Source organism: Paraburkholderia bannensis (assembly GCF_014200455.1).
Lineage (GTDB): Bacteria > Pseudomonadota > Gammaproteobacteria > Burkholderiales > Burkholderiaceae > Paraburkholderia > Paraburkholderia bannensis_A.
The window spans coordinates 114,543-229,885 of the sequence record NZ_JACHBW010000007.1 but is presented as its reverse complement, the minus strand read 5'-3'; the positions used below and the strand labels follow the sequence as shown (position 1 = coordinate 229,885).

General features: G+C 64.9%; 93 protein-coding genes and 1 pseudogene (1 of these 94 only partly in view). 43 read left to right on the top strand and 51 right to left on the bottom strand.

Annotated features, from left to right (window positions below; all coding sequences use genetic code 11):
- Positions 1–89 precede the first annotated feature (89 nt).
- The 8 genes from F4827_RS13985 to F4827_RS13950 form a co-directional block, all read right to left on the bottom strand.
- Entirely contained in the window at positions 90–1,037 is a 948-nt protein-coding gene (locus F4827_RS13985; RefSeq protein ID WP_183724535.1) for a glycosyltransferase family 2 protein, read from the bottom strand.
- A gap of 250 nt (positions 1,038–1,287) precedes the next feature.
- Complete coding sequence (locus F4827_RS13980) at positions 1,288–2,598, bottom strand: oligosaccharide flippase family protein (RefSeq protein WP_183724534.1); 1,311 nt, start codon at positions 2,596–2,598, stop codon at positions 1,288–1,290.
- On the bottom strand, positions 2,591–3,985 hold the full coding sequence (locus tag F4827_RS13975) for a hypothetical protein (RefSeq protein ID WP_183724533.1): 1,395 nt from the start codon (positions 3,983–3,985) through the stop codon (positions 2,591–2,593). The genes F4827_RS13980 and F4827_RS13975 overlap by 8 nt, the downstream gene beginning before the upstream one ends.
- 71 nt (positions 3,986–4,056) lie before the next feature.
- Complete coding sequence (locus F4827_RS13970) at positions 4,057–5,274, bottom strand: glycosyltransferase family 4 protein (RefSeq protein ID WP_183724532.1); 1,218 nt, start codon at positions 5,272–5,274, stop codon at positions 4,057–4,059.
- On the bottom strand, positions 5,262–6,359 hold the full coding sequence (locus F4827_RS13965) for a glycosyltransferase family 1 protein (RefSeq protein ID WP_183724531.1): 1,098 nt from the start codon (positions 6,357–6,359) through the stop codon (positions 5,262–5,264). Before F4827_RS13965 ends, F4827_RS13970 begins: the two co-directional genes overlap by 13 nt.
- Before the next feature lie 316 nt (positions 6,360–6,675).
- Positions 6,676–8,916 carry a GNVR domain-containing protein gene (locus F4827_RS13960; protein ID WP_183724530.1) on the bottom strand — a complete coding sequence of 747 codons (2,241 nt, stop codon included), beginning with the start codon at positions 8,914–8,916 and terminating at the stop codon, positions 6,676–6,678.
- Between the two features lie 55 nt (positions 8,917–8,971).
- Entirely contained in the window at positions 8,972–10,084 is a 1,113-nt protein-coding gene (locus F4827_RS13955; RefSeq protein ID WP_260175190.1) for a polysaccharide biosynthesis/export family protein, read from the bottom strand.
- A 261-nt stretch (positions 10,085–10,345) separates the two neighbouring features.
- Positions 10,346–11,446 carry a sugar transferase gene (locus F4827_RS13950; RefSeq protein WP_183724528.1) on the bottom strand — a complete coding sequence of 367 codons (1,101 nt, stop codon included), beginning with the start codon at positions 11,444–11,446 and terminating at the stop codon, positions 10,346–10,348.
- Between the two features lie 782 nt (positions 11,447–12,228).
- On the opposite strand from F4827_RS13950, the gene F4827_RS13945 reads away from it, so the two are divergent.
- The gene (locus tag F4827_RS13945) at positions 12,229–13,434 is read left to right on the top strand and encodes a calcium-binding protein (RefSeq protein ID WP_183724527.1); all 1,206 of its coding nucleotides are present in this window, start codon (positions 12,229–12,231) and stop codon (positions 13,432–13,434) included.
- Positions 13,435–13,455: 21 nt separating this feature from the next.
- On the opposite strand, the gene F4827_RS13940 is transcribed toward F4827_RS13945, so the two are convergent.
- Positions 13,456–14,406 (bottom strand): glycosyltransferase family 2 protein, encoded by a 951-nt coding sequence (locus F4827_RS13940; protein WP_260175208.1) that lies wholly within the window; start codon positions 14,404–14,406, stop codon positions 13,456–13,458.
- A gap of 435 nt (positions 14,407–14,841) precedes the next feature.
- Between F4827_RS13940 and F4827_RS13935 the strand changes: the two genes are divergently transcribed.
- The 3 genes from F4827_RS13935 (at position 14,842) to F4827_RS13925 (ending at position 16,998) form a co-directional block, all read left to right on the top strand.
- Positions 14,842–15,945 (top strand): glycosyltransferase, encoded by a 1,104-nt coding sequence (locus tag F4827_RS13935; protein ID WP_183724525.1) that lies wholly within the window; start codon positions 14,842–14,844, stop codon positions 15,943–15,945.
- 183 nt (positions 15,946–16,128) lie between these two features.
- Positions 16,129–16,263 (top strand): entericidin A/B family lipoprotein, encoded by a 135-nt coding sequence (locus tag F4827_RS13930; protein ID WP_183724611.1) that lies wholly within the window; start codon positions 16,129–16,131, stop codon positions 16,261–16,263.
- Positions 16,264–16,545: 282 nt separating this feature from the next.
- A complete protein-coding gene (locus tag F4827_RS13925) occupies positions 16,546–16,998 on the top strand; it encodes a host attachment protein (protein ID WP_183724524.1) in 453 nt (150 codons plus the stop codon).
- A gap of 22 nt (positions 16,999–17,020) precedes the next feature.
- Here the strand turns inward: F4827_RS13925 and F4827_RS13920 are convergent, their stop codons facing one another.
- From F4827_RS13920 to F4827_RS13910, 3 genes are all read right to left on the bottom strand, one after another.
- Entirely contained in the window at positions 17,021–17,197 is a 177-nt protein-coding gene (locus tag F4827_RS13920) for a DUF1427 family protein (protein ID WP_183724523.1), read from the bottom strand.
- 36 nt (positions 17,198–17,233) lie between these two features.
- On the bottom strand, positions 17,234–18,202 hold the full coding sequence (locus tag F4827_RS13915; protein WP_183724522.1) for a zinc-binding alcohol dehydrogenase family protein: 969 nt from the start codon (positions 18,200–18,202) through the stop codon (positions 17,234–17,236).
- Positions 18,203–18,404: 202 nt separating this feature from the next.
- Positions 18,405–19,310 carry an MBL fold metallo-hydrolase gene (locus F4827_RS13910; protein ID WP_183724521.1) on the bottom strand — a complete coding sequence of 302 codons (906 nt, stop codon included), beginning with the start codon at positions 19,308–19,310 and terminating at the stop codon, positions 18,405–18,407.
- A 127-nt stretch (positions 19,311–19,437) separates the two neighbouring features.
- Here F4827_RS13910 and F4827_RS13905 point away from each other — a divergent pair, with 127 nt between their 5' ends.
- The 3 genes from F4827_RS13905 to F4827_RS13895 all read left to right on the top strand — a co-directional run bounded on the left by F4827_RS13905 (position 19,438) and on the right by F4827_RS13895 (position 22,354).
- Positions 19,438–19,800, top strand: coding sequence for a metalloregulator ArsR/SmtB family transcription factor (locus F4827_RS13905; protein WP_183724520.1), 363 nt, complete (start codon positions 19,438–19,440; stop codon positions 19,798–19,800).
- 69 nt (positions 19,801–19,869) lie between these two features.
- Entirely contained in the window at positions 19,870–21,474 is a 1,605-nt protein-coding gene (locus F4827_RS13900; RefSeq protein ID WP_183724519.1) for a bifunctional protein tyrosine phosphatase family protein/NAD(P)/FAD-dependent oxidoreductase, read from the top strand.
- Positions 21,475–21,505: 31 nt separating this feature from the next.
- The gene (locus F4827_RS13895; RefSeq protein ID WP_183724518.1) at positions 21,506–22,354 is read left to right on the top strand and encodes a sulfite exporter TauE/SafE family protein; all 849 of its coding nucleotides are present in this window, start codon (positions 21,506–21,508) and stop codon (positions 22,352–22,354) included.
- 7 nt (positions 22,355–22,361) lie between these two features.
- Here F4827_RS13895 and F4827_RS13890 read toward each other — a convergent pair whose 3' ends face one another.
- Complete coding sequence (locus F4827_RS13890; protein WP_183724517.1) at positions 22,362–22,742, bottom strand: DUF5594 family protein; 381 nt, start codon at positions 22,740–22,742, stop codon at positions 22,362–22,364.
- A gap of 112 nt (positions 22,743–22,854) precedes the next feature.
- Positions 22,855–23,757 carry an EamA family transporter RarD gene (rarD, locus tag F4827_RS13885; RefSeq protein WP_183724516.1) on the bottom strand — a complete coding sequence of 301 codons (903 nt, stop codon included), beginning with the start codon at positions 23,755–23,757 and terminating at the stop codon, positions 22,855–22,857.
- A 324-nt stretch (positions 23,758–24,081) separates the two neighbouring features.
- On the opposite strand from rarD, the gene F4827_RS13880 reads away from it, so the two are divergent.
- The gene (locus F4827_RS13880; RefSeq protein ID WP_183724515.1) at positions 24,082–24,870 is read left to right on the top strand and encodes a sulfite exporter TauE/SafE family protein; all 789 of its coding nucleotides are present in this window, start codon (positions 24,082–24,084) and stop codon (positions 24,868–24,870) included.
- A 158-nt stretch (positions 24,871–25,028) separates the two neighbouring features.
- Here F4827_RS13880 and F4827_RS13875 read toward each other — a convergent pair whose 3' ends face one another.
- Together F4827_RS13875 and F4827_RS13870 are read right to left on the bottom strand one after the other, a co-directional pair.
- Positions 25,029–25,289: a hypothetical protein gene (locus F4827_RS13875; protein WP_167060773.1), complete on the bottom strand. Its 261-nt coding sequence runs from the start codon at positions 25,287–25,289 to the stop codon at positions 25,029–25,031.
- Between the two features lie 245 nt (positions 25,290–25,534).
- Complete coding sequence (locus F4827_RS13870) at positions 25,535–25,885, bottom strand: BON domain-containing protein (protein ID WP_183724514.1); 351 nt, start codon at positions 25,883–25,885, stop codon at positions 25,535–25,537.
- A 543-nt stretch (positions 25,886–26,428) separates the two neighbouring features.
- Here F4827_RS13870 and F4827_RS13865 point away from each other — a divergent pair.
- From F4827_RS13865 to F4827_RS13855, 3 genes are all read left to right on the top strand, one after another.
- Complete coding sequence (locus F4827_RS13865; protein ID WP_183724513.1) at positions 26,429–27,922, top strand: TAXI family TRAP transporter solute-binding subunit; 1,494 nt, start codon at positions 26,429–26,431, stop codon at positions 27,920–27,922.
- A 100-nt stretch (positions 27,923–28,022) separates the two neighbouring features.
- Positions 28,023–28,676 (top strand): 2-hydroxychromene-2-carboxylate isomerase, encoded by a 654-nt coding sequence (locus F4827_RS13860; protein WP_183724512.1) that lies wholly within the window; start codon positions 28,023–28,025, stop codon positions 28,674–28,676.
- Between the two features lie 167 nt (positions 28,677–28,843).
- On the top strand, positions 28,844–29,836 hold the full coding sequence (locus F4827_RS13855) for a LysR family transcriptional regulator (RefSeq protein ID WP_183724511.1): 993 nt from the start codon (positions 28,844–28,846) through the stop codon (positions 29,834–29,836).
- 62 nt (positions 29,837–29,898) lie between these two features.
- Here F4827_RS13855 and F4827_RS13850 read toward each other — a convergent pair whose 3' ends face one another.
- The 4 genes from F4827_RS13850 to xdhA form a co-directional block, all read right to left on the bottom strand.
- Positions 29,899–30,318 carry a DUF995 domain-containing protein gene (locus F4827_RS13850; protein ID WP_183724510.1) on the bottom strand — a complete coding sequence of 140 codons (420 nt, stop codon included), beginning with the start codon at positions 30,316–30,318 and terminating at the stop codon, positions 29,899–29,901.
- A 165-nt stretch (positions 30,319–30,483) separates the two neighbouring features.
- The gene (gene xdhC / locus F4827_RS13845) at positions 30,484–31,083 is read right to left on the bottom strand and encodes a xanthine dehydrogenase accessory protein XdhC (RefSeq protein ID WP_183724509.1); all 600 of its coding nucleotides are present in this window, start codon (positions 31,081–31,083) and stop codon (positions 30,484–30,486) included.
- Between the two features lie 28 nt (positions 31,084–31,111).
- Entirely contained in the window at positions 31,112–33,466 is a 2,355-nt protein-coding gene (gene xdhB, locus F4827_RS13840; RefSeq protein WP_183724508.1) for a xanthine dehydrogenase molybdopterin binding subunit, read from the bottom strand.
- A gap of 35 nt (positions 33,467–33,501) precedes the next feature.
- Complete coding sequence (gene xdhA, locus F4827_RS13835; RefSeq protein WP_183724507.1) at positions 33,502–35,034, bottom strand: xanthine dehydrogenase small subunit; 1,533 nt, start codon at positions 35,032–35,034, stop codon at positions 33,502–33,504.
- A gap of 560 nt (positions 35,035–35,594) precedes the next feature.
- On the opposite strand from xdhA, the gene F4827_RS13830 reads away from it, so the two are divergent.
- The gene (locus F4827_RS13830; protein ID WP_183724506.1) at positions 35,595–36,821 is read left to right on the top strand and encodes an MFS transporter; all 1,227 of its coding nucleotides are present in this window, start codon (positions 35,595–35,597) and stop codon (positions 36,819–36,821) included.
- An 80-nt stretch (positions 36,822–36,901) separates the two neighbouring features.
- Here the strand turns inward: F4827_RS13830 and F4827_RS13825 are convergent, their stop codons facing one another.
- The 3 genes from F4827_RS13825 to aspT (F4827_RS13815) all read right to left on the bottom strand — a co-directional run bounded on the left by F4827_RS13825 (position 36,902) and on the right by aspT (F4827_RS13815) (position 42,168).
- The gene (locus tag F4827_RS13825; protein WP_183724505.1) at positions 36,902–38,572 is read right to left on the bottom strand and encodes a bifunctional aspartate transaminase/aspartate 4-decarboxylase; all 1,671 of its coding nucleotides are present in this window, start codon (positions 38,570–38,572) and stop codon (positions 36,902–36,904) included.
- A gap of 152 nt (positions 38,573–38,724) precedes the next feature.
- Entirely contained in the window at positions 38,725–40,410 is a 1,686-nt protein-coding gene (gene aspT / locus F4827_RS13820) for an aspartate-alanine antiporter (protein WP_183724504.1), read from the bottom strand.
- Positions 40,411–40,485: 75 nt separating this feature from the next.
- Positions 40,486–42,168, bottom strand: a complete 1,683-nt coding sequence (aspT, locus tag F4827_RS13815) for an aspartate-alanine antiporter (RefSeq protein WP_183724503.1) — start codon at positions 42,166–42,168, stop codon at positions 40,486–40,488.
- Positions 42,169–42,766: 598 nt separating this feature from the next.
- On the opposite strand from aspT (F4827_RS13815), the gene F4827_RS13810 reads away from it, so the two are divergent.
- Positions 42,767–43,735: a LysR family transcriptional regulator gene (locus F4827_RS13810; RefSeq protein WP_183724502.1), complete on the top strand. Its 969-nt coding sequence runs from the start codon at positions 42,767–42,769 to the stop codon at positions 43,733–43,735.
- A 73-nt stretch (positions 43,736–43,808) separates the two neighbouring features.
- Here the strand turns inward: F4827_RS13810 and F4827_RS13805 are convergent, their stop codons facing one another.
- Entirely contained in the window at positions 43,809–44,408 is a 600-nt protein-coding gene (locus F4827_RS13805) for a plasmid fertility inhibition factor family protein (protein WP_260175188.1), read from the bottom strand.
- A gap of 133 nt (positions 44,409–44,541) precedes the next feature.
- On the opposite strand from F4827_RS13805, the gene F4827_RS13800 reads away from it, so the two are divergent.
- Positions 44,542–45,381, top strand: a complete 840-nt coding sequence (locus F4827_RS13800) for a crotonase/enoyl-CoA hydratase family protein (RefSeq protein WP_183724501.1) — start codon at positions 44,542–44,544, stop codon at positions 45,379–45,381.
- A gap of 189 nt (positions 45,382–45,570) precedes the next feature.
- Positions 45,571–47,403, top strand: a complete 1,833-nt coding sequence (locus F4827_RS13795) for a winged helix-turn-helix domain-containing protein (RefSeq protein WP_183724500.1) — start codon at positions 45,571–45,573, stop codon at positions 47,401–47,403.
- Between the two features lie 48 nt (positions 47,404–47,451).
- On the opposite strand, the gene F4827_RS13790 is transcribed toward F4827_RS13795, so the two are convergent.
- Positions 47,452–47,712, bottom strand: a complete 261-nt coding sequence (locus F4827_RS13790; protein WP_260175186.1) for a hypothetical protein — start codon at positions 47,710–47,712, stop codon at positions 47,452–47,454.
- A gap of 344 nt (positions 47,713–48,056) precedes the next feature.
- On the opposite strand from F4827_RS13790, the gene F4827_RS13785 reads away from it, so the two are divergent.
- Together F4827_RS13785 and F4827_RS13780 are read left to right on the top strand one after the other, a co-directional pair.
- A complete protein-coding gene (locus F4827_RS13785) occupies positions 48,057–49,241 on the top strand; it encodes an MFS transporter (RefSeq protein ID WP_183724499.1) in 1,185 nt (394 codons plus the stop codon).
- A gap of 58 nt (positions 49,242–49,299) precedes the next feature.
- Positions 49,300–50,457 carry an MFS transporter gene (locus tag F4827_RS13780; protein WP_183724498.1) on the top strand — a complete coding sequence of 386 codons (1,158 nt, stop codon included), beginning with the start codon at positions 49,300–49,302 and terminating at the stop codon, positions 50,455–50,457.
- A gap of 544 nt (positions 50,458–51,001) precedes the next feature.
- On the opposite strand, the gene fahA is transcribed toward F4827_RS13780, so the two are convergent.
- Both fahA and hmgA read right to left on the bottom strand, forming a co-directional pair.
- A complete protein-coding gene (fahA, locus tag F4827_RS13775) occupies positions 51,002–52,306 on the bottom strand; it encodes a fumarylacetoacetase (RefSeq protein WP_221303678.1) in 1,305 nt (434 codons plus the stop codon).
- On the bottom strand, positions 52,303–53,613 hold the full coding sequence (gene hmgA / locus F4827_RS13770; RefSeq protein WP_260175205.1) for a homogentisate 1,2-dioxygenase: 1,311 nt from the start codon (positions 53,611–53,613) through the stop codon (positions 52,303–52,305). The genes fahA and hmgA overlap by 4 nt, the downstream gene beginning before the upstream one ends.
- Positions 53,614–53,995: 382 nt before the next feature.
- Here hmgA and F4827_RS13765 point away from each other — a divergent pair, with 382 nt between their 5' ends.
- Positions 53,996–54,823: an EAL domain-containing protein gene (locus F4827_RS13765; RefSeq protein WP_183724496.1), complete on the top strand. Its 828-nt coding sequence runs from the start codon at positions 53,996–53,998 to the stop codon at positions 54,821–54,823.
- Positions 54,824–54,894: 71 nt separating this feature from the next.
- Here F4827_RS13765 and murB read toward each other — a convergent pair whose 3' ends face one another.
- A complete protein-coding gene (gene murB / locus F4827_RS13760; RefSeq protein WP_183724495.1) occupies positions 54,895–55,950 on the bottom strand; it encodes a UDP-N-acetylmuramate dehydrogenase in 1,056 nt (351 codons plus the stop codon).
- A gap of 212 nt (positions 55,951–56,162) precedes the next feature.
- Here murB and F4827_RS13755 point away from each other — a divergent pair, with 212 nt between their 5' ends.
- Complete coding sequence (locus F4827_RS13755; RefSeq protein ID WP_183724494.1) at positions 56,163–56,648, top strand: YajQ family cyclic di-GMP-binding protein; 486 nt, start codon at positions 56,163–56,165, stop codon at positions 56,646–56,648.
- Between the two features lie 225 nt (positions 56,649–56,873).
- Here F4827_RS13755 and F4827_RS13750 read toward each other — a convergent pair whose 3' ends face one another.
- The 6 genes from F4827_RS13750 to queG form a co-directional block, all read right to left on the bottom strand.
- Positions 56,874–58,673: a methyl-accepting chemotaxis protein gene (locus F4827_RS13750; RefSeq protein WP_183724493.1), complete on the bottom strand. Its 1,800-nt coding sequence runs from the start codon at positions 58,671–58,673 to the stop codon at positions 56,874–56,876.
- A gap of 353 nt (positions 58,674–59,026) precedes the next feature.
- Complete coding sequence (gene plsY / locus F4827_RS13745; protein ID WP_183724492.1) at positions 59,027–59,650, bottom strand: glycerol-3-phosphate 1-O-acyltransferase PlsY; 624 nt, start codon at positions 59,648–59,650, stop codon at positions 59,027–59,029.
- Between the two features lie 171 nt (positions 59,651–59,821).
- On the bottom strand, positions 59,822–60,313 hold the full coding sequence (gene ybaK / locus F4827_RS13740; RefSeq protein ID WP_183724491.1) for a Cys-tRNA(Pro) deacylase: 492 nt from the start codon (positions 60,311–60,313) through the stop codon (positions 59,822–59,824).
- 26 nt (positions 60,314–60,339) lie between these two features.
- Positions 60,340–61,383, bottom strand: coding sequence for a site-specific tyrosine recombinase XerD (gene xerD, locus F4827_RS13735; protein ID WP_183724490.1), 1,044 nt, complete (start codon positions 61,381–61,383; stop codon positions 60,340–60,342).
- A gap of 46 nt (positions 61,384–61,429) precedes the next feature.
- The gene (locus tag F4827_RS13730; protein WP_311673435.1) at positions 61,430–61,915 is read right to left on the bottom strand and encodes a methylated-DNA--[protein]-cysteine S-methyltransferase; all 486 of its coding nucleotides are present in this window, start codon (positions 61,913–61,915) and stop codon (positions 61,430–61,432) included.
- Positions 61,916–62,069: 154 nt separating this feature from the next.
- Positions 62,070–63,395, bottom strand: a complete 1,326-nt coding sequence (gene queG / locus F4827_RS13725) for a tRNA epoxyqueuosine(34) reductase QueG (protein ID WP_183724489.1) — start codon at positions 63,393–63,395, stop codon at positions 62,070–62,072.
- A 17-nt stretch (positions 63,396–63,412) separates the two neighbouring features.
- Here queG and tsaE point away from each other — a divergent pair, with 17 nt between their 5' ends.
- Together tsaE and F4827_RS13715 are read left to right on the top strand one after the other, a co-directional pair.
- The gene (gene tsaE / locus F4827_RS13720) at positions 63,413–64,033 is read left to right on the top strand and encodes a tRNA (adenosine(37)-N6)-threonylcarbamoyltransferase complex ATPase subunit type 1 TsaE (protein WP_183724488.1); all 621 of its coding nucleotides are present in this window, start codon (positions 63,413–63,415) and stop codon (positions 64,031–64,033) included.
- Positions 64,015–65,559 carry an N-acetylmuramoyl-L-alanine amidase gene (locus F4827_RS13715; RefSeq protein ID WP_183724487.1) on the top strand — a complete coding sequence of 515 codons (1,545 nt, stop codon included), beginning with the start codon at positions 64,015–64,017 and terminating at the stop codon, positions 65,557–65,559. The genes tsaE and F4827_RS13715 overlap by 19 nt, the downstream gene beginning before the upstream one ends.
- Before the next feature lie 86 nt (positions 65,560–65,645).
- Here the strand turns inward: F4827_RS13715 and F4827_RS13710 are convergent, their stop codons facing one another.
- Positions 65,646–66,554: an EamA family transporter gene (locus tag F4827_RS13710; protein ID WP_183724486.1), complete on the bottom strand. Its 909-nt coding sequence runs from the start codon at positions 66,552–66,554 to the stop codon at positions 65,646–65,648.
- Between the two features lie 200 nt (positions 66,555–66,754).
- Between F4827_RS13710 and F4827_RS13705 the strand changes: the two genes are divergently transcribed.
- Positions 66,755–67,639, top strand: coding sequence for a pirin family protein (locus F4827_RS13705; RefSeq protein ID WP_183724485.1), 885 nt, complete (start codon positions 66,755–66,757; stop codon positions 67,637–67,639).
- A 57-nt stretch (positions 67,640–67,696) separates the two neighbouring features.
- Positions 67,697–68,545, top strand: coding sequence for a thioredoxin (gene trxA, locus F4827_RS13700; RefSeq protein ID WP_183724484.1), 849 nt, complete (start codon positions 67,697–67,699; stop codon positions 68,543–68,545).
- An 89-nt stretch (positions 68,546–68,634) separates the two neighbouring features.
- Here trxA and F4827_RS13695 read toward each other — a convergent pair whose 3' ends face one another.
- A complete protein-coding gene (locus F4827_RS13695) occupies positions 68,635–69,531 on the bottom strand; it encodes a ThiF family adenylyltransferase (RefSeq protein ID WP_183724483.1) in 897 nt (298 codons plus the stop codon).
- 199 nt (positions 69,532–69,730) lie between these two features.
- On the opposite strand from F4827_RS13695, the gene pdxH reads away from it, so the two are divergent.
- The 3 genes from pdxH to F4827_RS13680 all read left to right on the top strand — a co-directional run bounded on the left by pdxH (position 69,731) and on the right by F4827_RS13680 (position 73,150).
- Complete coding sequence (gene pdxH, locus F4827_RS13690; protein WP_183724482.1) at positions 69,731–70,372, top strand: pyridoxamine 5'-phosphate oxidase; 642 nt, start codon at positions 69,731–69,733, stop codon at positions 70,370–70,372.
- 207 nt (positions 70,373–70,579) lie between these two features.
- Positions 70,580–71,794 carry a cyclopropane-fatty-acyl-phospholipid synthase family protein gene (locus F4827_RS13685; protein ID WP_183724481.1) on the top strand — a complete coding sequence of 405 codons (1,215 nt, stop codon included), beginning with the start codon at positions 70,580–70,582 and terminating at the stop codon, positions 71,792–71,794.
- A 69-nt stretch (positions 71,795–71,863) separates the two neighbouring features.
- Complete coding sequence (locus F4827_RS13680) at positions 71,864–73,150, top strand: DUF72 domain-containing protein (protein WP_183724480.1); 1,287 nt, start codon at positions 71,864–71,866, stop codon at positions 73,148–73,150.
- Between the two features lie 73 nt (positions 73,151–73,223).
- Here the strand turns inward: F4827_RS13680 and msrA are convergent, their stop codons facing one another.
- On the bottom strand, positions 73,224–73,769 hold the full coding sequence (gene msrA, locus F4827_RS13675; RefSeq protein WP_183724479.1) for a peptide-methionine (S)-S-oxide reductase MsrA: 546 nt from the start codon (positions 73,767–73,769) through the stop codon (positions 73,224–73,226).
- A 183-nt stretch (positions 73,770–73,952) separates the two neighbouring features.
- Here msrA and F4827_RS13670 point away from each other — a divergent pair, with 183 nt between their 5' ends.
- Entirely contained in the window at positions 73,953–74,465 is a 513-nt protein-coding gene (locus tag F4827_RS13670) for a flavin reductase family protein (protein ID WP_183724478.1), read from the top strand.
- 58 nt (positions 74,466–74,523) lie between these two features.
- Here F4827_RS13670 and F4827_RS13665 read toward each other — a convergent pair whose 3' ends face one another.
- Complete coding sequence (locus tag F4827_RS13665) at positions 74,524–75,027, bottom strand: Lrp/AsnC family transcriptional regulator (RefSeq protein WP_103702042.1); 504 nt, start codon at positions 75,025–75,027, stop codon at positions 74,524–74,526.
- Positions 75,028–75,158: 131 nt separating this feature from the next.
- Here F4827_RS13665 and kynB point away from each other — a divergent pair, with 131 nt between their 5' ends.
- The 3 genes from kynB (at position 75,159) to kynA (ending at position 78,120) form a co-directional block, all read left to right on the top strand.
- Positions 75,159–75,791 (top strand): arylformamidase, encoded by a 633-nt coding sequence (kynB, locus tag F4827_RS13660; protein WP_183724477.1) that lies wholly within the window; start codon positions 75,159–75,161, stop codon positions 75,789–75,791.
- 111 nt (positions 75,792–75,902) lie between these two features.
- On the top strand, positions 75,903–77,153 hold the full coding sequence (gene kynU, locus F4827_RS13655) for a kynureninase (RefSeq protein ID WP_183724476.1): 1,251 nt from the start codon (positions 75,903–75,905) through the stop codon (positions 77,151–77,153).
- 10 nt (positions 77,154–77,163) lie between these two features.
- The gene (gene kynA, locus F4827_RS13650; protein ID WP_183724475.1) at positions 77,164–78,120 is read left to right on the top strand and encodes a tryptophan 2,3-dioxygenase; all 957 of its coding nucleotides are present in this window, start codon (positions 77,164–77,166) and stop codon (positions 78,118–78,120) included.
- Positions 78,121–78,206: 86 nt separating this feature from the next.
- Here the strand turns inward: kynA and purM are convergent, their stop codons facing one another.
- Positions 78,207–79,268, bottom strand: coding sequence for a phosphoribosylformylglycinamidine cyclo-ligase (gene purM / locus F4827_RS13645; RefSeq protein WP_183724474.1), 1,062 nt, complete (start codon positions 79,266–79,268; stop codon positions 78,207–78,209).
- A gap of 241 nt (positions 79,269–79,509) precedes the next feature.
- On the opposite strand from purM, the gene F4827_RS13640 reads away from it, so the two are divergent.
- The 7 genes and pseudogenes from F4827_RS13640 to panB all read left to right on the top strand — a co-directional run bounded on the left by F4827_RS13640 (position 79,510) and on the right by panB (position 86,512).
- Positions 79,510–80,589 (top strand): AI-2E family transporter, encoded by a 1,080-nt coding sequence (locus F4827_RS13640; protein WP_183724473.1) that lies wholly within the window; start codon positions 79,510–79,512, stop codon positions 80,587–80,589.
- A 72-nt stretch (positions 80,590–80,661) separates the two neighbouring features.
- Positions 80,662–81,354, top strand: a pseudogene (gene hda / locus F4827_RS13635) (DnaA regulatory inactivator Hda); the annotation flags it as partial.
- 632 nt (positions 81,355–81,986) lie between these two features.
- Entirely contained in the window at positions 81,987–82,673 is a 687-nt protein-coding gene (locus F4827_RS13630) for an HAD family phosphatase (protein ID WP_183724472.1), read from the top strand.
- The gene (gene pcnB, locus F4827_RS13625) at positions 82,670–84,316 is read left to right on the top strand and encodes a polynucleotide adenylyltransferase PcnB (RefSeq protein WP_183724471.1); all 1,647 of its coding nucleotides are present in this window, start codon (positions 82,670–82,672) and stop codon (positions 84,314–84,316) included. Before F4827_RS13630 ends, pcnB begins: the two co-directional genes overlap by 4 nt.
- A 72-nt stretch (positions 84,317–84,388) precedes the next feature.
- Complete coding sequence (folK, locus tag F4827_RS13620; protein ID WP_183724470.1) at positions 84,389–84,946, top strand: 2-amino-4-hydroxy-6-hydroxymethyldihydropteridine diphosphokinase; 558 nt, start codon at positions 84,389–84,391, stop codon at positions 84,944–84,946.
- Complete coding sequence (locus tag F4827_RS13615; protein WP_183724606.1) at positions 84,937–85,623, top strand: deoxynucleoside kinase; 687 nt, start codon at positions 84,937–84,939, stop codon at positions 85,621–85,623. The genes folK and F4827_RS13615 overlap by 10 nt, the downstream gene beginning before the upstream one ends.
- Before the next feature lie 73 nt (positions 85,624–85,696).
- Positions 85,697–86,512, top strand: a complete 816-nt coding sequence (gene panB, locus F4827_RS13610) for a 3-methyl-2-oxobutanoate hydroxymethyltransferase (RefSeq protein ID WP_183724469.1) — start codon at positions 85,697–85,699, stop codon at positions 86,510–86,512.
- Positions 86,513–86,594: 82 nt separating this feature from the next.
- Here the strand turns inward: panB and pabB are convergent, their stop codons facing one another.
- The 7 genes from pabB to hrcA form a co-directional block, all read right to left on the bottom strand.
- Positions 86,595–88,493 carry an aminodeoxychorismate synthase component I gene (pabB, locus tag F4827_RS13605; protein WP_183724468.1) on the bottom strand — a complete coding sequence of 633 codons (1,899 nt, stop codon included), beginning with the start codon at positions 88,491–88,493 and terminating at the stop codon, positions 86,595–86,597.
- A 79-nt stretch (positions 88,494–88,572) separates the two neighbouring features.
- Complete coding sequence (gene dnaJ, locus F4827_RS13600) at positions 88,573–89,706, bottom strand: molecular chaperone DnaJ (RefSeq protein ID WP_183724467.1); 1,134 nt, start codon at positions 89,704–89,706, stop codon at positions 88,573–88,575.
- Between the two features lie 289 nt (positions 89,707–89,995).
- Complete coding sequence (gene dnaK, locus F4827_RS13595) at positions 89,996–91,954, bottom strand: molecular chaperone DnaK (protein WP_183724466.1); 1,959 nt, start codon at positions 91,952–91,954, stop codon at positions 89,996–89,998.
- A 312-nt stretch (positions 91,955–92,266) separates the two neighbouring features.
- On the bottom strand, positions 92,267–92,836 hold the full coding sequence (gene grpE, locus F4827_RS13590) for a nucleotide exchange factor GrpE (RefSeq protein ID WP_183724465.1): 570 nt from the start codon (positions 92,834–92,836) through the stop codon (positions 92,267–92,269).
- Between the two features lie 506 nt (positions 92,837–93,342).
- The gene (locus F4827_RS13585; RefSeq protein ID WP_183724464.1) at positions 93,343–93,750 is read right to left on the bottom strand and encodes an RNA-binding S4 domain-containing protein; all 408 of its coding nucleotides are present in this window, start codon (positions 93,748–93,750) and stop codon (positions 93,343–93,345) included.
- 54 nt (positions 93,751–93,804) lie between these two features.
- Positions 93,805–94,872, bottom strand: a complete 1,068-nt coding sequence (gene hemH / locus F4827_RS13580) for a ferrochelatase (protein WP_183724463.1) — start codon at positions 94,870–94,872, stop codon at positions 93,805–93,807.
- A gap of 171 nt (positions 94,873–95,043) precedes the next feature.
- On the bottom strand, positions 95,044–96,063 hold the full coding sequence (hrcA, locus tag F4827_RS13575; protein ID WP_183724462.1) for a heat-inducible transcriptional repressor HrcA: 1,020 nt from the start codon (positions 96,061–96,063) through the stop codon (positions 95,044–95,046).
- A gap of 201 nt (positions 96,064–96,264) precedes the next feature.
- On the opposite strand from hrcA, the gene F4827_RS13570 reads away from it, so the two are divergent.
- Both F4827_RS13570 and recN read left to right on the top strand, forming a co-directional pair.
- Positions 96,265–97,185, top strand: a complete 921-nt coding sequence (locus tag F4827_RS13570; protein ID WP_183724461.1) for an NAD kinase — start codon at positions 96,265–96,267, stop codon at positions 97,183–97,185.
- Between the two features lie 127 nt (positions 97,186–97,312).
- A complete protein-coding gene (gene recN / locus F4827_RS13565) occupies positions 97,313–98,995 on the top strand; it encodes a DNA repair protein RecN (protein ID WP_183724460.1) in 1,683 nt (560 codons plus the stop codon).
- Positions 98,996–99,083: 88 nt separating this feature from the next.
- Here recN and F4827_RS13560 read toward each other — a convergent pair whose 3' ends face one another.
- From F4827_RS13560 to glnE, 4 genes are all read right to left on the bottom strand, one after another.
- Entirely contained in the window at positions 99,084–100,439 is a 1,356-nt protein-coding gene (locus F4827_RS13560; RefSeq protein ID WP_183724459.1) for a cytochrome c, read from the bottom strand.
- A 10-nt stretch (positions 100,440–100,449) separates the two neighbouring features.
- Positions 100,450–102,225, bottom strand: a complete 1,776-nt coding sequence (locus F4827_RS13555) for a GMC family oxidoreductase (protein ID WP_183724458.1) — start codon at positions 102,223–102,225, stop codon at positions 100,450–100,452.
- Positions 102,226–102,234: 9 nt separating this feature from the next.
- Entirely contained in the window at positions 102,235–102,960 is a 726-nt protein-coding gene (locus F4827_RS13550; RefSeq protein WP_183724457.1) for a gluconate 2-dehydrogenase subunit 3 family protein, read from the bottom strand.
- Positions 102,961–103,293: 333 nt separating this feature from the next.
- On the bottom strand, positions 103,294–106,116 hold the full coding sequence (gene glnE, locus F4827_RS13545) for a bifunctional [glutamate--ammonia ligase]-adenylyl-L-tyrosine phosphorylase/[glutamate--ammonia-ligase] adenylyltransferase (RefSeq protein WP_183724456.1): 2,823 nt from the start codon (positions 106,114–106,116) through the stop codon (positions 103,294–103,296).
- Positions 106,117–106,411: 295 nt separating this feature from the next.
- Between glnE and F4827_RS13540 the strand changes: the two genes are divergently transcribed.
- From F4827_RS13540 to aroG, 4 genes are all read left to right on the top strand, one after another.
- Positions 106,412–110,764 (top strand): YhdP family protein, encoded by a 4,353-nt coding sequence (locus F4827_RS13540; protein ID WP_183724455.1) that lies wholly within the window; start codon positions 106,412–106,414, stop codon positions 110,762–110,764.
- Between the two features lie 130 nt (positions 110,765–110,894).
- Positions 110,895–111,755, top strand: a complete 861-nt coding sequence (locus F4827_RS13535) for a carbon-nitrogen hydrolase family protein (protein WP_183724454.1) — start codon at positions 110,895–110,897, stop codon at positions 111,753–111,755.
- Between the two features lie 152 nt (positions 111,756–111,907).
- Positions 111,908–113,374: a metalloprotease TldD gene (gene tldD, locus F4827_RS13530; RefSeq protein ID WP_183724453.1), complete on the top strand. Its 1,467-nt coding sequence runs from the start codon at positions 111,908–111,910 to the stop codon at positions 113,372–113,374.
- A 444-nt stretch (positions 113,375–113,818) separates the two neighbouring features.
- Positions 113,819–114,892, top strand: coding sequence for a 3-deoxy-7-phosphoheptulonate synthase AroG (aroG, locus tag F4827_RS13525; protein WP_183724452.1), 1,074 nt, complete (start codon positions 113,819–113,821; stop codon positions 114,890–114,892).
- Positions 114,893–114,961: 69 nt separating this feature from the next.
- Here the strand turns inward: aroG and hmpA are convergent, their stop codons facing one another.
- On the bottom strand, positions 114,962–115,343 hold the 3' end of the coding sequence (gene hmpA / locus F4827_RS13520; RefSeq protein WP_183724451.1) for an NO-inducible flavohemoprotein. The gene runs 824 nt beyond the window's last position; the window shows 382 of its 1,206 coding nt (coding positions 825–1,206); its start codon lies off the right edge, out of view — the gene reads right to left on this strand; its stop codon occupies positions 114,962–114,964.

Below are 115,343 nucleotides of genomic sequence, written 5' to 3'. Positions count from 1 at the left end.
GAGATCCCCCTGAATAATTTTTTATGTAAATCATGCAACGCAACGGCAACACAACTCACCACATGGACGGCCCCGGTCGAAGCGGTCCTTCACAACCGCTCAGCCCGTTCGGGCGTGAGCCTTCCACGCAGGCAATCCCAGATGCCAATCACGTTGCCGCTCAGGCGTCCGCGCCGGTCGATCCACGGCTCCGGCGCAAAGCTGCGCAAGACGTTGCTGGCGACATTGCGTGCCACGTGACGGACTGCGTCGCGCCAGGGCATGGTCTTTTTTTGCACCAGATAGAGCGGATTGACGACCTGCGAATAGCCGAGTTTGCGCCCGGACACGCGCCCGCGCTTCACGCCCAGATGCACGCCGAGCGCCGTGTTGATGCGCACGACCTGATCGCCCTGATTCCAGATCTGTCCGCCGAAATCGCGATCCTCCTGCCAGCCGTAGAGCACCAGCCGCTCGTCGAAACGCAGGCCCGCAATGCTGCTGGCGCGAAACGCCATATTGCATCCGTATGGCCCGCCGGTCGGCGCCACGATCAATCTTTGCGGCAGTTCGCCGGCCTGTCCCACCATCGCGCGTGCTTCTTCGTATGAAAAGCCCGGCCCGTTGATGCCGTCGGCGATAACCGTGCCCGTCACGCAGGCGATCGACGGATCGCTATCGAACGCCTTGAGGACTTCGGCAATCCACCTGCTGTGCATGAGGAAATCATCGTCGAGAATAACCACGACATCGAAGTCGACCGGAACGTGGTTCAACGCGTGATTGCGCTGAGCCGAACTGCCGGGACGTCCCTTGATGACAATCAGGCCGCGATGGGTCGCGAGGTCGCCCACATCGTCGTCGCTCACGCAGGAAACGATGATCAGATCCGGTTTGACCGTCTGCATTGCGACGAAGGCGACAACCTGCTTGAGAATCTCCGCGCGACCTCGCGTCGGGAAGATCACGCAGACTTTCGACTTCTTTGCGTGGAAACGCTGCCCTGGCGGCGTGAATGCGCTCTCCACGTCTGCTTGCGAACTGACGCTCGTATCCATCGCTGACCTCTTCGATCACTACACGTTTCCCCGAAGCCGGAAGATCGCACGGGCGCCGGTGCTCGCAACCCGTCCCCGCGGCGAGCGTGCCGCGAGGGGATCCCGCCTGTCTGTTTGACGCGATGGTAGGGGCTCGGCCGCTTTTGCACTGCGGCCTGGCGCACGCATACACACTGCTCGCCCGAACCTGTCACCGCCTCAGCTGCTCGGCGCTTGCGCTCGCCGGCTTCGTTGGACCGGCCAAGCGAAATCAGTACCCGAGCCATCTGCCCAGGCGGCTGAAACGCGTTGGCAACGACGCTTCTTCGTGCAAGCCGAGGACCTCGCGCATGAGCCCCGCCCGCCAGATGCAGAAAGCCAGAATCATCAGCAGCGAGCCCTCGGACAGCAAGCGCGCCAACGCCATACCCGAGGCGCCCCAGTAACTCGCCAGTGGAATCGCCACCGACACGTTGACCAGCGCACCGATCACGCCGCTCCAGGCGAGCAGACGTTCGAGCTTGCGCGGAATCAGGAAATAAATGCCCACGACCCGCGTGCACACACTGACGGGCAGGACAAACACCATGATGTTGAGCACCTGAACCGCCGGACGGAATTCCGGGCCAAGTACCAGCGGAATAAGCCAACCGGAGAACAAGGTCGTGACAATCACGCCCAGCACCGCGCCGCCGAAGAAGACGGCAAATATCCGCCGCGCGATCAGATTGGCCTGAGCAACGTTGCGCGTCACCAGATACATGACCTTCGGCGCAAGGATCTGCGCGGCGGGGGCCATGATGCTCAAACCCGCAGCAATCAGCCGCTCCGAGACGCCGAAGGCGCTCACCTCGGCGGGCGAGGCCAGCAGCGACAGGATGTAAGTGGAAACGGCGAGCAGGAGCACCGCCGTGCTGCTGTAAATGAAGATCACCGACGAGCGCCTGATCAGATTCATCGCCGCGCGCACGGGCGCCATAAACCCTGTGTACTCCTTGCGGACCAGCCAGTATGCGACCAGCGTCTGGATCATGCCGGAGGCAAACGTCAGCGGAAATACGCGGTTGATGTCGGCCGGCTTGTGGATGAAGGCAATCAGCAAAGCGAGCGAAAGCACCAGTCCGAACACTTCGATGGACACACTCGTACGCGCGCGTCCCGTGCTGGTGAAATACCAGCCGATATTGAAAGCGGCCAGGATCCCGCCAGCCACGACAAAGAAGCCTGCGCCGGGAACATTCGCAATCGCTTCCGAGCGGCAAACCGCAATTGCGCCAATCAGCGCGGCGGGAATACAGATCAACAGGCGCGCCGTAAACTGGTCACGAAAGATCTTATCGCGCTCGCCCGGTTGCTCGGTATGAACAATATCGCGCGCTCCAACCGTCGAAAATCCGAAATTCACGAGCAGCCACAGGGAGCTCGACAGCGACATGCCCGCCAGCACCACGCCATAGCCGCTCGCGCCCAGCACTCTTCCGTAGTAAGGAACCAGAACGAGCGGATAGAGATAACGTACCGCGTATGAGAAGTACACCGCCAGCAGTTCGATCTTCGACAACGATGCATGAACCTTATTCATGAGCCCCCCTGACAACCCAAGGCCCGCTCGCGGGTGCACGTCGTGGCGCGCGCGCCGACAATGCACCCGCTGCGGCCGCAAATATATAGAAACATGGACCCAACTCGAACACCCCAGCCGAAGCCGATGCCACAATCAGCGTAGCGACCATCGCGTGACGTGACGCGTAGCTGACTGCGCGCTCCTCCAGCGGATAGTGGCCAGGCACCGGCGAGAATATCGAGCGGGCAAGGAACGTCCCGTAGCACACCACGCCCACCACCCCGAGATTGGCGAGCACCACCACCAGAAAACTGGATGCACGAATGCTGCCCAATCCCACGCCGATTCCGTAGGTATCGAGGAAGTTGGTCACGCCCTGCGCATTCCAGCCCATCCGTTCGACGCCGGACGAACTTCCGGCCTTGTTCATCACCGCTTCGTTGACGAAGTCACTTAGCACGTTGACGACTCGCGGCAGGAAAAGCACCATGTACAGCGCGGCCAGCACGCCTACACACGCTCCAAAAATCCACAGGCGCTGCTTGCGGAGAGCGGCGACACGCGAAATCGCGCCCGGCCGGCTGATCAGCAATACGATCTGATAGACGCCCAGACCGACATAGGCGGTGCCGGAAGTCGACAGCAGCAAGAGCATTCCCGACGCCATCGCGAGCGTGCCGGACACCTTCGCGCGATACCCCACTATCCAGAGATTCAGACAGAAAACAAAGAGTGGCAGCGTAAAAGCGGAAAACGCCGACGTTTCAGGAAACGTGCCGCTGATGCGAACCAACCCGCCCATTTCCTCGCCGGTCAAATCAGCGAACTGCGCTGTCTTGAGGACCGATAGGGCGTCGATACCGGCTGCGTGCGAGACGATATCGATCACGCCGGCACACACGTTGAGCAAGGCGAGCAGGAAGATAGCGTTCGCAAGCGTGCGGTACACGCCGCGAAATCTCAGGAATGCGAACATCGAGCAATACACAACGACATCGCTCACACAGTAGACCGCTTGCGACAGATTGCCGGAAACCGGCCCAAGCGGACGCAGCAGGATTTCCGTGCTGCTGCGATCGACCGGAAACACCAGCGTCGAGCCGCTCAGCAATCGCGGCAATACGATGGCGCCCGCAACACCCCACACGCAGGTGCACAGCAGCCAGAAGCCCGGTTTGTCGAGCGCCAGCGCATCGGCAAGCCCCTTGCCGCCGGCGAGATTGAACGCGCGGATCACGAAGAATGCGAGAAACAGCTGCGCGGGCAAAACGCCGATACTGCCCAGGCCGAGCGCGAGCGTCGCGCCGAACAGCGCGAACACCGCCATCGAATAGATCGCGCAGCGATACGACGCGTAGAGCGCCATCAGTCCGATGGCGATCACGATGAGTCCAGAGATGGTCATGCTTGAACCCCCATTCGTTCACCAGGCAGCGCGCATGAACGTTTTCTTTGTCGTGCCGTAGCAAGCCGGGATCACGCAGAGTGCCAGCGCCGCGCCACAGCCGGCACTTCGGTAAAGCCTTTTTCGGCATCCATCGCCCGCTCCACGACGGCGAGGAATTCATGCTTGAAGCGCTCTTCACTGAAACGCATGGCATTGCGGCGGCATACTTCGGCTTTGAGCGGCGGTTGCCGTTCGAAGCGCTCCACCGCGTCGACGATCGATGCAACGCTCTGCTCGGCGAAGAAAAGCCCGGTGCCGCGTTCGGGATCCGGCGAATCCACCACGATCTCGCGCGAACCGCCACGGCCCAGCGCAATGACCGGCGTGCCGCAAGCCTGCGCCTCGACGACGGAAATGCCAAAGTCCTCTTCCGCTGCGACGACAAATGCGCGCGCTCGCTGCATGTAGTCCACCAGCACGTCATCGGGCTGATAGCCCAGTATGGTCACATTGGGCGTCGCACACGCCTTCACGCGCGCAAAGTCGACCCCATCGCCGATTACCACGAGACGCCGGGAAGGCATCGCGGCAAACGCTTCGACAATCAAAGGGATCCGCTTGTACGGCACCATGCGCGAGGCGATCAGATAGAAGTCCTGGTGCTGCTCGCACAATTCGAAGCGCTCGACGTTGACGGGCGGATAAATCACGGTCGCGTCACTGCCGTAAGCCTTGCGGATGCGTCGCCCGACAAACGCGGAATTGGCCACATACGCATCCACGCCGTGCGCCGTGCGCTGGTCCCAGATGCGCATGTAGTGAAGCAGCGCGCGCGCAATCCAGCTCTTCGCGCCGCGCTGCAATCCGGCTTCGCTCAGATACTGATGCTGTAAGTCCCACGCATAGCGAATCGGCGAATGGACGTAGCTCACATGCACCTGATGCGGTCCCGTCAAAACGCCCTTGGCCACGGCATGGCTAGAAGAGATCACAAGGTCGTAAGACGAGAGATCGAACTGCTCGATCGCCAGCGGCATCAAGGGCAGATAGCTTCGAAACGATTTGCGCGCGCGCGGCAGATGCTGAATGAACGAAGTCGTGGCATGTCTGCCGCCCAGCACACCGCGTTGCGACTCCGGAAAGAAGTCGACGACGCTGTAGAGATCGGCTTGAGGAAAGAGCTGGAGAATCTGCTCCACGACCTTTTCCGAACCCGCATAGGTCACGAGCCACTCGTGCACCAGCGCGACACGGCCGAAGCGCCGTGGATCGTTAGCGAGGTTCGACGCAAGCGTTACATTAGCCACGGCGATATCTCCTCGATCAATTTGACGGCAGTGGCGCGCCAGGTCAACTCTGCCGTGCGCGCTCGGCCGCGCTCGCGCAGACTGGCGCGCAACCCTGCATCGCCCGTAATCCGCTCAAGCAGTCGCGCGAGATCGGCGGGATCGTCAGGCGAGGTGTAGAGCACGGCATCGCCGCAGGCCTCCTGCACGGACGGCAACCGCGAAGCAATCACCGGACAGCCCAGCGCCAGCGCTTCAACCGGCGGCAGCCCATATCCTTCGTAGCGCGACGGATAGACGAAACACGCTGCACGCCGATACAGCGCCGCGAGTTCGCCATCGCTCACATAACCGAGATGCTTCACGAATCCGGGCAACGCATGCTGACCCGTTCCATACACCCGTGCGTCGCCGCCGCCCACCACCACAATGTCGAACTGGGCGTCGCGGATCAGGCGTGCAGCGTTGGCGACGAGCTGAAAATTCTTGTGACGATTGAGGCTGCCGACGGCCAGCACGAAGGGACGTGCGCGCAACGCAATGGTTGCGGGGCTGTCATCGGGTTGCACGCGTAACATGTGCTCGCCGCTCTCCGGCACGACGCCGATCTTGGCCGCCGGGATCCGATACGCGTCGCACAGCTCGCGCCGCGAGAATTCAGACACGGTAATGACGCGCTGGGATACGCGGCCAAGGCTCGGCGCCATCAGCCGGTACCAGGCGACAAAGGAGCGGCTGTAGCTGTCGGGCACGCGCGTCGGCGCGGCGTCGTGCAGCACCGTCACCTGACGGCGGTACAGCAATGGCCCGGAATTGCAGAGGTTGAGCAACAAGCGTCCGTGCGCGGCTCTGGGCAGCGCGATCTGCTCCCAGCGCACGCCGTGGCCTTTGCCGCTCGCGCGCAGCGTGATGTGCCGGAAGGGGTTCGCCATGCCGGCCAGCGCTTCTGGCACGACAATCTCGGCACGCAAACCGGCGCTAAGCGGATCGCCCAGGTCGATCATCTGATCAAGTGCGCGTACGGTCTCGAACGCGAAGCGGTCGACGCCTGTCGCGCGGCGGCCAAGAAAGCGGCCGTTGATCAGCAGGTTGGAAGCGGGTTTCATCGAGTTGGTCCTGGGAGTCGCTCATGACCGGCTTCGTTCGTGTGCGACGGGATCGCAACGCGGGGCGGGTTTCGACGAGCCACACAGTTCAATGCATATGGCTTCGAGTGTGATCGATCTTGAACTGAACGAATGTTCGCCGACGCTCATGCTTTGCGGGTTCGTGCACATTGCACTGTCGAGCAATACGACGAACGGCAACACCTGCCCACGCCACGCAACAGTCCTCTGCCGCGCCTGAAAAAGCACGGCCCGCCGCGGCGAACCGGGCGGGCCATGAGGGATTGCGCAAGCCTCGGGGGACGTGCGCCGAAGCTCAGTTCCCGGCGCCTCGCGCATCCTTGGCGAAGCCGTAGCTCGAATAGCCGTAGGCGGCATACTCGTTGCCGTAGCGGCCCGGACGCGAGGTCATGTCATTGAAGATGACGCCGCGAATCGGCACGCCAACCTGTTCGAAACGTCGCACCGACTCGCGCAGCTCGGCCACGCTCGTCGCACCTTGACGTGCGATCACGAACACCGTCCCCGCCAGTTTGCCGATAATTCCCGCGTCGGCGACCGGCAGCACCGGAGGCGCATCGATCAGCACGATGTCATAGGACGCGTCGGCCCAGTCCACGAAATCCTTGAACGAGCCATCGCGCAGCAATTCGCTGGCATTCGCGACATAGCCGCCCGTCGCGACGAAGTCGACGCCCGGCATGACGTCCCGATGCACCAGTTCCTCAAAGCCGCCCTGCCACTCGACGATATCGGTCACGCCCGGCCTGCTCGGCACCGACATGTGGTGATTCAGCGTGCCTCGGCGCAAGTCGGCATCGACCAGCAGCACGCGCTTTTGCGACGCGCCGAACACGGCCGCAAGATTGATCGACACGAAGGACTTGCCCACCATCGGCGTCGGGCCCGCCAGCAGCACGACACGATTGGCGGCGCTCTGCATCGAATGCTCGAGTGCGCTGCGGAAGCTGCGCAGGCTCTCGACAGCCGGATCGAACATGGCCGTATGAGCCAGCACCGTGTTCGCCCCCTCCTGTCCGTGCGGCAAGCGTCGCGTCATGCCGTACTGGATGCGGCTGCGCGGCACGGCGGCGTACACGGCCAGCCCGGTGCCCGCTTCGATTTCGTCGACCACCGAAACGCCGCGATTCAGCCGTTGACGCATCAGCACGATCGCCGCGCCAACGAAGAGTCCCGTGAACATCGCCGCCATCATGAGCACGGCGCGCTTGGGACGGATCGGGGCTTCGGCCGGCACTGCTTCGTCGATCATGCGCACGTTGGAAATACGGCCAGCCTTGAGCAGACGCAATTGCTCGCGGCTGTTCAGGAGGTTGGTATAGATGTTCGTATCGACCGTCACTTCCCGCTGCAGGCGCACGAGCTGCTGCTCCACAGGCGGCAGCGCACGTGTTTGCCCGACCAGCATTTGCAGCGACTTCGCCGCCTCGGCCAGTTGCCCGTCGACGGCGACGAGCGCCGGATTGTCGTCGGTGAAACGCGCCATCAACTGCGCACGCTGCTGGCGCAGATCGGCGATACGCTGCTGGGCCAGCGCCGAACTCTGCAGAAGCGCCGTCGCTTCGGCGCCCAGGTTCACGGCGCCGTGCGCGGAGCGAAACGCGTTGTACTCGTTCTCGGCTTTTTCGAGCTGCTCCTTGAGCACAGGCAATTGCTTGTCGAGGAAGGCAATCTGCTTTTCGGCTTCTTCCTGGGTGCGCTGGGCGTTCTGCCGGATGTACTCGTTGCCGATCGCATTGAGAATCGTGCTGGTGAGCACCGCATCTTCGCCGTCGAGCTGCACGCCGATGACGTCGGACTCCTTGCCCTTCTCCGAAATCGCCAGCGAGTTTTGCAGCGTCTGGATCGCACTCAGTTCGGACTGCCGCTTGAGATTGAAAACCGTGCCGGGCTGCGCGTCGATGCTCTGCACGACCAGATCGATCGCGCCGCCTACGACCTGCGCATGCAGCCCCCGTCCCACGATCCCTTCGAACTTGAGGCCGCCGTTCTCGATCGTATAGGCGCCGTTACCCACGTAGGTCAGGACAAACGGCCGGTTTTCGAGGCGAGCGGGAACGTCGAATTGCGTCACATCGATCGCTTCGTCACCCCAGGCGTAGCCGCCCCAGCCCGACCAGTTGCCCAGGTTCAGATGCCGGGCGACCCAGCGTCCGACGACCGGAAAATAGCGCGGCGTGACCTGAATGTATAGCTTCGTCGAGTTCACGGCAGACGACACGACCATGCGCGAGCGCAACACTTCCATTTCCGCCGACGCGCCCGTCTTGATCGCGAACTGCGAGGACAGATCGGCCAGCGCGGATTTCGCGGCGTTCGGGCTCTCTTCCACCTGAATGAGCATGTCCGACTCATAAACAGGCGTCGACAGCAGCGCATAGAGGCTGCCCGCGAGTGTGCAGATCACGGTGGCGATCAGGATCGTCTTGCGGCCCGCATACAGCGTGTCGAGCAGATTGCTCATATGTGCGCTGTCGGGCGGGAACGGCATGACCGTCTCGGCAGGTCCTTCCAGCAGGTAGTCGCGCGGCTTCATCTTGTCTTCTCCGTAGCGAACGCGCCGAGGGGCGCGATACGCGTTCATGCGGGCATCAGTAACCCACCGCGCGCGTCGCCGCTGCGGCCTGGGTCGTAGGCAGAATCAGGCTGATGACACGACTCCACTTCACGAGGGAAGACGTATCCACGAACACAACGTCGTTGGGCTTGAGTTCGAACGAGTCGGCCGTGGCCATCGAAGCGGCACTGCTGGCATCGAGATGAAACACGGTCGGCTGGGTCGTATCGCGGCCACGCACGACGTAGACCTGCGATGCGTCGCCCGACGACTGGTTGATGCCGCCCGCGTTGCCAAGGGCCTCATTGAGCGACATGCGCCCGTTGTTGAACGTCACGCCGCCGGGACGTTCGACTTCACCTACCACGAAAACCTTGCTGTCCGTCTGCGCGAAGATGCGCACCAGGTCGCCGTCACCCAGCACGATCCGGTCGGGATTGAAGCCCTTGCGTATCATCGCCGGCATGTCGACATCCACGGTGGTGTCGCCGCGCGTCACGGCAACATGCGAGCGATCGGCATTGCTGGTAAAGCCGCCTGCGCGGTTGATCGCCTCGGGCAAGGTCATCGGCCGGTCATTGAGCACCTGCACGCCGGGCGTCTTGACTTCGCCGTCGAGATAAACGCGCTTGCTGCGGTAGGTCTGGATACGCACCGTGATTTGCGGTTGCCGCACGTACTTCGCGAGCTTCTGCGCGAGAACTTCGCGCACGGTCATTTCCGACAGTCCAGCGACTTTCAGTGGGCCAATGTAGGCGTACTGAATGAACCCGTCCGTATCGACGGTGTAGCCCGGCGCAACCGAACTCGCGCCCGTGGGACCGTCACTACCGCCGGCGCCCGTTGGAAGGTTCAGCTCGGGATGATCCCAGACCACGATGCTCAGAATATCGCCTGGGCCGATTTCATACGGCGTCGCCTTGGCAAAGAGCTTTTGCACGTCCTGTGGAATGCCCTTGGGCCGCGCCGCGGCCTCCTTGTCCACCAGTTCGCGCGTGATTTCCACGAGCTTGCCTGAGGGCGCCCCTGCGAAGCCCTTGGCAACCACGCTGTCCGGCACGGCCGGGGCGCCCTCCGCGGCGTTGGCCGTACTGTTGACCGCGCTCGCACCCGACCCCGCACCGCTCTTTTGCGAGTCGTACGTCATACCTGGCGCCAGCGCGCAACCGCTTAACGCGGCAACGGCGAACCAGGCCGCAACAACGCCTGCGCGCCGCAACGTCCGCCCTACGGCGCCGTCCTTCGCAGGACGCCCGCATGCACCCTCGATCGCATTCATCGTGTTCAGTTCCATCGCAACCCCCAATCACGTTGCTCGCGTTCCAGGTCATGCCTTGTGGCCCGGATACCCGAAATGCCTGGCGAGATTGCCCGCCTTGCTGCTTGCCGCCGTCCTGCTCTGCCTTGCTCAGTACGCGCCTTTACCGCGAATCACCACGAGAACCGTCTTGAAGAGAATTCCGATGTCCTTGCTGAAGGTCCAATTCTCCACATACGAAACATCGAGCGAAACGCGCGTCGCGTAATCGATATCGTTGCGCCCGCTCACCTGCCATAAGCCCGTAATGCCCGGCGTCGCCATCAGATAGAACCTGCTTGCCTCGCCATAGCGCTCCAGTTCCTCGTCGATGATCGGGCGCGGGCCGACAAAACTCATCTCACCGCGCAGCACGTTCCAGATCTGCGGCAATTCGTCGAGGCTCGAGCGCCGCAGGAAGCGGCCGATCGTCGTCACGCGCACATCGTTTTTCAGCTTGAATTCACGCTCCCATTCGGCGCGCGCCAGTGGATCGCGCGCCAGCAAATCCTTGAGCACCTGTTCCGAATTCACCACCATCGAGCGGAACTTGAAACAGCGAAATTTCTTGCCATGACGTCCAACGCGCATGTGCCCGAAAAAGACCGGGCCGCCATCGCGCTTGACCATCACTGCGAGCGCGACAAACAACGGAAGAAACAGGACCAGCGCGGCAACCGCGGCGACGATGTCGAACATGCGCTTGAACATGTGGCCGATAACGGCCGGGCGGACCGCACTGCGCGATTCGACGTCGAACGTCTTACGACGCCACCATGCGTGCGTGAGGCGAAGCACGCTGAATTCAGAGAGGAACAACGTGTGCGACGCCATCAACGAAATGCCGGTGGTGAGCGTCCAGTAGAGGAACCAGGGCAACTGCAACAGGTGATCGCGATGAATGGCATAAAGCAGCACGAGACCGCAAAGCTGCACGGCAAGCCAGGCAAGCGCCGTGCGGCCCGCCACGCTGAATATGGAACGGCTTCCGCGTGAGCCATAGGTTCCGCACGCGGGAAATACCGACAACGCAAGCGCTGCGCAAAACGCCACCAGCGTGGGGTCCGGATGATGCGCCGCGCCGAACAGCGAAAAATTCAGGTTCAGGTGCACGGCGCAAATTGCGCCCAGAACGATCAGCACCACATCGACCGCGCGTTGCGTCAGCGGTGCGCGCGGTGCCTCCTGAAACCCTTGTGTTAGATCTGACATATCCCTGCCCCAAGTGCGTATCGTGTTCGTCAGACGTTTGTGGTCTGGCCAGATCGTTTGTCGCGAGCGGCGTCACGATTCATTGCCTCAAACGGACCACGCGTTCAATCGGGCCTCCCTGATGATCCACGACATCACATTAAGGTGCGAACAATCACGAAACCGTGCGCAATCCCACCAACGGTTTGCATTCGCTTTGCGGACCAGCCGCCGCAACACGAACGAGCCGCGAGGCTCAGCGCCTTCCCGCTCTTCTGTGTGCGCTCGCGCACACAGAACGTGCAACGAGCACGTTGCGAAACCCGCATTTGACAGCGAATTCACGATTGATAAGCAATCCGTATTATCAATAAAGCTTGTTGAGAATCGCACCATCTTCATCACAGACACACGAACCCGAGCGTGAATCCTCTGCGCAATGTCGATCTGTTCGGCTTCGCACAAACTAAACGCCGGGCTTGGGATCACAATGCTTCACGATTGCCGCTCGTGTAGCGGCAGAAACGTCGCAGCCCGCTCGATATTCATTGGCGACTGGCGCAACCGCTGCGAAACAAGCCCGATTCGCCGAGCTGGCAAGCCCAGCAAGCAAGGAACGCGCAATGCATCCCCCGGCCAGCCTTCCCCCCCAGTTCGCCCATCATGTCATCTCGGACGGTACGCGTTGCACCAGGCCGACGAAGCGATTCAGGCGTTCGAGCAGGCGCTGCGCCGAAATCCTCATTGCGGGCTGCCTTGCTTTCGCCTGTATATCGGCCGTTCACGCTCAGGCCGTGCGCGCGATGGCTGTCGACACCTTCATTCAAACGCTCGCCGTCGATACGCACGTCAATTACACCGACGGTGCTTACGCCAATGTGCATAACGTCGCCGACGACATGAACTGGCTTGGAATCCATCATGTCCGCGATTTCACGCCCGTCGCGGCGGTTCCGTTTTCGAGCTACGTCTATCTCGCTCAACGCGGCATCAAGTTCAACTTCCTCACTGGCGCGAATTTCGAGGAGTCGATCGCGAATGCCGTGAAATTGAATACGGCAGTGCCTGGCAGCATTGCGGCAATCGAAGGCTTTAATGAAATCGATAATTTTCCGGTCGCCTATAAAGGCCTCACGGGCGCGGCTGCCGGGCTCGCCGCGCAGCGGGAGCTCTACGCGCGTGTGCGCGCGACGCCTGAACTTGCAGGCGTGCCGGTTTATGACGTGACGGGCTACAACCCGAAGTCGGTCGAGACGCGCACGGACTCCGCCGACTACGCCAACGCACACTTCTATCCGCAGAACGGCGAACAACCCAGCTGGAACGCAAACGGCGACAAGTGGATGGCGGCGGCGCTCTATGTCGGCGAGAAATTCCAGTTGCCGCTCGTCATCACCGAATTCGGCTATTTCTCGATGCCGCAGTCGGGTTGGTACATGCTCGGCGTCGATGAACCGACGCAAGCCAAAGGCATTCTCAACGGCTATCTGGATGCGGCGGCCGCGGGCGTGAAGCGGCTCTACATCTACGAATTGCTCGATCAGAAACCCGATCCGCAAAACAAGAGCGCCGAAATGCACTATGGTCTGTTTCGCAACGACAACAGCCCCAAGCCGGCGGCGCAGGCGATCCGCAATCTCACGACGATGCTGAACGCGAGCGTGCCGCATCGCGCCAGTGCCGCTGCGAGCAATACGCTGACTTACTCGCTGCGGGACATGCCGGTATCAGCGAATAGTCTGCTGCTGCAAAAGAAGGACGGCCGCTTCGTGCTGGCGTTATGGAACGAAACGCTGATCTGGGACCGCGCGACGGGCAAGCCGCTCACCGCCGCCCCCGCGCGCGTCGAGATCGATTTCGGCACGCAGGCGCGTCGCGTCGACATATACGATCCACTCGTCTCGGCGTCTGCGCTGGCGAGCCACCTGGACACGCGGCAACTCGCAGTCGATATCCCCGACCACGTGATACTGCTCGAGATCACACCGGCAGATAAATCGGGCACCTGATGACGGCTGCCAGATCGTTGACTAACGCTTAAGCCAAGCCCGCGCCGCAAAAAACGGCCGATACACCCACGGACAAGCCGCATAGAGAAACATGCGCAACCGGAAACCCAGTTTGACGCCTTGTGTGCCAAACAATAGGCCAAGTTTTGCGCCCAGCCCCTTGCTCGCAAACACATCGCGCGCGTAATGCTCACGCGCGAGCTTGGGCACGAGCAACGCGCGCATTTCCTCGCCCACGCCCGCGATCTGCGCGTCGCGCTGGAACTGTTCCGATTCGGCCAGCCCAAACGCCGTCGTGAGCTTCACGCGCGCGATGTACTGCTCGACGCTGCGATAGCGCTTCTTGCCCGACAAACCGCCGCGCCGGTAGTGCACAAGCGGCTCGCGCAGACTATGCGCGCCACCGGTCATGACCGCGCGAAACGTCATGATCTGGTCTTCGGCCATCGCGCCGGGCAGCATCGGCCCGAAGCGCTCGAACAGGCGCCGCGACCACGCATGCGAAGCGCCCACCACCCACGGACGCTCGCGCGCCCAGTCGGCGAAACTGCGGTACTGGCCGAGATCGGTCGGCGCCATGCGGCCCGCGTCCGGCGAGGCGCTGCCGAGCTCCATCAGATCGGAGGCAATCAGGTCCACGCGCCGATCGAGCGCGTTCCAGCATTCGACGAGGCGTTCGCAGCGTTCGGGCACGGAGATATCGTCGCCCGCCGTCACCACCAGCAGTTCACCGTGGCTCATCGCCGCGAGCTGTGAAAGATGCGCGGTGATGCCGGCGTTGCGTTCGTTGCGGTTGAGAACGAGTCGATGCGGGCCGCGATAGTCGCGGGTGGCGGCTTCGATGGCGGCCCATGTGCCGTCGGGCGAACAATCGTCGGAGATCAGGATTTCGAGCGGCGAATACGTCTGTGCAAGCGCACCCGCGATGGCGTCGCCGATCACGTTCGCCTGGTTGTACGAGATCAGCAACATCGAGACAAGGGGCCGCGCGGCATCGTGCGCGGCCGGCGCTTTGTGCGCGGCCGGCTCAATGCGCGGCTCAATGCGCGGGTCTATGCGCGGGTCTATGCGCACGTCAACGCGCTGACCGGCGTGTTCGTTATCCTGATTCATCGGCTCTGAAATGCGCGCGCCATCAACGCTGCGGCGCATGGAACGTGTAAGTGGGCGTGGGCGCGGCCGCGCGAGCGGTCTCCAGTGACGCGCGCGACGGTGCGGGCGGCCATACTATCATGCGGGCCAGGCGCGTCGAAACCGGGTTCGGGACGCCGGCCTGTCTAAACATTTCCGGCGCGGCGAACGTGTGCGACGGGAAGGACGTCCAGCGCACCTCAAGCCCACCTCAAGCGCGCCCCGCCGCCTTTGTATAATCCCGCATTCCCCTTTTGCGCCCTGCGTTTACCTTTCATGCTTAGTTTCGCACTCGGCTTCATCGTCTCACTGCTGGTCACGCTGCTGATCGTGCGTTATGCGCATCTGCATGAAAGGTTTTCCGTCGATTCGGATCTCGCTGGCGTGCAGAAATTCCACGCACGCCCGGTGCCGCGTATCGGCGGTACCGGCATCCTGGCCGGCCTGATCGTCGCGGCCGCGCAGTTGCATGGCGCGTATCCGGCGGTTTCGGGCGGCATTCTCGGCATCGTTGCGTGCGGGTTGCCCGCGTTTGCGTCGGGTCTCACCGAGGATCTGACCAAGAAAGTCTCGCCGCTCGTGCGCCTGATCTGCACCATGGCCGCCGCCGCGCTCGCGTACTTTCTGCTTGGCATCGCGGTCACGCGCATCAGCGTGCCGCCGCTCGATTTCCTGCTGTCCTACGCGGCGATTTCCTGCGTCATCACAGTGCTCGCGGTCGCCGCGCTCGCCAACGCGATCAATATCATCGACGGCTTCAACGGCCTCGCTTCGATGGTCGCGTTCATGATGTTCGCCTCGCTCGCCTACGTAGCCTTCCAGGTGCACGATCCGGTGGTGCTGTCGGCGTCGTTCATCATGATGGGCGCGGTGCTGGGCTTTTTCATGTGGAATTTCCCGGCAGGCCTGATCTTCCTTGGCGACGGCGGCGCGTACTTCATCGGCTTCATGCTGGCCGAACTGTCGATCCTGCTGGTGATGCGCAATCGCGATGTCTCGGCGTGGTATCCGGTGCTGCTGTTCATGTACCCGATCTTCGAGACCTGTTTTTCGATCTACCGCAAGAAGTTCGTGCGCGGCATGTCGCCCGGCATTCCCGACGGTGTGCATCTGCACATGCTGGTCTACAAGCGGCTGATGCGCTGGGCCGTGGGTGCGCGCACCGCACGCGAGCTCACGCGCCGCAACTCGCTGACTTCGCCGTATCTCTGGCTGCTGTGCCTCGTCGCCGTGATTCCGGCCACGCTGTTCTGGCGCCACACGCTGCATCTGTTCTGCTTCGTGGTGGTGTTCGCGCTGACTTACGTGTGGCTCTACGTGAGCATCGTGCGCTTTCGCTCGCCCAAGTGGCTGGTGGTGCGCAAGCATCGGCGGACCTGAGACCGCATTGGCGCATGTGACCCCGGTTCACACTGACAAGCGCGTACAATCGGTGTCCGATGCCCGGCACTGCGCGCGGTGCCGGGCACGGGGACGCACGTGCGGCTGCGAATGTGCAGCGCCGTGTCGTTTGTTGTGTTCCTTGCTGGGGATTCCATTAAAAGGAGAGCCGACATGAGCCACATGAAGCGTTATCTTGCATTCGCCCTTGCCCTCTTCGCCGTCACGCTCGCCGCGTGCAACACCATTGCCGGCGCTGGCGAAGATATTTCGAAGGGCGGCAACGCCATCACCAATTCGGCAGAGAAGGCAAAGTAAGCACCAGGCTGCTCGCTTCGCCTGACGCCACCAGGGCCGCTCCCGCTCGATTTCCCACCGATGCGCGAGCGGCCCTTCTGCTTTGCCGCCGCTTGCGCCCTCTTTTTAGCCGCTGTGCCGGGAATACGCCTCGCGCATTCAGACGCCGTCATCCCGCGCGAAAGCGCTACCCTTGTTACTCGCGCCGCGCAGCGCGAGTCCACTCATCGCTTCGGCAGCGTGCTTCGTTGCGCTCATCTGGCGTTCGCGACGTTCAGCCGAAGCATTGGCACGGAGGCAAGCATGTCGAAGTCGATCTGGGTCGTTGTCGCCAATCGCGTCACCGCGCGCATTTTCGCCACGGAAAACCCGCTGGGCCCCATCGAGGAAATCGAGACGCTCCTTCATCCGGAAAGCCGCGTGCCTCAGCAGAGCCTCGTGAGCGACCGCTCGGGCCGCACCGAGCGCTCCACGGCGGGCCGCCAGTCCAGCGATCCCGATACCGCCCATCACGAACACGAGTCGACGCTGTTCGCCGCGCAGGTCGCCACCACCCTGGCGAAGGCGCGCAACGATGGCCGCTACGGCACCCTCGTGCTGGCCGCGCCTCCGGCGTTTCTTGGCGCGCTGCGCAAGGCGCTCGACCCGCAGACAAAAAACCTCGTCACGCTGGAACTCGACAAGGATCTCGCGCTGCTCGACGCCCGCACGCTGCGCACGCACTTTCCCGAGCGGCTGGTGCGCGCGCAGACCTGAGGCAGCGCGTCGGAGCGCGACGTCAGCCCGCCAGATGCGTGATGCAGTTGCGCACGAAGCCGATGGCGTGCTCGCCCGCGAGCATGCCCAGCAGGCCGACCAGCGCGATGGTGGGCGGCGCGGGTGATTTGACGTCGAGCACGCTGTAAAGCAGGCCCGCGAGCGTGCCCACGGCGAACGAAACCAGGTAAGCCTTCATGGCGAACTCCCGAGTCGGTGTGAATGCGAGCCGCGCTCAGGCGATGTCGATAACGACGCGTCCGCGCGTGCCTGCCGCCACCGCTGCGTAGGCATCCTGCGCATGTTCGAGCGCGAAGCGTTCGGCCACAACGGGTGGGGCGAACTTGCCCTCGTCAAAGGCATCGGCGAGCGCGCGCATGATCGGCGCGGCTTCGGCCACGCCCAGCTTCGCGCTGTCCGCGCCTAGCAGCTGCGTTTCGTTGTGATAGAAGTCGATCAGGTCGAACTCCACGCGGCGCTTGCCCGTGGCGCTGATCTCCACCACGCGCCCGCGCCGCTTGACGAGCGAGAGCGCCAGTTCGAACGCCACACCGCCCACGGCGTCGTAGACCACGTCCGCGCCGGCGCCGCCGGTGAGTTCGCGCACTTTGGCGGCAGTCCCGGCGTCCATCGGCACGAAGGCGTCGATCAACTTCGCGGCTGGCGATTCCGCATCCGGCGCCTCACGCCCCACGCCGATCACGCGCGCGCCGCGCGCCTTGGCGATCTGCGTAACCGCCCCGCCCACGCCGCCCGACACCCCAATCACGGCGATCGTTTCGCCCGCGCTCAATTGCGCGTAATCGACCGTGCCGAGCCACCCCACCACGAAATTCACGCCAATCGACGCGGCCTGCGCGTGCGAGAGCGCCTTGGGCTTGCGAGCCAGCGCGGCCACCGGAATCTCGATGAATTCGGCGTGGGTGCCGTCGCGCGTGAAGCCAATGTCGCCGCCGGTGCCCCAGACTTCGGCGCCGATCCACTCGTGCGGGCCTGACACCACCACGCCGCTGAAGTCGCGGCCCGGCACGCGCGGCAGAGTCGTGTGATCGAAATGGCCCGAGACGTTCTTGACGTCGCTCGGGTTCACCGAGGCGCTTTTCACCTGCACGAGCGCGTGGCCCGCGGCGGGCGTGGGCGTCGGCAGATCGACGAGTTCGAGGACGTCAGGCTTGCCGAAGGTCTTGAACTGGATGGCTTTCATGATGGGCTCCGTGAGATCGGTTGCGATGTCGGTTCAGTTGTCGCTTGAGTTGTCGGTTGCAATGTCGGTGACGACGTGAAGCCAGTCTAGATTGCCAGGACGCAGTCGAGTGGACAGATGCTTTCGAATTTCGGACAAAGCCAGGTGCAACGAAAACGGCCTGCGCGAAGGCAGGCCGTTTTGGGCAAATCGAAACGCGCGATCAGAGCGCGTCGAGCGGAATCTTCAGGTAGCGCACGCCATTGTCTTCCGGCTCGGGCAGGCGGCCCGCGCGGATATTCACCTGGATCGAGGGCAGGATCAGGTTCGGCATGGCGAGCGTGCGGTCGCGCGCGCGGCGCATCTGCACGAAGGCGTCCTCGCTCACGCTGTCGTTCAGATGGATGTTGCCCTCGCGCTGCGCGCTGACCGTGCTCTGGAAGCTCGGGCCGCGCGATTGCGGCGGATAGTCGTGGCACATGAAAAGCCGCGTTTCGCCGGGCAGATCGAGCAGTTTGCGCACCGAGCGATAGAGCATGTGTGCGTCGCCGCCGGGGAAATCGCAGCGCGCGGAGCCGACATCAGGCATGAACAGCGTGTCGCCCACGAACACCGCATCGCCGATCTGGTAGGCGAGATCCGCGGGCGTATGGCCGGGCACGTGCATCGCGCGCGCCGCGAGCGGGCCGATCTGGAAGGTCTCGCCATCGGTGAAGAGATGGTCGAACTCGCTGCCGTCGCCCGCCAGCGCGCCATCCAGATTGAAGACCTTGCCGAACACGCCCTGCACCGTGCGGATGTGCTCGCCCATCGCGATCGCGCCGCCCAGTTCGCGCTTGAGCAAGGGCGCGGCCGAAAGGTGATCGGCGTGAGCGTGGGTTTCCAGCAGCCATTGCACCGTGAGACCGTATTCGCGCACGAAGGCGATCACGCGCTGCGCCGATTCCGTGGACGTGCGGCCCGACTTCGGGTCGTAGTCCAGCACGGAATCGACGATGGCGCAGGCCGATCCGCGCCCCGAGTGCACCACATAGGTCACGGTGGACGTGACCGGGTCGAAGAACGGCTCGACCCGCGCGGCCGCGGTTTGCGCTGAAGAGGCTGACGCACTGTTGACGTGTTCGGACATCGATGACTCCATACGGCTTATATTCTGTTGAAGCACATATTATGAATCGATATAATGTTTGTCAACAAACTGTCAGCCGCTCCATGATGTCGCACATCGTTTCCCGCCTCGTTTCGGTGACCTGCCCATGAACTCACCTATCACGCCCGACGCACTCGCCGCCCTGCGCGAATCCGCCGAAAAGTGCTGCGCGCTGCTCAAGGCGCTCGCGCACGAAGACCGCCTGCTGCTGCTGTGCCAGCTCACCGAGGGCGAGCGCAATGTCGGCGAGCTCGAAGCGCTCGTCGGCGTGCATCAGCCGAGTCTGTCGCAGCACCTGGGCGTGCTGCGCGAGGAAGGCCTCGTCGAGACGCGTCGCGAAGGCAAGTACATCTACTACCGCCTCGCCAGCACCGAAGTCATCCAGGTGATGCAGACGCTCTCCAGCCTCTACTGCGGCCGCCTCAAGGTGCAGGCGGCCCCGGCAGTGCAGCCGTCGCGCCCTGCGTAAGTGCAAAAAGCCGCAAAAATTCGCACACCACCGCCAGATCATTCAGCCATACCAGGAGTTTTCGAGCCCATGCAAATCGTGCAACACGACGCGCGCTTCGCGAGCGCCGACCAGATCACGCCCGCCGATCTCGCCGCCATCGCGGACGCGGGCTTTCGTTCGATCATCTGCAACCGGCCCGATGGCGAAGGCGGCCCGTCGCAGCCCGCATCGGACGACATTCGCGCCGCCGCGGAGCAACTCGGTCTGACCTTCGCCTATCTGCCCGTCACGCCCGGCAAGATCGGCGCGGACGATGTCGCCCGCTTCGCGCAACGGCTCGCCGATCTGCCCTCGCCCGTGCTCGCCTACTGCCGCACCGGCAACCGTGCGACTAATCTTTGGCAGTTCGCGCAGGCAAGCGCCGTGGCCGCGCCCGTCGCCGCGTCGAGCCCTGGCACGGCCGATGAAGCGCAACCCTGGGACGTCGTGGTGATCGGCGGCGGTCTGGCGGGCATCAGCGTGACGTCGAGCCTGCTGCGCCGCCGGCGCGACCTGCGTATCGCCATCGTCGAACCCAGCGACACCCACGACTACCAGCCCGCCTGGACGCTGGTAGGCGGCGGCGCATTCGACGTCAAGAAGACGCGCCGTCCGATGGCCAGCGTCATGCCGCAAGGCGCGACGTGGATTCGCGCGGACGCCGCGCGCGTCGAGCCCGCGCAGAATCTGGTGCGCCTGACCAACGGCGAAACCGTCGCGTACAAGCAGCTGATCGTCGCGCCGGGTTTGCGGCTCGCGTGGGAACGCATCGCCGGGCTGCAGGAAACGCTGGGCAAGAACGGCGTGACCTCGAACTATCGCTACGACCTCGCGCCCTACACCTGGGAACTGGTGCAGAAGATGCAAAGCGGCACCGCGCTCTTCACGCAACCGGCCATGCCGATCAAATGCGCGGGCGCGCCGCAAAAGGCCATGTACCTGGCCTGCGATCACTGGATGAAGCGCGGCGTGCTGCCCAAGGTGAAGGTGGAATTCGATCTGGCGGGCGCGGTGCTGTTCGGCGTGCCCACTTTCGTGCCGCCGCTCATGGAGTACGTGAAGCGCTATAACGCGCAACTCGAATTCAGCTCGAACCTGGTGGCCATCGACGGCCCGGCGCGCAAGGCCACCTTCGAAGTGAAGGACGCCGACGGCAACGTCACGCGCATCGACAAGCGCTTCGACATGATCCACGTGGTGCCGCCGCAGGTCGCGCCCGACTTCATCCGCGAAAGCGATCTCGCCGATGCGGCGGGCTGGTGTGAAGTCGATCACGCCACGCTGCAGCATCCGCGCTGGCCCAACGTCTTCTCGCTCGGCGACGTGTGCTCCGCGCCCAATGCCAAGACCGGCGCGGCGGCGCGCAAGCAGGCCGTGATCGTCGCGGAAAACCTGCTGGCCGCGCGTGCGCATGTGGAAATGCGTTATCGCTACGACGGCTATGGCTCATGCCCGCTCACGGTCGAAAAGGGCAAGGTGGTGCTGGCCGAATTCGGCTACGGCGGCAAGCTGCTGCCGACCTTCCCGCTCGACCCGACGCGCCCGCGCCGCCTGATGTGGTTCCTCAAGGCGAGCGTGCTGCCGCGCTTCTACTGGAGCGGCATGCTCAAGGGCCGCGAGTGGTTCACGGGCGCAAGCGCCAGCGACGCCTGATGCCGCCGCTCGATCATCGGGAGACCCGCGTATGGATACCGCCCTGCTCGTGAGCGCCGTGCTCGGCTCGGTCGTCGGGCTCATTCTTGCGCTGACGGGCGCGGGCGGCGCGATCGTCGCGGTGCCGCTGCTGGTGTTCGGTCTGGGCCTGAGCGTGGCGCAGGCCGCGCCCATCGGCCTGTTCGCGGTGGCGCTCGCGGCGGGCATCGGCGCGCTGCTGGCGCTGCGCGAGGGCAAGGTGCGCTACAAGGCCGCCGCGCTGATGGCCTCGGCCGGCGCGGTGATCTCGCCCGCCGGGCTGTGGGTTGCGCACCGCGTGCCGGACGCGCCGCTGATGCTGCTGTTCGCGCTGGTGCTCGCCCGCGTGGCGTGGCGCATGTTTCGCCAGCCCGCCGCCGGCACAGCGCACGATCTGCAAGGCGGCGCCGATCCCTGCCCATCCGATCTGCCCTGCCGCCTCAACCTCGAACGCGGCAAGCTCGACTGGACCGCACCCTGCGCGCGGGCGCTCGCGTTGTCCGGGGCGACGGCGGGGTTTCTCTCGGGTTTGCTCGGCGTGGGCGGCGGTTTCGTGATCGTGCCGGCGCTCAAACGCGCCTCGGATATTCCGATGCAGGGCATCGTCGCCACTTCGCTGGCGGTGATCGCGCTCGTATCGGTTTCGGGTGTGGCGGCGGCGGCCGCCAGCGGCCATATGCTCTGGCTCAATGCGCTGCCGTTCGCGGCAGGCGCGCTTGCCGGCATGCTGGTGGGCCGCGGCTTCGCGCGCCATGTGAGCGGCGCGCGGCTGCAGCAGTCGTTTGCGGTCTTCGCGGGGTGCGTGGCCGTGGGCATGGCGGTGAAGGCCGTTCATGCGCTGATGTCCACCGGCGTCGTGTGAGGCTGGCTCAGCCCTCGAAATCCAGCCCGCCGATCAGAATCTCCGGCTCGCCCTGCGTGCGCGTGGCGAAGTCTACCGGACGCGCCGTTTCCCACGACGCCATCTTGCGTATCGTCGCTTCCAGGTAGTGGGCAAAGCGCGCCTCGCCGCCCGGCTCCATGAGGCGCTCGATCTCATCGACGTCCCAGGTCAGCGAGACGTTCAGCGCAAACGCGTACGGGTGCCGCGCCTGCGCGGGCTCGCCGCGCAGGCGCACGCGGGTGGGACGGCCATGTCCTTCGTTAGGCACCACATCGACCTGCACCGTCGGCCCAAAATGCTTCGCGAGCTTTGCCGCGATTCGCGGCGCGAACGCCTCCTCGAAACGGTAAACGGCTTCATTGCTCATGCGCGGGTTGCTCCGTTCCTTATGCTCTGCCGGCCCTGACTGCCTTGACGGGTTAGCGCCACATCGTCGCATAGGCCCGGCGCGTCGGCCAGCCCGCAATGCCTTTGTCGCTTCAGTTGACCATGCGCGCCGTGCGCGCGGCCCGCGCCGCCGCCAGCGTGCCGCGCAGCCCTTCGAGCGAATACAGCGCAAGCGCGACCCAGATCGCGCCATAGCCGATTGCGCTCACCGGTCCAAACGGCTCGCCATAGATCAGCACGCCGGTCAGCAGTTGCAGCGTGGGGGTGACGTACTGGATCAGCCCGAGCATCGATAGCGGAATGCGTCGCGCCGCCGCCGCGAACAGCAGAAGCGGCACGGCGGTGATCGGCCCGGCCGCGGCCAGCAGCAGTTGCACGCCCAGCGACGCATGCCCGAAGTGACTCGCCCCCGCGAGGCCAATGATCGTCAGATAAACGATCGCCACGGGAAACAGCAGCAAGGTTTCGAGCGTCAGCCCTTCGAGCGCGCCCAGCTTCGCGGTCTTGCGCAGCAGCCCATAACCGCCGAACGTGGCCGCCAGCGCGAGGCTGATCCACGGCGGCGTGCCGTTCTGCCAGGTGAGCCAGGCCACGCCCAGCGCCGCGATCGCCACCGCGCACCATTGCAGGGGTCGCAGCCGCTCACGCAGGAACGCGTAGCCGAACACCACGTTGATGAGCGGATTGATGAAGTAGCCGAGACTCGCCTCGACGATATGCCCGGCGTTCACGGCCCAGATATAGATGCCCCAGTTGGCCGATAGCAGCACGGCGCTGGCCGCGAAGCGCGCGAGCAACCGGCGATCGCGCAAGGCGGGGCGCAGCCAGCCCCAGTGATGCCGCACGATCAGCACGCCAAGGATGAACACGAGCGACCACGCCATGCGGTGCGCCAGCATTTCGAGCGCCGGAATCTGATGCAGCGTCTTGAAGTAGATCGGAAAGAGCCCCCACATCACAAAGGCGGACAGGGCGTAGGCGATGCCGGAATTCATAGGTGTTCTAGTTGAATGACGCGCAGATTGAGGCGGACTCGACGCCTGATGCGACGTCGGAATCGGCAGGGGCGAGCGTAAGCGTGCAATCGGCGCGGCATGAAATTTCAGGAAGATTGCATCGATGCCCTGCGCCGCATCGCCGCTTTTGCGACAATAGCGGATTTTCGCCGCCAGACTTTGCCGCTGTCCAGCTTGACGCACCGCCTGATCGCCTCGATACAGGCCCGCGCAGCGACACCGCGTCATCCGCGAGGCATGTAGCTAGACCCGCATTCTTTTCACGCGAGAGGCGCGCACTGCGCGCGTGTCCGCGCCGCCGCGATGTCCCTACCTCATATCGAACCGCTGTATTCGCTGTCCGGCCTCGCGGTCGGGTTCCTGGTCGGCCTGACTGGCGTGGGTGGCGGCTCGCTGATGACGCCGATCCTCATGCTGCTCTTCAACGTCCACCCCGCCACGGCCGTGGGCACCGACCTGCTCTACGCCGCCGCGACCAAATCGGCGGGCACGCTGGTGCACGGGCTCAAGGGTTCGGTGGACTGGCGCGTGACGTTGCGCCTGGCGGCCGGCAGCGTGCCCGCGGCCACGATCACGCTGATCCTGCTGCACCGCTACGGCATGGACACGCCCAAGGCCGGGCATCTGATCCAGGCCGTGCTGGGCGCGGCATTGCTGATCACCGCCATCGCGCTGCTGTTCCGGCCGCAACTGGCGGCCTTCTCGGCGCGCCATCGGCATGGGCCGAGCGAGGCGCGCACGCTGCTTTTCACGATACTGACGGGGGCGATTCTGGGCGCGCTGGTGTCGCTGACCTCGGTGGGCGCGGGCGCGATCGGCGTGACGGTGCTGCTGCTGCTCTATCCGGCGCTGCCGACGGTGCGTATCGTCGGCTCGGATGTGGCCCATGCGGTGCCGCTCACGCTGCTCGCGGGCGCGGGGCACTGGCTGCTGGGCTCGATCGACTGGTCGATGCTGCTGTCGCTGCTGTGCGGATCGCTGCCGGGCATCGTCGTCGGCAGCATGTTGTCTTCGCGCGCGCCTGAAAAACTGCTGCGCATGCTGCTCGCCGCCACGCTTACGCTGGTGGGCGTGCGGCTGGTGCTGGCCTGATGTGATCCGCGCCTGAGCGGGTCGGTTCGCGCTCAGGCGACACCCGCGGGTATTAGCTCAGATATTCCTCAGGCATTCCCCGCCGCCCGCGCGGCCGTTGCGCCGCGCGTCTCTTGCCGTCTTTGCCCGTTATGCCTCCACCCGACCGGTCGCCCGGCTCAGGCGTAAGGCGCGCGGCTGAAAAAACGTCCGTTCAGATCGGTTTCGAACTGGCGCAGCCACTGCCCGCGCGCGTCGATGCGATAGGCCTGCGCCCACGCGCCACGCCGCACGATCAGCAACTCGCCATGCTCGGGATCGTCGGGATCGGCCTCGCCGCTCACGTCGAAGTGGATCGGAGCAAAGCCGTGCCGCGCGCAAGCCAGCTCGAACGCCGCGCGATCGACGAGCGGCAAGTCGGTGTAGGTATGAATAGTCATGACGGTGTCCGGCAAGGTGCCACAAGAGACTCTTGGGGTCTGCATGATTCCAAGGTATACCCCCAAACACGCGAAAGCTGTGTGTCAGTCCACATTTAATCGCGTGCATCCGCCATTCCGCGTGCAGATAGTCCGAAAAAAACGGGCCCCGGCGCTTGCCGGGGCCCATTCATGCGGTGATCCGCGAGTTGAGGCCAGGTTTGAAGCCGGGTTAGAGCCGGCTTCAAACCCGGCTGCGCAACGAATTACTGCTGCTCCACCGTCAGCTTGTTCGAAACCGACTTCACGCCTGCCACGCCTTCTGCGATCTGGCCTGCCTGGTCGATCTGACCCTGCGTCGGGACCGAGCCCGTCAGGCTGACGGCGCCCGCTTTCGAGCGCACGGTGATGTTCGACACGTCGAGGCCCTGTGCCTTCGAAAGCGCCTTGCGCACGCTGTAGCCGAGCTTGCGGTCAACCTTCTTGGCCGACGGGGCCGGAGCCGCCGACATCGTTGCGGCCGCGCCGCTCGCCGAGTTGTCCTGTGCATACACGCTGCATGCGACCGTCACGCAGGCCACAGCGGCCAGAGTCTTCAGAATAGCGACCGATTTCATATTTTCTCCTTGTTACTATCGCGTTGTTGCTTCACACGTTGCTTCGCTCATGGCTCAAACCACGTGGCGAAAATGGACCGCCTCTAGCCGTGGCAGGACAAAGTGTTACGTCCGGCCCGGTCTGACGGCTTCGGTACGACACCCACGGGCAGACACGCACGCGTATGCGCGCGCATACGCGCGTCAAGACACGCGACGCCGCCATGGTCGGGACACGCTGGTGCGAGAGGCAAGGATCCGGCGGGACGAGGCGGCATGACTGCACTGCCTGCGCCGATTGCCATGAAGATGCTGTGGTGCTTCTGGAACGGTAACGGTCGATTCGTTCGACTCTGGTTGCCGCGGCGCGTGAGCACGGCGGCGACCCACAATTTAGCCTGGGCGGGGCGCGAGCGCAAAGGATTTAGCGGCCATGCGCGGCGTGCGCGCCACGCCCGGGCGCCTGGCGCTGCAGCCGCCATTCTCATGTAACATCGGCAGGCAGCGGGCGCACGGCAATCCGCCGCCGCACGACCCGAATCTCCCGAGGCCCACCACTCCCCGATGAAGTCCCCCTCCGGCCGCAAACCTCCCCCGCGTCTCGTCGCGCGCTTCGTGGCGATTTCGTGGCGCGACCTGGCTGTCTCGTTCGGCCCCATCCTGCTGGTGAGCGTGGCGGCCATCTGGCTCGCCGTGCGGCTGATCCAGCCCGCGCCGCCCAGCACGCTGACGATGAGCGCGGGCCCGAAGGGCAGCACGTTCTGGAACGCTGCGCAGAAGTACAAGACGATACTCGCTCGCAACAACATCACGCTCGACGTTGTGGAATCGGAAGGCTCGGCGCAGAATCTCGCGCGCCTGTCCGATCCGGCCGCGCATGTCGATGTGGCGTTCGTGCAGGACGGTCTGGCGAACAAGGTGCCCGAGGGGCTGGTGTCGCTCGGCAGCGTGGCGTATGTGCCGCTCGCGGTGTTCTATCACGGGCCGCCCGTCACGCGCCTGTCGCAGTTCGAGGGCGAGCGCCTCGCCATCGGCGCGGAAGGCAGCGGCACGCGCGAACTCGCGCTCACGCTGCTCAAGGCCAACGGCATCGAGCCGGGCGGCAAGACGCAACTGCTGCCGCTGTCCGGCGACGACGCGGCGCACGCACTGGTGGCGGGCAAGATCGACGTGGCGTTTCTCGCTGGCGATTCCGCGCAGCCGCCGGTCATGGGCCGCCTGATGCGCATGCCGGGCGTGCGCTTTTTCGACTTCGTCCAGGCCGACGCCTACGCACGCCGCTTCCCCTATCTGACCGCGATCACGATCCCGATGGGCGCGTTCGACTTTGGCCGCAACCTGCCCGCCGCGCCGCTGCACTTCATCGCGCCGACGGCCGAACTGGTCGCGCGCGACTCGCTGCATCCGGCGCTCTCCGACCTGCTCGTCGAAGCGGCCAGGGAGGTGCATGGCCGCTCGACGCTGCTGCAGCGCGCGGGCGAATTTCCCGCGCCGCGCGCGCAGGATTTCCCGATCAGCGACGACGCCGCACGCTACTACAAGTCGGGCAAGAGCTTCCTGTACCGCCTGCTGCCGTTCTGGCTCGCGAGTCTTGCCGACCGGCTGCTGGTGGTGCTCGTGCCGATCATCGTGGTGCTGATTCCGGGGCTGCGGCTCGTGCCTGGCCTCTACGCATGGCGGGTAAAATCGCGCATCTACCGCTGGTACGGCTCGCTGATCGCGCTGGAGCGCGCCGCGCAAGCCGACGTTTCACCCTCGGAACGGCGCTCGCTGATGCGTGAGCTCGACAAGATCGAAGAATCGGTCAACGGCATGAAAATGCCGCTCGCCTATGCGGGTCAGTTTTACGTACTGCGCGAACATATCGGTTTTGTGCGTGAGCGGCTGCTGGCGGTGCGCGAGAAGCTCGAAGCGACGCGCGACGAAGTCGATGGGAACGACGTGGCGCGCAGCAATGCCGAGGCCGCAACGCAGGAACCTCAGGAACTTCAAGAACCTCAGGAACCGCAGGCACTGAAGCCGCACACCGGCGCGCCAGATGCGGAAAGTCCCAGGTAAAAAAGCGGCAGGAAAGCAGCACAAAAGCACTGGATACGATCAATACTCGAACGACGGGCCGCCGTTGCGGTCCGCATGAAGCCCATCTCGGAGGAACAGCATGATCCGCGGCATCGACGCCAACCAGCCGGCCTGGTTCTACGACTTCGTGTCGCCGTTCTCGTATCTGCTGCTGGAGCAGTACGACAAGTGGCCGGGCTTCGACTTCGTGCCGACGCCGGTGTTGCTCAGCGACCTCTATCGCCATTGGGGCACGCCGTACGGCGGCGCGATTCCCGCCAAGCGCATCTTCACCTATCGACACGCGCTGTTTCGCGCCGAACAGCTCGGCATTCCGCTGAAGATGCCGCCCGCGCATCCGTTCGACTCGGTCAAGCCGATGCTGCTGGCGATCGCCGCTGGCGGCGAATTCGCGTGCGTGCGCGAGATCTTCCGTTTCATCTGGCGCGAAGGCCGCGACCCGTCGAGCGAGGAAGGTTTCGAGCAGTTGTGCGAGCGCGTGGGCATCGCGCACGGCGAAACGCTGATCGAAGAGGAAGCGGTGCGCGCGCAACTGCGCCGCTACACCAATGACGCGATCGCGATGGGCGTGTTCGGCGTGCCGACCTTCTGGATGAACAAGCAACTGTTCTGGGGCGAAGACGCGCTGCCGATGGTGCTGTACTGTGCACGCTCGCCCAACTGGCTCGACTCGCGCGAGGTCAAGCGCATCAGCACGCTGCCTTCGGGGCTGGCGAGCCCGGAAACGGCCTGAATCTGGGCTGATGCCGGCCATAGGGCGCGCCCTATGGCGGCCGGACGCGCGGCAGCATAAGGTTGTGGCTGAAGCCGTGCGCGCGCGGCACGGCGGCGTCTCCCCACGCGGCCTCCCCAGCTGAACCTCTCGCAGAACTTAACGCTGCCCCCACGCTTTCGCATCACATGGACGACACTGCCCTTTCCCTCGACATCTGGCTCGTGCGCGTGCTGCGTACGCTGCTGGTCGAGCGCAGCGTCACGCAGGCCGCACTGCGGCTGAACCAGACCCAGCCGGCCATCAGCACGGCGCTGCGGCGCCTGCGCGAAATCCTGGGCGACCCTATTCTCGTGCGCGGCAAGGCCGGCATGGTGCCGACCGAATACGGCGAGTCGCTGCTCGCGCACGCGCAGCGCGTGCTGCGCGACGTCGATTTTGTCGCCACGCCGCACGGCGATTTCGACCCGGAGCGCTCGAAGCGCACCTTCCGCGTCGCCGCGCCCGACTACCTCAACGACTTCTTCATGCCGACGCTGATCGCCGGGTTTCGCGAGGCGGCCCCGGCAGCCCGGCTGGAGATCCTGTCGCTGTCGCCCACGCTCGACCACTACGGCGCGCTCGAAGCGGGCGAACTCGACATCGTGATCGGCAACTGGCCCAAGCCCGATGCGCGTTTTGCGCGCAGCGACCTGTTCACGGACCGCATCGTCTGCATGATGCGCGCCGATCATCCGCTCGCGCGTGCGCCGCTCACGCGCGAGGCCTATCTGGCGGCGGGACACCTCGCGCCCACGCCGTACACCGGCGCAAACGCCAGCCCGATCGACATCGGCTTCGCGAAGGCCCGCGCGCATCGGCACATCGTCGCGACGCTGCCCTACTTCGGCCTCGTGCCGCAAGTCTTGCTGCAATCGGATCTGATCTTCACCACCACGCGCCGTTTCGCGACGCACTATGCCGGGTTGCTGCCGATCGCGGTGGCCGAGCCGCCGTTCGCGTTTCCGCGCATCCGCTGCTATCAGATGTGGCATCCGCAACCAGATCGGCCAAGCGATGTCTACTGGCTGCGCGATCTGATCGAAGGCGTGTCGGCTTCGTTGACGGTGCGCGGGGGCAAACGTGCAGGCGGCACGCCGCGGGCAAAGTCTGTTGCGGCTGCGCCGCAGGAAGAAGCCTGAAGGCTTTCAAGCGCCCCGATCATTCGGATTGCAAACCAATCTTCACGTGAGCGCTTTCGCGTTCATTTCGACACTTTCATTTTCCAGTCCGGATGACCGGCGAGCACGAATTCGCCGTCATCGCCCTTGACAACCTGGCTGCACCAGTCGGACACGTTCTTGCGCCATTGAACATGGCTGCAATATTTGCCGTCGTCGGAGATTTTCCAGCTGCCCGTGCCCGGGCTCGAATAGTGTTTCGATGAGGTAAAGCCCGAGGTCCAGACGGCTTCGACGCTGCCGTCGTCCGCGTCTTTCCAGAGCGTCGTCGAGCCATCCGTATAGGTGATCTCGATCTGCGCGCCGGGCATGAGTTGCTGGAGTTCGTCGTGCGTGAGCGGCGTGGCGCCGTCGGCGAAAGCGGGTGAGGACACCGAGAAAAAAGCGGAGAAAAAAGCGAACACCGGAGCGGCGATCGCGTGGCTTGCGAGCAGGACTTTCATATTGGACCTCTTCTAACGTCATGCAGCATGCACAAAACAAATTGGGCGGCCTTGCAAATCGCACGGCCGCCCAATTCATTGAAGCTGTTGCAAGGTCCAAAAGCAAATTGATGCGCTTGCTACATAGGCGCGCGCTTTGTTTGCCAACGCGCGGTTTCGATTCGACTATGTCTGAACGAAAGACTCGCGATGCACGTCGTTCGGCAACATCACGCGCATCTGCATCAACTGCGCGGCCACGGCCACCGCAATCGAAGACGGCGCCTTGTCGACGATCCCCGTCACGCCGATCGGGCAAGTAATCTCGCACATGCGCTCAGCCGCCACGCCCCGCTCGATCAGACGCCGTTCGAACTTCACGCGCTTGGTCTGCGAACCGATCAAGCCGAACCACGCGAAATCGCGCCGCCGCATGATGCACTCCGACAACTCGAAATCGAGCGCGTGGTTATGCGTCATCACGATGAAGTACGCACCGGGCGGCGCCTCGTCGACAATCGCGGCCGGCGTATCGGTGGCTTCGATCTGAACGTTCGCGGGCACTTCGTCCGGGAAGAGTTCGTCGCGCTCATCCACCCATTGCACCACGCAGGGCAGCATGCCCAGCAACGTCACCAGCGCGTGGCCCACGTGCCCCGCGCCGAACAGCACGACGTGCATGGGCCCGTACTGCGGCACCGGCGTGCTGCGTCGGCCGATAACAACGCGGCCCTGGCTGTCGACATTCACACAATGGTTCGGACGACTGGACGGAACACTGCGCATATCAAACTCCTCGTTCGCCTGGGCCGTCTCAAGCGCGCGCCATCGTGCGCACCGCGCGCACGCCCTTGAGGATTTCCTCGGCGGTGGCGGGCGCGTTCATCGGCGGATTGAAGCGGTAGTCGGCCACGCTCGACACGGCGTCGCGGATCGCGAAGAACACCGAGAACGGCAGCAGCAGGGGCGGCTCGCCCACGGCCTTCGAGCGATGGATGCTGTCCTCGGCGTTGCGGTTGTTGAAGAGCTTCACGTTGAATTCGGGCGGCGTGTCGTTCACGGTCGGAATCTTGTAGGTGGACGGCGCGTGCGTCATCAGCGTGCCGTCCTGCTTCCACCAGAGTTCTTCCGTGGTGAGCCAGCCCATGCCCTGAATAAAGCCGCCCTCCACCTGCCCCACGTCGAGCGCCGGGTTCAGCGACGCGCCCACGTCGTGCAGTGCATCGGCGCGCAGCACGCGCATTTCGCCCGTGAGCGTGTCGATCACGACTTCCGAAACGGCTGCGCCATACGAGTAGTAATAGAACGGCCGGCCGCGCAGCGTCGCCTGATCCCAGTAGAGCTTGGGCGTGGCATAGAAGCCGTCCGACCACAGTTGCACGCGCGCGAGATACGCCTTTTGCACCAGCGTGCCGAACGGCACCACTTCGTCGCCGACTATCGCGCAGTCGTTGGCGAAGCGCACGTCCGCCGCATTGACCTTGCCCTTGCCCCAGAGATTGGCCGCAAGCGACGCGAGACGTTCGCGCAACTGGCGCGCGGCGTCCTGTGCGGCCTTGCCGTTCAGATCGCTGCCGGTGGACGCCGCTGTCGCCGAGGTGTTCGCCACCTTGCTGGTATCGGTCGCCGTCACACGCACGCGGCCAAACTCGATACCCAGTTCATGCGCCACCACCTGCGCGACCTTGGTGTTGAGGCCCTGGCCCATCTCCGTGCCGCCGTGGTTCACGAGCACGGAGCCATCGGTATAGATGTGCACCAGCGCGCCGGCCTGGTTGAAGTGCGTGACGTTGAACGCGATGCCGAACTTGCACGGCGTAATCGCGATGCCCTTCTTCAGCACTTCGTTGTTCTGGTTGAATTCGCGGATCGCCGCGCGACGCTGGCGATAGCCACTCGTTTCCACGAGTTCGTCCAGCAGCTCGTGAATCACGTTGTCTTCGATGGTCTGACCGTAGGGCGTTTCGTTGTTCGCGGTCTTGCCGTACAGATTGCGCTTGCGCACGTCGAGCGGGTCGAGGCCGAGCGAGCGCGCCACGTCGTCCATGATGTATTCGATCGCGAACGCGCCTTGCGGGCCGCCGAAGCCGCGGAATGCGGTATTCGACTGCGTATTGGTCTTGCCGCAGAAACCCGAAATCGACACATCGGGCAGCCAGTAGGCGTTGTCGAAGTGGCACACCGCGCGCGTCATCACCGGGCCGGACAGATCCGCCGAGAAGCCGCAGCGCGAGGTCATATCGACGCTCACGCCTTCGATGGTGCCTTGATCGTCGTAGCCCACTTCGTACGTGTAGTGGAAATCGTGGCGCTTGCCCGTGATCATCATGTCGTCGTCGCGGTCCGGGCGCAGCTTCACGGGACACAGCAGCTTCCACGCCGCCAGCGCCGCGCAGCACGCGAAAATGCCCGACTGCGATTCCTTGCCGCCAAAGCCGCCGCCCATGCGGCGGCATTCCACCAGCACGTTGTGCGACGCCACGCCCAGCACATGCGCCACCAGATGCTGCATTTCGCTCGGGTGCTGCGTCGAGCACCAGACGTGCATGCCGTCGTCGTCCTTGGGCACGGCGTAGGCGATCTGTCCTTCCAGATAGAACTGCTCCTGGCCGCCCAGCAGCATCTCGCCTTCATGGCGATGTGCGGCGCGCGCGGCGCGCGTGGACGCTTCGCCGCGTGCGAGCTTCATCGGCGGCAGCACGGATTGATTGGCGGCGCGCGCCTGCTGCGCCGTCAAGATCGGCGGGAGTTCTTCGTACTGCACTTCGGCGCGGCGTGCGGCCTGGCGCGCGATATCGTGCGAGGTCGCCACCACGATGAACATCGGCTGACCGACGAATTGCACGATGCCGTCGGCCAGAACGGGATCGTCATGGATGATCGGGCCGCAGTCGTTGACGCCGGGGATGTCCTCGGCGCTCAGCACGGCGACGACGCCAGGCGTTGCGCGCACCTTGGCGAGGTTCATCGATACGATGCGCGCGTGCGCCTTCTGCGACAGGCCAAGCGCGGCATGCAGCGTGCCCGCGACGGTGGGGATGTCGTCCGTGTAGGTGGCGCGGCCGCTCACGTGCAGATGCGCGGATTCGTGCGGGCGCGAGACGTGCACCTGGGTGAAAGGCTCACGCGCCTTCGCTTCTTCCAGGAACGGTTCGGCTTGCTGGTTCATATTTCGTTCTCCGTATCTTTTCCGTTTGCTGGGGTTTAAGCGGTTTCCGCCGCCACGTTGCGCACATTGATCGCGTGCGGCGCAAGCGGGTTATGCGGACGCGTTTCCAGCCAGAAACGGTAAAGCGTGTTCTTCGCGGCTTCGAGGCGATAGTCGCTGGTCGCTCGCATGTCCGAAAGCGGCGCGTAGTCGTTGCCCATCGCGATCATCGCGGCCTGCGCGGTGGCTTCGTGCCATTGCGCATCGGCCAGCACGGCTTCGGTGTGCGTCGCGCGTTTGGGCGTGGCGGCCATGCCGCCGAACGCGATGCGCGGCTCGCGCACCGTGTCGCCGTCGGCGATAAAGGCGAACGCCGCGCACACGGCGGAAATATCCGAGTCGAAGCGCTTGGACACCTTGTAGGTGCGGAATTGCAGATTCGCGCGCGCGCCGGTGCGCGTCGGCACTTTGAGCGCGAGCACGAATTCATGCTCGGCCATGTCTTTCTTCTGATACGCCAGATAGAGATCTTCGAGCGGCATCTCGCGCTCGACCGCGCCGCCGCGCAGCACCACGCGCGCGCCCAATGCGATCAGGCCCGGCATCGAATCGCCGATCGGCGAGCCGTTGGCCACATTGCCGCCGATGGTGCCCGCGTTGCGGATCGGCAGCGAGGCGAAACGCAGCCACATTTCTTCCAGTTCCGGATAGTGCTTCGCGAGTTCCGCATACGCGCGCTCGACGCTCACGCCCGCGCCGATTTCGATGAACGCGTCGCTCACCCGGATCTCGCGCATCGCCTCGACCTGGCCGACATAGACGATGTCGCCCAGCTCGCGCATCTGCTTGGTGACCCACAGGCCAATATCGGTGCTGCCCGCGAGAATGCGCGTGTTCGGGCGCGCCTGCTTGATGGCGGCGAGCCCCTCCACAGTGCGCGGCGCGTCGTACTGCTGGCCTTTGTGCTCGTAGTGGAAGGTCTCGTTGCGCTCGATCGCGGCGAGCGTTTCGCTCAAGCTCTTCACGTCGACGGGCGCTTTCGGGCCTTCGAGCTTGAACATCTGCTCGGCGGCGTCGAGGATCGGACGATAGCCGGTGCAGCGGCACAGATTGCCGGTGAGCGCGTTGGCGATATCGTCGCGCGAGGGCGTGCTGCAGGCGGCCTTATTCGCGCAACCCTGCTGCCCGGCGTGTTCGTGACCGGTCTTCTCGTAGAGCGCCCACATCGACATCACGAAGCCAGGCGTGCAAAAGCCGCACTGCGAGCCGTGACAATCGACCATCGCCTGCTGCACGGGGTGCAGCGAGCCGTCGGGCTGGCGCAGGTCTTCGACGGTGAAGAGCGCGCGGCCGTCGAGCGTCGGCAGGAACTGGATGCAGGCGTTGACGGCCTTGAAGCTCACGCCGCCTTCGGCATCGCGCTCGCCGACCACGACCGTGCACGCGCCGCAGTCGCCTTCGGCACAGCCCTCCTTGGTGCCGGTGCAGTGCGCGTCTTCGCGCAGATACTGGAGAACGGTGCGGGTCACGCCCGCGTCGCTGACTTCGCGAATCGCGTTGCGGTGATAGAAGCGGATCGGCTCACTCATGATGTCTGTCTCGTCGTGCTTGTGCGTTGCTCTTGCGTACTTTTGCGTGGCGCCCGGAAGAGGATTTGCGGGGGCTGCCGGCGCATGCCACCTATTCTTTCCGTGGACGATTCGAAAACTATCACCGCCAATATTGCGAACCCATAGCAGCAGGTGCATGTGGGATATATCGTCGCGGCGATAAATCGGCGCTTTGTCGTGGTGCGCCGCTTATAGCGGCATGGCCCTTTTGCACCTATTAATCTCAATTTATCGCAAACAAGACAAGAACGAGGCGGTGTTCGTGCACCACAAAGCGGCAATTCGCTTTCCTTTCAGCGTAGTGCAACGCCACCGCGCTTCAATTCCGACGAACCCGCGCCCAACTTCGTCCATTTCCACTCACGCACCTGTCTCGCGGTTGACACGCCGATGGACACGCCAATTACGTGACAGACGTGCGGCCGGCCCTGCAAAAACCGTCGGATACGCCCAACGGATGGCTTCTTCAACGTCCGCATAAGAACCGGTTCCATGGGACAATCACGTCTTTCCCGCCGTTATCCATCCGCGTTTTCCCCATGTCCGCTGATTTGGCGCCCCCGCGCTCCGGGTTGTCGACGACCATGCAGATCATTCCGGTCGTCTTTTTCACCTTCATTTGCTATCTGACGATCGGCATCCCGCTCGCCGTGCTGCCTGGCTACGTGCACAACGACCTCGGTTTCAGCACCGTGGTTGCGGGCGCGGCGATCAGCGTGCAGTACATCGCCACGCTCTGTTCACGTGCGCTCGCTGGACGCTCGGCGGATACGCTCGGGCCGAAGAAGACCGTCAGCATCGGCCTGACGATCTGCGGCGCGAGCGGCGTGATGCTGCTGCTCGCCACGCTCGTCGATCACTGGCCGGGCCTTTCGCTCACGCTGCTGATCGCCAGCCGCCTGCTGCTGGGCTGCGGCGAAAGCCTGTGCGGCACCGGCGCGATCCTCTGGGGCATCGGCCGCGTGGGCACCGCGCACAACGCCAAGGTGATCTCGTGGAACGGCATCGCCACTTACGGCGCGCTTGCGCTGGGCGCGCCGGTGGGCGTGGAAATGGCGCACTACCTCGGTTACTGGATGCTCGGCATTTCGGTGATCGCGCTAGCCGCGCTGGGCTTCTGGCTCGCGCGCCCGATCGCGCCGGTGCCGCTCGTGCATGGCGAGCGCATGTCCTATCGCAGCGTGGTCAAGCGCGTGCTGCCGCACGGCTTGGGCCTCGCGCTCGGCTCGGCGGGCTTTGGCTCGATCGCCACCTTCATCACGCTGTTTTACGCCGCGCGCCATTGGCCCAATGCGGCGTTCTCGCTCACGCTGTTCGGTCTGATGTTCATTGGCGCGCGACTGCTGTTCGCGAACACCATCAAGACGTTCGGCGGCTTCCGGGTGGCGATCGCCTCGTTCTCGTGCGAGTGCGCGGGCCTGCTGCTGCTGTGGCTCTCGCCCACGCCGCACGTTGCGCTGCTGGGCGCGGCACTCACGGGTTTTGGCTTCGCCCTGGTGTTTCCGGCGCTTGGCGTGGAAGCGGTCGGTCTCGTGCCGGCGGCTAGCCGCGGCGCGGCGCTCTCGGCGTATTCGGTGTTCCTCGATCTGTCGCTGGGCATCACCGGCCCGCTCGCGGGCTATGTAGCGAATGTGTTCGGCTACGGCTCGGTGTTCCTGTTCGCGGCCATCGCCGCCGCCGCTGCCGTGGCGCTGTCCGTTTCGCTGCATCGCAAGAGCGTGCGCGAGGCAGCGCTCAAGCAGCCGGTGACATCGCAAGCGCAATAGTTCGCCTACGATCATTCGCAGGCGATAAAAAACCGCACCGGGCAGCGCGCCCGATGCGGTTTTTTTGTTTCCACCCGGCCTTACTTCTTGACCGTGCTAGGGTCGAGCTTCTTGCCCGTTTCCTCGTTATAGCGATGGACGTACTCTTCGCTGAGCTTGCGCATCGCGCGGCCGATCTTGCGGTAATCGGATTCGTTGAGGTTCGCGAGCGACACGCGGCCCGACGGATGCGCCGTGCCAAAGCCCTTGCCCGGCAGCAGCACGACGCGCGCCTCCGCCGCCAGACGGAATAGCAGCTCGTTCGGCTGGACCTGCTTGAGCAGCCACTCGACGAAATCGCGGCCAAAGCGCTTCTCGCCCAGAAACTCCATGTCGATGATGGTGTAGTAATCGACCTGGTTCGGATCGGCCTCGTCGACGGCAATGCCCATCTCCTCGAACAGCGCGCGCTTGCGGCTGCGGATCAGGCGCTTGAGCGCGTTCTTGTAGGCGTCCGGCGTATCCATCAGCGAGAACAGCGAGAACAGCACCATCTGCACCTGCTGCGGCGTCGACAGACCGGCCGTGTGATTGAGCGCGACGGTACGGCTATCGGCCACCAGACGGTCGATGAACTTGAGATTGTCCGGCTCGGTCGTGATCGACTCGTAGCGCTTGTGGAGGATCTTCTTCTCTTCCTTGGGCAGCTTCGCGAGCGTGGCGTCCAGCACGTTGTCGCGATGCGTGGCGATCGCGCCCAGACGCCAGCCGGTCGCGCCGAAGTACTTCGAATAGGAGTACACGAGAATCGTGTTCTTCGGCGCGAGCGCGAACAGCGAGACGAAGTTATCGGCGAAGGTGCCGTAGACATCGTCGGTCAGCAGGATCAGGTCCGGGCGTTCCTTGATGATCTCCGCAACGTACTCCAGGCTTTGGTCGTCGATCTTCACCGACGGCGGATTGCTCGGATTCACGAGGAAGAACGCCTTCACCTTCGGATCACGCAGCTTGTCGAGTTCCTTCTTCGAGTATTGCCAGTTGTTCTCGACCGTCGCCTCCAGATGCACGACGTTGAGCTGGTAGTCGTTGAGTTCGGGAATTTCGATGTAGGGCGTGAAGATCGGCATGCCCAGCGCGATGGTGTCGCCCTCCTTGATCAGGAAGTTCTCGCGCATCGTGTTGAAAATGTACGTCATGGCCGCCGTGCCGCCCTCCACCGCGAACACGTCGAACTCGCCCACGAACGGATGCTTGCCGATCATCTCGCGGCGCAGATATTGCCCGACGATGATCTCCGAGAGCTTGAGCATGCGGTCCGGCACGGGGTAGTTACACGCCAGGATGCCTTCGCACATTTCGTAGAGGAAGTCGCCCGCGGAAAGGCCCAGCTGGTCGCGCACATACGACACCGCGCCGCCGATAAAATCGATGCCAGGCTGGCCCTTGTTTTCGCGCAGGAACTGGTCGAAGCGCTCGACGATGCCCTCGCGCTGCGGGAAGCCGCCCACGCCTTCAGGCATGTACGCGAACGAGCGCTCCGATTCGCGCATCGCAAAGAGACCCAGTTGCCAGAAGCCGTGACGCGGGATGGTTGCGAGGAAGTTGGGGTTGCCGCGGCCCGCGTTGAGCATCGAACGGTTGGCCGGGCGCTCGGTCGCGCCGCCGCCCGCTGCCTTGATCAGTTCGTCCTTGAGCTCGAACGGGCTCAGTGCGTCGAGGCCAGCCTTTTCCTTCGTGCCGCTGCCGTTACCGTTGCCTTTACCTTTTGCCATGATGCTCTCCAGTGGAAGACAGTGAGCGTGCCGCAGTCATGTGCGCGTATTGCGCGATTTGCGCGATTTGCGTATGAACGCGGCACGCGTTTTCGACCCATTGAGGCGAACCGGCGCGCGTCGAACATCGCGCGGCCCGCTTTGACTTCATCTCATGCAAGACCGACCACGAGCGGCCCGAGCAGCGTCAGCAGCACGTTCGCGATCGCGTAGGTGATGGCGAACGGCACCGTCGGCACGGCGCTCTCGGCCTTGTCGAGGATGCCGCCGAACGCCGGGTTCGCACTGCGCGCGCCGGACAGCGCGCCCGCGAGAATCGCCGCGTTGTTGTACTTGAGCACGTAACGGCCAAACAGCATCGTGAGGAACAGCGGCACGAGAGTCACCACCACGCCAAGCAGGAAGATGGTGACGCCGCTCTGCTTGATCGTCACCACCGCCTGCAGCCCCGAATTCAGCCCCACCACCGCCACGAATGCCGCAAGACCGAAGTCCTTGAGCAGTTGCGAGGCGGCGGGCGGCATCACGCCGTACATCGGATGCTTGCCGCGCATCCAGCCGAACACCAGACCCGCGAGCAGACAGCCGCCGCCCGAGCCGAGCGTGAGCGGAATGCCCGCCACGTTCACGACGATCAGGCCCACCAGCAGGCCCAGCACCAGACCCACGCCCATGTAGATAAAGTCGGTCTTGTTGCTCCACGCAAGCTCGTAGCCGGCTTCCTGGACGGCGCGTTTGGTATCGGTGGCGGTGCCGTAAATCGTGATGACGTCGCCGTGTTCGAGCTGCGTTTGCGGCAGCACCGGCACCGGCTGGCCCGCGCGTTCGATCTTCTCGATATAGACGCCGTGGCGCATATCGCGATCGACGTTCTTGCGCACTTCCTCAATCGTCGTGTGGTTCATGCCCTTCTTCGTGAAGACGAGCTGGCGCGTCTGCATCACGAGGTTCATGCCGCCCGAATCCGGCACCTCCGGCCCGATCAGCGCGCCCACTTCGACCATCTGTTCGCGGCGCCCCACCACCAGCACGATGTCGTCGCGGCTGAGCACGAAGTCGGGCGTGGAATCGACCACCTTGCCCGCACGGCGGATTTTCTCGACCGCGACGAGGTCTTTCTCGGCCGATTCGAGCTGCTTGACGGTCTTGCCCGCAGCGGCTTCGACGCGAAACACCCGTCCGAACAGCTCCGGCAACGCCGTCACCTGGCCCGGCGCCGACGACGCGGCGCCGCCCGCCATTTCGCGCTCGGCATCGAGCGAGGCGTCCTTGAGGCTGCGCCCCATGAACTTCGGCAGGATGTTCACGCAGACGATGATCGCGCCCAGCGAGCCGAACACGTAGGTCACGGCATAGCCGATCGCCACGTTGGCCTGCATGGCCTTGACCTGGTCGGCAGGCAGACCGAGACGCGCGATGGCGTCGCCCGCCGTGCCGATGATCGCCGACTGGGTCATGCCGCCCGCTGCGAGACCGGCGGCGAGCCCCTTGTCGAGGTGAAAGAGCTTCGCGCACACCAGCACCGTGAAGAGACCCGCGAGCGCCATGAACACCGCCATGGCGATTTCGCGCAGCGTCTTGCGGTTGAGCGAGTTGAAGAAGCCTGGCCCCGAGTCGTAGCCCACGGCGTAGATGAAGACGGCGAACATCACCGACTTCACGCCGTTATCGATCGTCACGCCCACCTGACTGACCACGACCGCGGCGAGCAGCGAGCCGCCCACGCCTCCTAGCTGGAATTTGCCGAAGTTGATCTGGCCGACCCAGTAACCGACCGCCAGCGAGAGAAACAAGGCGATTTCCGGGGATTTGTGAAAGATGTCATGTAGCCATTCCATCGTGCCCTCGCATGGGTAGGTGTGATGCCCTGCCGCCGCCGCTCAATGACGACGGCTGCGCGAACCAGCGCCGCGTCAGCCGAACTTCGTCGCGAGGCCCACCACCACGGGCCCCATGAGCGGCAACAAGATATTCGACAGCGCATAGGTGATCGTGTAGCCGATCACGGGTGTCGAATTGCCGGTGACGCCAACGAGCGCACTGATCGCCGGCGTGCTGCACTGCTGACCTGCAATTGCACCGAGCAGCATCGGCGCTTCGAGCTTGAGAAACATCCGCCCGATCCAGAGAGAGAGAAGGCCCGGGATCAGCACCATCAGGATGCCGGCGAGCGGCAGCGCGAGACCGTATTCGCGCACCAGCTTGATGGCGTCGGGGCCGGCCGACAGGCCCACGGCGGCGATAAAGGTGGCGAGACCGAAATCCTTGAGCACCTGGGCAGCCGCCGAGGGCAGCGAGCCGACCACGGGAAAATGCGAGCGCAGCCAGCCAAAAAAGAGCCCCGAGAGCAGACAGCCGCCGCCCGTGCCGAGCACCAGCGCCACGCCGCCCACATTCACGCCGAGACGCCCGATCATCATGCCGACCAGCACGCCCAGGCCCAGATAGACGAAGTCGGTTTTCTGGGTCTGCTGGATCACGTAGCCCAGACGCTTCGCGCCGCGCGCCACGTCCGAGGGCGCGCCAAGCAGCGTGAGCACGTCGCCGCGATGCACCGTCGTGCCCGGCAGCGCGGGCACCGTGGTATCGAGCCGCGTGATCGCGCCCACATAGATGCCACGCGCGTCTTCGGGCGAGGCGCGCTCGCGCAGTTGCGCAAGCGTCAGGCCGTTGGCGTCGCGGCGCGTGAGCATCACGTCCACGCGCTGGGCGAGCAGCTTCGTGAAGCCTTCGCCGGAAACTTCCGCGCCGAGCAAGGCCGAAGCTTCCACCATCGCCTCGCGCCGCCCCGCGATGAACACCACGTCGCCCGTCTGCAGCACGAACTGCGCATCGGCTTCGATTTGCCTTTGTGCGCGCAGTACGCGCTCGATCGTGATGTTGTTGCCGAAACGCGCCTCGAACGCCGACACCTGCGTGCCCGCCGCCGGCCCCACTTCGAAGGCGCGGCCCACGAGCGGCGGCAGCGCGAGGCGCTGGCCGTCGTCGAGCACGCCGTCGCCGCCCAGCTTGCGAAACAGGCGGGCGGCTTCGTCGCGCAGATTCACGCGCATGATGAGCGGCGCGATCTGGCTGGTGAACAGCACGATGGTGATGAGGCCAAAGAGATAGCTCACGCTATAGGCCGTGACGATGTGCGCCTGCATCGTGCTCACCTGGGCGTCGCTCACACCCAGTTTGGCGATGGCCTCGGATGCCGTGCCGATCACCGCGGATTCCGTGGCCGCACCCGCGAGCAGGCCGGCTGCGGTGCCCGCATCGAGCTTCATCAGGACGACTGCAATCATCACGAGCGTCATGACGGAGACGATCTCGACGATCGACAGCAGGCCGTAACGCCAGCCGCGTCCCACATTGGCGAAAAACTGCGGACCGCCCGTAAAGCCGAGCGCAAAGATGAAGAGCGCGAACGCCACGTTCTTGAGATCGGGCGCGAGCCGTGCGCCGGTCTGGCCGAGCAGCAGCGCAACGATCAAGGTGCCGCATACGCCGCCCAGCGATATCGGGCCGAAACGAATTGAACCAATCAGATAACCGAGTGCAAGACTCATGAACAGCGCAATCTCGGGCTGAGACTTCAGCAATTCCACGATCATGTCAGGTCTGCCGATTTACGTTTTCGTTTTGCCAGATTCGCTTAATAGCTATGCACAGGGCATGCGCCTCTTTATGCCTTCGCTTCGCCGATAATTGGCGCAGCGCGCAATAAAGCTCAAAACCGTCTTTATCTACCGTATTTGCCAAAAGTGTGAATCGAATCTGTACACCGAATTCACACGGCACTCGACAAAGGATTGAAAACAAACGTATTACGCCGGACAAAATAGCAGACTACGGAAAACGCTGTCGCGACAGTGTGCAAACTGACCGGTCGTGCTTTGTGCGCCTGTCAGGCGAGCGATTCAAGGTGCAATTGACAGGATTTCAAAGCAGCCCACAAGCATGGCATAGCGCGAGAAAGCGCCTCTTTCGACTGTCACATAAAGCGCACATGCATTCTTTAAACAAACGTGAAACAACTCTATCGCTTAAGATAAATATTGTAATTCCCAACGACTGTCAATATTATTTTCGTGCACGATCGCTGTTCGCTCATCAGGAAGCTGCGTTACATCGGATAGCCGGTTTTTGCCGCCCAAAGCCCATGTAATGCCCATTCAACCGGCACATGCAACAGCATACGAGGCGAATTCGATGAACCAGATACACGCCATGCGCGTCTTCGTCAGGGTTGCGGAATCGCAGAGCTTTCGCCGCGCCGCCCAGCAGCTCGATGTCTCGAATGCGCTCGTCACCCGTTCGATCGCGATGCTCGAGGCGCATCTGCATACGCGCCTGATCAACCGCACCACGCGCAATCTTTCGCTGACCGAAGCAGGCCTGCGCTACCTCGAAGGCTGCAAGAGCGTGCTCGAAGAACTCGATCATCTGGAAGACTCGCTCGCGCTCACCGAGCGCGAACCGAGCGGCACGCTGCGCGTGATGGCTGCGGGCGCGCTGTCGCTCGCCACGCTCACGCCGCTGATCGACGGCTTTCGCCGGCTTTATCCGCGCGTGAACGTGCGCCTCACGCTGGCTGAGAAGCCCACCGAAATGCTCGAAGACGGCTTCGACGTGGGCATCGTCGCGGCCTGCGCCACGCGCGGCGCCGAGTTTGTCGAACACGCGCTGGGCACCACGTCGTTCGTGCCGTGCGCGTCCCCCGCGTGGCTCGCCGAGCATGGCGAACCGCTCACGCCCGAAGAACTGGAACTACACGCCGCCGTCACGTTGCCGCCTGAAGAGCGCAGTGTGAGCTGGCTGTTCGCGCGGCCGGGGGAAAGCGCGCAACAGGTCACGCTGCAGCCCGGCTACGCGGTCAACAACATGCTGATGGTGCGGCTTGCCGCGCTCGCGGGCATGGGCGTGGCGATCGTGCCCGCGCCGCTGGTCGCCGACGATGTCGCGGCGGGCACGCTCGTGCGCCTGCTGCCGGAATACGAGATCGAAGACGCGCAGGCGAGCATGGTCATCGTCTATCCGCGCCGCCAGTATCTGCCCGCCAAGACGCTGCGCTTCGTCGACTACACCGTCGAGCATTTTCAGCAGGCCTGCGAAGAAAAACCGCTGCACGCGCCACGCGCGGCGCACGCGGTCGACGCCCACGTGTTGATGAACGGTTAGAACGAAAAGCGGCAGGACATCGAAGGGCGCTCGCGCGCCCTCCTCCATTTCTGCATCGGTCGTGATTCAACGTTCAGCGCGAATGCTGCACGGCTTCGCGCTGTTCGTCGTCCTCGCCCGCCGCGCCGCAGAACTCGCGCAGCAACGGCGCTTCGCGCTCATGCACTTCCACCGGCAGCCAGACCGCCCCCGCCCACGCCAGATAGCGCGCGCGATGCTGGCCATTGCGAAACGCCACCACGCCCACATGCGCCACGCCAAGCCAGCCGGCCAGACCGCTCGCGCGCCGCTTCGAGATCGTCACATAGGGCATTTGCGGTACGCGCTCGTTGCCGGGATCGAGAAACTCGCGGATGCCGCGCACTTTGCCCACGTGCCAGTCATCGACGGGCTTGAGCACATAATCGGTGTCGTCGCGGTCGGCGCAGAGCAACAGTTTGTGGAGATCGACCAGCACTACGACGTGGCGCGTGCCATCGGTCGTGAAGACACGCTTGAAGCGCACATGGTCGTAGGCCTGATGGGCCGGCAAGGGCACGACCCAGACCGGGCCGCTGGCGGCCTGTGATGTCGATGCCGAGGGCGACGACGAGAACGGCGGCAATGACGGCGGCAATGACGGCGGCAATGACGGCGGCGATGGTATCGAAGGCATCTCGTGGAACGTGGGCATGGACGTCTTCGGCATGCAGGTAAGGCGACTCTCGCAGTGAGGAAAAGCGACCTAAGCTACGAGGGATTCGTGACTATTTCGTGACCTATGCCGCGTGAATGGGCGCCGTGTGGGTTCATCAGGGAAGCCGCCAATGGACACCCGCAACGGCAACGACAACGACACGCGTATCGATACATTCGGCGCTCACGTGCGCATCGAATCGTGCGGCCCCGACGCGACGATTGCCACCATCGTGCTCGATCGCCCTGCCCAACGCAATGCGATTGACCGCGCCGTCGCGGATTCGCTCCGCGCCGCCTTCGCACGTTTCGAATCGAATCCGCAGTGGCGCGCGGGCGTGCTGTTCGGCGCGGGCGGCACCTTCTGCTCGGGCGCCGATCTGGGCGCGCTCAACGACGACGCGCGCCGCAACGAAGTCCACGCCGATGGCAGCGGGCCAGGGCCGCTTGGCCCGACGCGCATGGTGCTGAGCAAGCCCGTCATCGCCGCCATTGCAGGATACGCCGTCGCGGGCGGGCTGGAACTCGCCTTGTTTTGCGATCTGCGCGTGATCGAACACAACGCGGTCTTGGGCGTGTTTTGCCGCCGCGTGGGCGTGCCGCTGATCGATGGCGGCAGCGTGCGTCTGCCGCGCCTGATCGGCCTGTCACGCGCGCTCGATTTGATCCTCACGGGTCGCGCCGTGCACGCGCAGGAGGCATTGGCCTTTGGGCTTGCGAACCGCGTCGTCGCGCCGGGCGCCGCGCGCGCCGAAGCCGAAGCGCTGGCCATGCAGCTGGCCGCTTTTCCGCAGGCGGCGCTCCTTGCGGACCGCCGTTCGGCGTTTGAAAACAGCGCGCTTGCCGATCTGGGCGAAGCGCTGCGTCGCGAAGGCGCCGGGGGTTATCGCGCGGTGATGGACGAAGGCCTGGCCTTGGCCGCGCGCTTCGCAGCGGGCGCGGGACGGCACGGGGAGGCCATCGACGATTGAGCTTGCGCGATTGAGTGTGATCGAAGCTTGCACGTGGCAGTGCGAGCCGCTAGATTGAATCTGACAGGCTTGCATCCGAGCCCCCTCGTGGCTATGCGACGCTGCGCATCGCAAGCCCTGTCTCGACAGCAAGACCAACTTCGCCCGCGCCGCGCGCGCAACCCATGGTGCCGTATCAGGGGACCGCCCATGCCGACGGATCGAATCATCCGCTTCGCGGACTTCGAACTCGACGTCGAGCGCTATCAGCTCCGCCGCGCCGGCGAGCAGGTCCGGCTTGAACGCCTGCCGATGGATCTGCTGATCCTGCTCGCCTCGCGCCATGGCGAGCTGATCTCGCGCGCCGATATCGTCGAGCGCCTGTGGCGCGGCAACCCCTACCGCGACACCGAAAACGGCATCAATACCGCGATCCGCAAGATCCGCATCGCGCTCGACGACGATCCGCTCCAGCCACGTCATCTGGTGACCGTGAAGGGCAAAGGCTATCGGCTCGACGGCACGGATTTCGCCAGCCAGCCCAGCGCCGGCGCAACCTACGCCGCCAACGCCGCCGATGCCGCCGACGCCCTCGACACATCAGGCGCGCACAGCGCCGTGCGTGTGCTGGTGCTGCCGTTTGCAAACCTCACCGGCGACGGCAATCAGGAATACCTGTGCAGCGCCCTCGCCGATGAAATATCGGCCACGCTCGGCACGATCGGCGCACTGGGCGCGCAGCCGCTGCGCCTGATCGCGCGCACGACGGCGGCGCGTTACCGCGACACCGCCAAAGGCATCGGCGAGATCGCCCGCGAACTCAAGCTCGACTACGTGCTCGAAGGCTCGCTCTCGCGCGAAGGCCCGCGCGCGCGCATCCTCACGCGCCTGATCCGCTGCGCCGACGAAGTGCAGATCTGGAGCGGCGCGCACGAGCCGGTCTCGCCTGGCGCGCTCGACATCCTCAAGGAAGCGGCTGCCGCGCTCGCGCAGGATCTTGCCGCGACACTGCCGGATCTGCAGCGCTCGATGCTCGCGCGGCGTTTGCCCGTCGATCCCGCCGCGCACGACGCCTATGTGCGCGGACGCTACTTCTGGTATCGGCGCGTGCATTTCGATGCGGCGTTCTGCGCGCATCACGGCGTCGACGGCGAGGACTTCGCGCGCAGCCGCGGCTACTTCGAAACCGCGCTCGAACACGATCCCAACTACGCGCTGGGCTATGCGGGTCTGTCGAACTACTACGGCGCGACGGTCGTGCACGGCATGTTCGCCCCCGACGACGGCTGGCCGATCGCCCGCGCGCTCGCGCACAGCGCGCTCGAACTCGACCCCGATCTGCCCGAAGCGCACCATGCGCTCGCCGCCGTGCGCTACTTTTTCGAATGGGACTGGGTGCGCGCCGAAGCCGGCTTCAAGGAGGCGCTGCGGCGCAATCCAAGCTACCCGGAAGCGCACCGGCTTTACGCGCGTCTGCTGCTGACGGCCGGCCGCCGTGCCGAAGGCGAAGCGGAAATGGCGCGCGCCGAGCGTATCGATCCGTTGGCGTTTCAGGGCTCGCGCGCGTTCGGCATGATTCTCGCGGGACGCCACGAGGAAGTGGTGAGCGACTATCTCTCGCCGGGCCACATGGATTATTCGCCGCTTGCGTATCAGGTGCTCGCAACGGCCTTCGAAGTCAAAAGGCTCTACGCACAGGCCGTCGACGCGACCGTGGAGGCGCTGGTGCGCTGCGGCCTGCACGCACGCGCGGCGACGATCCGCGCGCAATGGGACGCGGGCGGTTACGACGCGGTGCTGCACTGGTATCGCGACGATTTGCTGACCAGACGGCGCAGCCAGTACACCTCGCCGCTACTGATCGCCGAAATCTACGCGCGGCTCGCGCAACCCGACGAGATGTTCCAATGGCTGGACGCTGCACTGGCCGAACGCAGTTCGCGTCTGTGCGAGTTGCGCATGAATCCCTGGTTGGGGCCCTATCGAGCGCGCGGGCGGATGAGAAAAATCGAGCAGTTGATTGGCGAAGGCCGGACGCAATAGCAGCGGTGCAGTCCGGCCCTGCAATCGGGCGCGCTTGAGCGCAGCGTCCTAGTTGCCGTGATAGATATCCTTGTTCAGGCGATCGCGTTCACCCGACTGCTCCGAGCGCAGCAGATCCTGATAGACCTGCGCGTGCGTGAGCGCCATCGGTGCGCCCGAGGCGCTATGGGTCATGGGCGTGCCGCCCACGTCCTGCGAGGCCGACGGCGCGCCCTGCGACGGATCGGCGGGCGAATCGGCCAGGGCAAGTCCGGCAAACAGGGCGGCCGAGCAGGCCACCGCGATGCGTACGGTATTCAGCGTGTTCATGTCATCGCTCCAGAAAAGGAAAGCGCATGCGAGGCGGCCGCCATGCGCGGTGCGGACGAAAACCGGCCCGGTGCGCTGACACGGCGGCGGGCGGGTTCGTCGTCGCATGGTGCGGCCCGGGCGCGCCGCGCACCATGGACGTAACCTGAAGAAATCGTCAAGGCAACCGGCCAATCGACGATGTTGCGTAAGAAGAACGCAAGAAAAGGGTGCCGCATGCGACGCGGCGCATTTCAGTACAATCCCGGCTTGACTCCTGCCCGATCCCGGCAAAGGCCCGCAAACCGGCCTCTGCGCCTGCGGGATCAGTCCCGATCACGTCCGATCACGCCAGCCACACAGCCATGCCCCTGCCTCTGCTCGCCCTTGCCGTCGCCGCGTTTGGTATCGGTACCACCGAATTCGTCATCATGGGCCTGCTGCCCGACGTCGCGCGCGATCTCAGCGTATCGATTCCGGCGGCGGGGATGCTGGTCTCGGCCTACGCGCTGGGCGTGACGATCGGCGCGCCCATCGTCGCCATCGCGATCGCCAACGTGCCGCGCAAGGCGGCGCTGATGCGCCTGATCGGCATCTTCATCGTCGGCAACCTGCTGTGCGCGCTCGCGCCCAATTATTCGATCCTGATGGCCGCGCGCATCGTCACGGCGTTCTGCCACGGAGCGTTCTTCGGCATCGGCTCGGTGGTGGCGGCGGGACTGGTCGCCCCGAACCGGCGCGCCCAGGCGATCGCGCTGATGTTCACGGGCCTCACGCTCGCCAACGTGCTGGGCGTGCCGCTGGGCACGGCGCTGGGCCAGCTCGCCGGCTGGCGCACCACCTTCTGGGCCGTGACCGGCATCGGCCTGCTGGCGGCGCTGGCGCTGCAGGTCTGCCTGCCGAAGCACATCGAAATGCAGAAAGCCAGCCTCGTGCGCGAATTCAGCGTGCTCAGGAATCCGCAGGTGCTGATGGTGCTGGGCATCAGCGTGCTGGCGTCGGCGAGCCTGTTCTCGGTGTTCACCTACATCACGCCGATCCTCGAAGACGTTTCCGGCTTCTCGCCGCACGAAGTCACCTTCGTGCTGCTGCTGTTCGGCCTCGGCCTGACGGTGGGCAGCACGCTGGGCGGCAAGCTCGCGGACTGGAAGCTGATGCGCTCGCTGCTGGTGTTCCTGGCAATGATCGGCGTGGTGCTCGCGGTGTTCTCGGCGACCATGCACGACCCGGTGATGGCCAGCGCGACCATCTTCGTGTGGGGCATCCTGGCCTTCGCGATCGTGCCGCCGCTGCAGATGCTGATCGTCAACCGCGCGAGCGAAGCGCCCAATCTGGCCTCGACGCTCAATCAGGGCGCGTTCAACCTGGGCAACGCGGGCGGCGCGTGGATCGGCGGCGTGGCGATCGGCTCGGGCGCCGCGCTGACGACCCTGCCGTGGGTGGGCCTGCTGATGGCGCTGGCTGCGCTCGGCCTCACGTTTGTCTCGGCGCAACTCGACCGGCGCGCGCGTCGCCGTACTGCGGTAAGCGGATCGACCTCCGCAATCTGACCCGCAAGCAGGCTAATTCCACACGGGCGCCAGACGGGGCGTAGTAGGATGGCGCCCGATGAAAACCGTCCTTACCCGCGATTTCCTCGCGCTGATCCTGAGCGTGGCCGTGGTTGGCCTCGGCTCCGGCGCGACCCTCCCTCTCACTGCGCTCGCACTGGCCGACGCCGGCCATGGCGCGACCGTGGTCGGCCTGCTGACCGCTGCCCAGGCGCTCGGCGGCCTGATCGTCGTGCCGCTGACGGCGTGGATCGCTGGGCGATTTGGCTCACGGCAGGTGATCGTGGGCGCCGTGCTGGCTGTGGCCATGGCGACAGCGCTGATGCAGTGCTGCGCGAATCTGTGGCTATGGGGCCTGCTGCGGATGATCTGCGGCGCGGCGCTGATGCTGCTGTTCACGATCGGCGAAGCATGGGTGAACGAACTCGCCGACGATTCCACGCGCGGCCGCGTGGTCGCCATCTACGCGACCACGTTCACGCTGTTCCAGATGACGGGGCCGGTGCTGGTGAGCCAGATCGCCGGTTATACGGCGTGGCGCTTCGCGATCTGCGGCGCGATCTTTCTGGTCGCCTTGCCGATGCTGGCTGCGATCCGCTCCAGCCCTCACACTTCCGATTTGCACGAGCCGCATGGCGGCTGGCGTCATGTGCTGCCGAGGATGCCTGCGCTGATTATCGGTACGGGCTTTTTTGCGCTGTTCGATACGCTGGCGTTGTCGCTGCTGCCGCTATTTGCGATCGGGCACGGGATGGGGCGTGAGGAGGCGGTGCTGTTTGCCTCGGTCGTGCTGCTCGGCGATACGACCATGCAGTTTCCGATTGGCTGGCTTGCTGACCGGCTCGGGCGCGAGCGTGTGCATGCGCTGATGGGCGTGATCGTGGTTGTGCTGTTGCCGTTGCTGCCTTTTGTTGTGGATGTGACGTGGCTGCGCTGGCCTTTGTTGTTTGTGCTGGGGGCGGCGGCCGGGTCGATTTATACGCTCGCGATTGTGGCTTGCGGGGAGCGGTTTGAAGGCGTGGCGCTGGTGTCGGCTAGTGCGCTGGTTAGCGCTTCGTGGAGCGCGGCTAGTTTTGGTGGGCCTATTGTTACCGGGGCGCTGATGCAGCGGGCTGGGGGCGATTCCATGCTGTGGGTGTTGTTTGCTGGTGGGCTGGTGTTTCTTGGGGCTTTGTGGTGGGAGCGGATGCGGGTGTTTGTGGTGAGGAATCCGTAGTATTTGGGGGTTGGCATTTCCTTGTTGTCGTGTCGGTCTATTAGCGTTGCCCCTGTGCGGGGCGGCACCTACTTTTCTTTGCCGCGGCAAAGAAAAGTAGGCAAAAGAAAGCCGCTCAAACCGCCAGTGCTTCGCGGTACACCCACAGCCTATCAACGGAGTGGCGCCCGGGCAGCGCCCGCACCACGCGCCCAATATCGGAGTGGTGCCACCCGCACAACCGCGGGCGCTGCGCGCCCCGTGGGGCATAGCAGCAAACCTTCGGTTTGCGCCTTCCCTCGCAGACCCAACCGTTGTGAGCGCAGCGAACAACGGGATGAATGACTGCCTTGTCACTCCGATTTTGGGCGCGTGGTGCGAGCAATGCCCAGTCACCACTCTGCTTAAAGGCGCGTGGTGGACGGCGTCACTCTAGCGGTGTGAGCGGCTTTCTTTGCTTACCTTTCTTTGCTGCGGCAAAGAAAGTAAGTGCCGCCCCGCACAGGGGCAACACTAATAGACCGACTAGATCACAAGGAAATGCCAACGGTGTTCACACAGCCCGCTAAATCGCCGGCACCACCACCCCAACACACACCCCAAACCCAACCCGATAACCCTCGCCCTGACACCATCCGGCCAGCGTCAGCTCATCGCCATCCTCGATAAACCCACGCGTCCCACCAGACCCAAGCGAAAGCGGATTTTTAGCGTTCCAGGTCAGCTCAAGCAAACTCCCAAACGAATCGTCGGTAGGCCCAGAGATCGTCCCCGAGCCCATCAAATCACCCACGCGAGTGTTACACCCACCCACCGTATGATGCGCAAGCTGCTGCGCCATCGTCCAATACATATGCTTAAAGTTCGTCCGCGCAATCGTCGTAGCCTCGGCAGCCCCTTCAGGACGCAGCAGCACCTCCAGCGCGATATCAAACGCATGCTCGCCAGAATGGCGCAGATATTCAAGCGGCTGCGGCTCCTGCACCGGCTGCGCCACGCGGAACGGCTCCAGCGCATCGAGCGTCACGATCCACGGCGAGATCGTCGTCGCGAAGCTCTTCGAATTGAACGGCCCGAGCGGCACATATTCCCACTGCTGGATGTCGCGCGCGCTCCAGTCGTTGAGCAGCACAATGCCGAAGATATGCGCTTCGGCATCCTTGCAGGCGATGGGCTCACCCAGCGCGTTGCCGCGCCCGATGATGAATCCCGTTTCCAGTTCGATGTCGAGCTTGCGGCACGCGCCGAACACCGGACGCTCCTGATCCGGCAGTTTCAGTTGACCGTTGGGACGGCGCACCGGCGTGCCGCTCACCACCACCGACGACGCACGCCCGTTATAGCAGATCGGCATCTCTGACCAGTTCGGCAGCAGCGCATTCTTCGGATCGCGAAACATCGCGCCCACATTGGTCGCGTGCTCTTTCGACGAATAGAAGTCCGTATAGCCGGGAATATCCACCGGCAGGTGCAGCTTCGCATCGGCGAGCTTCGTGAAGACGCGCGAGCGCAGCGCGGCGTCGTCGCGCAGCGTAGCGGTCTCTTTCGCGAGCAGCGACGAGAGTTGCACCCGCACACTGCGCCATGTGTCGCGGCCCAGCGCGATGAAGTCGTTCAACGCGGACCGCGCGAACACGTTCGTATCGGCCGGCAGACGCAACAGCCCCGCAGCGTGCAGCGCGGCCAGATCCGCGACCTGATCGCCAATCGCCACGCCCACGCGCGCTTGCGCCTGTTGCGCCGTGCTGAACACGCCGAACGGCAGGTTCTGGATCGGGAAATCGCAGGCTGCATCGTTTGCGCTGTCGATCCAGCTCTTGCGCGCGGGGTCGAGGGTCGCCTGCAGATCGCTATGGTTAGGGATGCTCATTGCTTCTCCGGATTGAAGTGTTTCTTGAGGCCTTGCCAGCACTCGTAGTAATGCGCCTGCAGTTGGCTCGTTTCGAGCGCGTATCGCGTCGGGCGAATCAGCGTGCGGGTCTCGAACATGAACGCCATCGTGTCGCCCACCTTGTGCGGCTTGCTCGTATCGGCGTTCGAGGCTTTTTCGAAGGTCTCGGCATCCGGGCCGTGGCCCGACATGCAGTTGTGCAGGCTCGCGCCGCCCGGCACGAAGCCTTCGGCCTTGGCGTCATAGACGCCGTGTACGAGGCCCATGAACTCGCTCGCCACATTGCGGTGATACCAGGGCGGGCGGAAGGTGTTTTCGGCGGCGAGCCAGCGCGGCGGGAAGATCACGAAGTCGATCGAATCGACTCCCGGCGTGTCGGTCGGCGACTGCAGCACGAGGAAAATCGACGGATCCGGATGGTCGTAGCTGATCGAGCCGATCGTGTTGTAACGGCGCAGATCGTACTTGTAGGGCGCGTAATTGCCGTGCCACGCCACCACGTCGAGCGGCGAATGGCCGATATCCGCACGCCAGAGTTCGCCGTTCAGTTTGGTGACGAGTTCGAACTGGCCTTCGCGGTCCTCATACGCCGCGACCGGCGTGAGGAAATCGCGCGGATTCGCCAGGCCGTTCGAGCCGATCACGCCCAGATCGGGCAGACGCAGCAGCGCGCCAAAGTTCTCGCAGATATAGCCCCGCGCCTCGCCATCGGGCAGTTCGACCGCGAAGCGCACGCCGCGCGGGATCACCGCGATCTCAAACGGCTCGATGTCGAGCTTGCCCATTTCCGTCGCGATCGACAAACGTCCCTGTTGCGGGACGATCAGCAGTTCGCCATCGGTGTTGTAGAAGAAGCGCTCCTTCATCGAGCGGTTCGCCGCGTAGAGATGAATCGCGCAACCGCTCATCGAGGCCGCCGAGCCGTTGCCCGCCATCGTCACCCAGCCGTCGATGAAATCGGTCGGCGCGGTGGGCATCGGCAGCGCGTCCCAGCGCAGCTGGTTGGGCGGCGTGGGCGGCACAGCACCGAAATCGGCCACGATGCGTGCGCCCTGACCTTCGGCCTCTGCTTTGAGCGGCTTGAGCGGCGTGAACGGCTGATGCACCGCGCCCGGACGGATGCGATAGAGCCACGAGCGGCGATTGTGCGAGCGCGGCGCGGTGAAGGCCGTGCCCGAGAGCTGCTCGGCGTACAGGCCGTAGGCGCAGCGCTGCGGCGAGTTCTGGCCGGCCGGCAAGGCGCCGGGCAAGGCCTCGGTCGCGAATTCGTTGGCGAAACCGCTCATGTAGCCATCCGGGTAACCGTCGTGGCCGCGAGCGGGCGCGTGCTTCACGTCGGGCAAAGGTGCGTTCATCTCTCTCTCCATGTCCATACCGGTTCGGCTGGCGCGCCGGCACGTTTGAGCCATCTCCCGTCGCGCGATTTACGAATAGTAAAACGGATTATGATTAGTGAAATTTCACGTAAACCCTGGGAATCGTCCTCCAATCGCCTTCCCGGCCTGTGGAGCCATGCGAGGCACGCCTTCGCGTGTGGATATCGTTATCACCAATCAGTGCATGCCGCGGCGTCCAGGGCTGCTACCATCAAGCCATGCGGCCCCGTGGCCGCGTCGCTGTTTTTTCTTTCCGCTGTTCGTCTCATTACCTGGTTCTCTTCATCGCGTCATGATCGCTCCGACCATTCCCGAGCTTGTTGCCCGCTCCGCCAGCCATCCTTTTCTCGGCGAGCACCTGGCGATGGGGAGCGGCGCGCATCACGCCGAAGCCATCGCGCGCCGTCGCGGCGTGGAAATGCTCAGCGCCTATGAGCCGATCTACGACATCAGCGTGCATGGCGGCGCGCAGTCGCTCACGGCCGATCTGTCGTCGGCTGCGCGTTTCGGTGACGAACTCGGTTTTCAGGCGGTGACGCTTCGCGACGACGGCGGCAAGATCAGCGCCTTCGATCCGTTCTCCGACACGCTCGACGACCCCGAACTGGTGGCGCTCGATCGCTGCGTGCGGGCGCTGCATGCGATCAACTTCCTGGGTTCGCAGCAGCATGGTCTGTTGTTCCTGCGTGTGCACGAGCGTCTGCTCAAGAGCGTGAAGTACGATCACGGGCGCCATTTTTCGAACGTGCTGGTGTCGTTCGGGCTCAATCCTGGGCGGGTGGTGATCGAATTGCCGGCGGCGGCGGTCGCGCACCGCACCTTCGTCGGCTATCTGACGAAGAGTTATCAGCGCTATGGCTTCAAGGTGGCGGGCAATCTGTCGAACGCGGGGCAGATCCTGTCGGTGTCGGATAGCGCGCGGCTCGATTTCGTGAAGATGGATGCCAGTTCGGCGTTGCGCGACTCGATGGTCAAGCCGCTCGTGAGTTACGCGGCGCGGCTGCGCATCCCGCTGATCTTCAACCGCGTGATGGACGTCGCGCAATTCGAGCAATTGCAGCAGTACGATGTGCGCTTCGTGCAGGGGCCGGTGTTCGCCGCGCAGAACAGCGCGGCCTGAGCCTGAAAAGCAGAACGCCGCGTCTTGAAGGCGCGGCGCTCTGTTGCTGGACGTTGTGGTTCGCCCCGGTTTTAGAGGCTGATCGGTTCCTGCTCCAGTTCCACGCCAAAGCGCGCCATCACATCGGCCTGGATCGCCCGCGCCAGCGCAAGGATGTCGCTGCCGCACGCGCCGCCGCGATTCACCAGCACGAGCGCCTGACGCTCATGCACCGCTGCCGCGCCCAGCGCGCGCCCTTTCCAGCCGCACTGGTCGATCAGCCAGCCCGCCGCCAGCTTGACGCGGCCATCGGCCTGCGCATACGAAACCACCTGCGGCTCGCGCAACACCAGCGCGTCGAACTGCTCCGCCTCGATCACCGGATTCTTGAAGAAGCTGCCCGCGTTACCAAGCACGAGCGGATCGGGCAGCTTGGCGCGGCGCACCGCCACCACGGCGTCGAACACGTCGCGCGCATGGCGCGCTTCGGCAAGGCCTTGCTGCGCGAGTTCACGCGCGAGATCGGCGTAACCGGCATTGGCGCGCCACGCTTTCGGCAGCCGGAACGTGACCGATGCGATCACGAAGCGATCGCGCCCTTCGCGCTTGAAAAAGCTGTCGCGATAGCCAAAGCCGCAGTCGGCGGCGTCGAATTCATAGGCAATGCCGGTTTCGAGTTCGATCGCGCGCACGCGCGCGCAGCGCTCGGCCATTTCCAGCCCGTAAGCGCCGATGTTCTGGATCGGCGCGGCGCCGACCGTCCCCGGAATCAGCGCGAGGTTTTCAAGACCCGGCATGCCCGCTTCGAGCGTCCACGCCACGAAATCGTGCCAGTTCTCGCCCGCTGCGGCTTCCACGTACCACGCGTCGTCGTCTTCGTGAACGACGCGCTTGCCCGCGAGCGCGATCATCAGCACGAGGCCGTCGAAGTCGCGCGTGAGCACCACATTGCTGCCGCCGCCCAGCACGAGCGTAGGCAGGCCGGCGGCGCGCGGGTCGTTCAGCGCCTTTGCCAGATCGGCTTCGTGTTCGATGCGGCAGGCCAGACGCGCGCGCACGTCGAAGCCGAAGGTGTTATGCGCGCGCAGCGCATAGCCGGGGGTGAACCACACGGGGGACGGATCGGCGGACGCGAGGGAAGCGGACATCGGGAAAAAATCGGGACGGAAACGGCAGTGGATCGGGTCGATCGATACGGGCGAAGAACCCAGGGCGCGCAGCGCTTCACGCGCGCAGCCTTGGGCAAACCCGGCCACGCCGGTAAAATGACGCGGTCCGTGATTATAGCGAGTGCGCGGCGCGTCTCAGTATCCGCTGCGGCGGTCCGGCACTGCGGCACTCGCACCTTTGGGAGAAAGTAATGCCATCGTTTGACGTCGTCAGCGAAGCCAACATGATCGAAGTGAAGAACGCGATCGAGCAATCCAACAAGGAGATCTCCACGCGCTTCGACTTCAAGGGCTCGGATGCGCGCGTCGAGCAAAAGGAACGCGAGCTGACCGCGTTCGCCGACGACGACTTCAAGCTCGGCCAGGTAAAGGACGTGTTGATCTCGAAAATGGCCAAGCGCAATGTGGATGTGCGTTTCCTCGACTACGGCAAGATCGAGAAGATCGGCGGTGACAAGGTCAAGCAGATCATCACCGTGAAGAAGGGCGTCTCGGGCGACCTCGCCAAGAAGATCGTGCGTCTGGTGAAGGACAGCAAGATCAAGGTCCAGGCCAGCATCCAGGGCGACGCCGTGCGCGTAACGGGCGCCAAGCGCGACGATCTGCAGAACACGATCGCCATGCTGCGCAAGGAAGTGACCGACACGCCGCTCGACTTCAATAACTTCCGCGATTGATGTCGCCATGCGCGGCTGGTTGCGACGGGGCTTGAGGCAAGATTCAGGCGCCCGTCGCGGCTAGCGGCATCAACGGCTCGCCCTTTTACAGCAGGGTCTGCAGATTCGGCGGGATGCGCGGCCAGCCGTCCGACACGGCCTCGACGAACCGCAGCGCCGCTTTACCGTTTCCGATTGAGCGGAGAACTATCCGGATCAAAATCCGGATAAAAATCCGGTTAAAAATCAATCGAGCCTGAACTGCGCCACCGCTTCCGCAAGATTCACCGCCTGGCTGCGCAGCGCGGCGGCCGCCGCCGTCGATTGCTCGACCAGCGCCGCGTTCTGCTGCACCATCTCGTCAAGCTGGCTCACCGCACGATTCACTTCCTGAATCCCGCGCGTCTGCTCTCCGGCTGCGTTCGTCACTTCCGAAATAATCGTGGTCACGTTCGAGACGTTCGCGACGATCTCGTCCATCGTCTCACCCGCGCGGCGCACCAGTTGCGAGCCCGAATTCACGCTCGCCACCGTCGATTCGATCAAGCCCTTGATCTCGCGCGCCGCCTGCGCGCTGCGCTGCGCGAGGCTGCGCACTTCGCCCGCGACCACTGCGAAGCCGCGTCCCTGCTCGCCCGCACGCGCCGCTTCCACCGCCGCGTTGAGCGCCAGAATATTGGTCTGGAAGGCGATGCCGTCGATCACGCCGATGATGTCGGCGATCTTCACCGACGCCTTTTCGATCGCGCCCATCGTATCGACCACGTCGCTGATCACCGCGCCGCCGCGCGAGGCCACCGTCGATGCCGAGTTCGCCGTGATGTCGGCCTGTTGCGCCGCGTTGGCCGATTGCGCGACCGTCGCGGTGATTTGCTCCATCGACGCCGCGGTTTCTTCGAGGCTCGCCGCCGCCGATTCGGTGCGCCCGGAAAGATCGACATTGCCCGCGGCGATTTCGTCGCTCGCGGTGCGCACCGACTGGCTCGCATCGCGGATATGGCGCATCACGTCGCGCAGCTTGTCCATGAAAGCGTTGAACGAGCGCGCGATCTGCGCGACTTCGTCGTTGCCGGTGACCGGCAGGCGCTGCGTGAGATCGCCCTCGCCCGCGCTGATCGCATCCATCGCGTCGCGCACGCTCGACAGGCGCTTGAACGACACCGAAGTGGCCGCGCCCACCACCAGCGCCGCCACCACCGAAATCACCACCAGCGCAATCAGCGACACCGTCAGCAGCGAGCGCATGCCCGCCAGCGCGTCGGCGCGGTCGAACGCGACGATCACGCGCCAGTCCGTGCCCGCGATTGCCTGGGCGCGCATCAGCTTGGCGTCGCCGTTCACGTCGACAGCAACCGGGCGCGTCGCCGCGAACAGCGCGGCCAGCTTGTCGCCCGCCAGATCCGGCGCGACGTCGGTAACCGGCTTGAGCGTGAGTTTGGCGTCGTTGTGCGCGACGATCTCGCCCGCGCTGTCGACCAGCATGCCGAAGCTCGCAGGCGTCGGGTGAATCGAGCGCACGTTGGCGATCACGCTGTCCATCGCCACATCGCCGGAAATCACGCCCTTGACCTGACCGTCGCGGATCACGGGCGTGGCGAACGCCACCACCACCTTGCCGGTGCCCACGTCGACGTAAGGCGGCGTCACCACTCCCTTGCCCGCCGCCACGGCCTGCTTGTACCAGGGGCGGCCGGTCGGATCGTAGTCGGGCGGGATGCCGGTTGCGTCGGAGAACTTCGCGGTCTTGTCGGCGTAACCGACGTAGACGTTGGTGAAGCCGCCTGCCGTGGCGATCTGCTTGAGCATCGGCACTGGATCGGGTTGCAGCGCGGCGTCCTGCAGCGATTCGATCATCTGCGCGTGCGTCGCCACCCAGTCGCCGATACCTTCGGCGTGGCTGTTTTCGACGGCAGTGAGCGTGGCGTCGATCGAATCCTTGTTGTGCGAGTCCGCTACGAAATAGTCGAGCGCGGTATTAGCCGCAAGCGCCACGACGACGATAACGGCGCATAGCGCGACGATGCGCGCACGAATGGTGGAAAACATGGTGGGAAGTGTCGAGAAATGCGCCGTGTGGAGATATCTGAATCAGACTGCCGTACAGAACAAACTGCAAAAAAACTGCGAAAGACTGACTGCCATGAGTGGACGACAGATGCAATTACGGCAGGCGGCGCACCCGACTTGAGTAGGGTTTATCGGGGTATGAACGGATGATTTTCCAGGCATGCGCGTCGAACGGGGGAATCGCATAACCATCTGATCTGGCGGGAATTTTGTGCAGGCCAGTCGAAAGCCGAAACGGAAGCAGAAACAAGCGCAGAAATGATCGCCGAAATGCAAAACGGCCCGCGCGAATGGCGGGCCGTCGCAGGCATGCGTCCAGCAAGAGGAGCGGCTTATTTGCTCGCGGCAGCGGCCTTCTTTTTATCGCCGATACGGCTTTCGGTGCCGTTCATCAGCTTGGCGATATTGGCACGGTGACGCCAGAACAGCAGCACGCTCATGGCGAGGATCGCCAGCGCCATGACGTGGGGGCCAAACATGAAAACGTCGAAAAGCGGCGCGAACACCGCGGCAGCCAGCGCCGCCAGCGACGAATAGCGCGTGAAGAACGCGACGATCAGCCAGGTGAGCAGCGTCAGCGCGCCGAGCAGCGGGTTCACTGCAATCAGCACGCCGGCAGCGGTCGCCACCCCCTTGCCGCCCTGGAAGCGGAAGAAAATCGGGTAAAGGTGGCCAAGAAATACGGCGATGGCGGCCAGCGCCACTGCGGTTTCGCCCAGACCGAAGCGCGGCCCGAAATACGCCGCCAGCCAGACGGCGAGCCAGCCCTTGAAGGCGTCGCCGATCAGCGTGAGGATGGCGGCCTTCTTGTTGCCGCTGCGCAGCACGTTGGTCGCGCCGGGATTGCCGGAGCCGTAGGAGCGCGGATCATCGAGGCCCATGACGGCGCTGACGATCACCGCGAACGAAACCGAACCGATCAGATAGGCGGCGACGGCGACTAACAGGTTGTACATGCACGAAACCCGAAGGAGTGGATACGAAGCGAGACAATGCGACGCGAAGCGCAGCGCGCGAAGGCGCCCATTCTACCGAAGCGCGCGCGCGCTTTCGCGCGCAATCCCGGCTATACCGGGCAAAACCAGGGAAATCAGGGAAACCAGGGACCGAACTTCGGCTTCAGCGCCTCAATCGAGCAACGCGCACTGCACCGGCTTCGCGCCCAGCAGCGTGGTCAGCACCTCGGGCGCAAGGCTCACGAGGTAACCGCGCTTGCCGCCGTTGAGCCAGATCTGGTCGAGTTCGAGGATCGTCGATTCGACGTAGACCGGCATCGCCTTCTTCGTGCCGAACGGCGACGTGCCGCCCACCAGATAACCCGAATGGCGATTCGCGACTTCCGGCTTGCAGGGCTCGACGCTCTTCACGCCGATCTGCCGCGCGAGATTTTTCGTCGACACCTTGCGGTCGCCGTGCATGAGAACGATCAGCGGCCTGGCGCGCTCGTCCTCCATCACCAGGGTCTTGACGACGCTGTGCTCGTCCACGCCGAGCTGGCGCGCGGATTCTTCCGTGCCGCCGTGCTCGACATATTCGTAGGGATGTTCGCCGAACGTGACGCCCGCGCGGCGCAGCATCTGCGTGGCAGGCGTTTCGGAGACGTGTTTCGATTTGCTCATGGCGCACATTTTAACGACTACCGCCCTTATCCACGCGGATGATGCTTCGCATGCAGCAGGCGCAGGCGTTCGCGCGCGACGTGCGTGTAGATCTGCGTGGTCGAAATATCGCTATGGCCGAGCAGCAGTTGCACCACCCGCAAATCCGCGCCGTGATTGAGCAGGTGGGTAGCGAACGCGTGCCGCAACGTGTGCGGCGAGAGCGGCGCATGCACGCCCGCATGCAGCGCGTGCCGTTTGATGATGTGCCAGAACTGCTGGCGCGTCATGCCTTCGGCGCGCGCGGTGACGAACAGCGCATCGCTCGCGCGCGCGCCCAGCAGCGCGGGCCGCGCTTCGCGCAGATAACGCGTGATCCACGCCGACGCCTCTTCGCCGAACGGAATCAGGCGCTCCTTCGAGCCCTTGCCGAGCACGCGCACCACGCCTTCGTTCAGGCCCACCTCGACGGTCTTGAGCGTGACGAGTTCGGTCACGCGCAGGCCGCTCGCGTACATCAGTTCGAGCATGGTGCGATCGCGCAGGCCCAGCGGCGTGGCCACATCGGGCGCGCCGAGCAGCGCCTCGACCTGCGCTTCGGTGAGCGTCGTCGGAAAGCGCGGCGCCTGTTTGGCCGAGCGGATGCGCACGGTCGGATCCGCGCTCACGCGTTGCTCGCGCAGCGCCCAGCCGTAGTAGCGGCGAAACACCGAAAGCCGCCGGTTCGCCGAAGTCGATTTATCGTCCTTGCGACGCGCGCTATAGGCAATCAGGTCGTCTTCCTGCGCCACGTCGAGACCATGCTCGCGCGCGCTGGCGAGCCATTGCGCGAACAGGCGCAGATCGCGCCGGTAGGCGTCGAGCGTGTTGCGCGAAAGATTGTGCTCAAGCCACATGGCGTCGCAGAACGTGTCGATGGCCAGTTGGCTGGTGGCGAGCGCCTGCGCGGCGGCAGGCGTGAGCGCGATGTCGTCGGCGGGCTCGGCCTCGCCGGCCGCTGCATCGGCGCAAGCGTCTTCGGGTTCGTCCGTGAAATCGTCGCCGGGCGCACCGTTGTCGGGGTCTTCGTGTATCTCGTGCTGATCGTTCATGGCTTTCGGGGTTTGCGTCGCGTTTGCGTCGCGTTTTGCTCAGCGCTCAGCGGATCGTGACGCCTTCGTGGGCGAGCAGCCAGCGCTTCACGTCGCGGAAAAAACCGTCGCCGCCGTGATGCGAAAAGCCGCCGATGCCGCTGGCCGAGACCACACGATGGCACGCAATCACGATCGGAAAATAGTTCGAGCCGCAGGCCTGCCCCACCGCGCGCGCGTTGAGAGTGCCCACACGCTGCGCCAGTTCGCCGTAAGTGAGCACGCTGCCCAGCCCGATCGAGCGGATGCCGTCCCACACGCGGCGCTGAAACGCCGTGCCGAGCGGGGCCAGCGGCAGATCGAAGGGCGCGGCTGCGTCGTCGAGGTAACGCGCGATCTGCGCGGCGGCGCGTTCCGCGAGTTCCGAATTGGGCGCGAGGCCCGGCGTATCGCCCGGCAGATAGACGATATCGCGCACGCCGCCCTCGCCCGTGACGATGCCGACCTTGCCGAACGGCGCGTCGATCACCGCGTTGTAATTGCGCGGCGCGATCTTGCGCAGCGCCTGCGCGCTGGGGGCTTTTTCGGCTTTCGCCGGTATGGCGGCGGGCACCTGCGCGGCTTCGCGCATCGCGGCGTCTTGCGCGTCGTCCCACAGTGAATACGATGCCGATGCTTTCATCTTCGCCGCTCCTTATACGAATCGATCAGGCCGCTTCCAGCGCCCACTCGACATGTTCGCGCACAATCGCCGATTCGTCATGCGCGCGCGCGCGCAGCGCCGCCACGATGGCCTCGCGCCGCTCGGGCGCCTCGCTCGACAGCGGATTGCGCAGCGCATTGCCCATCGCCACCGCGATATTGCGCGACCAGCTTTCATAGCCGATGCGCCGGATCGCGCTGCCCTGCATGTGCTCGTCGAACTGCGCCGCGCTCCAGCCGAACAGATCGACCAGACTCGCGCGATCGAGCCCATGCCGCACATCGAAATCGGCCACCGGCGCGGCCTGCGCGAATTTGTTCCACGGACACACCAACTGGCAGTCGTCGCAGCCATAGACGCGATTGCCGATCTGCTCGCGCATCTCCAGCGGAATGCTGCCCTTGAGTTCGATCGTCAGATACGAAATACAGCGCCGCGCATCGACGCGATACGGCCCGGTAATCGCGCCTGTCGGGCATGCGTCGATGCAGCGCGTGCAACTGCCGCAGTGCGCGCCGGGCGTTTCGGGCGCGGCGCTGAGGGGATCGTCGGCGTCGGTTGGCAGGGGAATATCGACGAAGATTTCGCCGAGGAAAAACAGCGATCCCGCATCGCTTTGCAACAGCAGCGTGTGCTTGCCGCGCCAGCCGATGCCGGCCTTCTGCGCAAGCTCCACTTCGAGCACCGGCGCGGAATCGGTGAAGACGCGAAAACCGAATGCGCCGATTTCCTTTTCGATGCGCTCCGAAAGCTGCTGCAGGCGCGCGCGCATGACCTTGTGATAGTCGCGCCCGCGCGCATAGACGGAGACGACCGCCGCGTGCGGGTCGGCCAGACGCGTGTGTTCGCGGCGGCGCCAGTCTTGCGGGGCGCTTGCAGAAGACGATTCGGGCGTCTTGCCCGATGCATTCGCATCAGCAACGCCTTCGAGCGTCGAAGCCGGTAAATACGCCATGCGGGCCGTGATGACACGTCGCGTGCCGGCCACAAGCTCGGCGGGCCGCGCGCGTTTCATGCCATGTTTGGCCATATAATCCATTTCGCCGTGGCAGCCCGCTTCGAGCCACGCGGCAAGGCCCGCCTCGGCATGCGACAGGTCGGTATCGCTGATACCGATCGCACCGAACCCCAGCTCGCGCCCCCATGCGCGGATACGCGCCGCGAGCGCGGCCAGCGCCGCCTCGTCGAGCGTCGCGGTTTGCTCGCGGGCAGCCGTGTCAGCGCCTGACGCCAGATTCGACGCCACCTCGGACGTTGCGTCCGTCGATTGCGATGCAGCCGCTGCGTGCGGCGCGCGCGACTCGTTCGAGGGGGAAAGCAAGGGGTTCATCACGCTATTTTACGAGAATGCCCGACACGCCCGAACAGCACCACGCGAGCCTGCCCGCCGTTCCCGTTCAACTCGAACGCCGCTTCGAGCTCGCAGACGAAACCGCCACCGATGCGTTCGGCGCCCGCTTTGCGCACGCGCTCGACGCGTTGCGCTCGCCAGAATCCCAGCAGCCCCAGGCTACGGAGCCTGCTCAACTGCCTGCGCAGTTGCCTACGCAGTTGCCTTCATTCGCTGGCCTGCACGTGCAGCTGCTCGGCGATCTGGGCGCGGGCAAGACCTCGCTTGTGCGCGCGGCGCTGCGCGCGCTCGGCCACACGGGCCGCGTGCGCAGCCCCACCTACACGCTGGTCGAGCCTTATACCGTGGCGCGCCCGGCTGAGGCGGGCGGGGAACTCCAGCTCTATCACTTCGATCTGTATCGATTCAGCGACCCTGCCGAATGGGCCGATGCCGGCTTTCGCGAATATTTCGCGCAAGGCGCGGTCTGTCTCGTCGAGTGGCCCCAACGCGCGGGCGGCCTGCTCGGCGTGCCCGACCTCGTGTTCCAGCTCGAACCCGGTGCGCACGGCGAAGGCCGCGTGCTCACCGCCTACGCATACAGCGCATCAGGAAAGGCATGTCTAGAAAGATGTTAATCAAACCGTTCCGCTCGATCGAATCGGCCGCCACCGCCACGCACAACTGGCGGCGCCGGCAGATCCTGAAAGCGGGCGCGTCCTCGCTGATGCTGGGGCTCGCCGCCCCGCGCCTTGCGCGGGCGAGCTCGGTGATGGGCGTGCGCGTGTGGCCCGCGCGCGATTACACGCGCGTCACCATCGAATCCGACCAGCCGCTCACCACCACGCAGACGCTGCTGCAAAACCCCGATCGACTGGTGGTCGATCTGAGCGGCCTCGATCTCGACGATGCGCTCAAGAACCTCGTCTCCAAGATCACGCCGAACGATCCGCAGATCCAGGCCGTGCGCGTTGGGCAATACCAGCCGCACGTCGTGCGCATGGTGTTCGACCTGAAGGGCAGCGTGAAGCCGCAGGTATTCACGCTGCAGCCGGTGGGCTCCTACAAATACCGGCTGGTGTTCGACCTCTACCCGGCCGTCGCGCCCGACCCGCTGATGGACCTGCTCGCGCAGACCGAGAAAAAGCAGCAGCAACTCGACGCCCATCAGGCGATGCGTGACAGCGCGCCGCCTTCGACGCCTTCCACGCTGGCCGGTCCCAATACGCCGCCCGCGCACGACAACAGCGAAGCGTTCTTCAGCCGCTACGCGCAGAGCGACGGATCGCCTGCGCCGCGACCCACGCCCTCCGTGCCGCCGGTGCCGCCCGTCATCGCGAAGCCCAGGCCCGCGCCCAAGCCCCCCGTCGTCGCGCAGAACAACGATGACGATGGTGGTCAGAACAACGACAACTACGCCTTCACCACGCCGAAGTCGAACAAGAGCGGCACCACGCGCCTGTTGACGGTGGCGATCGACCCGGGCCACGGCGGCGAGGACCCGGGCGCGATCGGCAGCGCCGGCACGTACGAGAAGCACATCGCGCTGGACATCGCCAAGAAGCTGCGCGCGAAGATCGACGCGCAGCCCAATATGCGCTCGATGATGACGCGCGACGCCGACTTCTTCGTGCCGCTCAACGTGCGCGTGCAGAAGGCGCGCCGCGTGGGCGCGGACCTGTTCGTGTCGATTCACGCCGACGCCTTCACGACGCCTTCGGCGCGCGGCTCGTCGGTGTTCGCGCTGTCGGAGCACGGCGCATCCAGCGCGGCCGCGCGCTGGATGGCGAACAAGGAAAACTCGTCGGACCAGATCGGCGGCATCAGCGTGCAGACGGCGGACGCCGCCGTGAACCGTGCGCTGTTCGATATGTCGACGACGGCGCAGATCCGCGATTCGCTGCGCTACGGTAATTTCGTGCTCAACGAAGTCGGCGACATCAACCATCTGCACAAGGGTTCGGTCGAGCAGGCCAGCTTCGCGGTGCTCAAGGCGCCCGATATCCCCTCGATCCTCGTGGAGACGGCCTTCATCAGCAACCCGGAGGAAGAGTCGAAGCTCAACGACGACGCCTATCGCGACAAGATGGCCAACGCGATTCTCAAGGGCATCAAGCGCTATTTCGCCGCCAATCCGCCGCTGGCGAAGAACCGCATGACGTAAGGCGCGCATGCACGCTCGCCGCCGACGCAAAAACGCCGCGCCATCCTCACGGATGCGCGGCGTTTGTTTTGAGCGCCTGGCGCGCCTTAAGTACGCGCCGCCGAAACCCGCTGTTTCACCCAGCCGCCGAACACGTTCACGATCAGACCGGCCATGACGAGCGCCGCGCCGCCCACCTGCGCACCCGTCAGACGCTCGCCCAGCAGCAGGGCCGCCGAGGCCAGCCCGACGATCGGCACCAGCAGCGAGAAAGGCGCGACCTGGCTGGCCGGGTGCTTCGCAAGCAAGCGGCTCCACAGGCTGTAACCGAGAATCGTCGCGATAAAGGCCAGATAGACGATCGCGCCGATCGAGGCCATGCCGATGCCGGTGAGCGCGGTCTCGATCCGTTGCGGCCCTTCCATGAAATACGAGAGCACGAGGAACGGCAGCGGCGGAATCAGGCTCGCCCACACCACGAGGCCGACCAGATCGATCTTGCCCACCTTCTTGGTGACGATATTGCCAAGCGCCCACATGCAGGCCGCGCAGAGCGTGAGCACGAAACCGGCCGCCGTCATCGCCTGCACGCCGGCGCCGCTCACGCCTGCCGACGACTGCAGCCCGATCAGCGCCAGGCCGCTCGCCGCGATCAGCAAGCCGATCACGTTCTGCGCGCGAAACCGTTCGCCGAGGAAAAAAGCCGCGAACACCAGCGTGAAGAACGCCTGGGCCTGCAGCACGACCGACGCGAGACCGGCGGGCATGCCCACGTACATCGCGCTGAAGAGGAAGGCGAACTGGCCGAACGAGATCGTCGCGCCATAGGCAAACAGCCAGCGCAGCGGCAGTTTCGGGCGTTTGACGAACAGCACCGCCGGGAACGCGGCCAGCGCGAAACGCAGCGCGCCGAGTAACAACGGCGGGACGCCGTGCAGCCCCACCTTGATCACGACGAAATTCACACCCCACGCAATCACCACGACCAGGGCAAGCAACAGGTCCTTCGGCGACATCTCCGGCTCCGGTTATTGTTCTGTCAAATGAAACTGCAAGTTTAACGGTTGGGTCGCCCGGGCCTTGACCTCAGCCTTACACAGACTTAACGGCGCACTGTCAGAGCGAGCGTTAGAATGGGCGCCTGTCGGCGCGGCGCCCCCCCCCTCCTGCGCCTCGAAACCCCATTCGCACCGTCCGGTTCATCAAGGAAGCGTCCATGTCCTCATCGATCAAAGCGGTCCTCAAGCCCCATCAGCGCGACATCGGCAATCTCTATGTGCGCCGTGTGCTGCCCGCGATGGCAGCGCGCCTCGTCGGGCCGTTCATTTTCTTCGACCACATGGGCCCGGCCACGCTCGCGCCCGGCGCAGGCGTCGATGTGCGCCCGCACCCGCACATCGGCCTCGCCACGGTCACGTATCTGTTCGACGGCGAGATGATGCATCGCGACTCGATCGGCTCGCAGCAGAAAATCCTGCCCGGCGACGTCAACTGGATGACGGCGGGACGCGGCATCGTCCATTCGGAGCGCACGCCCGAAGAAAGCCGCGACGGCAGTCTCACGATGCACGGCATCCAGACCTGGGTCGCGCTGCCGCTCGAACACGAAGACACCGATCCCTCGTTCTTCCACCACGAAGCCGCCACGCTGCCCAAGGTCGAACGCAACGGCGTGACGCTGTGCGTGATCGCGGGCACTGCGTTCGGCGCGACGGCTCCCGTCAAGACCTTCTCCGGCACGCTTTACGTAGCCGCTGATTTCACGCCGGGCAGCGTCATTGCGCTCGACGCGGAGCACGAGGAACGCGGCGTTTATCTCGTCGAAGGCGATCTGACGATCGACGGCACGCCGCTCGAACAACACACGATGGCCGTGCTCACGCCCGGCGAAACCGTGACGCTCGCAAGCACCAACGGCGCGCGCGTGATGCTGCTGGGCGGCGAAAAGCTGGCGGGCGAGCGCTTCATCGAATGGAATTTCGTGGCCAGCTCGCGCGAGAAGATCGAAGCCGCCAAGGCTGCATGGACGCGCCAGGAAATGGGGCAGGTTCCGGGCGAAACGGAATGGATTCCGTTACCCCAGAAAAAGCCCGCGCATTGAAGCACATGGATTCGCCCCCATCTTCGCGACGAACGGAATTTACCTGACGAGGACGCAATGGATACCACTCTGGCCACTTTTGAAAAGGACGTGATCGAGGCGTCGGCGCTCGCGCCCGTGCTGGTCGACTTCTGGGCGCCGTGGTGCGGCCCGTGCAAGACGCTGGGCCCGATGCTCGAAAAGCTCGAAGCCGAATACGCGGGCAAATGGAAGCTCGTGAAGGTGAATGTCGACGAAAACCAGGAGCTGGCCGCGCACTTCCAGGTGCGCAGCATTCCACACGTCGTCGCTTTCGCGGATCGCCAGGCGGTGGACCAGTTCATCGGCGTGTTGCCGGAAAGCCAACTGCGCGCGTTCCTCGACCGCCTGATCCCGGATTCGGCCGAAGCCTCGCGCCTCGCCGCCCAGGAAGCGCTTGCCGAAGGCCGCCGCGAGGATGCCTATGAGGCGCTGCAGGCCGCGCTCGCCTACGACCCCGGCTTCGACGAAGCGCGCATGGACCTGATCGAGCTGCTGCTCGCCGACAACCGCGCCGACGAGGCGCACAAGGAAGTCGAGCTGCTCTCGCCCAAGACCACGCAGGGAATCGATACGCGCTTCAATGCGCTGAAGACCCGCCTGGACGCGCTGGACGCAGCCGCCGATCTGCCACCGACCGACGCGCTGGAAACGCAGGTGAGCGCCAACCCGGACGACCTCGAAGCACGCTTCGATCTGGCGAGCGCGCTGATTGCGCGGCGCAAGTACGCGGGCGCGCTGGAACATCTGCTCGAAATCGTGAAACGCGACCGCACGTTCCGCGAAGATATCGGCCGCAAGACCATGCTGTCGGTGTTCGATCTGGCCGAACATCAGCCGGAACTGGTCAGCGAATGGCGGCGCAAGTTGAGCGCAACGTTGAACTGAGCCTACGCTGCAATGAGACTCAAAAGCCCGCTCATTGCGGGCTTTTTGCTAGAGGCGGGTCTTGCGGTTATGTCGCAAGCCGCCGCCCTTCACCGCGCGTTCGCCTGATGCGCAAGCGTGCGCAACACATACGCCGCCGCCGCAAAACCAAAGCTCGCCGTCACGCACACGCTCGATCCAAAGCCCGCGCAATTCAGCCCCACCGGACCGTGATGGCCCGGCGAGGTCGTCACATGCTCGGCCTCGTTATCGACATCGCACACGGCGGCTTCCGGATAGATCAACGGCTCGTCCGAATACACCGCGCTCACCTTGAAGCGCGCTTTCGGGCCGCGCGGAAAACCGTGGTGCTTGCGCAGTTGCCCGCGCACCTTCGAAAGCAGCGGGTCCTGGATGGTGAGCGCGAGATCGTCGATGCGGATGCGTGTGGGATCCAGCTGCCCGCCCGCGCCGCCCACGGTGATGAGCGGCACGCGATGCTCGACGCACCACGCAATCAGCGCGGTCTTGGTGCGCACGCTGTCGATCGCATCCACCACGTAGTCAAAGCCGCTACCCAGCAGCGCGTCGAAATTCGACGGCTCGACGAAATCCTCCACGAGCCGCACGTCGCACGCCGGGTTGATGAGCTTGATGCGCTCGGCCATCGCCTCGACCTTGGGCTTGCCGTAGTTGCCGTCGAGCGCGTGGATCTGGCGGTTGGTGTTGCTCTCCGCCACGTTGTCGAGGTCGATCAGCGTGAGCGTGCCGATTGCGCTGCGCGCAAGCGCCTCCGCGACCCACGAACCCACTCCGCCGATGCCGATCACTGCGACACGCGCGCGCTCGAACGCGTCGAGCGCGGGTGCGCCGTAAAGCCGCGCCACGCCGCCGAAGCGGCGCGCCCGGTCGGCGACATCGGCCGCGTCTGGCGCGGTAAGATCGGCGGGGTCGGCCGCGGGTTGGAACGAGGCGGTCGAAGCGGAAAGCGGTGTACTGGTGGACATGACGGTAGAAGATCGAAAGCGGACCGATTGCGTACTGTCACGGCCCTGGCAAGACCCGTATTTTGCCTGATCGCGCCGGCCTGGGCTCACGTCGGGCTCGGCTCAGGGCGATCTCGGCGCGCCCTGCCCGCTCGCGGCATCCGGCCCCGCATTCTGATTTCTGGTTATACTCGTCCGCACTGAAGCGTCTGCATAGAACATGACCTCCCTCGCCGATCTCCGCAAGAACTACTCGCTCGGCTCGCTCGACGCCGCCGATGTCGACGCCGATCCGATCCGCCAGTTCCAGACCTGGCTCAACCAGGCGCTCGACGCGCAATTGCCCGAACCCAACGCGATGACCGTCGCGACGGTCGACGCCGCAGGCCGTCCGGCCGCGCGCATCCTGCTGATCAAGGGCGTGGACGAGCGCGGTTTCGTGTTCTTCACCAACTACGAGAGCCGCAAGGGCCGCGAACTGAGCGCCAATCCGCACGCCGCGCTGCTGTTCCACTGGATCGAGCTGGAGCGTCAGGTTCGTATCGAAGGCCGCGTCGAGAAAACCAGCGACGCCGAAAGCGACGCCTACTACCATTCGCGTCCACTCGGTTCGCGCATTGGCGCGTGGGCGTCGGAGCAAAGCGCGGTGATCGACAGCCGTGGGCAACTCGAAGCGCGCGAGCGCGAAATCAGCGCACAGTATGGCGATGCGCCGCCGCGTCCGCCGCATTGGGGCGGTTATCGCCTCGTGCCGGACGCGATCGAATTCTGGCAAGGCCGCCCGTCGCGGCTGCACGACCGTATCCGCTATACGCGCGACAGCGTGCAGGCCCCGTGGCGCATCGAACGGCTCGCGCCTTGAGCGCAGGCTGATCGTCAAGCGCTCCCAGGTGCGCAGAACCCCGTGCGCCCTGCAGTTTTGCCGTGTTTTTAGTTCGCTTTTAGCTGGTCGTCAGCATCGCAATTCGCTTTTGTCTTTTTGCTTGAGCCGTTCAATCGACAGCAATCAACCCGCATGGGACCGGAATGAGTGCCCCGCACTCGCTCCGGGCGACACGGAGAGAAACGCATGTTCTGGGAGAAAAAACTCGCACAGTGGGTCGACGAGGTGCGCAGCAAGGCCAACCTGCCCGCGCGCCTCGTGCTCTGGAGCGGCCAGCAATACGATTTCGGCCACTTCGCCGCGCCGCAGGTCACGCTGAAGGTCAATAGCGCTTCGGCGCTGCCGCTGCTGCTCGAACCGAGCCTCGACAATCTCGGCGAGGCCTACGTCAAAGGCAAGATCGACATCGAGGGCAAGGTCGCCGACATCATCAACATCGGCTACTCGCTCGCGCGCAGCACAGTCACGAGCGCCGGCAAGCTCGCGCGGGTACGCCGCTACTTCACGCATTCGAAGAGCACCGATCGCCGCGCCATCCAGTATCACTACGACGTCTCGAACGCGTTCTACAAGCTCTGGCTCGACGAGAACATGGTCTATTCCTGCGCGTACTTCGAAAACGGCGACGAAGATCTCGCCACCGCGCAGATCAAGAAGATCGACCACATCCTCACCAAGATCCAGTTGCGCGAAGGCCAGACGCTGCTCGATATCGGCTGCGGCTGGGGTGCGCTGGTGCTGCGTGCGGCGCAGAAGTTCGGCGCGCGCTGTGTGGGCGTGACGCTGTCGCAGAACCAGTTCGATCTGGCCACCCAGCGCGTGAAGGACGCAGGGCTGGAAGACCGCATCGAAATCCGCCTGCAGGACTATCGCGACGTGCAAGGCCAGTTCGACCGCATCACCAGCGTGGGCATGTTCGAGCACGTCGGGCGCAAGAATCTGCCCGGCTACTTCACGAAAGTGCGCGAACTGCTCGCCGACGACGGCATCGCCATGAATCACGGCATCACGTCGTCGGACGCCGAAAGCGGCGAAACGGCGCTGGGCGGCGGCGAATTCATCGACCGCTACGTGTTCCCCGACGGCGAGTTGCCGCATATCAGCCTGGCGCTGGAAGCAGCACAGCGCGGCGGTCTGGAAGCGGTTGACGTGGAGAGCCTGCGCCGTCACTATGCGCACACGCTCGATATCTGGGCCGATAACTTCGAGGCGCACGCCGAGGAAGCGAAAAAGCTCGTCGACGACGAGAAGTTCCGCATCTGGCGCGTCTATCTGGCGGGCTGCGCGTACGCCTTCGAGCACGACGATGTGTCGATTTATCAGATCGTTTGCCGCAAGGCCGGCCGCAGCGCGACGACGCTGCCGTGGTCGCGCCGCTATATGTACGAAAAGCCGCTGTGATGCGCCTGCGCGAGTGGGGGCGAGCGGCGTTCGTCGTCGCCCGCCCTCACCCGCCACCCTGAAATCTGCATGAACGAACGCGAAGACGGCCTGTTCCCTGATCTGCCGGATCTGCCCGATCTCGGGGCGCAAGACAACGAAGGATCGGCTTCCACGCCGCGTGCCGCGCGTGCGGCTTCGCGACGCGCCACGCCCGTCGAGCGCCCGGCGCAAGCGCAAACCGATCTGTTCGGCTTCGTGCCGCCGGAGCCGCCGCCGAAGCGAGCCGAACGCGCGTCGATAGCCGAATCCGAACCCGCCGAAAACACCGCAGCAAGGCCTGCCGATTCGCCCGCTCCCAAACGCCGCGCGCGCGGCGTGCTGCCCGCCGAGCCCGGCCAGGACGTGCTCGATCTCGCCGCCGATCTGCCCGCCAGCGTGCGGCTGGGCACCTCGTCGTGGTCGTTTCCGGGCTGGAACGGCATCGTCTACGGCGACGACTACAGCAACTCGAAGCTCGCCCGCGAGGGCCTCGCCGCCTACGGTGCGCAACCGCTGCTGCGCTCGGTGAGCATCGACCGCTCGTTTTACGCGCCGTTGAGCGTCACCGACTATCTGCGTTACGCCCAGCAGGTGCCGGATCATTTTCGCTTCATCGTCAAGGCGCCGGCGCTCATCACCGACGCCAGCGTGCGCGGCGATCGCGGCGAGCCGGTTTCGGCCAACCCGTGCTTTCTGAACCCGGAAATGGCCGCGCGCGACTTCGTCGAGCCGTGCCTCGCGGGCCTGGGCCGGAAAGCGGGCGCGCTGGTGTTCCAGTTTCCGCCGCTGCCCGATCAATTGCTTGCCGATCCTGGCGTGTTCGTCGAGCGCTTGTCGGCTTTTCTCGCCGCGTTGCCGCCGCTGCCCGCGCCTGCGGAAGACGCCGCGCCCGGCGACGCGACCTGCTACGCCGTCGAGATCCGCGACGGTATCCTGCTCACGCCGCGTTTCGTGCGCGCGCTGCGCGCGGCGGGCGTGCGTTACTGCGTCGGACTGCACGCGCGCATGCCCGACCCGCTGCGCCAGGCGGCCGCCCTCGCGCTGATGGACGGCGAAGCGCCCGCCGGGCCGCTGATCGTGCGCTGGAGTCTGCACAGCGGCTTCAAGTACGAACAGGCCAAGGCGCGCTACGAACCGTTCGACAAACTCGTCGACGAAGACCCGCACACGCGCGACACGCTCGCCGAACTGGCCGCGCGCTACGCGATCGCGGGCCAGCCGGTGCTGATCACGACCAACAACAAGGCCGAGGGATCCGCGCCGCTCTCCTGCCAGAAACTCGCCCGCGCCATCGCCGACGAAATCGCGCGACTGCGCGAGGAACTCGAGCCGTAAATGAAAACGGGCGCAGCCCGATTTCTCGAACCGCGCCCGCTCTGGCGTCGTGAGCGATCCCGACTACGTCCGCTCAAGCCTTGAGCCGATGCGCGAACTTCTGGCGGAATTTCGCCACCTTCGGCGCCACCACGAACGCGCAATAACCCTGATCGGGATGCTGCTCGAAGTAATTCTGGTGATAGGCCTCGGCGGGGAAATAGTTGCCGTCGAGCGGCAGCACCTGAGTGACGATCTTGCCGTCGTAGACGCCTTCGGCCGCCAGCTCGCCGATCGCCTGCCCGGCGATTTCGGCCTGTTGCGGCGAATGCGTGAAGATCACCGAGCGATACTGCGTGCCGACATCATTGCCCTGACGGTTCAGCTGGGTCGGATCGTGAATCGCGAAGAAGATGTCGAGGATCTCGCGATAGCTGATCTTCGCCGGATCGAAATCGACCTTCACGACTTCGGCGTGGCCGGTCACGCCGTCGCAGACCTGCTCATAGGTCGGGTTGAGCGTCTGGCCGCCCGCATAGCCCGATTCCACCGCCGTCACGCCGTCCACACGCAGATAGACCGCTTCGAGGCACCAGAAACATCCGCCGCCCAGGGTGGCCGTTTCGATCGTCTGACTCATGCTCAACTCTCCTTTGACAATGGCGGGCGCGCCGCGCGCGCCACGCGCACAAACGCGCGGTAAGCGCTGCGCGAATTGGTCTAAATCCCTGCCGCGCGCCGCTTTTCGCTAAAATTGGGGCAATTCGCCGAAATTCCACATGACGTTCATTCCGACTTCCGCTTCGACCAAGGGCGTGCAGCCATGACCCGCCGCGCCAGCCCGCCCAACTTCGACGCCGCCTCGTTCCGCCGCGCGCTCGGCCAGTTCGCGACCGGCGTGACGGTCATCACGACGCGCGCGCCCGACGGACAGCTCATCGGCATTACCGCCAGTTCGTTCAATTCGGTGTCGCTTAATCCGCCGCTGGTGCTCTGGAGCCTCGCGACGCGTTCGGCGTCGATGCCGGTGTTTCGCAGCAACAGCCATTATGTGGTCAATGTGCTTGCAGCGTCGCAGCTCGACCTGTGCAAGCGCTTCGCCACCGTGAAGGGCGACCGCTTCGAAGGCGTCTCGCACGCAGCGGGCGATTCCGGCATGCCGGTGCTGGACGGGGCGATCGCCTGGTTCGAGTGCCACAACCGCAGCCGCTACGACGAAGGCGATCACGTCATCTTCGTCGGCGAGGTGGAGCGCTGCGGCGTGCGCGAGGATCTCGATCAGGCCTCGCCGCTCGTGTTCCACGGCGGCGGTTTCCACAAGATCGAGCCGCTTTAAGAGCGAAAAGCGGTCTAAAAGCCCGGCGCGCCGGGCTTTCGTTTGCCTTAGTGCAAGCTCAATTCGCCTTCGGCTCGCCGCGCTGGGCGATCAGATCGACCGGCACGCCCGCCTCCACCTTCAGCGTCGTAAGCACGATATTCGAGCGGATATCCATCACGCCCGGCGCCTTGTACAGCTTGTTGAGCACGAAATCCGAGTAGTGCTTGAGGTTGTGCGCGAGCACGCGCAGCAGATAGTGCGTCTCCCCCGTCACCACATACGCGCCCACCACTTCGGGCCAGTCGCGCAGCGCCGTGACAAAGCGCTCGTGCCAGCTTTCCTGGTCGTTGCGCATCGACACCTGCACGAAGGCCTCCATCTCGAAACCGAGAATCTCCCGGTTCAGACTGGCGCGGTAGCGCTCGACCACGCCCTGCTCTTCGAGCAGGCGCAGCCGCCGCAGACACGCGGAAGGCGATAGCGAAATTCGTTCGGCCAGATCGAGGTTACTGATGCGTCCCTCGTTCTGAAGAACGGCGAGAATCCGGCAATCGGTTGCGTCGAGCGAGATAGCGTTCATATTTGGTCCCCTTTCCCCTCTTGTAACAAATTATGTGCCAAGAACTGTAGCCTAAGGCGTTTTTTTCGCAAGCACATTTCGCGGCGGGTTGCCTATCATTCGAAAAATACGGAGACAACCTTGTCAGCGCAATGAAAAAGCTCTGGGATATTTCCCCCTCGATCCATCCTGCAACGCCCGTCTGGCCCGGCGACACGACTGTGAACGTCGAACGTGTCTGGCGCATGGAAGCCGGCTCGCCGGTCAACGTGGCGCGCGTGACGCTTTCGCCGCATACGGGCGCGCACACCGATGCCCCGCTGCACTACGACGCCGAAGGCGCGCCCATCGGCGAGGTGCCGCTCGATACGTATATCGGCGCATGCCGCGTGATTGACTGCATCGGCGCTGCGCCGCTGGTGCTGCCCGAACATGTAAAAGCTGCGCTCGACGGCATCCCGCCGCGCGTACTGCTGCGCACCTATGCGCAGGCGCCGCAGGATCGCTGGGACAGCGCGTTTTGCGCGGTCGCGCCCGAAACCATCGAGTTGCTCGCCGCACAGGGCGTGCGTCTTATCGGCATCGACACGCCTTCGCTCGACCCGCAGGAATCGAAGACGATGGACGCGCATCACCGCATCCGCGCGCATCGCATGGCGATTCTCGAAGGCGTGGTGCTCGACGAAGTCGCCGCCGGCGACTACGAGCTGATCGCGCTGCCGCTGAAATTCGCGACGCTCGACGCCAGCCCCGTGCGCGCCGTGCTGCGCGCCCTGCCCGAATAACAGCACGCACCCAAACAGCTTCGATTGCCCTTGCGCTTGCCCTTTCGCTTGCACCGCAATCGCCCCGAGACCCCTTCAGCTACCTTCAGCTACCTTCAGGCCCCCATCGATATGAACGACCGTAACGAAGCCCTGGCGCTCGACAGCGCCGACCCGCTCGCGGCCCTGCGCGAGCAATTCACGCTCGCCCCCGAGACCATCTATCTCGACGGCAATTCGCTGGGCGTGCCGCCCAGCGCCAGCGCCGCGCGCGCCCAGGCCGTGATCGGCGGCGAATGGGGCGAAGGCCTGATCCGCAGCTGGAACACCGCGGGCTGGTTCGCGCTGCCGCGCCGTCTGGGCAACAAGCTCGCCCCGCTGATCGGCGCGGCCGAGGACGAAGTGGTCGTCACCGACACCATTTCGATCAACCTCTTCAAGGCGCTGTCCGCCGCGCTGCGCGTCGCCAATGAGCGCGATCCGAAGCGCCGCGTGATCGTCTCCGAGCGCTCGAATTTCCCGAGCGATCTGTACATCGCGCAAGGCCTGATCGAGCAGCTCGATCGCGGCTACGAGCTGCGTCTGGTGGACGATCCGTCCGAGCTGCGCGCCGCGATCCGCGAGGACGTGGCCGTGGCCATGATCACGCACGTGAACTACCGCACCGGCGAGATGCACGACATGCGCGCGCTCACCGAACACATCCACGCGCAGGGCGCGCTCGCGCTGTGGGATCTGGCGCATTCGGCGGGCGCGGTGCCGGTCGATCTGAACGGCGTGAATGCCGATTACGCGGTCGGCTGCACCTACAAGTATCTGAACGGCGGCCCGGGCTCGCCGGGCTTCGTGTGGGTGCCCAAACGCAACCAGAACACCTTCTCGCAGCCGCTGTCGGGCTGGTGGGGCCACAAGTCGCCGTTCGAAATGAACCCGACCTATCGCCCCGACGACGGCATCGGCCGCTATCTGTGCGGCACGCAGCCGATCGTGTCGATGTCGCTGGTCGAATGCGGCCTCGACGTGTTCCTGCAAACCGATATGCAGGCGATCCGCGCCAAGTCGCTCGCGCTCACCGATCTCTTCATCGAACTGGTGGAAACGCGTTGCAAGGCGTTCGATCTCACGCTCGTCACGCCGCGCGAGCATGCGCAGCGCGGCTCGCATGTGAGCTTCGAGCATCCGCATGGCTATGAAGTGATGCAAGCGCTGATCGCGCGCGGCGTGATCGGCGATTATCGCGAGCCGCGCGTGCTGCGCTTTGGTTTCACGCCGCTGTATGTACGTTACGTCGATGTCTGGGACGCCGTGGAAACGCTGCGCGACGTGCTCGCGACCGAATACTGGCGCAAGCCGGAATTCGCCGCACGCGGCGCAGTGACCTGAGGAGCGCGCGATGACCGACCATATGCAGATTCCCGGCGCGCCCGAGCAGACGAGTGCATCGAACGACGCGCCGCGCGGCGGTTGTCCGTTCGGGCATGGCGCGGCCCACGGTGCGCCGTCCGCGCCGTCCAGCGTGCAGGAAAAAGGCGACGGCTGGCACGACGCCCAGCTCGACTTCTCGGAGTCGATGAGCTACGGCGACTACCTCGGGCTGGACAAGGTGCTCAACGCGCAGCATCCGCTTTCGCCCGATCACAACGAGATGCTGTTCATCGTCCAGCATCAGACCAGCGAGCTGTGGATGAAGCTCGCGCTGTATGAGTTGCGCGCGGCGCTCGCCAACGTGCATCGCGATGCGCTGCCGCCCGCCTTCAAGCAACTGGCGCGCGTCTCGCGCATCCTGGAGCAACTGGTGCAGGCCTGGAGCGTGCTGTCGACGCTCACGCCGTCTGAGTACACGGCGATGCGGCCGTATCTGGGCGCGTCATCCGGCTTTCAGTCGTATCAGTACCGCATGATCGAGTTTCTGCTCGGCAACAAGAACGCGCAGATGCTCAAACCGCACGAGCATCGCCCGGAGATTCACGCCCAGGTGAAGGCGACGCTCGACGCGCCGTCGTTCTACGACGAAGTGATCCGCCTGCTCGCGCGGCGCGGTTTCGCGATCGCACCGCAGCGCCTGAACCGCGACTGGAGCCAGGCGACCGAACACGATACGACGGTCGAAGCGGCATGGCTGGAGATTTACCGCAATCCCTCGAAGCACTGGGATCTGTACGAGATGGCCGAAGAGCTCGTCGATCTGGAGGACGCGTTCCGCCAGTGGCGCTTCCGCCATGTGACGACGGTGGAGCGCATCATCGGCTTCAAGCAGGGCACGGGCGGCACCAACGGCGCGCCGTATCTGCGCAAGATGCTCGATGTGGTGCTGTTTCCGGAGTTGTGGCACGTGCGCACGGTGCTGTAACGCGTTTCAGATGCCAGGAATGCAAAAAGCCCGCCATCTGGCGGGCTTTTCTTCTGCAAAGGCGCGGAAGGCTAAACGGGGTCGCCTCAGACCACCACGGTCTGCGCTTCGCCTTCGCGGCTTTCGCGCACGAAGCCGATCTTCCAGACCTGCTCGCCCGCTGCGGCCAGCAGCGCGGCGGCGGCTTCAGCCTGATCGGCCGCCACGACCACGGCCATGCCGATGCCGCAGTTGAACACGCGATGCATTTCCGCATCCGCCACGCCGCCTTCCTTCTGCAGCCACGAGAACAGCGGCGGCAGCGGCCATGCGGCATGGTTCAGCTCAGCCGTGAGACCTTCGCGCAGCACGCGCGGAATGTTTTCGACCAGACCGCCGCCGGTGATGTGCGCCATGCCCTTTACGGTGATGGTTTCCATCAGCTTGAGCAGCGGCTTGACGTAGATGCGGGTGGGCGCCATCAGCGCGTCGCCAAGCGTGCGGCCGTCGAAGTCGGCGTTCAGGTCGGGGTTCGCGCGCTCGATGATCTTGCGCACCAGCGAGAAGCCGTTCGAGTGGATGCCGCTCGACGCCAGACCCAGCACCACGTCGCCCGGGGCGATGGTGCTGCCGTCGATGATCTTGCTCTTTTCGACCGCGCCGACCGCGAAGCCCGCCAGGTCGTATTCGCCGTCCGGGTACATGCCCGGCATTTCAGCGGTTTCGCCGCCGATCAGCGCGCAGCCCGACAGTTCGCAACCGTGTGCGATGCCCTGCACGACAGTGGCCGCCGTATCGACGTCCAGCTTGCCGCAGGCGAAGTAGTCGAGGAAGAACAGCGGCTCGGCACCTTGCACGAGGATGTCGTTGACGCTCATCGCGACGAGATCCTGGCCGACCGTGTCGTGTTTGTTCAGATGAAACGCGAGGCGCAGCTTGGTGCCCACGCCGTCCGTGCCCGACACCAGCACGGGTTCCTTGTATCGCTTCGGCACTTCGAACAGCGCGCCGAATCCGCCGATGCCGCCCATCACGCCTTCGCGCAGGGTCTTCTTCGCAAACGGCTTGATGCGGTCGACGAGCGCGTCGCCCGCGACCATGTCGACGCCAGCGTCGGCGTAGGAGAGGCCTTGTTCCTGATTAGCGGGGCCGGATTTCGGTTGATTCATGGGGAAGCGCCAGAAGGTCGGTAAAATGCGATTTTAACCGATTGACGGCGACCCGCCGACGCGCCCAGGGTCAGTTTTTTGGGATGACGCAACGCGACGGCGCCTTGAATGCGCACGGCGCGCTCGCAACGACGGGCGCGCCGCGGCGAGCCAGCACGGGCAGGAGACAAGGCGAACGACGCGCAGAGCACGGCTCGCGCAGGACCGACGCCAGCCCGCCCTACCACCGGAAAACAACGTTTTGTCGCAGAACACACCGATTTTCACGCCGTACCAGCGTCAGGCCTTCATCTGGGCCGCGCTTGCGCTCGCCTTCGGCATCGTGCTGTGGCTGCTGCGCCCCGTGCTCACGCCTTTTCTGCTCGGCGGGCTGCTCGCCTACGTGCTGCAGCCGGGCGTGGCGTGGCTGGTGCGCAGGCGCGTGCCGCGCGGTCTCGCCGCACTCACCATGATGCTGCTCTTCGCGCTGGTCGTGACCATGCTGGTCGTGCTGCTGCTCGCCGTGATCCAGAAGGAAGGGCCGCAGCTCAAGCAGCAGGTGCCCGCGATGATCACGCATCTGCACGACTGGCTCACGCCCAAGCTGGCGTTTCTGGGCGTACGCGACGATGTGCTCGACTTCCAGAGCCTGCGCGACCTGATCACGAGCCGCATCGAAGGCAGCGCGCAGACCGTTGCGCTCTACGCGTGGACGTCGATCCGCACCAGCAGCAACGTGGCGATCGAAGTCGTTTCGAACGCCGTGCTGGTGCCGCTCGTGCTGTTCTATCTGCTGTACGACTGGAACGCGATGCTCGCGCGCGTGCAGACCTTCGTGCCGCGCCGCTGGTTTGCGCGCACCATGGAACTGGCGGGCGAAATGGACCGCATGCTGGCGCAATATCTGCGCGGCCAGTTGCTGGTGATGGCGATCCTCGCGGCGTTCTACGCGATTGCGCTGTCGATCGCGGGCTTCGAAGTGGCGCTGCCGGTAGGCGTGTTCACGGGCCTCGCGGTGCTGATTCCGTATCTGGGCTACGCAACGGGCCTCGTGCTCGCGCTGGTTGCCGCGCTTTTGCAGTTCGGCAACTGGTATGGTTTCGGCGCGGTGGCGCTGATCTACGGCGTGGGCCAGGTGCTCGAAGGCTTTTTCCTCACGCCACGGCTCGTGGGCGAGCGCATCGGCCTGCATCCGCTCGCGGTGATTTTTGCCTTGCTCGCCTTCGGGCAACTGTTCGGGTTCTTCGGCGTGCTGCTCGCACTGCCGGCCAGTGCGATCCTCTCGATCGCCCTGCGTGAATTGCGCCGCAGCTATCTCGCCAGCGCGCTCTATCGGAATTGAACGAGCAGGAACCGCACACGCACTGACAGCACAGAGAGCACAGAGAGACCCGACACTTCGGCCAGACATACCGTGCAGCGACAGCTAACGCTCGATCTCGGCACCCCGCCGCCATCGACCTTCGACAACTTTCACACCGGCGCCAACGCGGAGCTGGTGGCGCGCCTGCGCGGGCTCGATGCCGCGCTCGCTGCGGGCGTCGATCCGAAGGCCGACCGCACGTTCTACGTCTGGGGAGAGCCCGGCAACGGCCGCTCGCATCTGCTGCGCTCGCTCGCTTATGAAGCGCCGCCGGGCCATGTGCGCTATCTCGGGCCGCAAAGCGCTCTGGCTGCCTTCACCTTCGATGCGCGCGTGACCATCTACGCGGTCGACGACTGCGATTCGCTCTCGGGCGCGCAGCAGATCGCCCTCTTCAACCTCTTCAACGAAGTGCGCTCGCATCCGGCCACGGCGCTGGTCGCCACCGGCAATGCGCCGCCGATGGGTCTCGCGGTGCGCGAGGATCTGCGCACGCGCCTGGGCTGGGGTCTGGTGTTCCATCTCGCGCCGCTCTCGGACGCAGGCAAGGCCGCCGTGCTCAAGCAAGCGGCGCGCGAACGCGGCATCAATCTAGCCGACGACGTGCCCGCCTATCTGCTCACGCACTTTCGCCGCGACATGCCCAGTCTGATGCGCCTGCTCGACGCGCTCGACCGCTTTTCGCTGGAGCAAAAGCGCGCGGTGACGCTGCCGCTGCTGCGCACGATGCTCGCCAACGGCGAAGGACCGCTGAGCCCCGAGGCGCTCGCGGGCGACGACGCCGCGCTGTTCGCGATGCCTGCCGAGGAGGAGCAGATCGTCGAGATCGCCGATCTGCCAGACCCGCGCGAAGCAGAGAACGAGGCCGACCCGGAGCCCGCCGCCGCCGCAGGCGTCGAACTCGAACTGTTCCCGCTGCTGGACGCGAGCGACCCGAGCCCGGTCGATCCGGCCTACGAAGCGCCCAGGGCCCCGGCCCTGCAGACCCGCGAGCCGATCGGCGACAAGCCCTTCGAGCCGCCCACCGACAATGTCGATGGCGAACTGGGGGTCAAATTCCGCGACGTGGTCCATCGCGAACTGGGCACCGACCTGCAAGGCGAGGTCAACGCCGACGTCAGCAACGAATTGACCGGCGAGCTGAACGGCGATCTCGATCCGCCCGCTGTACCCGCCGACGCGAATGAGCCTGAGGCGGCGCACGCTGCGGCCAGCCCGTCCGAAACAGCGCAAGCGCAGCCGGACGCAGCGGACACATCGAACGCCCCGGACGCAGCACCCGCCCCCGCTCCCGCCGAACCCGACACGCAGCCCGCCCCGCCGACGCACGTCGGCACCGGCAACGGCTTCACCCGCTTCAAGTAAAATGAGCGCCCATGGCTAATCTCGCACTTTTCGATCTCGATCACACGCTGATCCCCACCGACAGCGACCACGAATGGGGCCGCTTCATGGTGAAGCTCGGCCTCGTGGACGCCGAGCGCTTCACCGAGCAGAACGACTTCTTCTACGGTCAGTACAAGGCCGGCACGCTCGACATCAACGCGTACCTCGTCGCCGCCCTCACGCCGCTCGCGAAGCATTCGCGCGCGCAACTCAAGGCCTGGCACGATCAGTACATGCACGAAGTCATCAAGCCGGCCATGCTGCCGGTGGCGATCGAACTCGTGCGCCAGCACAAGGACGCGGGCGACCTCGTCTGCATGGTCACGGCGACCAACGAATTCATCACCGCGCCCATCGGCGAAGCCTTCGGCGTGGACAAGCTGATCGCGTGCGAGGTCGAAACCGTGGACGGTCATCCGGAATCGGCTTTCACAGGCCGCCCGACCGGCACGCCGAGCTTCCGCGAAGGCAAGATCACGCGCGTCGAAGCCTGGCTCGCCTCGATGGGCAAGAGCTGGTCGGACTTCGATCGCAGCTACTTCTACAGCGACTCGCACAACGACATTCCGTTGCTCGAGAAAGTCACCGACCCGATCGCGACCAACCCCGACGACACCCTGCGCGCCCACGCGCAACAAGCAGGCTGGCGCATTCTCGATTTGTTCCAAGCCTCGTGATCAAGAAATTCATCCGCAAGCTGTTCGGCCAGGACGACGCCGAAGCCGTTCAAACGCCGGGCGAACACGGCGACGACGCCCACGCAGCAGCGCATGACGGCGACCAGGCCGTTGGCACCGCTGTTGGCACCGCCGTTGGCACCACCACCCGCGCGCGCCGCAAGACCGTCACCGTCAAGAAGGAAACCAGCGCGCGCGGCGCGCCGGGCAAGAAGGGCGCCGCCGATCCGACCACGCCCGTGATCCTCTCCGCCGATGTGCACGGCATCAACCCGGCGCTGATTTCGCGCAACGCGGTGCGCGTGACCGAAGGGCTGCAACAAGCCGGCTTCCGCGCGTTCATCGTCGGCGGTGCGGTGCGCGACCTGCTGCTGGGCGTCGCGCCCAAGGACTTCGACGTCGCCACCGACGCCACGCCCGATCAGGTGCAGAAGCTGTTCCGCCGCGCGCGCATCATCGGCCGGCGCTTCCAGATCGTGCACGTGCAGTTCGGCCAGGAAATCATCGAAGTCTCGACGTTCCGTGCGCTGGTCGATGCGCCCGCACCCGCGCCCAGCGCCGCGCCGGTCAAACGTATGCGCCGCGACGAACTCGACCGCAAGACGCATCATGTGGACGCAAGCGGGCGCGTGCTGCGCGACAACGTCTGGGGCGAGCAGCACGAAGACGCCACGCGCCGCGACTTCACGATCAACGCGATGTACTACGATCCGGCCACGCAAACCGTGCTGGACTACCACAACGGCATGGCCGACATGCGCGCGCGCCTGCTGCGCATGATCGGCGACCCTGCCACGCGCTATCGCGAAGATCCGGTGCGTATGCTGCGTGTGGTGCGTTTCGCGGCCAAGCTCGGCTTCGAGATCGAAGAACACACGCGCGCCCCGATCCTGGAAATGGCCGACCTCATCAACAACGTGCCGGCGGCGCGTCTGTTCGACGAGATGCTCAAGCTGCTGCTCTCGGGCCACGCGCTCGAATGCCTGCGCTGGCTGCGCAAGGAAGGCCTGCATCACGGCCTGCTGCCGCTGCTCGACGTGGTGCTCGAACAGCCGCAAGGCGAGCGCTTCATCACGCTCGCGCTGTCGAACACCGATGCGCGCGTGCGTCAGGGCAAGCCGGTGTCGCCGGGCTTCCTGTTCGCCACGCTGCTTTGGCACGACGTGCAGCAACGCCTCACGCAGTACACGGCCGAAGGCGAATTCCCGGTGCCCGCGCTCAATCGCGCGATGGACGACGTGATCGACATGCAGACCGAGAAGCTGGCGATCCATCGCCGCTTCTCGTCGGATATGCGCGAGATCTGGGGCCTGCAACTGCGCCTCGAAAAGCGCGGCCGCAGCGCGATCAAGCTGCTGGAACACCCGCGCTTCAGAGCGGGGTATGATTTTCTCCTGCTGCGCTGCGAGTCGGGCGAGCTCGACGCCGAAATCGGCCAGTGGTGGACCGACTTTATCAGCGGCGATCTGGCCGCACGCGAAACGCTGCTCAATGCGGGCGGCACCCGCGAGCGTTCGCCGCGCAAGCGCCGCCGTCGTGGCGGAGCGAAAAACCGTAAAGCGGGCGAAACTGCTGCCGGAACCGAGAGTGACGGCGCGGATTCGTCGCACGACCAGGGCGACGACGGCCCGTACGAGGACTGACGCCATGCAGGCGCAGCGTAGTGTGGGCGCGCTCCATGCGCCTTTGCAACGATAGCCGCAGGAAGTGAAGCCATGACGGTTGCCTGGCTGGGAATGGGCGCGAATCTGGGGGATGCGCGCCAGACCCTCAAAGACGCGGTGGTGTGTCTTGCGCAGCAAAGCGCCATCACCATCGTCGCCAAATCGAGTCTGTACCGCACCGCGCCGATCGACGCGGGCGGCGACGACTATTTCAATTGCGTCGTGAAGCTCGAAACGTGCCTCACGGCGCACGATCTGCTGGCCCTGTGCCAGCGCATCGAGCATCATTTCGGCCGCGAGCGCCCCTTTCGCAACGCGCCGCGCACGCTCGACATCGACGTGCTGATGTTCGGCGACACCGTGATCGACGAGCCCGGGCTGATCGTGCCGCATCCGCGCATGACGCTCCGCGCGTTCGTGCTCGCGCCGCTCGCCGAAATCGATGCGGACCTGCTCATTCCGGGCCAGGGCGTGGTACGCACGTTCCTGCCCGGCGTGGCCGATCAGCGTATCGAAAAGTTGCGGCCGCTGTGTCAGTGCCTGGGTGTCGCGCCAGAACCCGATGGCGAGAGCGCCATCGACGATAAAAAGCCAGGCGGCTGCCGGTGAACACGCCCTTGCCGATCGTCACCGCGCGCGCCACCCGGCCCGCGCTCGACTACATCGTGATCGAAGGGCCGATCGGCGCGGGCAAGACCGCACTGGCCACGCGTCTGGCCGAACGCTGGCAGATGCAGACGCTGATCGAATCGCACACCGACAACCCCTTTCTCGAACGCTTCTACCGCGATGCCTCGCGTCACGCGCTGGCCGCGCAGCTTGCCGTAGCGCTGCAGCGCGAGCGCCTGTCGCATGAAGTGAGCGCACGGCGCGGCGCGGGCGAGCCGCTCGTGACCAACTTCCTCGCCGAGCGCAACGACGTGTTCGCGCGTCTCACGCTGCCCGAAGAGGAACTGCCGCTCTATCGCGCGCTCGCCGCGCGTTTGCCCGTGCAGGCGCCGCCGCCGGATCTGGTGGTCTACCTTCAGGCGAGCCCTGAAGCCCTCTTCGCGCGCATCCAGAAACGCGCCGTGCCGGTGGAACAGCACATCTCCGACACCTTCCTGCGTGGGTTGTGCGACAGCTACAACGAATTTTTCTATCATTACGACCGTGCGCCGGTACTGACGGTCGGCGTCGAGAATCTGAATCCGCTCGACTCCGACGAGGACCTTGCCCTGATCGCCGAACGTATCGAAACAATGCGCGGGCGCAAGGAATCGTTCGTCAAGGGCACCTCGCTCTGAGCCTCGCCAGGCTCGTTCCAGCGACCGCCCTGCCGGTTTCCCCCTCCATAACGGATCACCCCAGGATTTCCCCATGAGTTATCTGCAGGAAACGAGCCGCAGCGCGGTCACCGTGCCCAAGCTCCAGTCCATGCGCGACGCCGGCGAAAAGATCGCCATGCTCACGTGCTACGACGCCAGCTTCTCCGCGCTGTGCGATCGCGCGGGCGTCGATACCGTGCTGATCGGCGATTCGCTCGGCAACGTGCTCCAGGGCCACACCACCACGCTGCCCGTCACGCTCGACGACATCGCCTATCACACGGCGTCGGTGGCGCGCGCGCAGACGAAGGCGCTGATCGTCGCCGATCTGCCGTTCGGCACCTTCGGCACGCCCGAAGAAGCCTTTGCCAGTTCGGTGAAGCTCATGCGCGCGGGTGCGCAGATGGTCAAGATCGAGGGTGGCGAATGGCTCGCCCCCACGGTGAAGATGCTGGTCGAGCGCGCGGTGCCGGTGTGCGCGCATATCGGCCTCACGCCGCAGTCGGTACACGCCTTCGGCGGCTTCAAGGTGCAGGGCAAGACCGATGCGGGAGCGGCCCAGCTGGTGCGCGACGCGCTGGCGCTCGAAGCAGCGGGCGCGCAGCTGGTGGTGATCGAGGCGGTGCCCTCGGCGCTCGGCGCACAAGTCACGAAGCAGTTGCGCATTCCGACCATCGGCATTGGCGCGGGCGTGGACTGCTCGGGCCAGGTGCTGGTGCTGCACGACATGCTGGGCATTTTCCCCGGCAAGCGTCCGCGCTTCGTGAAGGACTTCATGGAAGGCCAGCCGAATATCGAATCGGCCGTGCGCGCCTATGTGAAGGCGGTCAAGGACGGCTCGTTCCCTGGACCTGAGCACGGCTTCTGAAGCCGTTTTTCGTGCCGATATGAAAAAGCGCGTGACCTTGATGGCACGCGCTTTTTGTTTGGGGCTGCGTGGTGGCGCGGTTTTACATCAGCTTCGCCGGCACTGCGCCGCGCAGGGCGTTGGTAAGCAGGAGCGCTTCGGCTTCCAGCACGTCGGCACGCGTGAGGACACGCTCCTGCGCGCCCAATGTCTGATCGTCGAGTAGCACGCCGCGCATCACGCCCGGGAGCACGCCCGAAACCAGCGGCGGCGTCCACCACTGACCGCCGAGCTTCACGAACACGTTCGAGCGGCCGCCTTCGGTCAACTCGCCGCGCTCGTTGAAGAAGAGCATGTCGAAGGCGCCTTGTGCTTCCGCCGCGCGCCATGCGCGGTCGAATTCGGCGCGGCGCGTGGACTTGCGCAGCAGGAGCGCATCCGCGGAGGCAACCGGCGCGAAGCCGTGGTCCGACGCGAACATCACGCCCACGGTGTCGTGCGCCAGCGGCGCAAGCGGTGCGGACGTCAGCGTGATTTCGCCGCTTTTGGCCAGCGCAACGCGCACGCGATGCGGTGCGTCACTCGCGTCATCGTCCGGCCATGCGGCGCAGGCCTGCGCGAGACGCGCCCGCAATGCCTCGACATCGCACGGGAAATCGAACCACGCGGCGCTCGACGCAAGCCGCGCGAGATGGCGTTCGAGGTGGCGCACGCCCTGGGCGCGCGTTGCGTACATCGTTTCGAACAGTTCGATGCCGGGATCGGCTCCGGTCAGGAAGCGGGCTTTCAAACGCATCTCCTCATATTCGTCGGCGGCCACGCTGTCGAGCACGATGCCCGCGCCCACTCCCATCTCGCCGCGGCGTATTCCCGCCGTGGCCGCCTGCGCGGCTTCCAGCGTCAGCGTACGGATCACCACCGAGAGGCAAAAATCGCCGCAGGCATCGCCATCGCGCGGCGCGTCGAACCAGCCGATCGTGCCCGTGTACAGCCCGCGCGGGCCATGCTCCAGCGCGTCGATCAGCTCCATCGTCCGATGCTTGGGCGCGCCGGTGATCGAGCCGCAGGGGAACAGCGCGCGCATCGCGTCGGCGAATGTGGTGCCTTCGCGCAGCTTCGCTTCGACCGTCGAGGTCATCTGCCACACCGACGCATACGGCTCGACGCTGAACAGCGCCGGCACGCGCACGGTGCCAGTCTGCGCCACGCGCGAGATGTCGTTGCGCAGCAGATCGACGATCATGACGTTTTCGGCGCGGTTCTTGGGATCGTTGCCGAGAAACCGCGCGGCGGCGGCATCCTCGGCCGGATCGGCCCAACGCGCGGCGGTGCCCTTCATCGGCTTGGCGCGCAGGGTGTCGCCGTGTTTCTCGACGAACAGCTCCGGCGAGCACGACAGCACCCAGCGGTCGCCCGGCAGCGCGATCAACGCGCCGTAACGCACGCGTTGACGCTCGCGCAAGCGCCGATACAGCGCGAGCGGCGAACCAAACGCCTCGAAACCGAGCCGATAGGTGTAGTTGACCTGATACGTGTCGCCGATGCGCAGCGCGTCCTGCACTGCGCCGATGTCGCGCTCGAAGCGCTCGCGGTCCACGCCCATCGTCACGCCTGCGATGCCTGCGGGATGCGGTGCATGCTCGTCCGATGTGCAGCCCTCGCGCGCCGCGAGCCACGCATCGGCTTCATCGCGCGAGAGCTTCTCGCAGCGTTCGAACAAGAAAAAACGCAGCGCGGCGTGGCCGTGCTGCGTTTCATGAATGGGGGCGCTCTGCTGGCCGAGCACGAGTGCGCGCCCGAAGTCGTAATCGCCGAGCACGAGGCTGTGCAGCCCCGCCTGCTGCGCGGCGCGCACCTGTTCGCAAATCACGTCGAGATCGGCTGGGCGCTCGCACGCGAGTTCGCGCACGAAGCCCGTATAGAGACGGCTCGAACGGCGCTGCGCCGTCGAGTCGCCATCGTCGAGCAGCGCGAACACCGCGCCGCCTGGAGTAACGGCCATTGTGTGACTACCTGCCTGACTGGTCCGGAGCACGCTGGCGTTTCAAGCCAAACCCGCAGCGCGCCCCGAAACCCGCGCATCAATCGAAGAAGCTCTTGACGCGGTCGAACCAGCTCTTGCTTTGCGGGCTGTGGCGCGAGCCGCCTTCCACGAGCGACTTCTCGAACTGCTGAAGCAGTTCGCGCTGGTGCTCGGTGAGCTTGACCGGCGTTTCCACCTGCACGTGCACGTAGAGATCGCCCGCGATGCTCGAACGCAGACCCTTGATGCCCTTGCCGCGTAGACGGAACGTCTTGCCCGACTGGGTGCCTTCGGGAACCGGGAAGGTCGCGCGGCCCGCCAGCGTGGGCACTTCGATCTCGCCGCCGAGCGCGGCCGTCGAGAACGGAATCGGCATCTGGCAATGCAGATCGTCGCCGTCGCGCTCGAACACGCCGTGCTGCTTGATGTGGATCTCGACGTACAGGTCGCCCGAGGGACCGCCGTTGATGCCCGGCTCGCCGTTGCCGGCCGAGCGGATGCGCATGCCGTCGTCGATGCCCGCCGGAATCTTCACTTCCAGCGTCTTGGTTTCCTTCACCTTGCCCGCGCCGTGGCAGGACGTGCAGGGTTCAGGGATGTACGAACCGGTGCCGTGACACTTCGGGCAAGTCTGCTGGATGCTGAAAAAGCCCTGCGACATGCGCACCGAACCCGAACCGTGACAGGTCGGGCAGGTTTCCGGCTTGGTGCCGGGCTTCGCGCCCGAGCCGTGGCAAACCTCGCAACTGCTCCAGCCCGGCACGCGGATCTGCGTTTCGTAGCCGTGCGCCGCCTGCTCCAGCGTGATTTCCATGCTGTAGCGCAGGTCCGCGCCGCGATACACCTGCGGGCCGCTGCGCTGGCCGCCGCGGCCGCCGGCCGCCTGGCCGAAGATATCGCCGAAGATGTCGCCGAAAGCGTCCGCGAATCCGCCGAAGCCCTGCGTACCCGCGCCGCCCATGTTGGGATCGACGCCCGCATGGCCGTACTGGTCGTAAGCCGCGCGCTTTTGCGAGTCCGACAGCATTTCATAGGCCTCTTTGGCCTCCTTGAAATGCTCTTCCGCATCCTTGTTGTCCGGATTGCGGTCGGGGTGGTACTTCATCGCCAGCTTGCGATACGCCTTCTTGATTTCGTCGTCGCTCGCGTTCTTCGCGACGCCCAGAACCTCGTAGTAATCCCGTTTCGCCATATCGGTTCAACGCCAAAGCGCACGCTGCGCGCACGCCGGCTCCTCTTGAATGCTGGATCTCGTGACCCGTTAGCCGCTCTTCCTGAACCCCGCGCACGCGCTTCTCACCGACTTCAAACGCGCTTGCGGCCCCTGAAAAAGAACGGCCTCCATAAAACAAATGTGCCCGGAGAGCCGTGAAGGCTCGCCAGGCGCTGCAATGCAGAACGCATCGTAACCGATGCGGCCGCCGCCGTCCTTGCTGCTCTGGCTGCAACCGCCAACGGTTGCAGCCTCGGCATCCGGACGCTTAGTCCTTCTTGACTTCCTTGAACTCGGCGTCGACGACGTCGTCGGCGTGGTTCTGCGCGCCTTGCTCGGCACCGGCGGCACCTGCACCCGCCGCGCCCGCTGCACCTGCCGCGCCAGCCTGCTGCGCCTGCATGTCGGCGTACATCTTTTCGCCGAGCTTCTGCGAAGCGGTGGACAGCGCCTCGACCTTCGCTTCGATCGTCGCCTTGTCAGCCGACGTATCCTTCAGCGTCTCTTCGAGTTCCTTCAGTGCGGCTTCGATCTTGTCCTTTTCGGACGCATCGATCTTGTCGCCGTACTCGGCCACTGCCTTCTTCGTGCTGTGCACCAGCGCATCGCCCTGGTTGCGCGCATCGGCAATCTCACGCAGACGGTGATCTTCTTCCGCGTTCGCTTCGGCGTCCTTCACCATCTTCTCGATTTCGGCTTCGGACAGACCCGAGTTCGCCTTGATCGTGATGCGGTTTTCCTTGCCGGTCGCCTTGTCCTTCGCGCCGACGTGCAGAATGCCGTTCGCGTCGATATCGAAGCTCACTTCGATCTGCGGCACGCCGCGCGGTGCGGGCGGAATGCCTTCGAGGTTGAACTCGCCCAGCAGCTTGTTGCCCGCCGCCATTTCGCGTTCGCCCTGATACACCTTGATCGTCACGGCCGACTGGCTGTCGTCAGCCGTCGAGTAGACCTGCGAGTGCTTGGTCGGGATCGTGGTGTTCTTGTTGATCATCTTCGTCATCACGCCGCCGAGCGTCTCGATACCGAGCGACAGCGGGGTCACGTCGAGCAGCAGCACGTCCTTGCGGTCGCCCGACAGAACCTGGCCTTGAATCGCGGCGCCAACGGCCACGGCTTCGTCCGGGTTCACGTCGCGGCGCGGGTCCTTGCCGAAGAACTCCTTGACCTTCTCCTGCACCTTCGGCATACGCGTCTGGCCGCCGACGAGGATCACGTCGTCGATGTCGCCAACCTTCACGCCTGCGTCCTTGATCGCCACGCGGCACGGCTCGATGGTGCGCTCGATCAGGTCTTCGACCAGCGCTTCCAGCTTGGCGCGCGTGATCTTCAGGTTCAAGTGCTTGGGACCCGAAGCGTCCGCCGTGATGTACGGCAGGTTGATTTCAGTCTGCTGGCCCGACGACAGTTCGATCTTGGCCTTTTCGGCGGCTTCCTTCAGGCGTTGCAGCGCGAGCACGTCCTTCGAGAGGTCGACGCCCTGCTCTTTCTTGAATTCGCCGATGATGTAATCGATGATGCGCTGGTCGAAGTCTTCGCCGCCGAGGAACGTGTCGCCGTTGGTCGAGAGCACTTCGAACTGCATCTCGCCGTCCACATCAGCGATTTCGATGATCGAGATGTCGAACGTGCCGCCGCCCAGGTCGAACACGGCGATCTTGCGGTCGCCCTTCTCGGCCTTGTCGAGGCCGAAAGCCAGTGCGGCTGCGGTCGGTTCGTTGATGATGCGCTTGACTTCCAGACCGGCGATGCGGCCTGCGTCCTTGGTGGCTTGACGCTGGCTGTCGTTGAAGTACGCGGGAACCGTGATCACGGCTTCCGTGACCGGCTCGCCGAGGTAGTCTTCAGCGGTCTTCTTCATCTTGCGCAGCACTTCTGCCGAAACCTGCGACGGTGCGAGGTTCTGGCCGTGCGCGGCAACCCATGCGTCGCCGTTGTCATGCTTGACGATCTGGTAGGGCATCAGGTTGATGTCCTTCTGCACTTCCTTTTCGTCGAAGCGGCGGCCGATCAGGCGCTTGACTGCGTACAGCGTGTTGCGCGGGTTGGTGACCGACTGACGCTTGGCCGGTGCGCCGACCAGCACTTCGTTGTCGTCCATGTAGGCGATGATCGACGGCGTCGTACGGGCGCCTTCCGAGTTCTCGATCACCTTGACCTGATTGCCTTCCATCAGCGCCACGCACGAGTTCGTGGTGCCAAGGTCGATACCGATGATTTTGCCCATTTTTCTCAATTCTCCAATTTTGATCCGCTGTTGCGTGCGCCGCTTGTCGCTTTGGCTGGCGCTACGCCTCAATTCATTCAGAACTGCTGCCCAAATAAGTGCCGAGACGGCGTTTTCAAGAGCTTCGGGCTATGCGTTCGTTAATTTTTTTCAATCGGCGGCGCTTTTTCGCGATGTTCGGGGAAACGCGCCGCCCTTTGCTTTCGAATGCCTTTCACAGATCGACGCAATTTCACGCAAATCGATGTAGAGGCCGTTGAAAGCGGTGATCCAGGCAACCGGTTACGGCAGTTATCGACCGGTTCGCGCCGTTTATTTAGGTTGGGAAACCGTGACCAGCGCCGGACGCAGCACGCGCTCGGCGATCACGTAACCCTTTTGCAGGACCGAAACGACGGTGTTGGCTTCCTGCTCGGACGGCACCATCGAGATAGCCTGATGGCGATGCGGATCGAACTTCTCGCCAACCGGGTTGATCGCCACCACCTTGCCCTTCTCCAGCGCGCCGGAGAGCTGCTTGAGCGTGAGTTCGACGCCTTCGTTGACCTTGGCGAGGTCGTCCGAGCCGTGCGCGAGCGCGGCTTCCAGGCTGTCCACCACCGGCAGCAGGTGTTCGGCGAAGCTTTCGATCGCGAACTTGTGGGCCTTGGCGACGTCTTCCTGCGCGCGGCGGCGGACGTTTTCCGTCTCGGCCTTGGCGCGCATGAACGCGTCCTGCAGTTCGGCGATCTTCGCCTGGGCTTCGGCCAGCGCGGCGTCGGCGCCTTCGGCTGCCGGTGCGGCGGCAACGCCCTCTTGCTGCGGGGCGGCGGCAGCGGCCTGCGACGCCTCGTCCGCGGGCGTGGGGTTCTGGCTCGTCGGGTTCTCTTGCGTGTTTTCCATGTCGCTGAACGTCGTTGAATAGTAAAAAAGGGAACGAAGCGTGGGGCATCCCGCCCCTCCGCTCGCTGCGCGTTGCGCCAGCGCGACAGATGCTTCGTGGATTGCGACAGCACATGGGTGCCGGATCGCTTGTTTCAAGGGCTTCCGCGCGCTTTTTTAGACAAACATCAAAGCACCGAAACCGCCGGTTACAACCATTACTGCAGCGCGGAAAAAATCGGATTGAGTGCGCCGCGCGGCTGACCTACACTCAGGAGCAGGTGCTGATCACGCCGTGTTTACCCGGAGCTTTCAACACCCCACCGAACCGGTCCGCACGCACCACAACGGGCCACCTGTCTGGCCGTTTTGCAGCGATCCCATGGGGAGTACCGTGAAACTGACCTTTGCCATCTCGGTGGTCGCTCTGGTACTGATCGCCGGGACCACCACCATCTGCATGTCGGGCGCCGTGAACGACAACACCACGGAATATGGGAGCGCGCACGCCACGATGGAAGCGCTCTTCAACCCTCACGCGAAAGTTTGTCGATAGTGCGCCGGTCGCGCTTGGTCGGCCTGCCGTGCAACGCGGAGGCCGGCTCGCGAAACAGCTTGCGTCGTTCCTGTTCGGCCACGCGCGCCGCGCGGCTTTCCCCGGTTTCTGCATACAGCGATTGCGCAACGCTCGCCGGCCCGCGCACTTCACAGATCCCCAGCACGTCCACTTCCAAGCGCACGTGATCGATCTCGACTTCGACGCGATCGCCCACCCGCACATCCTTCGACGCCTTGACCGCCTCGCCGCCGATGCGCACATGGCCTTTGTTCACGGCGTCCGTGGCCAGCGAGCGCGTCTTGAAAAACCGCGCCGCCCACAGCCATTTGTCGATGCGCAAACGCGCGCCCGGTTCGGTGGAGATCTTGTAGTTCATCGATGACTTCCTGCTGACAATTCTTCTGCCGTGCTCAAACGCGCAGCGGCGCTGTCAGGCCGTCGCGCCCGCGTGAGCCGGCGCCTGCACCGGCCAGCCTTGCAGGTTCTGCGCAACGATCTCTCCCAGCGCCGAAATCCACGCCGGCGAATTGTTCAGGCACGGAATACGGTGGAACTCCTTGCCGCCGCCATGCAGGAATTCGTCGCGCACTTCCATGCCAATTTCCTCGATTGTTTCGAGGCAATCCGCCGTGAAACCGGGACAGAACACGTCGGCGCGACGCACGCCGCCCTGCCCGAGTTCCTTGAGTGTGGGTGCGGTGTAGGGCTGCAGCCACTGCGCGCGTCCAAAGCGCGACTGGAACGTCACGCGGCATTCGACCGTCGACAGACCCAGCGCATGCATCAGCAGCGAAGCGGTCTGCTGACACTGGTCGTGATACGGATCGCCGAGATCGAGCGTGCGGCTCGGCACGCCGTGGAAGCTCAGTACGAGGCGGTCGCCGGAAGCGAAATCGGGCCGTCCATGCGCATGCCAGTACTGCTGCACCTGGGCCGCCAGCGCGCCGATATAGGCCGGATGGTCGTGGTACGAACGGATGGTGCGAATTTCCGGCTGGTTGCGCATACGACGCAGTGCAGCAAAAGCAGCGTCGAAAGCCGTGGCCGTGGTCGACGCCGAATATTGCGGATACATCGGCACGAGCAGGATGCGTTCGGCGCCCGCGAGCTTGAGCTGATTGAGCATCGCCGGGATGTCGGGCGTGCCGTAGCGCATCGCGTAATCGACCAGCACGGTGTAATCGTTGATCTGCAGCAGATGTCGCAGGGCGTCGGTCTGCTTTTGCGTGTGTACGCGCAGCGGCGAGCCTTCGGGGGTCCAGACCGCCGCGTATTTTTTGGCGGACGAGCGCCCGCGCAGCGGCAGGATCAGCCCGCGCAGGATCACCTGCCAGACCGGCGCGGGAATCTCGACCACGCGCGGATCGGAGAGAAATTGCGCGAGATAGCGACGCACGGCGCGCGGCGTGGGCGCATCGGGGGTGCCGAGATTGATGAGCAGCACCGCGACACGATGCGCGACAGTGGACTGCAAGGGCCGTTCGAGGTCGAAACGCATAGGCGATCAGGGACGCCACGCGCGGGGCGCGGCAACGGTTGCACAAGTGCGCATTATAGCGGGCAGTGTTTTACCCGACCGCGCTAGCCATTCGGCCAATGGCGCGGCGCGCCGCTTCGGGCGATCATGCGTACAGACGGAAATCGGGCGAGCAAACGGGCGAACAAACGCTCAGTTCTGGCTGAGCGTGAGCGAAAGCAGGCGCGCGGTGATATCCACAATCGGAATCACGCGGTTGTAGGCCATGCGCGTGGGGCCGATCACGCCCAGCGTGCCGACGATCTTGCCGTTGACTTCGTACGGCGCGGTCACCACGCTCATTTCCTCGATCGGCACGAGTTGCGACTCCCCGCCGATGAAGATCTGCACGCCCTGGGCATGGCTGGAGACGTCCAGCAGTTGCAGCAGGCTGGTCTTCTGGTCGAACACGTCGAACAGCTTGCGCAGGCGCGCCATGTCCGAAGAGAGATCCGCCACTTCGAGCAGGTTGCGTTCGCCCGAGATCAGCACGGTCTCGCCGGTATCGGATTCCTCGGTGCTCGCGGTCACGGCCGCGTGCATCAGGGTGGTCATGTCGCCACGCAGGGCATCGATTTCCTCGCGCAGGCGGCGACGCACATCATCGAAGGAGAGACCCGCGAAATGCGCGTTGATGTAATTGGAAGCTTCGATCAGCTCGGAAGGCGTGAAATCGCGCTGGGTCGCCATGATGCGATTCTGCACGTCGCCTTCGGGCGTCACGATGATGAGCAGGATGCGCTTGTCCGACAGGCGCATGAACTCGATCTGCTTGAACACGTGGCTGCGGCGCGGCGTGAGCACCACGCCCGCGAACTGCGAGAGGTTCGACAGCACGCTGGCCGCCGCCGCCACCACCTTCTGCGGCTCGCCCGGGCGCAGCGTGGTCTTGACCGCGCGCGTGACGGCGTCCTCTTCGGCGGAAGGCTCGACGGTCAGCATGGTGTCGACGAACAGACGGTAGCCGCGCGGCGTGGGCACGCGCCCCGCCGAGGTGTGCGGGCTGGAAACGAGCCCCAGCTCCTCCAGGTCGGACATCACGTTGCGGATCGTCGCCGGGCTCAGTTCGAGCCCGGAGAAACGCGACAGCGTGCGCGAGCCGACCGGCTGACCTTCGGCGATGTAGCGCTCGATCAGCGTTTTGAGGAGGGTTTGTGCGCGGGGATCTAGCATGACTGAAAATTCTAGCCTAATGCCGGGTTGGCGGCGAGTACGCGCGGGCAAGGGCAGCGGCGCCCCGGGTTCATCGGCAGGTCACGCAGATGTCAAAGCCATGTCACCGGCGTCTGCCCAGGAGCGGTCCGGCCCACGCCCATTGGGCATGAGCGCGGCCGCGAGGTTCTTTTCATGCACTGACTATGGTGTAATGCGGGCATGCAGATCCAGAAGATCCAGAGCCAGTTCAAAACGGTTGCGCTCGTTGGGCGCAGCAATACGCAAGGCATTGGCGAGCCGCTGACGGCGCTCGCCCAGACCATCTCCCAGCGTGGCTTCGACGTCGTGTTCGAAGCGCAGACCGCCCAGGAGATCGGCGTGAGCGGTTATCCCGCGCTGCAACCCGCCGAAATCGGCGCGCGCGCGGACGTGGCCGTGGTGCTCGGCGGCGACGGCACGATGCTCGGCATCGGCCGCCAGCTCGCGCCCTACCGCACGCCGCTTATCGGCATCAACCATGGGCGTCTAGGCTTCATCACCGACATCCCGTTCTCCGACATGCAGGAGATCGTGCCGCAACTGCTCGCGGGCAGCTTCGAGCGCGAGGAGCGCTCGCTGCTCGAATCGCGCATCATGCGCGACGGCGATCCGATCTACCACGCGCTCGCCTTCAACGACGTGGTCGTGAACCGCTCGGGTTTCTCGGGCATGGCGGAACTGCGTGTGCACGTGGACGGCCGCTTCATGTACAACCAGCGCTCGGACGGCCTGATCGTCGCCACGCCCACGGGATCGACGGCTTACGCGCTGTCGTCGCAGGGGCCGATCCTGCATCCGCAGCTGCAAGGCATCGTGCTCGTGCCGATCGCGCCGCATGCGCTCTCGAACCGCCCGATCGTGCTGCCCGACGACTGCAAGGTGAGCATCCAGATCGTCGCGGGCCGCGACGTCAACGTGAACTTCGACATGCAGTCGTTCACGGCGGTCGAACTCAACGACGTGATCGAAGTGCGCCGCTCGCGCCATACGGTGCCCTTCCTGCACCCGGTCGGCTACAGCTATTACCGGACGCTGCGCCAGAAGCTGCACTGGAACGAGCCACCCGCGCTGCAGAACCTGACGCCTGATCCGCACGACTGATACCCGAATCTGTCCGCGATGCGCGCATGTCGGCCACTATTGCGACAATCGCGACGATCGTGACCATCCCGCTGAAACAACGAACCATCGAACCGGCGCCATCGCCATCCGCCAGATTCAAGACGCCATGCTCCGTCATCTCTCGATTCGCGACTTCGTGATCGTCGCCGCGCTCGATCTCGAATTCGACAGCGGCTTCACCGTGTTTTCCGGCGAGACCGGCGCGGGCAAGTCGATTCTCATCGACGCTCTTGCGCTGACGCTGGGCGCGCGCGCCGACGCAGGCGTGGTGCGCGCAGGCGAAAGCCGCGCCGACATCACCGCTGAATTCGATGCGCCGCCGCACGTCGCGGCATGGCTGGAAGAACAGGCGCTGACCAACAGCGACGCCGAGAACGGCGTGATCCTGCGCCGCGTGGTCGATAGCGGCGGCCGCTCGCGTGCCTTCATCAACGGCACGCCCGCGACGCTTGCGCAACTGCGCGACATCGGCGAGCGTCTCGTCGATATCCACGGCCAGCACGCGCATCAATTGCTGATGCGCCCGGACGCCCAGCGCGAACTGTTCGACACGCACGCAGGCCTGCTCGAACTGGCCGCGCGCGTCACGCGCGCCTGGCGCGACGCCCGCGATGCGCGCTTCGCGGTGCAGACCGCGCAGGCGCGCGAGCGCGAACAGCAGCTCGAACGCGAGCGCCTCGCCTGGCAACTCGCCGAACTCGACAAGCTCGCGCCCCAGCCGGGCGAATGGGAAGAAGTGAGCGCGGAGCACACGCGGCTGTCCAATTCGGCGAACCTGATCGAGGGCGTGCAAGGCGCGCTGGTGGCCCTGTCAGAATCCGACGACGCGATGATTTCCGGTCTGAACTCGATCGTCTCGAAGCTGCGCGATCTGGCCGAAGTCGACGGCGCACTCGGCGACGCGCTCGCCGCGCTCGAACCGGCGGCGATCCAGCTTCAGGAAGCGGCCTACTCGCTGTCGCATTACGCGCAGCGGCTCGAACTCGATCCGAACCGGCTCGCCCAGGTCGAGAAGCGGCTGGACGCGCTGCATTCGGCGTCGCGCAAATTCCGCCTGCAGCCGGAAGCGCTGCCCGCCGAGCATGCATCGCGCCGCCAGCAACTGGCGCTGCTCGACGCCGCGTCCGATCTCGACGCGCTGCGCGCCGCCGCCGACAAGGCCAACGAGGCGTATCTCGTCGAAGCGCGCCAGCTTTCGGCCGCGCGCGCCGGGGCTGCGCAGGCCTTGGGCGCGGCGGTCACGCAGGGCATGCAGGAACTCTCGATGGCGGGCGGCAGCTTCGAAGTCGCGCTGGTGCCGCTGGGCGGCAATAGCGGCAACGGCGAGCCAGTGGGCGGCGCACATGGTCTTGAGCAGATCGAATTCCGCGTCGCGGGCCACGCGGGCGTGCCGCTGCGACCGCTCGCGAAGATCGCCTCGGGCGGCGAACTCGCGCGTATCAGCCTCGCGCTCGCGGTGATCGCGAGCGCCGCGAGCCCCACGCCCACGCTGATCTTCGACGAAGTGGACACCGGCATTGGCGGCGGCGTCGCGGAAGTGGTCGGGCGCCTGCTGCATCAGCTTGGGCAAGCGCGCCAGGTGCTGTGCGTCACCCACTTGCCGCAGGTGGCGGCGCGCGGCGACCATCATTTTCAGGTGGCCAAGGCCGGCGACGGCAACGGCGGCACGGTCTCGGCGGTCACGGCGCTCGACAGAACCAGCCGCGTGGAGGAAGTCGCGCGCATGCTCGGTGGGCTGGAAATCACCGCGACCACGCGGCGGCATGCCAAGGAAATGCTGGCGGCTTGAAGTCAACCGCCCGACGCTGCGGGCAGCGGCGGGCGGCCATCGTGGGTTTCTACGTCATGGCTGCGTGCCACAGCGCCCGCGTTTCGTCTTACGGGTTTTCCGCACGGCTGGGCGCGGGCGCCGCGCCCACGGCCCTGCGTATGCGGGCAACCTGATCTGCGCTCACCGCAGCAGCGCGATTGCCCCAACTCGAACGAACGAAAGTCAGCACATCGGCGATGTCGCGGTCGGTCAGGCGGCTCGCGAATCCCGGCATGCCGTAATGCGTCGGCGCGGCTTTGGTCGACGGCATCTGACCGCCTTGCAGCACGAGGTGGACAAGCGAAGTGGGATCGGCGCCGTTGACAACCGAACTGAGCGCGAGCGCCGGGAACGTCTGCGCGTATCCGCTTCCGCTCGTGCGATGACAGGCCGCGCAATTGTCCACGTAGGTGAGCGCCCCGTTGTCACGCGCGGTTCCGGCGCGCAGCTTCAGCGCCGCGCTGGCGTCGGGCACCAGCGCCGCCCCGCCCTCGTGAGCCGGCTTCAACGTTTTCAGATAGGCGGCGATGGCTGCGAGATCCGCGTCGCTCATGTACTGGGTGCTGCGCTCGACCACGTCCGACATCCCCCCGAATGCCGCAGCGTGAGTGCTGCGCCCGCCCTTGAGGAACGCGACGATATCGTCCTCGCTCCATGCGCCGAGCCCGTCCTGGCGGTCGCCGCGCAGATTCTTCGCAACGTAGCCATCGACCACGCCGCCCGAGAGAAAGTACCGGCCATCGTCGCTCAAGGCTTTCTCCTGCAGACCGAGCCCGCGCGGCGTGTGGCATGCGCCGCAGTGCGCGGCCCCTTCCACCAGGTAGCGTCCGCGCGCCACGCGCTGGGCACCGGAAGCGGCCGCGTCGGCGTTTGCCACGGGCGCCGGCGCGAACGTCATGCGCCAGAAGCGCAACGGCCAGCGCATCGACAGCGGCCAGACGATGCCCGTCGCCCGGTTGGTCCGCGAAACCGGTGCGACCTCATGCCGGAAGTAGGCATAGAGGGCGCCCACATCGGCTGGCGTCAATCTGGCGTATGACACGTACGGCATGGCTGGATACAGCGTCGTACCGTCCTTCGCAATCCCACGTCGAACCGCCCGGTCGAAGTCTTCAAGGCTGTAGTCGCCGATGCCGGTGGCTTTGTCCGGCGTGATATTGGACGAATAGATGACGCCCACCGGAGAGGCGATCCCAAGCCCGCCGGCGAAAGGTTTTCCCCCCTTAGCCGTGTGGCAGGCGACACAATCGGCGGCGCTTGCCAGATAACGGCCCTGGGCGATCAGTTGCGCACTGGCCTGCGCCGATGGTGCGCCGGACGCAAGCACCTTGGCGGGCGCATCGATGGATGCAGCGGCGCGCGCCTGCACCGCTCCGAGGGCACCTGCCAGCAGCACGATAGTCGCAAGTTTCTTGAATTTCATGGCCGCCTCCTCAAACCTGCACCAGCGGCGCCGGATGTTTCAGGTACTGCTCGCGAATCGCTTTGGCGCAATGCCATGCGAGCGCCGCCACGAGCCCGGTCGGGTTGTAGCCCATGTTCTGCGGAAACGCCGATGCACCAGTCACGAATACATTCGGCACATCCCAGCTCTGCAGATATTTGTTGACCACGCTCGTGCGCGGCGAATCGCCCATCACTGCGCCGCCCGTCGTATGCGTCGACTGATAGACGCGCGTGTCGTAGTGCTGGCAGCGCTTGCGCACCGCCTTGAACAAGGCTTGTGGGTTCATCGCGCGCGCGACCTCCTCCATGCGCGTGCCCATGTAGTCGAGCATCGCGTATTCGTTGTCATGCCAGTCGAAGGTCATGCGCAGCAGCGGCTGACCGAAGGCGTCGCGATAGGTCGGATCGAGATCGAGATACGCGTCGCGATACGGCATGACGGAGCCCGAAATGCCGATGGTCAAAAAGCGCTGGTACGCGTCGGCCACGCCCGCCTTCCACGCGCTGCCCCATGCGGGCGTGCCGGGCACCGTGGGCGTCTGCTGGATCGGCCGGCCGCCATAGCGAACGTGGCGGATGCTCGCGCCGCCCACGAAGCCAAGCGGTCCGTGATCGAACTGGTCGCCGTTCAGGTCGTCGAGGGCCACGCCGCCCGCTCCGGTGCCGATGAACGGATTGAGCTGCGTGCCTTCGGGCAGCAGCACGTTCACGGCGCCATTCATCTGGTAGGCGTAATTGCGCCCCACCACCCCTTCGCCGGTTCTGGGATCGTAGGGCTTGCCGATGCCCGAAAGCAGCAGCAGGCGCACGTTGTGCATCTGGAACGCCGCGACAATCACGAGATCGGCGGGCTGTTCGACCTCGCGTCCCTGGGCATCGATGTAGCTCACGCCAGTCGCGCGTTTGCCGTCGGCGGCAAGCAGCACCTTCGTCACATGGGCGTGGGTGCGAAGCTCGAAATTGGGCTTCTTGAGCAGCACCGGCAGGATGGTGGTCTGCGGCGAGGCCTTCGCGTACATATAGCAGCCGAAGTCTTCGCAAAAGCCGCAGAAATTGCACGGCCCAAGACGCACGCCATAGGGATTCGTGTAGGGCTGCGAAGCGTTAGCGGCCGGCGCGGGATACGGATGGAAACCGGCTTCGCGCGCCGCCTTCTCGAACAGTTGCGCACCGTAGGTGTTCTTCAGCGCGGGCGTCGGAAAGTCGCCGCTGCGGCGGCCTTCGAGCGGATTGCCGCCTGCCGTGGCGACGCCGTTCAGGTTGCCTGCCTGGCCCGATGTGCCGAACACCTTTTCCGCGAAGGCGAAATGCGGTTCGAGCTCGTCGTAGCTCACGCCGAAGTCCTGCACCTGCATGCCCTCGGGCATGAAGCGCCGCCCATAGCGCGTTTCATAGCGCGTGCGAAGTTGCAGTTCTTCGGGCAGCGCGCGGTAGTGCATGCCGTTCCAGTGAAAGCCGGCGCCGCCCACCCCGTTGCCAAGGTAGAACGAACCATGCTGCCGGTAAGGCACGGCGACGTCGGCCATACCGTGGCGGATGGTCACCGTCTCGCGCGAGAGGTCCTGAAACAGCTTGCCACGCACTGCATACTTGAGTTCGTCGATGACTTTCGGATACTCGGCATCGGTGGGAGTGTCACGCATCGCGCCGCGTTCGAGTGCGACGACGTCCAGACCTGCGTCGGTCAATTCCTGGGCGAGGATCGCCCCGGTCCAGCCGAATCCCACGATCACGCAATCGACTTTGTTCTTTTTGATCGCCATGCTGTTGCCTTATCCCCGTCTGCCGTCGATCGACACAGGGCCGTACGGATACTTCACGCCCGGCTGATCGATCCAGTCCGCAAAATCCGCCCGCGCGCCGGTAAAGCCGATCATCTTCCAGCCCACCATGTCCTTGTTGCCGCCGTAGATCGGATCGGCGAAAAAACCCTCCTTCGCATGGGCGAGCAGGAAGGCGAAAAAAGTCTGGGCAGGCACGCTTTCGAAGCCGATCTGCGCGTGCTCCATCTGGCCGAGCACGGTTTCCTGCTCGTGCTGCGCAAGCTGCGCGAACGGTTTGCCGGCGAACCGCGCGCGGCAATGCGCGTCGCAGGCCCGGATGCCGAGCCGGAATACGTCGCGCGGCGCGAGATTCAGCTGGAAGCCCATTTCCGCGGGCTGATCGGTGTGGAACGGGCCTTGGGTGTACCAGAGCTTGCCGTAGCCATAGGGCGTTTCCATCTGCCGGTCGATGTATTCGGGGACGCCCGCCGCCAGCGCGCCAGCACCGTGGCTGTCAGCGGGAATCAGGCGATCGACGGCAGCCTGCAGGAATTGCCATTCATCGGCGGTGAAATAATCCGGCCGGTAAGCGCCGGCGACTGGCGTATCGCCCGGAGGGGAAGGTTTGCTGCATGCAGCCTGGGTGAGCGCGCCGCCCGTGGTGACGGACGCGGCGGGCACAACGGCCAGCATCTGCCGCAGGAAGCGGCGGCGTGGTTCCTGATTGCTCGACATAACGGGGGGGTTGCAACGTTGGGTCAATCGTTGCTTTGACAACGATTCAGACGGTCAGAAGGATCTAGCCATGCAAAATGCATGCGAACCTTAATCCAACCATCGAATCTTGAAATTGCCGAAGCGGATTTTCACCGATGTGCGTTGATGCACGTCAGAAGGTTCTCCGTTACCACCCCACATCCCCCTACAACAACTACGGAACAATCTCACACCCGATCCTGTCACACAGGATTCCTTACCAATTACGAAAGACCTCTCACCAGAAAGAAGGCGCGCGCGCCGCCGCTCCAGCGACGGCACAGCACGCACCCTGTTAAGGGCAGGGCCGGGTCAGCCTCGCTCCCCAAACACCCGTTTCCACAAGCCCAGCACCACTTGCCGCTCCGCCTCCACGCGCGCAGGATCGACGCGCGCGGTTTCCATCCCGTCCAGCCGCAACTGATGCTGGAGTTTGCGATAGAGCCGGTACGCCGAACCCACGGCATCGGCTTCGGCTTCGCTCATCAGCCCGAAACGCGACACCTCGCGCAGCAGCGCGATATTGCCAGTATTGCGGATCAGCTCCGGGTCCTGCGCCGCATGCAGCAGCACCCAGTACTGCACCGTGAACTCGATATCGACCATGCCGCCGCGATCGTGCTTGAGATCGAACAGCGGCGTGCGGTTCGGATGCCCATCCTCGACACGCTGGCGCATCTCGACGATCTCCTGCGCGAGCGGCGCGGCGTCGCGCGGCGTCGTCAGCACCTGCACGCGGATCGCCTCGAACGCATTGCCGATCGCCGCATCGCCCGCCGAGAAGCGCGCGCGCGTAAGCGCCTGGTGCTCCCAAACCCAGGCCGTATTCGCCGCGTCGCCTTCGCGCAATTGATAGCGCCGGAACGAGTCGAGATCGGTCACGAGCAGGCCCGATTCGCCATTGGGCCGCAGCCGCAGATCGATATCGAACAGCGTGCCCGCGCCCGTGGCCGTGGTGAGCCAGGTGATCAGGCGGCGCGCGAACGCCGCGTAGATTTCAGCGGCGCGGTCGTCTTCGTCGTCGTAGAGGAAGATGATGTCGAGGTCCGAGGCATAGCCCAGTTCCTTGCCGCCGAGCTTGCCGTACGCGATCGCCGCAAAACGCGGCACCTCGCGATGGCGTTTACCAAACTGCTTCCAGACGGTTTCGATGGTGACGTCGAGCACCGCATCGGCAAGTTCGGACAGCCGGTCGCTGACATGCTCCACCGAGAGCCGCCCCGCCAGATCGTTGAGCAGGATGCGGAACACTTCGGCCTGATGGGCGTGGCGCAGCAGGTCCATCTGCTGTTCCATGTCGGCGGCGGTGGCGAGGCGCGCGCGCAGCAGACGCGAAAACACGGGCCAGTCGAACGGCGAGGAAATCGCCTCGTCGTCGAGCAGTTCGTCGAGCAGTTGAGGATGGCGGATCAGATAGCCCGCCGCCCATCGCGACGCGCCCAGCACCTTGAGCACGCGGCTGAGCGCATCCGGATATTCGGTGAGCAGCGCCAGATACGCGCCGCGCCGGATCACGGCTTCGAGCAGGTCGAACATGCGCGCGAGCGTGTCGCCGCGACGCTCGCGCGGCTCCATCGTGCGCGCAGCTTCGAGCGCGCGCTTGGCGACGCTATCGAAGCGTTCGCGGCTTTTCTCGGGCAGGCCGGTGTAGCGCGACGACTGCCACAGACCGCGCAGACGCGCGAGCAACGGCGCGGGATCGTCGATGCCGAGTTCGATCAGACGCGCGAGCAGATCGCCGTCGGCGCCCTCTTCCCCCAGCGCGCTGCTCCAGACCCACGCCGCCACGCCGTCGTCGGGTGCGCCACAGCCGCTTTCGCCGCCCACCTTGTCGGAGAAAATCTGGTCGAACTGCTGCTCCACTTTTTCCCGATGCGCGTCGAGCACGCGCATCAGCGCCGCATAGTCGTCGTAGCCCATCGAGTGCGCGAGCGCCGCGCGCTCGGCTTCATCGACGGGCATCGCGTGCGTCTGCGCATCGTCGCGGTATTGCAGACGGTGTTCGAGTGCGCGCAGGAAGTCATAGGCCAGCGTCAGTTCATGGCAGATCTCGGGCGCGATCAGCCCGCGCGCCGCCGCGTAGCCAAGCACCGCAAGCGTCGGGCGCACCCGAAAGCCCGCATCCTGGCCGCCGCGAATCAGCTGGAACACCTGCGCGCTGAATTCGATCTCGCGGATGCCGCCGCGCCCGAGCTTGATGTCGTCGGCCTTGTCGGGGCGCATCATGGCGCGGCGCTGCGCTTCCTGGCGAATCTGCAGATGCAGCGCGCGGATCGCGCTGATCACGCCAAAGTCCAGATAGCGGCGATAGACGAACGGCTTCACCAGCGCGTCGAGCTGGGTGGCCAGGAGCTGGGCGCTATCGCTCTCGCGTTCGGAAACCAGCCGTCCCTTGATCCAGGCGTAGCGCTCCCACTCGCGGCCCTGCACATAGAAATATTCTTCGAGCATGCCCAGGCTGCACACCAGCGGCCCCGAATCGCCGTTCGGTCGCAGGCGCATGTCGACGCGGAACACAAAACCGTCCGCCGTCACGTCCGACAGCGCGCCAATCAGACGCTTGCCCACGCGCGTGAAAAAGTCCTGGGTGGCGATGGGCGAGCGCTGGCCGCCCGTGGTTTCGCCGTCGTCCTCGTAGACGAAGATCAGGTCGATGTCCGACGAAACATTGAGCTCGCGGCCGCCGAGCTTGCCCATGCCCACCACGCCGAGCGTCAGGCGCTCGCCGTTGGGGCCGCGCGGCTCGCCAAAGAGCGTTTCGAGGTCGGCGCTCACCACCGCCAGCGCGCGCTCGATCGCGACCTCGGCAAGGTCGGTCATGGTGCCGGTGACTTCGACGACGTCCGCGCTACGGGCGAGGTCGCGCTCCATCACGGCGCAGAGAGTTTCGATGCGCAGCTGGCGCAGGGCCTTTTTGAGCTGTTCGTCGGTGAGTGCGGGGACGCGGGCCGCGCCGGGCGTGCCGGGCGTGGCACTTGCTTGCAGACACAGGGCGTCGAGCCGGGCGACGATGCGCTCGCGCGTGATCGGCGCGGCGGCCAGCGCCGCGACCTGGTCGGCCAGTTCCGGACGGGCGGCATAGACGCGCGCCGCATAGCGCGAATAACTGGAACTCAGGAGAGGAATGTCAGTCATGAAGTCTCTGGCTAGACGGATAAAACGGCAGTCGATCTGGTCTGCAGATCCGGTCAACAACGCAGGGAGTGAAGATGGCGAGAGAAGCCGACAGGCATGCCGATGACCGCTATAGCGGCTAACACGCGCCAAACGTGCATGAACGGCATGTGGCCAGGTCATTTCTTCGTGCGCGCAATGCCGTGCAAAGCCCGGCCGACAACCATCCCGGCTTCCCCGGATGGCCGGTCCCACGGTCCTGTGTGATACATTTCGTCGTCAGAACGCAACGCTACCATACCCCACCCGCCGCAGCATGTCCGAGCGTAACGATCCCGCCGGCCCGCCTCAAACCGGACATGCCAGCCGGGAAAGCGCAGACGCGGGCCCGCAACATCACCACCCGGTACTGCGCCATTCGCTGCGCGTGCTGGCGTGCATCGCGCTCGTCCTCTACTTCATCGTCGCCGTGCTGCTGCTCGGGCTGCGCTATGTCGTGCTGCCTCACGTGGACGATTTCCGTCCGCGCATCGAAAAGCTCGTCTCCGACAAGATTCACGCCGATTTCCGCATCGGCAAGCTCTCGCCGCACTGGTCGGGCTTCCAGCCTGGCATCGACGTCGCCAACCTGACGATCCGCGACCGCCACGGCAAGCTCGCGCTGAACGTGCCGCACGCCACCGCCTCGGTCGCCTGGCGCTCGGTGGCGATGCTCGAACCGCTGCTCTCCAGCGTGATCGTCGAAAACCCCGACGTGTCGATCGCGCGCGAGGACGACGGCACACTCACCGTGGCGGGCGTGCCGGTGCCGACCGCCCACACCGGCAACGCCACCTTCACGACCTGGCTGATGCGCCAGCAGGCCATCGTGCTGCGCGGCGGCACGCTGCGCTGGCGCGACGCCACGCGCGACGTGCCCGAACTGAAGCTGTCGAACATCCGTCTGGCGATTCTCAACGACGGTTACGACCACCACATCGCGCTGCAAGCGCCCGCGGAAGGCACCGTGCTGCACGGGCCGCTCGACTTCCGCGCGCAATTCAAGCACACGCGCTTCGCGCCCGCGGGGAAGCCGAACACCTGGAGCGGCAGCGCCTATATCTCCACCGGTACCGTCGATCTGCCCACGCTCTCGCGCTACATTCCACTGCCGCTCACGACCTATGCAGGACGCATCGATAACGCCATCTGGGCGAATTTCGAAGACGGCCGCATCGTTTCCGCCGACGGCACGCTCAGCGGCAACGACATCGCCCTGCGCGTGAAGCCGACCCAGCCGCGCCTCGATCTGCCGATCGCGAGCTTCAACTGGCGCATGGGTCTCGCGCCCGGCGACTACACGCTGCAACTGCGCGAGCTGCGCGCCGAACTCGGCCAGCCGCCGCTCGACGACGGCACGCCGCTCACGCGCTCGCTCACCTTCAATCACCTCGACGCGCATTTCCGTCAGCAGACACTGCAAACCGGCCAGCTGATATCGGTGAGCGGCGATCGCATCGACCTGGGCATCCTCGCCGAATTCATGCGCGGCCTGCCGCTGCCGGGCCGCGTGCAGAACGCGCTGGTGCGCTTCAATCCGCGCGGTCTGGTCGCCAACTACGATCTGGCGATGGAGCGCGCCAAGCCCGATTCGGGCGAAGCCGCCGCCGAGCAGCGCACCACCAGCGCGGAGCCGCTCCTGCACTACCGCTTCAATGGCGACCTGCAAGGTTTCAGCGTGGCGGCCCAGGAACCGGGACCGGGCCTCACGCCGCGCGAACACCCGCGCGCGGGCCTGCCGGGCGTCGAAAATCTCTGGGGGCGCATCGACGCCGACGAATCGCACGGCACCCTCAAGTTCGACACGACGAGCGCGGCCATCACGCTGCCGGGCGTGTTCGACGATCCGCGCCTGCGCTTCGACCGTCTATGGGGCGCGGCCAAATGGACCGTGGCCGCGCAGCGCCAGCCGGGCGACAAGATCAAGGGCTTCGATGTCGATGTGACGGAACTGGGCGTACAGAACGCCGACGCACGCGCGAAGATGACCGCGCACTACCGCAACCCGGGCCACGGGCGCGGCGCGCTCGACCTGGTGGCGCACTTCGATCAGGCCCAGGTCAAGGCAATCCCGCGTTACCTGCCAACCAGCATCAGCGAAAAAACCCGCACCTACCTGGGCCACGGCCTGCAAGCCGGGCTATCGAAAGGCGCGACCCTCGAAATTCACGGCGACCTCGCCAAATTCCCCTATTCGCGCGACCCGAGCGCGGGCCAGTTCCGCATCGTCGCGCCGTTCGCGAACGGGCGCTTCGACCCGTCGCCGTTCCCGCCCAAGAAGATGCGCAACGGTGCGCCCAACGTGTGGCCCGCGTTCGACGGCATCGACGGCACCTTCAAGCTCGCGGAGAACAAACTGCGCTTTGACGTCGCGCACGGCCACTACCGCCGCTTCGTGCTGCATGACGTGAGCGGGCGTATCGACGAACTCGGCGTGAAGGGCTCCGATCTCGTGATCGAAGGCGCGGGGCGCGGGCCGCTCGCCGATCTGCTCGATTACGCCGATAACAGCGCGCTCGGCGCGATCTCGAAGCACGCGACCGCGAAGGTGCAGGCGCAAGGACCGGCCACGCTGGCGCTCAAGCTCACGATTCCGCGCAAGCCGATGCCCAAGGTGGCCGTGGCCGGGGCGATCGGCTTCGAAAACAACACGCTCGCCGCGCACAACGTGCCGCCGCTGTCGAACCTCAATGGCAAGGTGCGCTTCACCAACCGCAGCGCGCAGGTCGATCATCTGACGGGCCGCTTCCTCGGCGGCGATCTGCGCGCCAATGGCGGCATGCGCGAGGACGGGCGCTACGACGTCCATGTCGCCGGCGATGTAGCCGTGGATGCGGCGCGCGGGCTCAACCTGCACGGCACGGCGGCGGCTGTGCTTGGACGCTTCTCGGGCGCGGCGCCGTATTCGCTGTCGGTGACCGGCACGCGCGGCCATCTGCCTGACGTGAAGGCCAGCTCCGATCTGACCGATCTCGCCATCGACCTGCCCGCGCCGTTCGGCAAGACCGCCGGCACGCCGATGCCGCTGCGCTTCGCCCTGCAGCCCGGTCCCGGCGACGATCCGGCTTCGGCGATGCTGTCGGCCAGCGACGCCGCGGCGTTCCAGCACGCCGAACTCAAGCTCGGACCGCTGGCCGCACGCTACGTGCTGCGGCGCAATCCGGGTCATGTGCCGGAAGTCGTGCGCGGCGCGATCGGCATGAACAAACCCGCCGATCTGCCGTCCGAAGGCGTGACGGCGGCCGTCGATCTGCCGTCGTTCGACGCCGATGCATGGCGACGTGTTGCGCAGGAAATTCGCGGCACGGCGGCGGCGATTCCTGCGACGCCCGCTATGGCGGCAAGTTCGACGACCAGTACGACCGCCAGCGCGCCTCAGGCCGCTTCGGCGACATCCACGCAAGCGATGGCATCGCCCGCCGCCGCCGCGTCCTCGCCGCTTGCGCCCGGCGGCGCTTTCGCGTCCTATGTGCCATCGCGCTTCGCGGTTCACATCGGCACGCTAACGCTGCTCAAGCGTCACTGGGAAAACGTGATCGTCGGCGCGTCGCGCGACGCCAACCAGTGGCAAGCCAACGTTGCGTCCAACCAGGTCTCGGGCCATGTCTCGTGGAAACCGGGCGCGGTGCCGGGTTCGCCCGGCACGCTGGAAGCGCGTCTGGCGCGTCTTGTCGTGCCCGCCGCGACCGAGAACGACCTGCTCGCCCAGGCTGTATCGCAGCCCGCGCAGAACATGCCGTCGATCGACCTCGTGGTGAACCAGCTGATCGTGCGCGGACGCGACTTCGGCCGCCTGCAGATCAACGCCCACAACTTCGACGAGAACGGCGTGCCGGTCTGGCAACTCGACACGCTCGACATCGTCAATCCGGCCGGCCACTTCACCGCCACGGAAAACTGGCGCGCCATCGGCGACGAATCCGCCCCTGCCGATACGGCCGGCGGTCTTGCACAGACGCCGCGCCGCACCGCGCTCGACTTCCATCTCGACATCAAGGATGCAGGCGATCTGCTCGAACGCGCGGGCGTGGCGCGCGCGATCAAGGGCGGCACGGGCACCCTCAGCGGCAATCTGGAATGGCGCGGCGGCCCCAGCAAGCTCGACTTCCCGACGCTCAACGGCAGCCTTGCGCTCGATCTGCGCCACGGCGAAATCCTCAAGATTCACCAGGGCGTTGCGACGCTGCTGGGCGTGTTGAGCCTGCAAAGCCTCGCGCGCTATGCCAGCATGGATTTCCGCGATGTGATCGGCGAAGGCCTGCCGTTTACCAGCATCACGGGCAGCGCGCAGATCCAGAACGGCATCGGCCACACCAGCGACTTCAAGCTGGTCACCGCGCCGGGCCGCGCGCAGATGGTGGGCAGCGTCGATCTCGCACACGAGACCCAGGATCTGCGCGTGCATGCCGTGCCGACGGTGAGCGCGGGCGCGGGTGTGATCGTCGCGGCGATCATCAATCCGCTGCTGGGCCTGGGCGCGCTGATCGGCGACGTGGCGCTCTCGCATACGGTCGAGACGACCTTCGCGCGCGACTACGCCATTACGGGATCCTGGGCCAAACCGCACGTTGAGCGACTGCATGGCGATCAGGGTAAGATGGACGCGCAGGTTCCGGCGCCGGCGCATTGAGTTCCAGATCGCCTGGTGATCTGCCTGCCGTGCGTCAATGGGCACGTCAGATGCGCGCTCGCGACACTGATGGCGCAGCGCCCTGATCTGCCGCTGCGGGCTTCAACCTTCGTCCAATCAAGAGCCGTCGATGAGCGAAACCTCTTCCTCCACAGCGTCCCCCGCCTCGGCCACGCGGGTCTCGCCGTTCCGGGTCGCCGCGCTGCAGATGGTCAGCACGCCCGACCTCGCGCGCAATCTCGCCGACGCGCAGGCTCTGATCGCGGAGGCCGCCGCGAAGGGCGCGCGCCTCGTGCTGCTGCCCGAATACTTCTGCTTCATGGGCCACAAGGACACCGACAAGCTCGCCGTGCGCGAGCCGTATGGCGACGGCCCGATCCAGCGTTTTCTCGCCGATGCCGCGAAGCGCCATGGCGTGTGGATCATCGGCGGCACGCTGCCTTTGAAAGCGCCTGAAGAAAGCCGCGTGCTCAACACCACGCTCGTGTTCGATCCGAGCGGCGTGGAGCGCGCGCGCTACGACAAGATCCATCTGTTCAACTTCGAGAAAGGCGCCGAATCGTTCGACGAGGCCCGCACGATCCGCCCAGGCGACGAGGTCCGCACCTTCGACGCGCCACTTGGCCGCGTGGGGCTGTCGGTCTGCTACGATCTGCGCTTTCCGGAGCTGTACCGGCGTATGGGAGACTGTGCGCTGATGGTCGTGCCCTCGGCGTTCACCTACACCACGGGCCGCGCGCACTGGCAGCTTCTGCTGCGCGCCCGCGCCGTCGAAAACCAGTGCTACGTGCTCGCCGCGGCGCAAGGCGGCACGCACGAGAACGGTCGCCGCACCTGGGGCCACAGCATGCTGATCGACCCGTGGGGCGAAATCGTCGATGTGCTCGACGAGAACCCCGGCGTGGTGATCGGCGATATCGATCTCGAACGCATCGCCGCCGTGCGCGCAAGCCTGCCCGCGTGGCGGCATCGCGTGCTGGACTGTCATTGACGCAAGCATCACCCACGCCCATACCGACACTCACCGACACAGGGCGTCTTGATTTCGCCGCACCGCGCCCGAATCTGCCCGATAAGCCCACGCAAGCCCACGCAAGCCGAATCCAGCCGAACCCAGCCATTTGAAACTTCCCTATTGAGCGCATGAACATCATCGAACCCGGCATCCGCAATCTGGCGACCGCGAAGGAAGTGCTCCTCGCGCCCTATGGCCTCGACGAGGCGCTGCTCACGCGCACGCTCGGCGAGATTTTCACGCACCGCGTCGACTACGCCGATCTCTACTTCCAGGCCACCCGCAGCGAGGCCTGGAGCCTGGAGGAAGGCATCGTCAAGTCGGGCAGCTTCAGCATCGATCAGGGCGTAGGCGTGCGCGCCGTGTCCGGCGAGCGTACCGCCTTCGCCTACTCGGACGACCTCTCGCCCGAAGCGATCCGCCAGGCGGCCATCGCCACGCGCTCGATCGCCAAGGCCGGCGGCGGCAAGCAGAAGATCCAGGTGGCGACCTCCCTCAAGGGCATCGCGGGCCGCGATCTGTATCTGCCTTCCGATCCGCTGACCTCGCTCGACGCCACCGAAAAGGTCAAGCTGCTCGAACGCATCGAGCAGATGGCGCGCGGCCGCGACCCGCGCATCACCCAGGTGATGGCCGCGCTCGCGGGCGAATACGACGTGGTGCTGGTTGCGCGCAGCGACGGCGCACTGGCCGCCGACATCCGCCCGCTGGTGCGCGTCTCCGTCACGGTGATCGCCGAGCAGAACGGCCGTCGCGAAATTGGCAATGGCGGCGGCGGCGGGCGCTACGACTACAGCTATTTCACCGACGACGTCCTGTCGAAGTATGTGGATGACGCCGTGCACGCCGCGCTCGTGAACCTTGAAGCGCGCCCGGCTCCGGCGGGCGCGATGACCGTCGTGCTCGGCCCGGGCTGGCCGGGCGTGCTGTTGCACGAGGCGATCGGCCACGGTCTGGAAGGCGACTTCAACCGCAAGGGTTCGTCGGCGTTCGCGGGCCAGATCGGCCAGCGCGTGGCGGCCAAGGGCGTCACCGTGGTGGACGACGGCACGCTGCCGAACCGCCGCGGCTCGCTCAATATCGACGACGAAGGCAATCCGACGCAGTGCACCACGCTTATCGAGGACGGCATCCTCAAGGGCTACATCCAGGATTCGCTCAACGCGCGCCTGATGAAGATGCCCGTGACCGGCAATGCGCGCCGCGAATCCTACGCCGCCCTGCCGATGCCGCGCATGACCAACACCTACATGCTCAACGGCGACAAGGATCCGCAGGAGATCCTCGCCTCCGTCAAAAACGGTCTGTATGCCGTGAATTTCGGCGGCGGCCAGGTCGACATCACCAACGGCAAGTTCGTGTTCTCCGCCTCCGAGGCCTACATGATCGAGGACGGCAAGATCACCTACCCGGTCAAGGGCGCGACGCTGATCGGCAGCGGCCCGGAATCGCTCAAGTTCGTGAGCATGATCGGCAACGATATGCGCCTGGACTCGGGCGTGGGCGTGTGCGGCAAGGAGGGTCAGAGCGTGCCGGTGGGCGTGGGCCAGCCGACGCTGCGCATCGACAAGATGACGGTGGGCGGCACGGTCTGATCGGGCCGGATCGCGCGCCTTCATGGCAAGGCCCATGTGCAAGGTTCATGCATGTCGATGCGGAAAATCCGCATCGACATGCGGGATTCCTGCATTGAATAGCGATTTTCCGCGAATTTCCCGCTTTTTTGCCGCGACCCGCTTGCCAGCCTGAAGAAGGCCGGGTTATAAAGGCAATCACCCTTTTCGACGCAACGAACCGATTTCGCCATGTTCGCCACGAAGTTTTACTTTTACTTCTTTTGGTATCTCAGACCGCTGGCGGATCGAGAGGGTTGATAGTACGCGCAGGACCCCGAACAAACGAGAAACCGCCAGCAAAGCCTGGCGGTTTTTTTTCGTCCGACGTTTCGTCATTACCCCAGACAGAGCCGCACTTTCATCTAGCAGATTGATGCCGTTTCGCGACGCGAAGCACGCTACACAGGATCAGGAGAAAACAACATGCCCCCGCACAACACCGACGATGTCCGCATTCGCGAGCTGAAAGAACTCACGCCGCCCGCTCACCTGATCCGCGAATTCCCGTGCTCCGAAGCCGCTTCCACGCTGATCTTCGAATCTCGCCGCGCGCTGCACCGCATCCTGCACGGCATGGATGACCGTCTGGTCGTGGTGATCGGCCCCTGCTCGATTCACGACACCAAGGCTGCGATCGACTACGCGAAAAAGCTGGTGCCGCAGCGCGATCGCTTCAAGAACGAGCTGGAAATCGTCATGCGCGTGTACTTCGAAAAGCCGCGCACGACGGTGGGCTGGAAGGGTCTCATCAACGACCCGTTCATGGACAACAGCTTCAAGATCAACGACGGTCTGCGCACCGCGCGCGAGCTGCTGGTGTCGATCAACGAACTCGGCCTGCCGGCGGGCACCGAGTACCTCGACATGATCAGCCCGCAGTACATCGCCGATCTGATCTCGTGGGGCGCGATTGGCGCGCGCACGACCGAATCGCAGGTGCACCGCGAGCTGGCTTCGGGCCTGTCTTGCCCGGTCGGTTTCAAGAACGGCACGGACGGCAACGTGAAGATCGCCGTCGATGCCATCAAGGCCGCGTCGCAGCCGCACCATTTCCTGTCGGTGACGAAGGGCGGCCACTCGGCCATCGTCTCGACGGCGGGCAATGAGGACTGCCATGTGATCCTGCGCGGCGGCAAGACGCCGAACTATGACGCCGAAAGCGTCAACGCGGCCTGCAACGACATCGGCAAGGCGGGTCTGGCCGCGCGTCTGATGATCGACGCGAGCCATGCGAACAGCTCGAAGAAGCACGAAAACCAGATCCCGGTCTGCGCCGACATCGGCCGCCAGATCGCGGGCGGCGACGAGCGCATCGTCGGCGTGATGGTGGAATCGCACCTTGTGGCGGGCCGCCAGGATCTGAAGGAGGGCTGCGAGCTGACCTACGGCCAGAGCATCACCGATGCCTGCATCGGCTGGGACGAGAGCATTGGCGTGCTCGAAGGGCTCGCCGAAGCGGTCAAGCAGCGCCGGATTGCGCGCGGCAGCGGCAATTAAGCGCTCGGCGCAATAGAAAAGCCCGGTCGGCAGTCAAGCTGACCGGGCTTTCTGCTTTTTACGGCGCGCTCAATCGAGCGTGCCCGAACCGAAGATCTCCGTGTGGATGCGCGACGCGTCGACACCACGCGCGGCCAGCGCCTCGCGCTGCGCGCGCATAAAGGCAACCGGGCCGCAGATGTAGTAATCGGCATCCGGCAGCATCACATCGGCTTCGATGCGCGCGAGGTCCATGCGGCCTTCGAAGTCGTAATCCTGGCCCGGCTGGTCGTCCGCGCTCACGGACTCGTAGAACACCGCGCGCCTGAGGTTCGGATGCTCGGCGGCGCTACGGCGCAGCCACTCGCCAAACGCATGCACGCGGCCATTGCGGCAGGCGTGCGCGAAGGTGATCTGGCGCTCGCTGCGCCCAGCCAGCAGCGTGGCGAGCATCGACGCCATCGGCGTGATG

Coding starts and splice junctions, on each gene's coding strand:
- F4827_RS13985 (WP_183724535.1), bottom strand. CDS start 1,037: ATGGATACGAGCGTCAGTTCGCAAGCAGACGTGGAGAGCGCATTCACG.
- F4827_RS13980 (WP_183724534.1), bottom strand. CDS start 2,598: ATGAATAAGGTTCATGCATCGTTGTCGAAGATCGAACTGCTGGCGGTG.
- F4827_RS13975 (WP_183724533.1), bottom strand. CDS start 3,985: ATGACCATCTCTGGACTCATCGTGATCGCCATCGGACTGATGGCGCTC.
- F4827_RS13965 (WP_183724531.1), bottom strand. CDS start 6,359: ATGAAACCCGCTTCCAACCTGCTGATCAACGGCCGCTTTCTTGGCCGC.
- F4827_RS13960 (WP_183724530.1), bottom strand. CDS start 8,916: ATGAAGCCGCGCGACTACCTGCTGGAAGGACCTGCCGAGACGGTCATG.
- F4827_RS13955 (WP_260175190.1), bottom strand. CDS start 10,084: ATGACGTACGACTCGCAAAAGAGCGGTGCGGGGTCGGGTGCGAGCGCG.
- F4827_RS13950 (WP_183724528.1), bottom strand. CDS start 11,446: ATGTCAGATCTAACACAAGGGTTTCAGGAGGCACCGCGCGCACCGCTG.
- F4827_RS13945 (WP_183724527.1), top strand. CDS start 12,229: ATGGCTGTCGACACCTTCATTCAAACGCTCGCCGTCGATACGCACGTC.
- F4827_RS13940 (WP_260175208.1), bottom strand. CDS start 14,406: ATGTTGCTGATCTCGTACAACCAGGCGAACGTGATCGGCGACGCCATC.
- F4827_RS13935 (WP_183724525.1), top strand. CDS start 14,842: ATGCTTAGTTTCGCACTCGGCTTCATCGTCTCACTGCTGGTCACGCTG.
- F4827_RS13930 (WP_183724611.1), top strand. CDS start 16,129: ATGAAGCGTTATCTTGCATTCGCCCTTGCCCTCTTCGCCGTCACGCTC.
- F4827_RS13925 (WP_183724524.1), top strand. CDS start 16,546: ATGTCGAAGTCGATCTGGGTCGTTGTCGCCAATCGCGTCACCGCGCGC.
- F4827_RS13920 (WP_183724523.1), bottom strand. CDS start 17,197: ATGAAGGCTTACCTGGTTTCGTTCGCCGTGGGCACGCTCGCGGGCCTG.
- F4827_RS13915 (WP_183724522.1), bottom strand. CDS start 18,202: ATGAAAGCCATCCAGTTCAAGACCTTCGGCAAGCCTGACGTCCTCGAA.
- F4827_RS13910 (WP_183724521.1), bottom strand. CDS start 19,310: ATGTCCGAACACGTCAACAGTGCGTCAGCCTCTTCAGCGCAAACCGCG.
- F4827_RS13905 (WP_183724520.1), top strand. CDS start 19,438: ATGAACTCACCTATCACGCCCGACGCACTCGCCGCCCTGCGCGAATCC.
- F4827_RS13900 (WP_183724519.1), top strand. CDS start 19,870: ATGCAAATCGTGCAACACGACGCGCGCTTCGCGAGCGCCGACCAGATC.
- F4827_RS13895 (WP_183724518.1), top strand. CDS start 21,506: ATGGATACCGCCCTGCTCGTGAGCGCCGTGCTCGGCTCGGTCGTCGGG.
- F4827_RS13890 (WP_183724517.1), bottom strand. CDS start 22,742: ATGAGCAATGAAGCCGTTTACCGTTTCGAGGAGGCGTTCGCGCCGCGA.
- rarD (WP_183724516.1), bottom strand. CDS start 23,757: ATGAATTCCGGCATCGCCTACGCCCTGTCCGCCTTTGTGATGTGGGGG.
- F4827_RS13880 (WP_183724515.1), top strand. CDS start 24,082: ATGTCCCTACCTCATATCGAACCGCTGTATTCGCTGTCCGGCCTCGCG.
- F4827_RS13875 (WP_167060773.1), bottom strand. CDS start 25,289: ATGACTATTCATACCTACACCGACTTGCCGCTCGTCGATCGCGCGGCG.
- F4827_RS13870 (WP_183724514.1), bottom strand. CDS start 25,885: ATGAAATCGGTCGCTATTCTGAAGACTCTGGCCGCTGTGGCCTGCGTG.
- F4827_RS13865 (WP_183724513.1), top strand. CDS start 26,429: ATGAAGTCCCCCTCCGGCCGCAAACCTCCCCCGCGTCTCGTCGCGCGC.
- F4827_RS13860 (WP_183724512.1), top strand. CDS start 28,023: ATGATCCGCGGCATCGACGCCAACCAGCCGGCCTGGTTCTACGACTTC.
- F4827_RS13855 (WP_183724511.1), top strand. CDS start 28,844: ATGGACGACACTGCCCTTTCCCTCGACATCTGGCTCGTGCGCGTGCTG.
- F4827_RS13850 (WP_183724510.1), bottom strand. CDS start 30,318: ATGAAAGTCCTGCTCGCAAGCCACGCGATCGCCGCTCCGGTGTTCGCT.
- xdhC (WP_183724509.1), bottom strand. CDS start 31,083: ATGCGCAGTGTTCCGTCCAGTCGTCCGAACCATTGTGTGAATGTCGAC.
- xdhB (WP_183724508.1), bottom strand. CDS start 33,466: ATGAACCAGCAAGCCGAACCGTTCCTGGAAGAAGCGAAGGCGCGTGAG.
- xdhA (WP_183724507.1), bottom strand. CDS start 35,034: ATGAGTGAGCCGATCCGCTTCTATCACCGCAACGCGATTCGCGAAGTC.
- F4827_RS13830 (WP_183724506.1), top strand. CDS start 35,595: ATGTCCGCTGATTTGGCGCCCCCGCGCTCCGGGTTGTCGACGACCATG.
- F4827_RS13825 (WP_183724505.1), bottom strand. CDS start 38,572: ATGGCAAAAGGTAAAGGCAACGGTAACGGCAGCGGCACGAAGGAAAAG.
- aspT (WP_183724504.1), bottom strand. CDS start 40,410: ATGGAATGGCTACATGACATCTTTCACAAATCCCCGGAAATCGCCTTG.
- aspT (WP_183724503.1), bottom strand. CDS start 42,168: ATGATCGTGGAATTGCTGAAGTCTCAGCCCGAGATTGCGCTGTTCATG.
- F4827_RS13810 (WP_183724502.1), top strand. CDS start 42,767: ATGAACCAGATACACGCCATGCGCGTCTTCGTCAGGGTTGCGGAATCG.
- F4827_RS13805 (WP_260175188.1), bottom strand. CDS start 44,408: ATGCCCACGTTCCACGAGATGCCTTCGATACCATCGCCGCCGTCATTG.
- F4827_RS13800 (WP_183724501.1), top strand. CDS start 44,542: ATGGACACCCGCAACGGCAACGACAACGACACGCGTATCGATACATTC.
- F4827_RS13795 (WP_183724500.1), top strand. CDS start 45,571: ATGCCGACGGATCGAATCATCCGCTTCGCGGACTTCGAACTCGACGTC.
- F4827_RS13790 (WP_260175186.1), bottom strand. CDS start 47,712: ATGAACACGCTGAATACCGTACGCATCGCGGTGGCCTGCTCGGCCGCC.
- F4827_RS13785 (WP_183724499.1), top strand. CDS start 48,057: ATGCCCCTGCCTCTGCTCGCCCTTGCCGTCGCCGCGTTTGGTATCGGT.
- F4827_RS13780 (WP_183724498.1), top strand. CDS start 49,300: ATGAAAACCGTCCTTACCCGCGATTTCCTCGCGCTGATCCTGAGCGTG.
- fahA (WP_221303678.1), bottom strand. CDS start 52,306: ATGAGCATCCCTAACCATAGCGATCTGCAGGCGACCCTCGACCCCGCG.
- hmgA (WP_260175205.1), bottom strand. CDS start 53,613: ATGAGCGGTTTCGCCAACGAATTCGCGACCGAGGCCTTGCCCGGCGCC.
- F4827_RS13765 (WP_183724496.1), top strand. CDS start 53,996: ATGATCGCTCCGACCATTCCCGAGCTTGTTGCCCGCTCCGCCAGCCAT.
- murB (WP_183724495.1), bottom strand. CDS start 55,950: ATGTCCGCTTCCCTCGCGTCCGCCGATCCGTCCCCCGTGTGGTTCACC.
- F4827_RS13755 (WP_183724494.1), top strand. CDS start 56,163: ATGCCATCGTTTGACGTCGTCAGCGAAGCCAACATGATCGAAGTGAAG.
- F4827_RS13750 (WP_183724493.1), bottom strand. CDS start 58,673: ATGTTTTCCACCATTCGTGCGCGCATCGTCGCGCTATGCGCCGTTATC.
- plsY (WP_183724492.1), bottom strand. CDS start 59,650: ATGTACAACCTGTTAGTCGCCGTCGCCGCCTATCTGATCGGTTCGGTT.
- ybaK (WP_183724491.1), bottom strand. CDS start 60,313: ATGAGCAAATCGAAACACGTCTCCGAAACGCCTGCCACGCAGATGCTG.
- xerD (WP_183724490.1), bottom strand. CDS start 61,383: ATGAACGATCAGCACGAGATACACGAAGACCCCGACAACGGTGCGCCC.
- queG (WP_183724489.1), bottom strand. CDS start 63,395: ATGAACCCCTTGCTTTCCCCCTCGAACGAGTCGCGCGCGCCGCACGCA.
- tsaE (WP_183724488.1), top strand. CDS start 63,413: ATGCCCGACACGCCCGAACAGCACCACGCGAGCCTGCCCGCCGTTCCC.
- F4827_RS13715 (WP_183724487.1), top strand. CDS start 64,015: ATGTCTAGAAAGATGTTAATCAAACCGTTCCGCTCGATCGAATCGGCC.
- F4827_RS13710 (WP_183724486.1), bottom strand. CDS start 66,554: ATGTCGCCGAAGGACCTGTTGCTTGCCCTGGTCGTGGTGATTGCGTGG.
- F4827_RS13705 (WP_183724485.1), top strand. CDS start 66,755: ATGTCCTCATCGATCAAAGCGGTCCTCAAGCCCCATCAGCGCGACATC.
- trxA (WP_183724484.1), top strand. CDS start 67,697: ATGGATACCACTCTGGCCACTTTTGAAAAGGACGTGATCGAGGCGTCG.
- F4827_RS13695 (WP_183724483.1), bottom strand. CDS start 69,531: ATGTCCACCAGTACACCGCTTTCCGCTTCGACCGCCTCGTTCCAACCC.
- pdxH (WP_183724482.1), top strand. CDS start 69,731: ATGACCTCCCTCGCCGATCTCCGCAAGAACTACTCGCTCGGCTCGCTC.
- F4827_RS13685 (WP_183724481.1), top strand. CDS start 70,580: ATGTTCTGGGAGAAAAAACTCGCACAGTGGGTCGACGAGGTGCGCAGC.
- F4827_RS13680 (WP_183724480.1), top strand. CDS start 71,864: ATGAACGAACGCGAAGACGGCCTGTTCCCTGATCTGCCGGATCTGCCC.
- msrA (WP_183724479.1), bottom strand. CDS start 73,769: ATGAGTCAGACGATCGAAACGGCCACCCTGGGCGGCGGATGTTTCTGG.
- F4827_RS13670 (WP_183724478.1), top strand. CDS start 73,953: ATGACCCGCCGCGCCAGCCCGCCCAACTTCGACGCCGCCTCGTTCCGC.
- F4827_RS13665 (WP_103702042.1), bottom strand. CDS start 75,027: ATGAACGCTATCTCGCTCGACGCAACCGATTGCCGGATTCTCGCCGTT.
- kynB (WP_183724477.1), top strand. CDS start 75,159: ATGAAAAAGCTCTGGGATATTTCCCCCTCGATCCATCCTGCAACGCCC.
- kynU (WP_183724476.1), top strand. CDS start 75,903: ATGAACGACCGTAACGAAGCCCTGGCGCTCGACAGCGCCGACCCGCTC.
- kynA (WP_183724475.1), top strand. CDS start 77,164: ATGACCGACCATATGCAGATTCCCGGCGCGCCCGAGCAGACGAGTGCA.
- purM (WP_183724474.1), bottom strand. CDS start 79,268: ATGAATCAACCGAAATCCGGCCCCGCTAATCAGGAACAAGGCCTCTCC.
- F4827_RS13630 (WP_183724472.1), top strand. CDS start 81,987: ATGGCTAATCTCGCACTTTTCGATCTCGATCACACGCTGATCCCCACC.
- folK (WP_183724470.1), top strand. CDS start 84,389: ATGACGGTTGCCTGGCTGGGAATGGGCGCGAATCTGGGGGATGCGCGC.
- panB (WP_183724469.1), top strand. CDS start 85,697: ATGAGTTATCTGCAGGAAACGAGCCGCAGCGCGGTCACCGTGCCCAAG.
- pabB (WP_183724468.1), bottom strand. CDS start 88,493: ATGGCCGTTACTCCAGGCGGCGCGGTGTTCGCGCTGCTCGACGATGGC.
- dnaJ (WP_183724467.1), bottom strand. CDS start 89,706: ATGGCGAAACGGGATTACTACGAGGTTCTGGGCGTCGCGAAGAACGCG.
- dnaK (WP_183724466.1), bottom strand. CDS start 91,954: ATGGGCAAAATCATCGGTATCGACCTTGGCACCACGAACTCGTGCGTG.
- grpE (WP_183724465.1), bottom strand. CDS start 92,836: ATGGAAAACACGCAAGAGAACCCGACGAGCCAGAACCCCACGCCCGCG.
- F4827_RS13585 (WP_183724464.1), bottom strand. CDS start 93,750: ATGAACTACAAGATCTCCACCGAACCGGGCGCGCGTTTGCGCATCGAC.
- hemH (WP_183724463.1), bottom strand. CDS start 94,872: ATGCGTTTCGACCTCGAACGGCCCTTGCAGTCCACTGTCGCGCATCGT.
- hrcA (WP_183724462.1), bottom strand. CDS start 96,063: ATGCTAGATCCCCGCGCACAAACCCTCCTCAAAACGCTGATCGAGCGC.
- F4827_RS13570 (WP_183724461.1), top strand. CDS start 96,265: ATGCAGATCCAGAAGATCCAGAGCCAGTTCAAAACGGTTGCGCTCGTT.
- recN (WP_183724460.1), top strand. CDS start 97,313: ATGCTCCGTCATCTCTCGATTCGCGACTTCGTGATCGTCGCCGCGCTC.
- F4827_RS13560 (WP_183724459.1), bottom strand. CDS start 100,439: ATGAAATTCAAGAAACTTGCGACTATCGTGCTGCTGGCAGGTGCCCTC.
- F4827_RS13555 (WP_183724458.1), bottom strand. CDS start 102,225: ATGGCGATCAAAAAGAACAAAGTCGATTGCGTGATCGTGGGATTCGGC.
- F4827_RS13550 (WP_183724457.1), bottom strand. CDS start 102,960: ATGTCGAGCAATCAGGAACCACGCCGCCGCTTCCTGCGGCAGATGCTG.
- glnE (WP_183724456.1), bottom strand. CDS start 106,116: ATGACTGACATTCCTCTCCTGAGTTCCAGTTATTCGCGCTATGCGGCG.
- F4827_RS13540 (WP_183724455.1), top strand. CDS start 106,412: ATGTCCGAGCGTAACGATCCCGCCGGCCCGCCTCAAACCGGACATGCC.
- F4827_RS13535 (WP_183724454.1), top strand. CDS start 110,895: ATGAGCGAAACCTCTTCCTCCACAGCGTCCCCCGCCTCGGCCACGCGG.
- tldD (WP_183724453.1), top strand. CDS start 111,908: ATGAACATCATCGAACCCGGCATCCGCAATCTGGCGACCGCGAAGGAA.
- aroG (WP_183724452.1), top strand. CDS start 113,819: ATGCCCCCGCACAACACCGACGATGTCCGCATTCGCGAGCTGAAAGAA.